The organism is Sporosarcina quadrami, from assembly GCF_014836615.1.
GTDB classification, from domain to species: domain Bacteria; phylum Bacillota; class Bacilli; order Bacillales_A; family Planococcaceae; genus Sporosarcina; species Sporosarcina quadrami.
Window position 1 is genome coordinate 173,015 of sequence record NZ_JACSQN010000004.1, and the last position, 102,359, is coordinate 275,373.

General features: G+C 41.0%; 95 protein-coding genes, 2 pseudogenes and 1 riboswitch (1 of these 98 cut by a window edge). Of the genes and pseudogenes, 38 read left to right on the plus strand and 59 right to left on the minus strand.

Annotated features, from left to right (window positions below; genetic code table 11):
* A protein-coding gene (locus H9649_RS05950) for a hypothetical protein (protein ID WP_191693805.1) crosses the window boundary here: on the plus strand, positions 1-109 show its final stretch. 863 nt of this gene lie to the left of the window's left edge; the window shows 109 of its 972 coding nt (coding positions 864-972); its start codon lies beyond the left edge, outside the window; the stop codon is at positions 107-109.
* Between the two features lie 62 nt (positions 110-171).
* Here the strand turns inward: H9649_RS05950 and H9649_RS05955 are convergent, their stop codons facing one another.
* The 4 genes from H9649_RS05955 to H9649_RS05970 form a co-directional block, all read right to left on the minus strand.
* Positions 172-1,215: a DUF4179 domain-containing protein gene (locus H9649_RS05955; RefSeq protein WP_191693806.1), complete on the minus strand. Its 1,044-nt coding sequence runs from the start codon at positions 1,213-1,215 to the stop codon at positions 172-174.
* A complete protein-coding gene (locus tag H9649_RS05960) occupies positions 1,212-1,769 on the minus strand; it encodes a sigma-70 family RNA polymerase sigma factor (RefSeq protein WP_191693807.1) in 558 nt (185 codons plus the stop codon). The genes H9649_RS05955 and H9649_RS05960 overlap by 4 nt, the downstream gene beginning before the upstream one ends.
* 425 nt (positions 1,770-2,194) lie before the next feature.
* Positions 2,195-2,371 carry a hypothetical protein gene (locus tag H9649_RS05965; protein ID WP_191693808.1) on the minus strand — a complete coding sequence of 59 codons (177 nt, stop codon included), beginning with the start codon at positions 2,369-2,371 and terminating at the stop codon, positions 2,195-2,197.
* Positions 2,372-2,420: 49 nt separating this feature from the next.
* On the minus strand, positions 2,421-4,001 hold the full coding sequence (locus H9649_RS05970; protein ID WP_191693809.1) for a sensor domain-containing diguanylate cyclase: 1,581 nt from the start codon (positions 3,999-4,001) through the stop codon (positions 2,421-2,423).
* A 207-nt stretch (positions 4,002-4,208) separates the two neighbouring features.
* On the opposite strand from H9649_RS05970, the gene guaC reads away from it, so the two are divergent.
* Complete coding sequence (gene guaC / locus H9649_RS05975; protein ID WP_191693810.1) at positions 4,209-5,192, plus strand: GMP reductase; 984 nt, start codon at positions 4,209-4,211, stop codon at positions 5,190-5,192.
* Positions 5,193-5,312: 120 nt separating this feature from the next.
* Positions 5,313-7,244 carry a DUF2207 domain-containing protein gene (locus H9649_RS05980; RefSeq protein WP_191693811.1) on the plus strand — a complete coding sequence of 644 codons (1,932 nt, stop codon included), beginning with the start codon at positions 5,313-5,315 and terminating at the stop codon, positions 7,242-7,244.
* A 139-nt stretch (positions 7,245-7,383) separates the two neighbouring features.
* On the opposite strand, the gene H9649_RS05985 is transcribed toward H9649_RS05980, so the two are convergent.
* From H9649_RS05985 to H9649_RS05995, 3 genes are all read right to left on the minus strand, one after another.
* Positions 7,384-8,691, minus strand: coding sequence for an LLM class flavin-dependent oxidoreductase (locus tag H9649_RS05985; protein ID WP_191693812.1), 1,308 nt, complete (start codon positions 8,689-8,691; stop codon positions 7,384-7,386).
* Between the two features lie 78 nt (positions 8,692-8,769).
* The gene (locus H9649_RS05990; RefSeq protein WP_191693813.1) at positions 8,770-9,522 is read right to left on the minus strand and encodes a 3-oxoacyl-ACP reductase; all 753 of its coding nucleotides are present in this window, start codon (positions 9,520-9,522) and stop codon (positions 8,770-8,772) included.
* A 112-nt stretch (positions 9,523-9,634) separates the two neighbouring features.
* Positions 9,635-9,737: riboswitch (TPP riboswitch) on the minus strand.
* 81 nt (positions 9,738-9,818) lie between these two features.
* Complete coding sequence (locus H9649_RS05995) at positions 9,819-10,133, minus strand: hypothetical protein (RefSeq protein WP_191693814.1); 315 nt, start codon at positions 10,131-10,133, stop codon at positions 9,819-9,821.
* Positions 10,134-10,294: 161 nt separating this feature from the next.
* Between H9649_RS05995 and H9649_RS06000 the strand changes: the two genes are divergently transcribed.
* On the plus strand, positions 10,295-11,959 hold the full coding sequence (locus tag H9649_RS06000; RefSeq protein WP_191693815.1) for an ABC1 kinase family protein: 1,665 nt from the start codon (positions 10,295-10,297) through the stop codon (positions 11,957-11,959).
* 64 nt (positions 11,960-12,023) lie between these two features.
* Here H9649_RS06000 and H9649_RS06005 read toward each other — a convergent pair whose 3' ends face one another.
* The gene (locus tag H9649_RS06005) at positions 12,024-12,911 is read right to left on the minus strand and encodes a LysR family transcriptional regulator (protein WP_191693816.1); all 888 of its coding nucleotides are present in this window, start codon (positions 12,909-12,911) and stop codon (positions 12,024-12,026) included.
* Between the two features lie 109 nt (positions 12,912-13,020).
* Between H9649_RS06005 and H9649_RS06010 the strand changes: the two genes are divergently transcribed.
* Positions 13,021-14,214 (plus strand): coenzyme F420-0:L-glutamate ligase, encoded by a 1,194-nt coding sequence (locus H9649_RS06010; RefSeq protein ID WP_191693817.1) that lies wholly within the window; start codon positions 13,021-13,023, stop codon positions 14,212-14,214.
* Between the two features lie 53 nt (positions 14,215-14,267).
* Positions 14,268-14,603: pseudogene (locus H9649_RS18080) on the plus strand (hypothetical protein); the annotation flags it as partial.
* A gap of 172 nt (positions 14,604-14,775) precedes the next feature.
* Here the strand turns inward: H9649_RS18080 and H9649_RS06020 are convergent.
* The 4 genes from H9649_RS06020 to H9649_RS06035 all read right to left on the minus strand — a co-directional run bounded on the left by H9649_RS06020 (position 14,776) and on the right by H9649_RS06035 (position 18,113).
* Complete coding sequence (locus tag H9649_RS06020; protein WP_191693818.1) at positions 14,776-15,603, minus strand: MetQ/NlpA family ABC transporter substrate-binding protein; 828 nt, start codon at positions 15,601-15,603, stop codon at positions 14,776-14,778.
* Between the two features lie 14 nt (positions 15,604-15,617).
* On the minus strand, positions 15,618-16,280 hold the full coding sequence (locus tag H9649_RS06025) for a methionine ABC transporter permease (RefSeq protein WP_191693819.1): 663 nt from the start codon (positions 16,278-16,280) through the stop codon (positions 15,618-15,620).
* Positions 16,273-17,022 carry a methionine ABC transporter ATP-binding protein gene (locus H9649_RS06030; protein ID WP_191693820.1) on the minus strand — a complete coding sequence of 250 codons (750 nt, stop codon included), beginning with the start codon at positions 17,020-17,022 and terminating at the stop codon, positions 16,273-16,275. Before H9649_RS06030 ends, H9649_RS06025 begins: the two co-directional genes overlap by 8 nt.
* A 149-nt stretch (positions 17,023-17,171) precedes the next feature.
* Positions 17,172-18,113 (minus strand): Gfo/Idh/MocA family protein, encoded by a 942-nt coding sequence (locus tag H9649_RS06035; protein ID WP_191693821.1) that lies wholly within the window; start codon positions 18,111-18,113, stop codon positions 17,172-17,174.
* A 186-nt stretch (positions 18,114-18,299) separates the two neighbouring features.
* On the opposite strand from H9649_RS06035, the gene H9649_RS06040 reads away from it, so the two are divergent.
* From H9649_RS06040 to H9649_RS06050, 3 genes are all read left to right on the plus strand, one after another.
* The gene (locus H9649_RS06040; protein WP_191693822.1) at positions 18,300-18,794 is read left to right on the plus strand and encodes a DUF1648 domain-containing protein; all 495 of its coding nucleotides are present in this window, start codon (positions 18,300-18,302) and stop codon (positions 18,792-18,794) included.
* Positions 18,795-18,899: 105 nt separating this feature from the next.
* A complete protein-coding gene (locus H9649_RS06045) occupies positions 18,900-19,454 on the plus strand; it encodes a sigma-70 family RNA polymerase sigma factor (RefSeq protein ID WP_318241659.1) in 555 nt (184 codons plus the stop codon).
* Positions 19,429-20,466 carry a DUF4179 domain-containing protein gene (locus H9649_RS06050; protein WP_191693823.1) on the plus strand — a complete coding sequence of 346 codons (1,038 nt, stop codon included), beginning with the start codon at positions 19,429-19,431 and terminating at the stop codon, positions 20,464-20,466. The genes H9649_RS06045 and H9649_RS06050 overlap by 26 nt, the downstream gene beginning before the upstream one ends.
* A gap of 455 nt (positions 20,467-20,921) precedes the next feature.
* Here H9649_RS06050 and H9649_RS06055 read toward each other — a convergent pair whose 3' ends face one another.
* Together H9649_RS06055 and H9649_RS06060 are read right to left on the minus strand one after the other, a co-directional pair.
* Entirely contained in the window at positions 20,922-22,541 is a 1,620-nt protein-coding gene (locus tag H9649_RS06055; RefSeq protein ID WP_191693824.1) for an MDR family MFS transporter, read from the minus strand.
* Entirely contained in the window at positions 22,538-22,990 is a 453-nt protein-coding gene (locus H9649_RS06060) for a MarR family winged helix-turn-helix transcriptional regulator (RefSeq protein ID WP_191693825.1), read from the minus strand. Before H9649_RS06060 ends, H9649_RS06055 begins: the two co-directional genes overlap by 4 nt.
* A gap of 169 nt (positions 22,991-23,159) precedes the next feature.
* On the opposite strand from H9649_RS06060, the gene H9649_RS06065 reads away from it, so the two are divergent.
* On the plus strand, positions 23,160-23,747 hold the full coding sequence (locus H9649_RS06065; RefSeq protein WP_191693826.1) for a hypothetical protein: 588 nt from the start codon (positions 23,160-23,162) through the stop codon (positions 23,745-23,747).
* A 71-nt stretch (positions 23,748-23,818) separates the two neighbouring features.
* Positions 23,819-24,169, plus strand: a complete 351-nt coding sequence (locus tag H9649_RS06070) for a carboxymuconolactone decarboxylase family protein (RefSeq protein WP_225229702.1) — start codon at positions 23,819-23,821, stop codon at positions 24,167-24,169.
* A gap of 44 nt (positions 24,170-24,213) precedes the next feature.
* Here H9649_RS06070 and H9649_RS06075 read toward each other — a convergent pair whose 3' ends face one another.
* The gene (locus H9649_RS06075) at positions 24,214-24,549 is read right to left on the minus strand and encodes a DUF378 domain-containing protein (protein ID WP_191693827.1); all 336 of its coding nucleotides are present in this window, start codon (positions 24,547-24,549) and stop codon (positions 24,214-24,216) included.
* A gap of 298 nt (positions 24,550-24,847) precedes the next feature.
* Here H9649_RS06075 and H9649_RS06080 point away from each other — a divergent pair, with 298 nt between their 5' ends.
* Both H9649_RS06080 and H9649_RS06085 read left to right on the plus strand, forming a co-directional pair.
* Entirely contained in the window at positions 24,848-25,636 is a 789-nt protein-coding gene (locus H9649_RS06080) for a PAS domain-containing protein (protein ID WP_191693828.1), read from the plus strand.
* A gap of 29 nt (positions 25,637-25,665) precedes the next feature.
* Positions 25,666-26,367 carry a YjjG family noncanonical pyrimidine nucleotidase gene (locus tag H9649_RS06085; protein ID WP_191693829.1) on the plus strand — a complete coding sequence of 234 codons (702 nt, stop codon included), beginning with the start codon at positions 25,666-25,668 and terminating at the stop codon, positions 26,365-26,367.
* A gap of 26 nt (positions 26,368-26,393) precedes the next feature.
* On the opposite strand, the gene splB is transcribed toward H9649_RS06085, so the two are convergent.
* Positions 26,394-27,422 (minus strand): spore photoproduct lyase, encoded by a 1,029-nt coding sequence (gene splB / locus H9649_RS06090; RefSeq protein WP_191693830.1) that lies wholly within the window; start codon positions 27,420-27,422, stop codon positions 26,394-26,396.
* A gap of 179 nt (positions 27,423-27,601) precedes the next feature.
* On the opposite strand from splB, the gene H9649_RS06095 reads away from it, so the two are divergent.
* Both H9649_RS06095 and H9649_RS06100 read left to right on the plus strand, forming a co-directional pair.
* A complete protein-coding gene (locus H9649_RS06095; protein WP_191693831.1) occupies positions 27,602-28,348 on the plus strand; it encodes a MerR family transcriptional regulator in 747 nt (248 codons plus the stop codon).
* Complete coding sequence (locus tag H9649_RS06100) at positions 28,345-29,004, plus strand: VC0807 family protein (protein WP_191693832.1); 660 nt, start codon at positions 28,345-28,347, stop codon at positions 29,002-29,004. The genes H9649_RS06095 and H9649_RS06100 overlap by 4 nt, the downstream gene beginning before the upstream one ends.
* Positions 29,005-29,046: 42 nt before the next feature.
* On the opposite strand, the gene H9649_RS06105 is transcribed toward H9649_RS06100, so the two are convergent.
* On the minus strand, positions 29,047-29,790 hold the full coding sequence (locus H9649_RS06105; RefSeq protein WP_191693833.1) for a DUF5694 domain-containing protein: 744 nt from the start codon (positions 29,788-29,790) through the stop codon (positions 29,047-29,049).
* Between the two features lie 311 nt (positions 29,791-30,101).
* Between H9649_RS06105 and H9649_RS06110 the strand changes: the two genes are divergently transcribed.
* The 6 genes from H9649_RS06110 to H9649_RS06135 all read left to right on the plus strand — a co-directional run bounded on the left by H9649_RS06110 (position 30,102) and on the right by H9649_RS06135 (position 35,826).
* Positions 30,102-30,656 (plus strand): sigma-70 family RNA polymerase sigma factor, encoded by a 555-nt coding sequence (locus H9649_RS06110; RefSeq protein WP_191693834.1) that lies wholly within the window; start codon positions 30,102-30,104, stop codon positions 30,654-30,656.
* Positions 30,653-31,744 (plus strand): DUF4179 domain-containing protein, encoded by a 1,092-nt coding sequence (locus tag H9649_RS06115; RefSeq protein ID WP_191693835.1) that lies wholly within the window; start codon positions 30,653-30,655, stop codon positions 31,742-31,744. Before H9649_RS06110 ends, H9649_RS06115 begins: the two co-directional genes overlap by 4 nt.
* Before the next feature lie 199 nt (positions 31,745-31,943).
* Positions 31,944-32,477, plus strand: coding sequence for an ECF transporter S component (locus H9649_RS06120; RefSeq protein WP_191693836.1), 534 nt, complete (start codon positions 31,944-31,946; stop codon positions 32,475-32,477).
* A 131-nt stretch (positions 32,478-32,608) separates the two neighbouring features.
* A complete protein-coding gene (locus H9649_RS06125; RefSeq protein ID WP_191693837.1) occupies positions 32,609-33,181 on the plus strand; it encodes a DUF4358 domain-containing protein in 573 nt (190 codons plus the stop codon).
* A gap of 91 nt (positions 33,182-33,272) precedes the next feature.
* Positions 33,273-34,685: an MBOAT family O-acyltransferase gene (locus H9649_RS06130; RefSeq protein WP_191693838.1), complete on the plus strand. Its 1,413-nt coding sequence runs from the start codon at positions 33,273-33,275 to the stop codon at positions 34,683-34,685.
* A 16-nt stretch (positions 34,686-34,701) separates the two neighbouring features.
* Positions 34,702-35,826 (plus strand): DHHW family protein, encoded by a 1,125-nt coding sequence (locus H9649_RS06135; protein ID WP_191693839.1) that lies wholly within the window; start codon positions 34,702-34,704, stop codon positions 35,824-35,826.
* A gap of 40 nt (positions 35,827-35,866) precedes the next feature.
* Here H9649_RS06135 and H9649_RS06140 read toward each other — a convergent pair whose 3' ends face one another.
* Both H9649_RS06140 and H9649_RS06145 read right to left on the minus strand, forming a co-directional pair.
* Positions 35,867-37,135 carry a DUF4179 domain-containing protein gene (locus H9649_RS06140; RefSeq protein WP_191693840.1) on the minus strand — a complete coding sequence of 423 codons (1,269 nt, stop codon included), beginning with the start codon at positions 37,133-37,135 and terminating at the stop codon, positions 35,867-35,869.
* A complete protein-coding gene (locus H9649_RS06145; RefSeq protein ID WP_191693841.1) occupies positions 37,128-37,661 on the minus strand; it encodes a sigma-70 family RNA polymerase sigma factor in 534 nt (177 codons plus the stop codon). Before H9649_RS06145 ends, H9649_RS06140 begins: the two co-directional genes overlap by 8 nt.
* Before the next feature lie 170 nt (positions 37,662-37,831).
* Between H9649_RS06145 and H9649_RS06150 the strand changes: the two genes are divergently transcribed.
* Together H9649_RS06150 and H9649_RS06155 are read left to right on the plus strand one after the other, a co-directional pair.
* On the plus strand, positions 37,832-38,482 hold the full coding sequence (locus H9649_RS06150) for a hypothetical protein (RefSeq protein WP_191693842.1): 651 nt from the start codon (positions 37,832-37,834) through the stop codon (positions 38,480-38,482).
* A 132-nt stretch (positions 38,483-38,614) separates the two neighbouring features.
* Positions 38,615-39,031, plus strand: a complete 417-nt coding sequence (locus H9649_RS06155) for a hypothetical protein (protein ID WP_191693843.1) — start codon at positions 38,615-38,617, stop codon at positions 39,029-39,031.
* A 105-nt stretch (positions 39,032-39,136) separates the two neighbouring features.
* Here the strand turns inward: H9649_RS06155 and H9649_RS06160 are convergent, their stop codons facing one another.
* Positions 39,137-40,684: a malate:quinone oxidoreductase gene (locus H9649_RS06160; RefSeq protein ID WP_191693844.1), complete on the minus strand. Its 1,548-nt coding sequence runs from the start codon at positions 40,682-40,684 to the stop codon at positions 39,137-39,139.
* Positions 40,685-40,979: 295 nt separating this feature from the next.
* Here H9649_RS06160 and H9649_RS06165 point away from each other — a divergent pair, with 295 nt between their 5' ends.
* Positions 40,980-41,306: a DUF3889 domain-containing protein gene (locus tag H9649_RS06165; RefSeq protein WP_225229704.1), complete on the plus strand. Its 327-nt coding sequence runs from the start codon at positions 40,980-40,982 to the stop codon at positions 41,304-41,306.
* A 53-nt stretch (positions 41,307-41,359) separates the two neighbouring features.
* Here the strand turns inward: H9649_RS06165 and H9649_RS06170 are convergent, their stop codons facing one another.
* From H9649_RS06170 to H9649_RS06180, 3 genes are all read right to left on the minus strand, one after another.
* The gene (locus H9649_RS06170) at positions 41,360-42,562 is read right to left on the minus strand and encodes a DUF4317 domain-containing protein (RefSeq protein WP_191693846.1); all 1,203 of its coding nucleotides are present in this window, start codon (positions 42,560-42,562) and stop codon (positions 41,360-41,362) included.
* Positions 42,563-42,688: 126 nt separating this feature from the next.
* On the minus strand, positions 42,689-43,204 hold the full coding sequence (locus H9649_RS06175) for a YehS family protein (RefSeq protein ID WP_191693908.1): 516 nt from the start codon (positions 43,202-43,204) through the stop codon (positions 42,689-42,691).
* A gap of 106 nt (positions 43,205-43,310) precedes the next feature.
* Positions 43,311-44,381, minus strand: coding sequence for a helix-turn-helix transcriptional regulator (locus H9649_RS06180; protein ID WP_191693847.1), 1,071 nt, complete (start codon positions 44,379-44,381; stop codon positions 43,311-43,313).
* A gap of 184 nt (positions 44,382-44,565) precedes the next feature.
* On the opposite strand from H9649_RS06180, the gene H9649_RS06185 reads away from it, so the two are divergent.
* Complete coding sequence (locus tag H9649_RS06185) at positions 44,566-46,617, plus strand: S9 family peptidase (RefSeq protein WP_191693848.1); 2,052 nt, start codon at positions 44,566-44,568, stop codon at positions 46,615-46,617.
* 46 nt (positions 46,618-46,663) lie between these two features.
* Here the strand turns inward: H9649_RS06185 and H9649_RS06190 are convergent, their stop codons facing one another.
* Positions 46,664-47,017 carry a winged helix-turn-helix transcriptional regulator gene (locus tag H9649_RS06190; RefSeq protein ID WP_191693849.1) on the minus strand — a complete coding sequence of 118 codons (354 nt, stop codon included), beginning with the start codon at positions 47,015-47,017 and terminating at the stop codon, positions 46,664-46,666.
* Between the two features lie 124 nt (positions 47,018-47,141).
* Between H9649_RS06190 and H9649_RS06195 the strand changes: the two genes are divergently transcribed.
* The 3 genes from H9649_RS06195 to gshAB all read left to right on the plus strand — a co-directional run bounded on the left by H9649_RS06195 (position 47,142) and on the right by gshAB (position 51,454).
* Positions 47,142-48,260, plus strand: a complete 1,119-nt coding sequence (locus tag H9649_RS06195; RefSeq protein WP_191693850.1) for an S-(hydroxymethyl)glutathione dehydrogenase/class III alcohol dehydrogenase — start codon at positions 47,142-47,144, stop codon at positions 48,258-48,260.
* A 4-nt stretch (positions 48,261-48,264) separates the two neighbouring features.
* Positions 48,265-49,098: an S-formylglutathione hydrolase gene (gene fghA / locus H9649_RS06200; RefSeq protein WP_191693851.1), complete on the plus strand. Its 834-nt coding sequence runs from the start codon at positions 48,265-48,267 to the stop codon at positions 49,096-49,098.
* 97 nt (positions 49,099-49,195) lie between these two features.
* Entirely contained in the window at positions 49,196-51,454 is a 2,259-nt protein-coding gene (gene gshAB, locus H9649_RS06205; RefSeq protein ID WP_191693852.1) for a bifunctional glutamate--cysteine ligase GshA/glutathione synthetase GshB, read from the plus strand.
* 84 nt (positions 51,455-51,538) lie between these two features.
* Here gshAB and H9649_RS06210 read toward each other — a convergent pair whose 3' ends face one another.
* From H9649_RS06210 to rpsF, 20 genes and pseudogenes are all read right to left on the minus strand, one after another.
* Complete coding sequence (locus tag H9649_RS06210) at positions 51,539-52,759, minus strand: amidohydrolase (protein WP_191693853.1); 1,221 nt, start codon at positions 52,757-52,759, stop codon at positions 51,539-51,541.
* Between the two features lie 15 nt (positions 52,760-52,774).
* The gene (locus H9649_RS06215) at positions 52,775-54,010 is read right to left on the minus strand and encodes an amidohydrolase (protein ID WP_191693854.1); all 1,236 of its coding nucleotides are present in this window, start codon (positions 54,008-54,010) and stop codon (positions 52,775-52,777) included.
* A 534-nt stretch (positions 54,011-54,544) separates the two neighbouring features.
* Positions 54,545-55,579, minus strand: coding sequence for a hypothetical protein (locus H9649_RS06220; RefSeq protein ID WP_191693855.1), 1,035 nt, complete (start codon positions 55,577-55,579; stop codon positions 54,545-54,547).
* Between the two features lie 519 nt (positions 55,580-56,098).
* Positions 56,099-59,341: a hypothetical protein gene (locus H9649_RS06225; protein WP_191693856.1), complete on the minus strand. Its 3,243-nt coding sequence runs from the start codon at positions 59,339-59,341 to the stop codon at positions 56,099-56,101.
* A 101-nt stretch (positions 59,342-59,442) separates the two neighbouring features.
* Positions 59,443-59,922: a 23S rRNA (pseudouridine(1915)-N(3))-methyltransferase RlmH gene (gene rlmH / locus H9649_RS06230; protein ID WP_191693857.1), complete on the minus strand. Its 480-nt coding sequence runs from the start codon at positions 59,920-59,922 to the stop codon at positions 59,443-59,445.
* A 79-nt stretch (positions 59,923-60,001) separates the two neighbouring features.
* Positions 60,002-60,166 carry a CxxH/CxxC protein gene (locus H9649_RS06235; RefSeq protein ID WP_191693858.1) on the minus strand — a complete coding sequence of 55 codons (165 nt, stop codon included), beginning with the start codon at positions 60,164-60,166 and terminating at the stop codon, positions 60,002-60,004.
* A 206-nt stretch (positions 60,167-60,372) separates the two neighbouring features.
* Positions 60,373-61,648: pseudogene (locus tag H9649_RS06240) on the minus strand (S1C family serine protease).
* A gap of 558 nt (positions 61,649-62,206) precedes the next feature.
* Positions 62,207-62,995 (minus strand): MBL fold metallo-hydrolase, encoded by a 789-nt coding sequence (locus H9649_RS06245; RefSeq protein WP_191693859.1) that lies wholly within the window; start codon positions 62,993-62,995, stop codon positions 62,207-62,209.
* 12 nt (positions 62,996-63,007) lie between these two features.
* On the minus strand, positions 63,008-63,856 hold the full coding sequence (locus H9649_RS06250; protein WP_191693860.1) for a two-component system regulatory protein YycI: 849 nt from the start codon (positions 63,854-63,856) through the stop codon (positions 63,008-63,010).
* The gene (locus H9649_RS06255; protein WP_191693861.1) at positions 63,843-65,174 is read right to left on the minus strand and encodes a YycH family regulatory protein; all 1,332 of its coding nucleotides are present in this window, start codon (positions 65,172-65,174) and stop codon (positions 63,843-63,845) included. Before H9649_RS06255 ends, H9649_RS06250 begins: the two co-directional genes overlap by 14 nt.
* Positions 65,165-66,991: a cell wall metabolism sensor histidine kinase WalK gene (gene walK / locus H9649_RS06260; protein ID WP_191693862.1), complete on the minus strand. Its 1,827-nt coding sequence runs from the start codon at positions 66,989-66,991 to the stop codon at positions 65,165-65,167. Before walK ends, H9649_RS06255 begins: the two co-directional genes overlap by 10 nt.
* Before the next feature lie 6 nt (positions 66,992-66,997).
* Positions 66,998-67,708, minus strand: a complete 711-nt coding sequence (gene yycF / locus H9649_RS06265) for a response regulator YycF (protein WP_191693863.1) — start codon at positions 67,706-67,708, stop codon at positions 66,998-67,000.
* A 211-nt stretch (positions 67,709-67,919) separates the two neighbouring features.
* Entirely contained in the window at positions 67,920-69,383 is a 1,464-nt protein-coding gene (locus tag H9649_RS06270) for a M23 family metallopeptidase (protein ID WP_191693864.1), read from the minus strand.
* Between the two features lie 275 nt (positions 69,384-69,658).
* Positions 69,659-71,014 (minus strand): replicative DNA helicase, encoded by a 1,356-nt coding sequence (gene dnaB / locus H9649_RS06275; protein ID WP_191693865.1) that lies wholly within the window; start codon positions 71,012-71,014, stop codon positions 69,659-69,661.
* A 15-nt stretch (positions 71,015-71,029) separates the two neighbouring features.
* Complete coding sequence (gene rplI / locus H9649_RS06280) at positions 71,030-71,476, minus strand: 50S ribosomal protein L9 (RefSeq protein ID WP_191693866.1); 447 nt, start codon at positions 71,474-71,476, stop codon at positions 71,030-71,032.
* 2 nt (positions 71,477-71,478) lie between these two features.
* Positions 71,479-73,449: a DHH family phosphoesterase gene (locus H9649_RS06285; protein WP_191693867.1), complete on the minus strand. Its 1,971-nt coding sequence runs from the start codon at positions 73,447-73,449 to the stop codon at positions 71,479-71,481.
* Between the two features lie 12 nt (positions 73,450-73,461).
* Positions 73,462-74,400, minus strand: a complete 939-nt coding sequence (locus H9649_RS06290) for a DUF2232 domain-containing protein (protein ID WP_191693868.1) — start codon at positions 74,398-74,400, stop codon at positions 73,462-73,464.
* 216 nt (positions 74,401-74,616) lie between these two features.
* Complete coding sequence (gene rpsR, locus H9649_RS06295) at positions 74,617-74,853, minus strand: 30S ribosomal protein S18 (RefSeq protein WP_191693869.1); 237 nt, start codon at positions 74,851-74,853, stop codon at positions 74,617-74,619.
* A 41-nt stretch (positions 74,854-74,894) separates the two neighbouring features.
* The gene (ssb, locus tag H9649_RS06300) at positions 74,895-75,407 is read right to left on the minus strand and encodes a single-stranded DNA-binding protein (RefSeq protein WP_191693870.1); all 513 of its coding nucleotides are present in this window, start codon (positions 75,405-75,407) and stop codon (positions 74,895-74,897) included.
* A 54-nt stretch (positions 75,408-75,461) separates the two neighbouring features.
* On the minus strand, positions 75,462-75,749 hold the full coding sequence (gene rpsF, locus H9649_RS06305) for a 30S ribosomal protein S6 (RefSeq protein ID WP_191693871.1): 288 nt from the start codon (positions 75,747-75,749) through the stop codon (positions 75,462-75,464).
* A gap of 150 nt (positions 75,750-75,899) precedes the next feature.
* On the opposite strand from rpsF, the gene H9649_RS06310 reads away from it, so the two are divergent.
* Entirely contained in the window at positions 75,900-76,460 is a 561-nt protein-coding gene (locus H9649_RS06310; RefSeq protein ID WP_318241658.1) for a DUF3267 domain-containing protein, read from the plus strand.
* 60 nt (positions 76,461-76,520) lie between these two features.
* The gene (locus tag H9649_RS06315) at positions 76,521-76,934 is read left to right on the plus strand and encodes a hypothetical protein (protein ID WP_191693872.1); all 414 of its coding nucleotides are present in this window, start codon (positions 76,521-76,523) and stop codon (positions 76,932-76,934) included.
* 38 nt (positions 76,935-76,972) lie between these two features.
* Here H9649_RS06315 and nadD read toward each other — a convergent pair whose 3' ends face one another.
* The 4 genes from nadD to H9649_RS06335 all read right to left on the minus strand — a co-directional run bounded on the left by nadD (position 76,973) and on the right by H9649_RS06335 (position 80,097).
* Positions 76,973-77,593: a nicotinate (nicotinamide) nucleotide adenylyltransferase gene (nadD, locus tag H9649_RS06320; RefSeq protein WP_225229722.1), complete on the minus strand. Its 621-nt coding sequence runs from the start codon at positions 77,591-77,593 to the stop codon at positions 76,973-76,975.
* A 215-nt stretch (positions 77,594-77,808) separates the two neighbouring features.
* Positions 77,809-78,909: a redox-regulated ATPase YchF gene (gene ychF / locus H9649_RS06325; protein ID WP_191693874.1), complete on the minus strand. Its 1,101-nt coding sequence runs from the start codon at positions 78,907-78,909 to the stop codon at positions 77,809-77,811.
* Positions 78,910-78,994: 85 nt separating this feature from the next.
* Positions 78,995-79,198, minus strand: coding sequence for a DUF951 domain-containing protein (locus H9649_RS06330; RefSeq protein ID WP_191693875.1), 204 nt, complete (start codon positions 79,196-79,198; stop codon positions 78,995-78,997).
* Between the two features lie 17 nt (positions 79,199-79,215).
* On the minus strand, positions 79,216-80,097 hold the full coding sequence (locus H9649_RS06335; RefSeq protein ID WP_225229706.1) for a mechanosensitive ion channel family protein: 882 nt from the start codon (positions 80,095-80,097) through the stop codon (positions 79,216-79,218).
* 95 nt (positions 80,098-80,192) lie between these two features.
* On the opposite strand from H9649_RS06335, the gene yyaC reads away from it, so the two are divergent.
* Positions 80,193-80,771 (plus strand): spore protease YyaC, encoded by a 579-nt coding sequence (gene yyaC / locus H9649_RS06340; protein ID WP_225229707.1) that lies wholly within the window; start codon positions 80,193-80,195, stop codon positions 80,769-80,771.
* Here the strand turns inward: yyaC and H9649_RS06345 are convergent.
* From H9649_RS06345 to rpmH, 11 genes are all read right to left on the minus strand, one after another.
* A complete protein-coding gene (locus tag H9649_RS06345) occupies positions 80,740-81,447 on the minus strand; it encodes a DUF554 domain-containing protein (protein WP_225229708.1) in 708 nt (235 codons plus the stop codon). The genes yyaC and H9649_RS06345 overlap by 32 nt on opposite strands.
* A gap of 64 nt (positions 81,448-81,511) precedes the next feature.
* Complete coding sequence (locus tag H9649_RS06350) at positions 81,512-82,348, minus strand: ParB/RepB/Spo0J family partition protein (protein WP_191693876.1); 837 nt, start codon at positions 82,346-82,348, stop codon at positions 81,512-81,514.
* Complete coding sequence (locus H9649_RS06355; RefSeq protein ID WP_191693877.1) at positions 82,341-83,102, minus strand: ParA family protein; 762 nt, start codon at positions 83,100-83,102, stop codon at positions 82,341-82,343. Before H9649_RS06355 ends, H9649_RS06350 begins: the two co-directional genes overlap by 8 nt.
* Before the next feature lie 246 nt (positions 83,103-83,348).
* Positions 83,349-84,212, minus strand: coding sequence for a nucleoid occlusion protein (gene noc / locus H9649_RS06360; protein ID WP_191693878.1), 864 nt, complete (start codon positions 84,210-84,212; stop codon positions 83,349-83,351).
* A gap of 144 nt (positions 84,213-84,356) precedes the next feature.
* Positions 84,357-85,073 (minus strand): 16S rRNA (guanine(527)-N(7))-methyltransferase RsmG, encoded by a 717-nt coding sequence (rsmG, locus tag H9649_RS06365; RefSeq protein ID WP_191693879.1) that lies wholly within the window; start codon positions 85,071-85,073, stop codon positions 84,357-84,359.
* Positions 85,074-85,133: 60 nt separating this feature from the next.
* The gene (mnmG, locus tag H9649_RS06370) at positions 85,134-87,023 is read right to left on the minus strand and encodes a tRNA uridine-5-carboxymethylaminomethyl(34) synthesis enzyme MnmG (RefSeq protein WP_191693880.1); all 1,890 of its coding nucleotides are present in this window, start codon (positions 87,021-87,023) and stop codon (positions 85,134-85,136) included.
* Between the two features lie 64 nt (positions 87,024-87,087).
* Positions 87,088-88,473 carry a tRNA uridine-5-carboxymethylaminomethyl(34) synthesis GTPase MnmE gene (gene mnmE / locus H9649_RS06375; protein ID WP_191693881.1) on the minus strand — a complete coding sequence of 462 codons (1,386 nt, stop codon included), beginning with the start codon at positions 88,471-88,473 and terminating at the stop codon, positions 87,088-87,090.
* A gap of 220 nt (positions 88,474-88,693) precedes the next feature.
* Positions 88,694-89,503: an RNA-binding cell elongation regulator Jag/EloR gene (gene jag, locus H9649_RS06380; protein WP_191693882.1), complete on the minus strand. Its 810-nt coding sequence runs from the start codon at positions 89,501-89,503 to the stop codon at positions 88,694-88,696.
* Positions 89,500-90,243, minus strand: coding sequence for a membrane protein insertase YidC (gene yidC, locus H9649_RS06385; protein ID WP_191693911.1), 744 nt, complete (start codon positions 90,241-90,243; stop codon positions 89,500-89,502). The genes jag and yidC overlap by 4 nt, the downstream gene beginning before the upstream one ends.
* 138 nt (positions 90,244-90,381) lie before the next feature.
* Complete coding sequence (gene rnpA / locus H9649_RS06390; protein ID WP_191693883.1) at positions 90,382-90,738, minus strand: ribonuclease P protein component; 357 nt, start codon at positions 90,736-90,738, stop codon at positions 90,382-90,384.
* Between the two features lie 324 nt (positions 90,739-91,062).
* Positions 91,063-91,197: a 50S ribosomal protein L34 gene (rpmH, locus tag H9649_RS06395; protein WP_147060480.1), complete on the minus strand. Its 135-nt coding sequence runs from the start codon at positions 91,195-91,197 to the stop codon at positions 91,063-91,065.
* 538 nt (positions 91,198-91,735) lie between these two features.
* Between rpmH and dnaA the strand changes: the two genes are divergently transcribed.
* The 7 genes from dnaA (at position 91,736) to H9649_RS06430 (ending at position 101,880) form a co-directional block, all read left to right on the plus strand.
* Positions 91,736-93,085 carry a chromosomal replication initiator protein DnaA gene (gene dnaA, locus H9649_RS06400; protein ID WP_191693884.1) on the plus strand — a complete coding sequence of 450 codons (1,350 nt, stop codon included), beginning with the start codon at positions 91,736-91,738 and terminating at the stop codon, positions 93,083-93,085.
* A 172-nt stretch (positions 93,086-93,257) separates the two neighbouring features.
* Positions 93,258-94,394 carry a DNA polymerase III subunit beta gene (gene dnaN, locus H9649_RS06405; RefSeq protein ID WP_191693885.1) on the plus strand — a complete coding sequence of 379 codons (1,137 nt, stop codon included), beginning with the start codon at positions 93,258-93,260 and terminating at the stop codon, positions 94,392-94,394.
* A gap of 176 nt (positions 94,395-94,570) precedes the next feature.
* Positions 94,571-94,810: a S4 domain-containing protein YaaA gene (gene yaaA / locus H9649_RS06410; protein ID WP_191693886.1), complete on the plus strand. Its 240-nt coding sequence runs from the start codon at positions 94,571-94,573 to the stop codon at positions 94,808-94,810.
* Positions 94,800-95,918 carry a DNA replication/repair protein RecF gene (gene recF, locus H9649_RS06415; RefSeq protein ID WP_191693887.1) on the plus strand — a complete coding sequence of 373 codons (1,119 nt, stop codon included), beginning with the start codon at positions 94,800-94,802 and terminating at the stop codon, positions 95,916-95,918. Before yaaA ends, recF begins: the two co-directional genes overlap by 11 nt.
* 44 nt (positions 95,919-95,962) lie before the next feature.
* Entirely contained in the window at positions 95,963-97,888 is a 1,926-nt protein-coding gene (gene gyrB / locus H9649_RS06420) for a DNA topoisomerase (ATP-hydrolyzing) subunit B (protein ID WP_191693912.1), read from the plus strand.
* Positions 97,889-98,070: 182 nt separating this feature from the next.
* Positions 98,071-100,656 (plus strand): DNA gyrase subunit A, encoded by a 2,586-nt coding sequence (gene gyrA / locus H9649_RS06425; protein ID WP_191693888.1) that lies wholly within the window; start codon positions 98,071-98,073, stop codon positions 100,654-100,656.
* Between the two features lie 126 nt (positions 100,657-100,782).
* The gene (locus H9649_RS06430) at positions 100,783-101,880 is read left to right on the plus strand and encodes an HD-GYP domain-containing protein (protein WP_191693889.1); all 1,098 of its coding nucleotides are present in this window, start codon (positions 100,783-100,785) and stop codon (positions 101,878-101,880) included.
* The last annotated feature ends 479 nt before the right edge of the window (positions 101,881-102,359 follow it).

Consider the following 102,359-nt stretch of genomic DNA (forward strand, 5'->3'; position numbering starts at 1 on the left):
AGATAAAAATAACCGTGTACAATATAAATCCATTTTCATCAAACGTACAAACAATTTGAAAGTCATCCAGACAAGAGGCGGACAGATTTTCTATGGATCAATTAAATAAAAGGCTTCCTGAAACAGCAAACACCCGGAGACCAATGTCTTCGGGTGTTTTTGTATAGCGTATTATTTCTTCTCAAGTTGTACTTCAATCGGTGTAAGCGTAAATTCCTCGATCAGTTCAAGCTTATTTGAATTACCTTCATTGTAAGCTGAAGCTACCGGGGTGATGATGATTGATGTGGCTTCCGGCTCAAAGACCGGGGTCATGATTCTCCGAGACATATTATAAGAATTAGTCCCGAAACCGCCATTGTTCAACACGTCATATTCATTCCCCAAGTTATCCACCACTTTAAAGTCCAAGCTGACGAAGTCACATTTATCTTTCAACTCTTGCGACGTGCTATTTGATAAATAAATCGTATTCGATACAGGAGTTGTCGTCATCTTCGTAACGTTTACTGTAATTCCCTTATCTGTGACATTCAGATTAGATAATTGAATTGTTTCGGATTCCAAGGACTCTAACTCAAAATCGAATTCCCAGTCACCCTCGATATAGTTTGCCAGGTCCTCCGCAATCGTCAGTTCTCTACCCTTCCAGTTGACATGGATGGTATCTTTAGGTTTACTGCCCGTCATCAAGTACGTTATAAATACACCTGCGTATTGGTTGTCGCTCACCTTTTCGATCATATAGTTACCCGGCGTATGCCCTTCATATTCTTCAATTGATAACCCGCCTTGCAATATAGGATTTTCACCCAAGTCCCGATCGCTTTCCATCGTAAAGGAAATCGATACACTTTCCCCATCGTAGACGGCATCCGTAATGGTGATCTCCACGCCACTGTCCTCTTTCGTCATGCCTATTGCAGTTGTGTACTCTCCATAGTCACTAACTAGCTGGCTCTCCTCTTGAAATAAAGAAAATACACTTCCTATAATCGGTAATTGTGCCGCAATTGCTGGGAAGGAGACACTGAATGTCACAACCGAAAAACTGAGGACCGCGGCCGCCACGAAAGTGTTTCTAATAAACGGTTGTGTTGATTTCTTTTTCCTTCGCAAGTTCTTCACCCGATCTTTTTCTGCTTCCTCCACAGGCATCGGTTCGATTTTCGGATCAATCTTCAATTCGCTGAAACGCTTATAAATATTATTCATGCAAAACTGCCTCCCATCTGTGTCTGTTGTATAATTTTCTTGCCTCTGTAAAGCCGATTATCGACAGCGGCCTTTGTTAACCCAAGTTGTTTCGCAATCTCCTCATTCTTCATTTCCAAAAAGTATTTCATTATGAAAATATCACGATCGAGCTCCTTTAAGTAGTTCAGTAAAATCAATACTTCGCACGTTGTCTCTTTTCCCATGAACTCCGACTCCGCCGATTCTTCCGGTTCCAACTGGGAATCCGTGATTTCAGCAGGACTATGCATCCTCATCTGCTTTCTCTGTTTGTCGACAGCTTTAAACTTGGCGATTGTACAGATCCATCTGCGGAAATCCTCTGCATCTCCGTCAAATTGTTTCGCATTGTCCCATGCTCCTAAAAAGGTGTCATTGATGCATTCTTCAATCAGCTGCTTATCATTATAGGAACCCAAAGTATTGTAGACAACCGCTTTAACGCTGCCAATATATGCATCGACAACATACTCAAAGGCCGCTTCCTTTCCCTTCTTAAAACGTCTAATAAAATTCTCATTTGTGATTTTCATTTTTCGCTCCTTTTTTCGTAAAAGCTTTTACACCTACTTAATCGCACCAGGTCGTAAAACATTCTCAAAAAGTTGTATCGCATCGAAACATAAACCGCACGCAACGAAACGTAGATGCCGTAACACAACGTAAACACGGCGTATCGAAACGTAACTGCTCCGTATCGAAACGTAAACCACTCGCAACGAAACGTAGACACCGCAACACAACGTAGACACGGCGTATCGAAACGTAACTGCCCCGTATCGAAACATAAACCGCTCGCAACGAAACGTAGATGCCGTAACACAACGTAAACACGGCGTATCGAAACGTAACTGCCCCGTATCGAAACGTAAACCACTCGCAACGAAACGTAGATACCGCAACACAACAAAATTCTCCAAAATAAAAACCCCTCCACGTATGAAGGGGTTTCTCCTATTCACAACTCCTGATAATCTTTCATGAAGCGACCGCTTTCCTTCACTTCTGCATGATATAGCGCTTTGAGTGCGAAGCTTTTCTCGAGTTCGTGTTCTTTCATGACTTGCTTAAGCCGCTCTTTCAATTCTGGTGTGCTTTTGACGAGCTGCTCCATTTTAGATTTCGAGTATTGCATGAGGACATCCTCCTTCGGTCTGTTTTGCTCAGTTTAGCATATATGGCGTTTATACGGTTGTATCGTGAGCCGAGTTTTGCGTGCTAACTATTGTCTTGTTTCTTCCTGTTCGTTTAGCTTCATAAAGAGATTGGTCAGCGGATTCTAGAATTTGTTTAGGATGGGCGCCATTTTCAGGGAATAGCGCGATACCGAGAGATACCGTAACTACTTCCCCGCATGGACTCACTGTCGTTTCAAGTTTTTTTCGTAATCTTTCAGCGACATGATAAGCAGCTTTCTCATTCGCTTTTGGCAAAAGAATGACGAACTCCTCTCCACCCAATCGGCAACAATGATCTTGCTCCCTCGTCATTTCTTGCATTCTTTCCGCTAGAAACTTCAAGACTTCGTCACCTACATTATGACCGTATGTATCATTCACACGTTTGAATTTATCAATGTCTAGAATAATAAGCGCATATGGCTTGTCCTCCACCGTCCAGTTTTTCAGCATTTCATCCATCGATCTGCGATTCCACAGTTTTGTCAATGGATCGGTTGTCGACTGATGCAAATAAAAATTCACACGATCCTGGAAGAAATTCATACTGAAATTGAGCGCTCTCTTTAATTGAATCGCCTCATAATACCACGTACGGATTTGTGTGATCTCTTCCTCTTGGTTGCTTTGCGTACTTGACTCTGCATAATGAGCGAGTTTTTGCAAAGGGTTCGCAATCTGATTAGAGAAATAAATGATGATTAGAATGGACACCAGTAAAAACGGCAAAGCTTTCACTATCATTTCTTTCATCATATGAGTGACAGGAACGAGTGTAGCTTTCGTAGACCGTTGCGTTACGATTCCCCATTCTGAAGTCGGCAAATAGGCATAACCTGCCAACATATCGACGCCTTTAGAGTTGACGAGTTGCATGGCACCGCTCTTCCCTTGCGCCAATTGCTGGATGACGGGATTTTCACGCGCAAAATCATTGATACGGTCTTTGTCTTGATGATAGATTATACGTCCTGTTGAATCGACAACATATACATACGAACCGTCTTCGTAGAAATGTTCTCCTAGCACGTCCTGGAGAATATTTTCTTCTTTTAAATAGATGGATCCTCCTACTAGTCCTATGTAATTATCATTTTCATCGAAAATGGGTTGGGAAATAAAAATAATCAATCGTCCTGTTAAACTTATATACGGTTTGGAAATGAAAGCTTCACGCTTCGTAAGCGCCGCCATTCCACCTTCTGACGTTAAAATTTTCCCTTGAAGCTCTAGTGTCTTCGGGGATGTAGCTAAAATTTCGCCACCTTTTTCAGCGATGACAACAGAATTGAATGTCTCCGTCTGTGAAGTGAGTCTTTCAGCTTCCGATTCAAGGTGTGCTACTTCATCTTTAGTTAAATGAGAACCAAGTTTATCTGCACTGACGGCAAGAGTCTGCAATGTCATCTTCAAAAAAGAATCTGTCGTACTGGATAACTTCTGCGCATATGCTCGATTCGTATCCAAAGTAGATTCAATTAATGATTGCTTTTGCACGCGATACCCTGAGGCAATACTGCTGACAAGCGTCAAAACCAGCGTCAGCATGGCAACTCCCAATATTAAATATTTCAAAGATAGCTTCATGTGTTGAACGTATCTCCTTCAAACAATAATTGTACATCCTTTTAAGTATACCATTTAACTGTATACTGAAAAGCCTATTTTTAGGACAAAAGCACTTATTGCGTTTTTTAAAAATAGTTGACGCGCTTATGGTTTTATTGTAAATTAATAAAGTACGAACGTTTATTAATAAACAGCGAATAATATTCGCTTTTGGGAGTGTTTTCAATGGATACAGTATTTGATTATGAAGATATTCAACTAATTCCAACAAAATGTATAGTAAACAGCCGCTCAGAATGTGACACTTCCGTCACATTGGGTAAACATAAATTTGAATTACCTGTCGTTCCTGCAAATATGCAGACAATCATTGATGAAAAAATCGCCATTCAATTAGCCGAAAGTGGATATTTTTATATTATGCATCGGTTTGATCCTGAAAAACGTGTGGATTTTATCAAAGACATGCAAGGTAGGGGCCTGATCGCTTCCATTAGTGTTGGGGTGAAAGATGATGAGTATCGTTTCGTTGAGCAATTGGCGACAGATCAATTGATTCCCGACTATATTACAATCGATATCGCACATGGCCATTCAAACGCAGTCATCAATATGATTCAACATATTAAAAAACATCTTCCTGAATCATTTGTCATTGCTGGTAATGTGGGGACTCCGGAAGCTGTACGCGAGCTTGAAAATGCAGGCGCTGATGCAACAAAAGTCGGCATTGGTCCGGGGAAAGTTTGTATTACGAAAATCAAGACAGGCTTTGGTACTGGTGGATGGCAGCTTGCGGCAGTGCGCTGGTGTGCTAGAGCCGCGACTAAACCAATCATTGCAGACGGAGGAATCCGTACACATGGCGATATTGCTAAATCCGTCCGTTTCGGTGCTTCGATGGTTATGATCGGGTCCCTGTTTGCAGGTCACGAAGAATCACCCGGTCAAACAATCGAACAAGACGGCAATGTGTACAAAGAGTATTTTGGTTCTGCTTCTGAGTTCCAAAAAGGTGAAAAGAAGAATGTAGAAGGCAAGAAGATGTATGTGGAATACAAAGGTAAGCTGCAAGATACGTTAACAGAAATGCAACAGGATCTTCAATCATCGATTTCTTATGCGGGTGGTACGACACTTGAAGCTATTCGCAAGGTCGATTACGTAGTTGTGAAAAACTCCATTTTCAATGGTGATAAAGTGTTTTGATTTCCCAAAAGAACCGGCTTTTATATGCTGGTTCTTTTTCTTATATCTAAGATTATTGAAACTCTTATACATTCTTTATCGTATAAAAAGTAAAGACCATGCGAGAGAGGAGGAGTGTAAGTGAAGAAAGTTTTATATTTACTATGTGTATTTCTTTTATTGTTCATAATTCGAGCGCCAGTCGCAAGCGCAAAATCATTTTCGATCGACAAGGTTGATATTAATGCATATGTGATGAACAATGGCGACCTGTACGTTGAGGAATTGTATACTTACAGTTTTTCGGGCAACTACAACGGAACAACACGCACAATCGGAGACGAGAACCACACCGGCGTGCAGTATTTTGAAGGCTATCTTGCCCCGATGGATACTGATCTTTCGCAATATGACAATAGCACCTTCAAATCTTTGAAAGTAGAACGGGACGATTTAACGTTCAAGATCTATACTTCGTCTGAAAATGAAAAAAAGAAAGTGTTCTATCGTTATCTCGTCAAGGGTGCTGCGCAAAAGTATCAAGATACCGGGCAACTGTATTGGCGCTTTTTTGACGATATGAACGAGACTGATTTACATAATCTTAGCATCAGGTTCATTTTAGATGGTGATAAGGATGCTACATTGTCAGGAAAAGCCTATCTTCATAGTCCAACAGGGAAGTTGTCAAAGTCAGATGACAAAGGATTCGTCTATGCAACTGATTTATTACAAGCCCACGACAAAGTGGAAATAAGGTTTTTATTCCCTGAAACGTTCTTGAAAAATGCCCCCTATACTAATAACAAACCGGCTTTAGCAGAATTTCAAGCTGAGGAAGCAACGTATACTGATCGAATCATGAAAAGAGACAAAGCACTGCCAACGGTTGAAAAGATCAACGTTTTCGCCTTGGGACTTACATTTTTCTTTTTGCTCTTCATAGTCCTCTATCCACGACGCATATACCGACTATTACTATCGAAAACGTCTCTTCATCAAGTGCAGGAATTGGATTCGTTCCTACTATCTATTATTGAACGAAAAGGCAAAGTAGGACCAAATGCCATTTCTGCAGCTTTGTTGCGGCTTCGTCAAAAAGGGATTGTTGCAATGGAGAAGGTGCCCTCTAACGCTATTTACAGAAGCGATGACAGTGCTCCGGATTATACATTCCGATTTACATTGTTAACAGATACAGGGTCTCTAAATGCGTTTGAAAAATACTTAATTGAATGGCTTTTCAAAGAGGATGCGGATGGGACACTCGCTTTTTCCTTGGATCAATTCCCATTTCTAACAAAACAGCAACGTGAAAAGAATTGGCGGTTGGAAGCGGACTTTTCAAGTCGCTCCAAAGGATTTACGAAGCGGTTCAAAGAGTGGCAGAAAATCGTACGAAAAGACCCGGAAGTAAAGCAGTTCGTCGCACCTAATCCCGTACGTAAGTATCTTACACTAGTAGGAATTCCTTTATGGATTAGTTGGGCATGTTTGAACTTCTGGATGATAGCAGAAGATTCCCTGGACGTAGGCGTTCTACTATTTTTGTTGTTAATAGGATTTATAGTTTTGCTGTTCAATCAAAACAGGCGAGCCGCTCTCCCCATCTATTTTATATTCGGATTTTTTTGGATAGAGAGAGAAGGAGGTAATACGGATGGTGCTTATTTATTGTTTGTATTTGCTACCGTTTTATTGTCCCTAACAGCTTTATTGTTACCGATGAATGACATAAAGCGAAAAGCAGCTCCTTACTATAAGGGTGTTAGAGCTTTCAAGAAAGACGTAAAATCAGGCGAGTTTGACTTCCACAGTAGCCACTCGGAAGAAAAGTGGTATGAGCACGCAATTGCCCTTGGCCTGTTCATCCCTTTGCTTATAAAATACACAAAGACCTTGCCGGAAGATTTGTCTACGCTTCCTCTAATGACCGTCCATGTAACTGAATTGCTGACCGCGTTTCACTACACGCATCGTTATTATTACACCCACATGCAGTCTTCAGGATTTGGCGGTGGATCAGGAAGTAGTAGTGGTTCAGGAGGCGGTGGCGGTGCAGGCGCTTTCTAAGAAAATAAAGAACTGTGCCTTACGATATCCACATAGTTTTGGCAAAATCCCCTCACCGACAAAAGCGAGGGGATTAATAAATTATTGTCATTTCATTCGCTTTAGCATCTAGGTAGCTTATGGTCACCTAGATGAATTATTAAAGTAACCCTAAATGCTCACGAAATGTTTGACCTTCATACTTCTCTCTGAAAATGCCTCTTTTCTGCATTTCAGGTACTATCATTTCAACAAAGTCTTCTAAACTGCCTGGTAATGTTGGAGGCATGAGATTGAATCCATCAGCAACACCAGAATGAAGCCAAACTTCAATATGGTCTACAATTTCTTCGGGGGTACCTATTAATGTGTGGTGCCCTCCTCCAGCATTAAGATATCCTAACAATTCCCTCACTGTAGGTTGTCTGTCGTTGATAATTTCCAGTATCGTTTCATATCGTCCTACGGGTCCAGTGAATTCTTCCACTGGAGGTAATGAAGGGACTTTTTCATCGAGTTGCCAACCAGAACAGTCTTGGCGCAGAAAGTAACTTAACTGCTTTAAAGCCGTTTCAATCGGTAATCGATTATCTAATGCGGCTTTTTTCGCTAGTGCCTCTTCATGCGTATGCCCTACATAGGTTACCAGCCCAGGAAACACTTTAATTTGTCTATCACTGTCCTCACTCTGGTTAATCTGCTCATCCAGCTTCACACGAAACCTTTTTGCCTGTTTTAAGTTCCACGACACGGAATAGACGGCATCTGCATATTTTGCTGCTAGCGCTATTCCCTGTTTAGACGCTCCTGCTTGCATCGCTACTGGTTTGCCTTGTGGACTTTTCGGCGTAGTGGAAGGACCTGCCACTTGATAATAAGATCCCTCATGATAGAAAGGTTGAATGCCGTCAGAGTTGATCAATTTCCCTTTTGTCCGGTCATGCAAAAACGAATGATCATCCCATGACACGAACAATTTATTCATCACATCGGCGAATTCAGCTGCTTTCGCATACCGTTCATCATGGACAGGCAGTCTTTCCATACTATGATTTAACGCCTCAAAGTCAGTCATAGACGTTACAAGATTCCAACCGACACGCCCTTTTGTAATATGGTCTAAACTCAAAAGTTGTCGTGAAGCGGTGAAAGGATTAGAAAAAGTACTGGAAATAGTAGAGACTAATCCTACGTGTTTTGTCACTTGTGAAATAGCCGTTAAATTCACGATTGGATCAAACCAAAATGCCGGCATAACACTATCATCTTTTGCTGGAAATGATTGATTATCCGCAAAGAAAACCGCGTCAAAATAACCCTTTTCCGCCAACTTCGCCAGTGATTGATAGTAAGATACATCACCAATCTGTTCAACGCTTGAGTCGGGCATTAACCATGCAGCTTGGTGATGTCCACATCCATATAGTAAAACGCCTATGTGCAGCTTTTTTTCTTTCGTTACTGTCATTTAGGGCACCTCAAAATGAATCATGATAAATTGTTCATATTCTCAATTCTTCACTACGTTGTCGTGTATTTTACACGACTAGTTCATTGTCAAACCACCGTCGATCGTGAAGTTCTGTCCCGTAATACCATCCGCTTGTTCTGAAGCTAAAAACGCAACCATATTAGCTACATCTTGAGGGGTCGTCACCTTTTTCAGTGGCGTCGATTGTGCAATCAAATCAAATACTTCTGGTGTTGTAACCGCACTAGCATCAGTCATTTTCAATAATCCACCTGAAACGACATTCGCTTTAATGCCATGCACTCCCAATTCAGATGCTATATTTCGTGTAAAACCGATTAATCCTGCTTTCGCAGTTGTGTATTCGTGATAAGGTACAACAGGATTTTGATATAAATTAGTCCCGATGCTTATAATCGATCCGTTTTGTCTTTCAATGAATTGTGGCATAACACTTTGAGCAATATTAAAAGCTGCTTTCAACGTACCATCCAGTTGTTTTTGATAGTCATCCCACGTCAGTTCTGTGAATGATTTTTGTTTAGTTGGGTCAAATTTGAAGTCAACTAATGCGTTGTTAACGACGACATCTATTTGGCCAAAATGGTCCGTTCCTTGTTTAATCAATTCATCTACTTCTGCGCGATTCGTAACGTCAGCCTGTATGGCAATCGCGTTATCTTCACCTATCTCAGACGCAAGCTTCTCAGCAGCGTCTTTACTTTGATAATAGTTGATGACTACTTTGAACCCTTGTTGTGCCAGTGTCTTTACAATCGATGCACCTAAACCCCTGCCGCCGCCAGTAACTAAAACTGTTCTACTCATCATGACCACTCCTATATTTTTGTAATAATAAAAAACGCAACTTCCCCGTAGGAAAGTTGCGTCAAAACAGATAACTACATAGTAAAAATGCACAGATTTACTTTGTGAGTATGTATTGGATTTTACACTTTCCTACGCTAGTTTTACCTAGATCAGGTTCAAAGGGTTCGAGTAAGTACTCATCTCAGTTTTTACAAACACCCCTAGTGAATATTATGAAGTTATCTTAAATGTATAGTTTTTGGAAAAGCAAGTCAAGGTAATGTGTGTTTATTTACTTTTTTACATAGAAAAGCTTATTTCACATCAACATTCAACTTCATGTCCAATCCACTCATTTTGTAAAAATTAGTAAGACGTCTTTCAATTGATGTCGCACATTCTACCGCTAGTTCTTCAGGAACCGCCTTCTGCCAGATCAGATCGATACCACAGAAGCAATCTTCCACAGGATTTAAAGCCGCACCGTCCCCACCTTCACCTTTGCTGCCAACAATCATCGCGCTTGTCATCGCAACGAAGTTCATTGTGGCGACATCCAGGATTTTTTTATTTGTTTCATTGAGCGCCCCGCTGTTGTCATACGCTTTAACTACAATTCGATTTTTCAATTTATCAGCTTCATTTATTCATTGTATTCTATGTTACAGACTTTTCATTTATTTTCAATAGTTATTTGAATTATTTAAAAAACGAGACACGGCTAGTTTTCCTTCAAATAGGGTATGAGATAGGTAACTAATTTCGGTTTGGTAATTGGAGGGGGATTCTTTTGTATAAAATCAATTTTCGCCATACACGGCGCTTCCAGGAAATCATAAATGCGTTCCTTAAGCACGGTTTTGGACACGTTCTTTTCAGACTCGGACTCACAAACCGCAAGTCTTCAAAGCTGGATAATGCTGAAATGAACATGCAAGATATGGGCATTAGGCTGCGTAAAACGTTACAGGATCTCGGTCCTGCTTTCATTAAACTCGGTCAAGTCGCAAGTTCGAGAAGAGATCTGATTCCAGAACAAATTAGTGTGGAGCTAGCAAAACTGCAAGATCATGTTACACCCATCCCTTTTGCAAAAGTGCGTGAAATTATCGAAATGGAGCTTGAAGCACCGCTTGAGAATCTATTCATCCGTTTCAATGAAGAACCACTTGCTGCTGCATCTATTGGTCAAGTACATGTTGCTGAACTGCCGACCGGAGAAAAAGTTGCCATTAAAGTGCAACGACCAGATATACGACAGACCATTAACAAGGACTTAGCCATCTTGCGCGACTTAGTTGGATATTTGGAGGACAACGTCGAGTGGGCAAAAAGGTATTGTCTTAGAGATATGATCGACGAATTTGCTAGATCCCTTAACGATGAATTAGATTACCGGGTTGAAGCGCGGAATGCTGACCGCATTGCGAAGCAGTTCATGGAAGATACGACGATTCATATTCCTTCAATCTATGAAGATTATTCCACCGAAAAAGTATTGACGATGGAGATGATTGAGGGCATTAAAGTAAATGATTATGAACAGTTGGATACAAAAGGCTATGACAGGAAAGTCATTGCTGCACGTATTACAGATTCTTTATTGCATCAAATGTTCGTAGCGGGTTTCTTCCACGGAGACCCCCATCCCGGCAATATCTATATCCTCCCGGGAAACGTTATAGCTTATCTGGATTTCGGCATGGTCGGTAGGCTGTCGGAAGATATGAAATATCATTTCGCTTCTTTGGTCATCCACTTGCGCAGTGGAGACACAAAAGCACTAATGCGTACGTTTTATGCAATGGAGATTATCTCTGATGAGACAGACTTGCGTTCATTTAAAAGAGATGTAGAAGACTTGCAAAGTAAATATTACGACATTGCTTTAACGGAAGTTAGCCTTGGCACTGTGTTTCTTGAACTGTTCCAAGTTGCCTATCGTCATCATATCCAAGTGCCATCAGACATTACCATGCTAGGCAAAGCCGTTTTGACATCAGAAGGACTGCTGGCTGAACTCGATCCAGATATTAGTATTATGAAGTCCGTCGAACCTTTCGGCAAAAGGTTAATCGTAGAGCGCTACAATCCTAAGAACCTATTAGAAAGGTCTTGGGATGGCATGGTTGAAAATTTCGAAATCATCTCCCATCTTCCGAAAGACTTAAAAGCTATTGCGAACACCGTCAAAAAAGGAAAAGTTCAACTAGACATCAACGTCCAGCAAGTACAAATCTTTCTTAATCGTTTTGACCGCATAAGCAACCGTTTGTCTTTAAGCATCATTCTACTATCTTTCAGTATCCTGATGGTGGGCTTGATTGTCGGTGCTTCTATTGCAGGTCAAACGAACAGGTTATGGCATTTCCCTGTACTTGAAGTCGGTTCAGTTGTCGCTACGCTCATGTTTTTATATTTAATCATTAGCATTTTCAGGTCTGGTAGAATGTAGCTGTATTGAAAACAGGCACCAAGGTCGATATGATTTGTCCCTGGTGCCTGCTCTTATGCTTTTTTCATTTTCGACCTAACACCATTTCCATAAATTTTGTCGAAGCTGGAGACAGTGGAACACTTTTTAATGAACAAACGCCAATGCTCCGATGTGGAATCTGTTCGTTCAACTGCACTTCATGCAGAATCCCTCTCTCCAAATATCCCTCTGTAAACTCCCTTGTCACGCAAGCAATCCCCATATTGATGCGTGCGAATTCCACGACAAGATCATGCGAACCTAATTCGAATTCGGGAGCAATTTTCACGCCTTTCGATAATAAATAATCCTCAACATATTTTCGAGAGTTCGAACTTGGCTCCAAGAAAATGAGCGGGAGCTTTGCTAATTCTTTGAACTCGATCGGTTTGGCAAGCAGTTTTCGGTATTTATCGCCATAAACAAATGTATCGTGAATAGCTAGACATGGCCTCACTTCCAGCGTCGAATCATTTACGGGAAGATTGCATATACCAATGTCCACTTCACCGGACTTCAAAAATGAAATGAGTGCATCTGTTGTTCCATTTTCGATTTTCAATTTAATATTCGGATATCGATTACGGAATGCTTCAAGTTGGGGAAGTAGAAAATATTTAGAAATCGTATCTCCCACCCCAATGCGCAGCTCGCCTGTCGTGAGATTTTTAAATTCGTTAATCTTTTCTTCACCGATTTCGATTAAATTAATGGCTGAGTTAACATACTCCAAAAGAAGGCTTCCTTCAGTTGTCGGTGTAACGCCTTTAGGTGTGCGATTAAATAAACGGGTATTCAGTTCCCGTTCAAGCTGCATGATAGACTGACTAACAGCTGGCTGCGTCATGAATAGCGCTTTGGCGGCTTGCGAAAAGCTTTCATTCTTTCCGACGACACTGAAAACACGATACAAATCGAGTTTACTTACCATATAAACACCCCTTATACCCATCATTAGAATCATTAATTTTACTTATACCACGCACTAGTCGTATAGTACAAGTAGAAGGTCATTTAAAAAAGCGTTAGGAGCGATTCATGTGGAAAGAGTAGTTGGAACGGTTGTCAGAGGTCTTCGTTGCCCAATTATTAATAAAGGGGACAATATCGAAGAAATCGTTGTAGATAGCGTATTAAAAGCGTCAGAAGTTGAAGGCATTACAATTAATGACAAAGATATCGTTACCGTCACAGAATCCATCGTTGCGCGCGCGCAAGGAAACTATGCAACCATTGATCATATTGCGAAAGATGTTCAGGCGAAATTCGGAGACGACACAATCGGTGTTATTTTCCCCATTTTGAGCCGTAACCGTTTTGCAATTTGCCTACGCGGGATCGCGAAAGGCGCAGCAAAGAAAATTGTTCTGATGCTCAGCTATCCTTCCGATGAAGTCGGAAATCACTTAGTCGACCTCGACACGCTAGACGAAAAGGGCGTCAATCCCTGGACAGACGTGTTGAATGAAGAACAGTTCCGCAGTCATTTCGGTTATGGTAAACATACATTTACCGGTGTAGATTACATCGACTATTATAAATCAATCGTTGAAGAATACGGTGTTGAATGTGAAGTCATCTTCTCGAACAATGCAAAAACAATTCTTGATTATACGAAAAACGTCCTTACTTGCGACATCCATACACGATTCAGAACGAAACGCATCTTGGAAGCGAACGGCGGCGAAAAGGTCTATAGCCTCGACAATATTCTTTCTGAATCCGTTGACGGCAGTGGCTTTAACGAAGCATATGGGTTACTTGGATCTAACAAAGCGACGGAAGATAGCATTAAGCTATTTCCTAACAACTGTCAACCAGTCGTTGACAATATCCAGGCAATGTTGAAGGAAAAGACGGGTAAAACGGTCGAAGTCATGGTGTACGGAGATGGCGCATTCAAAGACCCAGTCGGAAAAATCTGGGAACTCGCTGATCCCGTCGTATCACCAGCCTACACAACAGGACTCGATGGTACCCCAAATGAAATTAAACTTAAATACTTGGCAGATAACAACTTCGCGGACCTACGTGGCGATGATTTGAAAAAAGCTATAAACGATTTCATCGAAAACAAAGACGAAGACCTCGTCGGCGCAATGGAATCCCAAGGGACAACTCCACGTAAACTGACAGATCTTATCGGTTCATTATCCGATCTGACGTCAGGCAGCGGCGACAAAGGAACACCGATTGTATTCATCCAAGGTTATTTCGATAACTTTACTAAATAAGAAGTGTTATGCCCCTCATCATTTGAATGTGATGAGGGGTTTTTTTATATGGGATGGGAGAGTTCATCGTTATCGGGCGCGGGAGCACGGTTTATGGGCGCGCATTGGCTGGATACGAGCGCGGGGGCACGGTTTACGGGCGCGTTTTGGCTGGATACGGGCGAGGAAGCACGGTTTACGGGCGCGCATTGGCTGGATACGGGCGAGGAAGCACGGTTTATGAGCGCGTTTTGAGCGGACAGACGTGCAGATTGAGCGGTTCTCGGTCGACATTGAGCGGACAGGCATGTAGATTGAGCGGTTCCCGGCCGACATTGAGCGGACAGGCAGGCAGATTGAGCGGTTCTCGGTCGACATTGAGCGGACAGACATACAGATTGAGTGGTTCCCGGCCGACATTGAGCGGACAGGCGTGCAGATTGAGCGGACCCTGGTTGACATTGAGCGGACAGGCGTGCAGATTGAGCGGACCCTGGTCGACATTGAGCGGATTGGCCGCCAACCGACCTTTAATTAAAAAGAGATGCCTCCGCAAATGGAAGCATCTCTTTTTATTACATATTATTCAAACGCCGGAATGGCAGTCTCATCATAATTCTCTTCCAAGAACTTGCGAACATCCTCGCTCGTCATCGCTTCCGCCAACTTTTGAATCGGTTCCCAATCTTTATTATCCTCACGTGCAATCAATGTAATGGCGAAGTCATTTTCGATTCCTTCTGTTAGAAGTGCATCGCTTTTCGGCGTCAGTCCAAGTGGCGCGGCGTATGCCGGTGTCATGACGACTGCATCCGCATCGTCGTACATGCGCGCAAGCATGAGTAAGTCCACTTCTTTGAACTGATAGTCTTTCGGATTATCGATGACATCCGCTTTCGTGAAATACGTGCCCGTCTTATCTTGCAGCTTTATAACACCTTGTTGAGCAAGCAACGCTAATGAACGGTCGATATTCGATACGTCATTTGCCATTGCGATTACTGCACCTTCAGGTAGTTCATCCATGGATGAATAATCTTTTGCATATACACCATAATTCGCAAAGTAAATCGGTGTAATTGGAACTAAATTGGCGTCGTTATTACGGTTGAATTCCTCCATATACGGAACGTGTTGGAAGAAGTTCGCATCCACTTCTTTTGCAGCAAGTGCTGTATTCGGTTGTACGTTATCGCCTAGAACGACCATCTCAAGATCAATGCCATCTTCAGCCAATTTCGGCTTCACAAGTTCAAGGATTTCCGTCATTGGCGGAATTAATGAAGCGACTTTCAATGTAACTCTTTCATTTATATCTGCTGCTTTTTCCGCGTCCTCCACGTTTTTATCTTTGCCACATGCTGATAATATCATTATGAGCATCGCAGTAATCAAGACTAATTTCTTCATTTTATTTCCCCCTATTATCTTTTATCTATCAATCGTGCAACCGTGGTCCCTGTAAATTGGATGAACTGCACGAGAATGACCATAATGAGGATCATGTACATCATGAGATCCGTTTTGAATTGCTGGTACCCGTACCGGATCGCGAAGTCACCGATTCCTCCGCCACCAACAACTCCCATAATCGTCGAATACGAGATGAAACTGATAATCGATGTCGTCAAGCCGAGGACCAGTCCAGAACGGGCTTCGACAAATAAAAACTTAAAAATGATTTCTCTAACTGAAGCCCCCATAGAAACGGCCGCCTCCAGCACACCTCTAGGAACATCCAGCAAAGACTGTTCGACCAACCGGGAGTAGTGCGCAATCGCAATGATTGATAGCGGAACGGTCGCAGCCGCTGTGCCGATTGCAGTCCCAATTACCAATCTCGTAAAAGGAATTAAAAATACGACTAGCAACAGAAACGGGAATGAACGAATGACGTTGACGACCAAATTAATACTGGAAAAGACGATTGAATTCTCAAAGAGCTGTCCTTTCCTGCATAAAAACAGCAATGTACCAACAGGGAGTCCGATGATGACCGCCGCCAGTATCGCAACGCCAACCATTATGAATGTTTCGCTGATCGACTGCCAGATTTCCATCTGATAGTGCACTAAAACTTCAGGCATTGTTTAATTCACCGTCCTCGGTCAGCTGTTTCACAAAGCTTTCAGGATCGCCGTCAATGATACGAATCCCTTTTGGTTCTATCGTCAATGTCTCATAGAGCTTTCCGTCAGCCAGAACTGTCACGCGGTTGCAAATGCTTTTTATGACATCCATCTCATGACTGACGATAACGATTGTGACACCGAATGTTCTATTGACATCCCGTAGCACGCCAAGGATTTCTGCAGTCGTATTAGGATCGAGAGAAGACGTCGGCTCATCGCATAGCAACAGTTGTGGATTATTTGCGAGAGCTCGCGCGATTGCAACTCTTTGCTTTTGTCCGCCACTCAATTGCGCTGGATACTTGTCCGCGTAACTTGCAAGTCCGACAAACTGTAGGCATTCCAGTACACGTTCACGACGTTTCTTCCTCGGATACTTAGCTAGTTTCAATGAAACCGCGACATTCTCGTAAATGGTTTTATTGGCAACCAAGTTGAAATGCTGAAAGATCATTCCGATTGACTTGCGTTCTTCACGTAACTCTTTGCCATTCAACCTCGTCAGCAAACGTCCATTGACTTCCACTTCTCCTGTATCGGGGATTTCCAGCAAATTCATGAGCCGTAACAGTGTCGATTTCCCAGCACCACTTGCACCGATTATGCCATGTATCTCCTTTTCACCAATCGATAGTGAAACAGATTGAACTGCCCTAAATTCCGAAAAGGATTTACTGACGTTATGTAAATTAATCATAAAAAAATCCCCTTTCTATCAGTTGAAGGGTGATTCAGACGTTTTTCATTATAACGTACGAAATGCTTACTGTCATCATAAGAAGGCGTTTGAAAATCAAAAAGACTAGTACAGTATAGCTCCATCTGTACTAGTTCGATTTTTCTGCTTTATTTCCGCAATGCTTCAAGAATTGCCTGAGACCGGTAGCCGACTTCGAAATCGTAAATCTCAGCTATTTCCCCGTTCACCGCTTTCACCAATTCATCAATCAACCGATGCGGTACTGTTCCTTCAAGTGATAACAACGAAAGATCCTCACCCGTTTTCCCTCCACGCAAATCCCCCCAGTTCTCAATGGAGAGGACACCTTCCGAACCGTATGCCGTGAATCCGATATGCTCATGCCCGGCTGCCTGGCTGATTCCCTCGATTAGGACAGGTGTGCCATCCGTCAGCTCGGCATTTGCAATAATGCCCGTTTCACAGCTGATCGGATTATCCGGGAATTCCAACCGACTTTGGATATTAATCAGATCCCCGAACAACTTCACTGTCTGTTGGATGAAATGGACGCCGACTTCAAGGACAAATCCACCTTGCTCTCGCTCACCGACCCAATCATTCTTCTGCCAAGCACGCGGCCATTCCGGGAAATTCATCGTAAGTTGCAAACGACGCAACTCGCCTACATAACCTCCGTTAATCAGTTCAGCAAATTTCGTCGCTGCCTCCCCATAATTCAACGGGAAGTTCATAGCATGTACAACGCCCGCTTCTTTGGCAGCCGCAGCCATCTCTTCCGCCTCTTCCAGCGAATTCGCCAAAGGCTTTTCGCAAAGCACATGCTTCTTAGCACAAAGAACTTCCATCACAATCGCATGATGGAATTTTGGTGGCACCGCTACATAAACAAGTTGCACTTTCTCGTCAGCAATCAATTGCTGGGCATCCGTATAAACTTGCACACTCCCGAGCTCCGCAGCTGTCTCCCTAACAAGCACTTCTGACAGATCACAAATAGCTGCAATCGATACTTCAGGATGTTCCTTGAATTGATGGATAAGACGTTGACCAATCGCTCCTAAACCGATGATTCCTATATGTAACATGCTGACTCCCCCTTTTTTTCTATCCTACTATAGGAAAGGACAACTGTCATCGGGAAGTGATACACTTATAGTTACAGAGTTTTATTTAATAGTTGCGAAAAATCCATGCTTCTTTCCGTTATATAGATTATAAATACCTTTATCATCCAATCAGAATAAGTCAACAACTGCTAAGGAGGCTTTATCATGTACAATCGTCCAAAGATCGACATTCCGAAAACCACTTTCGAGAAAGCTTTCGATATCATTACGTCCGTGCTTTTCATCGGATGGATCGTGTACCTCATCTATATTTGGGGTCAACTGCCTGCCCAAGTACCAGCTCATTTTAATGGAGCTGGGGAAGTAGATCGCTTAGGATCAAAGTGGGAATTAATAATCCTGCCCCTCATTGCCATTATTATGACGCCATTTTTGGCATTTCTCGAGAAACACCCAGAATGGCATAATTACATGAATCTTACCGAAGACAACATCGAATTCCAATATAAAAATTCACGGATGTTGCTGAATGTAGTGAAGAATGAATCCGTATTATTTCTCGCCTATATCAGCGTTCAATCCAGTCAAGTCGCACTTGGAAATGCTTCGTCACTCGGGTTCGGATTCCTGCCGACCTTCATCATCATACTTTTCGGGTCGATGGCTTTTTTTATTGTACGGTCTGTGAAAAACAAATAATGTTTACAGGACGCCATTTGAAGATGGCGTCCATTTTATTGTTAATAAGAAAAAAGTTGAAACGTTTCATACGTCTCATTCCCCTAACCTATAGAGAAGAGGGTGGTGATTTTATTGATTAACAAATCCAAACTTGTGAAACGAGCGATCAAAGGTGATCAACTTGCTTTACAACAACTCTTGCAGGATGAGCAAGGCAAACTGTATAAGATGGCATTTATTTATATGAAAAATGAAGATGATGCACTTGAAGTATTCCAACAAACGGTTTTAGAAGCGATTGAATCGATTCATCAGCTGAAAAATCCAGACTACTTTTCAACATGGCTTACTCGAATCTGTATCAATATCTCCCTGCAAGAAATTCGGAAACGCAAAAAGGTTGTCATGTTGGATAACTTATCTTTCCCGGAAGAAGTTGAAGAACGCACTTCTATCGAAGAGCAACTCGACTTATCCGACGTACTTTATGAACTTGATGAAAAATACAAGTCCGTTCTCATTTTACGTTTCTATTATGATCAAACCGTAAAACAAATTGCTCAGCTACTGGAATGTCCCGAAGGCACTGTAAAAACGAACATACATAGAGGCCTTGCCCTCTTAAAACAGAAAATGAAGGGAGCATATAAAGATGACAGACGAGAAAAAAGTTATTAAAAAAACAATGGATGACATTACTGTGCCTAATCAAAAGCTGGAAAATATCCTTGAGCGCACATTCAAAAAAAATGTCGGGCAAAGATATAAAAAAAGGAGGAGAACAACTCGCTATATAGCAACAGCAGCATTGGCTATACTTCTTTTGAGTGGCACTGTTGCATTCAATCCTGTTATGGCAAACGTTCTTGGTCAAATACCTATTATCGGAAATGTTTTCTCATATATCAGTTCTGCAACTAAACCGGAATATAATAAATTTTCCCAGTTAGCTACGCCGATTAGTCACACAGAAGAGAGTAACGGCGTCATCATCACGACAGATCAAGGTGTTTTTGACGGAACAACCATCACATTGTCAGTATCCATACAAACCAAAGAAAATCTAGGAGACTCTCCAATGTTCGATTCTATTCCAACCATTAAAGATATCCCTCTTTCAAATGGTGGATATAATCTTGAAAAGGTCGAGGGATTCGGGTACGCAGGAATAATCCAATTAAAACCGCAATTTGATGAGTCGATTCCTGAAAATCTAACTGTTATTTGGAATCCGGTTGCAATAGAGGGCGCTACTAGTGAGCGTATAGAGGGCGATTGGAATTTCAATTTCAACCTTGAAAAAGCGCAAGAGAATATACAACTGATAAATAAACTAGTGTCAAATGAAGGGATCACCATACATGTTAAAGAAACGCGACAAACCGATTTAACATTAAATATTTTCTATCAACAATTGGTAGATCCCAATCTGTTAAATGAGTGGACAGCTGTCGAGGCTGAAATGATGGCTTCTGACAACTTAGGAAACGTTTATGAAGTACCATACAATGGTGGTTTCGCTGATGCAGATGCTCAAACCCCAGAAGATTTACAATGGAGTGCCACTATTAAAGATCTTGACCCGAATGCTACGAAGATCATTTTACATCCTTTTGCTACTATTAGTAGATTAGACAAAGAACCTACTTCAAAAATCGTGGTTTTTGATGAAATTGAAATTGAATTATAGTACAAATTGAATATCATGCAAGCGTAAAGAGAGTAGCCGCGGCTACTCTCTTATTTTGTATTATTTTCAAAGTAGTACTAATAATAGTTTCCATTACCGGGTCGCAACGAAACGTAAACCGCTCGTATCGAAATGTAACTCCCACGCAACGAAACGTAAACCGGTCGTATCGAAATGTAACTCCCCCGCAACGAAACGTAGACGTCGTATCGAAACGTAACAACATCGCAACGAAACGTAAACCGCTCGTATCGAAATGTAACTCCCCCGCAACCGTAGACGTCGTATCGAAACGTAACAACATCCCAACGAAACGTAAACCGCTCGTATCGAAACGTAACTCCCCCGCAACGAAACGTAGACACCGTATCGAAACGTAACCAGAAAAAAAAGCACACCCTATTAGAAAGCAGCCAAGCTACATTCCGATATAGCATACTTCTTTCTGTACTCTATCACTCCGACTTCTTTTCAACCTTCTGCATCGTTGCCATTTTATCTCCGGCAGACACAAGTGGGATTACTCTTAGGAAGATTGCGAAGATGATAGCAATCACCATGATGACGCCGCCCCAGAAGAAGGCGGTAGTCAATGCATTTGCGAAAACATCTTTCACAGTCACCACAAGCTGATCAGCTACCGATTGGATCTCAACAGGCAAACTGTTTTGCAGCTGTTCCAATCGCGGTTGGTCGAGCAATATTTCAGGGTTCATCAGTTCACCGACTTGTTTTGCATGTTCAGGGGGAAGCTTCGTGGATGCATCCATATCACCTGAACTGAATGCCGCTTTCATACCTGAAACCATTTTCGAACTCATCACCGCCCCTAGAATACCGATACCCATCGTATTTCCAAGTGAACGGAAAAGTTGAGATGACGCGGATGCCACTCCAAGTTGACGTAGGCTCACTGCATTTTGGACCGTTAACGAGAATACCGGCATACTCGCTCCGAGTCCAAGACCGACAATACATAAGTAGCTGATCATTATATAGATCGGCGTATCGATTGTGATAAAACTAAGCAAGAAGATTCCAAGTGCGGTAATACTCAGACCGACAATCGCCAAGCCTTTGTACTTCCCAGTTTTCGTCATAAATGCACCAGCAAATGTCGTCGCAAACACCATGACAATCGACATCGGCATCATAATATACCCCGAGCCGCTTGGTGAAATCCCCTTGACTCCCTGAATGAAGAACGGTGCATAAATCATGACACCCATCATTCCCATCCCTAATAGGAACCCGGCAATATTGGACACTGTCACAATATCATTTTTAAAGAGCGAAAGCGGCAGCACAGGCGTCTTCACTTTCGTTTCTGTAATCATGAATGCAATCAAAGCGACGACTGTCAAGCCGAATAAACCGATGATTTGCCATGAATCCCATGAATATTTCCCAGCACCTTCACCTGCTAAACTGAATGCCATCAGCAAAGCAACAATTGTCACCGTTAAGAAGAAGGAGCCGAAATAGTCGATTGTTTCTCCTTCTCTGCGAGGTACTTTCGGGAATAGTTTGAAAATCATCGCAAACGCCAGTATACCTAGCGGTAAGAAAATCCAGAAGACCCAGCGCCAGTCAAGATTATCGACGATGAAACCGCCCATTAATGGTCCAAGCACACTCGCAATTCCAAAAATACCACTCATCGCCCCCGTCCACTTTGCACGTTCCCTCGGCAAATATAAGTCACCGACGGCCGTGAATGCTGTCGACATAATCATACCGCCACCAATTCCCGTAATACCGCGGAAGATGATAAGTTGAAAAATGTCTTGAGAAAACCCTGACAATAAAGCACCGACCATAAAAAATCCAATACCCGCAAGCAAAAATGGTTTTCTACCGTATATATCCGATAGTTTACCAACGAGAATAGTCGCAACCGCCATCGTCAACAGGTAAATTGTAATGACCCAAGTGTAATAGTCCATGCCGCCGAGTTTCGCGATGATTCTCGGCATCGCCACTCCAATGATTGTCTGATTGATGGCCGAGAAAAACATCGCCGTCATGATAGCAATCATAATGGTCACTTTCTGTTTGTTCGTTAAATCATTCATTTCAAGTCACCCTTTCGAATCGTTGAAATTTTAGCTTCAGCTTGTGCAAACGTATCGATTAAGTGATTCAGATCGTTTTCTGTTAGATGGCTGAAAATGTCTTTCATCGTTTTCCTTCCTTCGAGACGCAACGTATCCATTGTGGCGCGTCCTTTTTCAGTCAACTTTAAATAAACAACACGACGGTCGTGCTCATCCTTCTCGCGTTCTACGTAACCATGCTCAATCAATTTATCCGAAGCGATTGTAACTGCGCCTGGTGTTAGTTGGAGTGCTTCCGCCAACTCTGACATTCGCGTTAGTCCTCTTCGTTCCAACATGAAAACAAGATACGATTGTGAGCCCGGAAAATGCTTTTCAAATACTTTTGTCCATACATGACTCATGCTTCGCGTCACTTGCCAAAACAGCTCTTCAAACTGCGAAAACAACTCTTTTTCTTCTTTCATTTCATTCACCTCATTTACTTTAGTTGCTAAATACTTTAACCGCTAAACCATTTATTTAGTATAGATAGCTATTTGTTATTTGTCAAAGAGGTGAACTCAGATTTAATAATGCTTATCGAGGGTATTCTAATTAGGATATTGCATGTAATGAGCGGGAGGGTGAACGGACTTGTTCGGATTAGCAGATTTGGGAGCTCTTATCGTTTCGGGGTTTATCATCTTGCCTGTCGTCATTTTCATACGTGAAATGGGTTATTTAATTGTCAGCTGGCTTTTTGGGGTCATTAAACCGAGGATAACCATCGGCTCTGGACCTCGACTTTTTACAATTGGCATATTCGATGTACGGAAATACTACCATCTGTATAGTTGGTTTTCATATGATGACTTGAAGCAGAAAAGTAATTTTGCCTATATTTGCATATATGCTGGTCCAATCCTTGCAAACTTGACTATTTCCATTGTCATTAATGCATTAATCGCTAACGGACTCGTTGGCAACTTTGAGACATTTTGGAATCGGTTCGTATTTTACGGGTTTTATTATGTACTGCTAGATGCAATCCCGATGATCATGGTCGGTGGTAAACCGAATAACGGCATGATTATTTATGAGATGCTCCGTTATGGTAAACGGGTCGATCATAATGACGAGCCCTTTTTACCTTCTACCACTGAGATTGAGGAAGAATATGAAAAAGAGATGGAACAAATCAAAGAAAAGAAAATTGAACGAGATTCAGAAAAAAACGATTAAGCAATTTTACTGATTCTGATGCATGCCTTCCTCGCCATTGTAAATACTATCCCTGAACAGGAGGGATAGTATTGGAAGAAATCACCTACACAGAAGTCGTTTTACAAGAATACAAAGTTGGTATGGGTACGTTTGCAGAGAAATTGCCGGAAGTAGCAAAAGCGTTTATTACTTTTACGGAAGCTTGTTTTGAAGAGGGAACCGTTTCTCAAAAGCACAAACACCTTATTGCACTCGCTGTCAGCATCTACGCTCATAACGAATATTGTATTGTTTTCCATACAAAGGGTTGTTTAGACGCTGGATGCACGGAAGAAGAAATGATCGAAGCAATTGGCGTTGCTGCAGCTTTGGGTGGAGGATCCGCGATGAGTCAGGGCGTTACCGTATGGCAAGATGCACTTGAAGATTTTACAGAATAACGACGAACAGCCACCTATATAGGTGGCTGTTCGATTGCTTACTCTTACTTCAAATTATTCCTTCTGCGCTCTGCTTTTCTTCTCGCGATTTCGCGTTCTTTCTCAAAATCCGTTTCTTCACCAAACTCCGTGCTCATGTCTGTACGTGTGAAACGGGAAGGACCGGTCGTTACCCCATCCATTTCTTCATTCGGTTTAAACAACAAGCCGAGACATACCAGACCACTTATCCCTACAAGTGCATAAACGATTCTAGATAGTAAAGCTCCTTGTCCTCCAAACAGAGTGGCGACGAGGTCAAACTGGAAGAACCCGATAAGACCCCAATTTAACGCGCCAATAATAACTAAAGCTAATCCGATCCTTGAAATCGTACTCATGTACGAACTCCTCCTTCGGTTAATGTGATTTTGAATCTTCATTACCGCAGACACTTGATGAGTTCTTATGTGCTGTCCATTGCAAAGAACAACTTATAATCCCTTATAGCGCTTGACGATAATTGTATCGATTCGTACTTATCATTTGCTAAAACGCCGGTTTAATACATAGCCATTAATCAGGAGAGTGGATCAAAACAGGTTATTTTTAGCCTGAGCATTTAATTTTCCCAGAGACTTACAGTAACGACTTTTTTATGCTACGATAACTGTAAAGCTTATCCAATTTAGAAAGGAAGTGATTCCACTGAAAAACTTACCTGAATCCATGCAAATTCAACTGTTGCAAGAGATGCTTGATGGTAGCCAAGTAGCAGCACTCGTAACTGATCCCAATCAAGAAGATCATCCAATTATCTTTGCAAATAAAACGTTTGAAACATTGACTGGCTATCCAATGTCTGAAACACTTGGGCGAAACTGCAGGTTTTTACAAGGAGAAGATACAGATCCTGTTGCAGTTAATAAAATAAGGACTGCCATTCATGACAAGCAACCGGTTGTTGTCACACTGAAAAATTACAAAAAAGATGGTACGATGTTTTGGAACCATCTATTCATTAAACCATTAGAAATTGAAGGCAAGCTGTTCTTCATTGGTACACAAACTAACGTGACGTTAGAGCATAAACAAAAAAGGTTGATTACAGAGAAAGAAAAAGAGATCGAACAACTTATCTTGCCTATTTTAATGCTTCATAATGGTGTTGCCGCTGTCTCACTAATTGGCAAAATGACTGAAGAACGCATTAATCTTTTATCAATAGGCTTAAGTGAATTTGTCCAAAAACGCCATATAGACTATATGATCATCGATATCACGGGAATTCGCTGGGATGAGGAAACTCCTTTGACTACTTTCCAATCTGTACATAGCGTATTACAATTAATGGGCACTGAATTATTTATAACTGGCGTGACACCTCAAATTGCTCAAGCATTGACAGCTATGGGCGAGTCAACTGAGCGGTTGCTAACATTCGCAACTCTTCAACAAGCTTTGGAAAGAATCACTAAGAATACGTGATTGATTTAACATGTAAGGAGATGTATGAAGTGAAGTACGACGTATTTTTGTTTGACCTAGATGATACATTAATGGATTTTGGAGAAACTGAAAAGAACGCGTTTACGAACGTATTTACAACGAATGGACTGCCAAATGGCTTGGCAGAGTACAGAGCTACATACCGTGCAATCAGTACCGTTTTGTGGGAAGATCTCGAACAAGGCAGGACGACACTCGCCGACTTGAAGACGGAGCGGTTCAGACGTCTGTTCCTTGAGCACGGATTGGATATCGATGCAGAAGTATTTGGACAGACGTACCTCGATAATCTTGGAAAAGAAGTCCACTTAATCGAAGGGGCTGCTGAAGTTATTAATAGCCTATCAGGAAATCGAATTGCACTTCTCACGAATGGATTTAATGACGTACAACTCGCTCGTATGGCTGGTTCTGGTCTTGCAGATAAATTTGAAGCCATTTTCACATCTGAAGCAATTGGCTACCAAAAGCCGCAACCGGAAATCTTTGAACATGTCTTCCGCCAAATGGAGCTTTCAGACAAATCACGTGTTTTAATGATTGGCGACTCTTTATCGTCCGATATTCAAGGTGGGAACAACTTTGGCATCGATACATGCTGGTATAATCCGCGCCGTAAACCGAATACGAGTAAAGAGATTCCTACATATGAAATTCATAACTGGAATGAATTTCAATTGATAAGCAAACAAACGGTCACGTCCGATTAACTGGATATGACCGTTTTTCATCAGTTTCACGTAAAATATTCGATTTTCGCATTTGGGAAAAATTTCTCCACATAACCGAATAAGAATTCCTTAATTTCATCTTCTTCGTCCTTCTGATAAATATATTTGCCGATACCGTATTTACCCCATTTATAGCGCCTTTTCTCTTCATCTAACTCAAGCTTTGTTTTTGGATAATTCTTTTCGATAACTCGTTTTGCAGGCTTCGTGAACCGGTGTTGAATGAATTCGAACGTAATGTCATCCCGTGCATCCTTCGGCAACTCCTCGTCCAACCGTTCAAACAGATGATGGTACCCTTCTTGCCAGTCGTCATGCAAATAAATCGGCGCGACAATAAAGCCAAGTGGATATCCCGCTCTTGCCACCTTCCCCGCTGCCTCTATCCGTTTATCGAGCGGTGATGTACCTGGCTCAAAGTTTTTGATGACATAATCAGCATTTACACTAAATCTAAAACGCGTATTCCCATTGTGCTTCGCGTCCAGCAGATGGTCCACGAAATGGAATTTCGTCACAAATCGTAATCTGCCGAGCTCCGTCTGTCCGATATGCTCAATCGCCCGTTTTAACGTATGCGTCAGATGATCAATGCCTACAATATCCGAAGTACAGGCCGCCTCAAATCGCGTAATTTCAGGCGCTCGTTCCTCAATATAGCGATCAGCCGCCTCAAATATTTCCTCCACATTCACATACGTGCGGATATATGGCTTCGTACCCATCGTCGTCTGCAAATAGCAGTAATGGCAGTGCCCCATGCACCCCGTCGCAAGCGGAATCGCATACTCTGCGGAAGGTTTCGACGTCTCAAACTTCAACGTTTTTCTTAAACCTACAACTAACGTCGACTTCGCAATCCTGTATTTTTGCGCATCCGTCTCACCAGGCAAATCCCGAATCTGGTTATGTGAAGTCGTAAAGCGTATTTCAATTCCCATTTTCTCAAACTTCTCATGCAGTTCCTTCCCTAACGGATAATCAAGCGCATTCGGTTCAAAATAAACTAACTGTGGCACGAACGGTTTGTTCATACGGCCATCGACCTTTTTATATAAATTTTCATAAGCTCACCTTTTCCTTTTAGCTTAGCTTGTCTAAAAGGCTCGGAATTATGAACTTGGATATTTTTATTAGTTTTTGCGAAAATCTCTTGCCCCTTACGTTACGGAAGGTCCTATAATGGATGAAACGTGAGGAGTTGAGTTCTGTTATGTATTCGATTGGAAAAGTCGCCGCCATGAGTAATGTGACCGTTCGAACATTGCGTTATTATGATGAAATCGGCTTATTGCCTGCCGAAAAGAACGCACAAGGTCATCGATTTTACTCAGACATAGATATTTCAAAGCTTCATTATATCCTGACATTACGGGATATAGGATTGCCACTCGAGTCGATCCAAAAAGCTCTAACTGGAAGAGAGGTGAATGTTCATGATGTCCTCGAAATGCGCTTGAAAATGATTCAATCGGAAATGAAACAATTAAAAAAAATGGAAGCCTCCATCACATCCTTAATGGTGCTTGCTGAAGTGGAGCAGTCAACCGACTGGGAATCAGTCTTCGCTACATTTTATACGTTTCCGAACAATCGGGATGCACTGAAAAGTCTATGGGGCCATCATTTTTCCGAAGAAGAAATAGAAACACTACTCGATCTTCCTCACTTAGGTGGAGGAGGTGAATTGACAGACACAACAGTCGACCTTCTAAAGGATGTACGCGCAAACTTGCATATGGATCCTGCAAGTGAAACTGCACAACAGTTGGCGAAGCGATGGGTTACATGGGTGGAAGACATGTATGAAGGTAATTCCGAACTTTCCAATAAAGTATGGAAGACAAGTCAACACGAGGAAGCTGTAGGCTTTTATCAGTTTGAGAAAGAGCTGGTTGCGTTTATTGAACAAGCCATAACGTATTATTATGAATCACAACTCAAGGACAACATGCCATGAAGAAATTAATATTGTTCGACCTCATCTTCTATATGACGTTACCTTTTTTGTTGTGGAATTATGCTCGGGAGCCTTTCGGAGATTATTACGCCATGCTGTTATCGACTGTTCCGGGGCTAATCTATACAATATATCGCTTTTACCGTGAACGGCAATTTAACATCGCCGGCCTCTTCATCATTTTTTCGCTTATCCTAGGTACAACCGTAAGTGTACTGTCTGGTAATGCGGAGAGGTTATTGTGGAATCAAGTCTATCTCGGATACGGATATGCAGTCATTTATGGTCTATCCGTTTTATTCCGCAAACCTTTCGCCTTGTATTTTGCGGTGGACTTTATGTATTTGCAAGGCTATCCACGCAAAGACAGCACAATATTGTTCTCATCAAAAGGAATTTTCGTCTGGTATCAGCTATTGACGATACTTATCTGCATTCGAGGTATTTTCCAAAGCTCGCTGAAAGCCTGGCTTCTTAACATATATGGTGTAGACGGATATGGACAGATGTTAGTGTATATGCAGGTCAGTGGGTGGGTTTTCGGAGGTTTGATTACCGGCGGTTATTTCCTTATTGGTTTTATCGTGAAGAGCTATGTGAGAAAGCATTATGGTGAGGATGTTTCGACGAATCCGCCGATTGGGGTAAATGAATAATAGACAGTTCTGCATGACCGAACTGTCTATTTCTGTTGGAGTTTATTGCAAATACTCCCGCACATCAACCAGCTCAAACAATCCGCTTTCCCTCGCGAAGTTTGCCACGATTTCTACATGTGAAGCGCCGACCATGAATAAAATGCGTTCTTCACCGGAAGTCGCCAAATCGGACAAATTTGCAAAAAGGATAAGATTGCGTTGATACCACCATAGGAGCCAGTCCATGCCGACGTAGTCATTTCCTTCTTTGATGCGTGCCATGTTGACGTAAACCCTGTGCATTTTTTCAACCATTTCGGGTTGATTGAAGTAAAGGATGATTTCTGAAACGGTCCTGCCTTTTGTCGATAGATCCACTTCATCATACCAGCCGAAAAGCTCTTCGTATAACGCGGGCTGGTTCGCTTTCGCCCATTCGGTCACTTCCCCTATTTCACGATTGGCCGCGCCCTTTTCCATCCAATCCACAGCATGGATTTCTTCATGATTCATGTCGCGAGCGAGTCGATATCCGATCTGATCGATTTCATTCGCACCCAATTTGTAGTCGCCTGTCAGGTATCTCCTATATTGATCGTTGACGAAATTGCTCGATGTCTTTTCCGCTTCCACAGCTATTTTTGTCGGCTGAAATGACTTCAGTCGTGCTACAACGTCACATATTTCTTGCTGCCTATGCGGAGCGAGCATATCATCCGCTTCAGTTTGGACCAAATCCCCAGTCGGCCCCATATGGAATGCCCCCATAATCATAAGTTTTGGTTTTGCTGTTGTTTTTGTCATTATTTTTCCCCCTGTATAATGTGTTCCTTCCATTCTAGCATTATATTTGCACTTGTCAGCAAACGACGTAGTGGTTATAACTGACTCGTGATGGGTTATCACCGATTCTAAGTACGATATCACCGACTTGCGGCTTGTTATCACCGACTTGCCCCCACTTATCACCGACTCGCAGAATTCAATGGATTCCCTACTAAAATCGCCGCAGTGCAATGAAAATAAAAAGCCCACAAAAAAAGGTGAGAATAACTTCTGTTTGGTACGATGTATTAAGTGTAGAGGCCTTTACGAGACAAGAAGGAGTTATCGGCATGAAAATTACAACTGAAAACTTTATAAAGCACTTTAAAAAAGGGAAAGAACCCGCGCTGGAATATGTAATCGATGAGTACGCTGGGATTGTGAAAGCAATTGTCTATAACTCATTGCAATCGTATAACGATCCTCATGTAATCGAAGAATGCATTAGCGATACATTTCTCGGTGCCTATGAAAATGCAAAACAGTTTTCAGGCGGGCAGGAGGATTTCAGGAAATGGTTATGTACGATTGCGAAGTTCAAAGCGATTGACGCCCAGCGGAAGCTCGTGAAGCAACCTATTGCGGCGGAAATTGAAACGGACATCCTAACGGCCCAGTCAGCCGAGGAGGAGTTCATATACCAGTCGAAAACGAACGAGTTGCTCGTTCTGATGGCCAGGTTAGATGAAATAGATCGTGATATTTTCACGATGAAGTATTTCCTCAATATGCAAAACGAGGAGATCGCCACAAAACTTGGATTGACGAAAGCCGCTGTCGACAACCGGTTGTATCGAGGGAAAAAGCGATTGCAAAAATATCGTATAGAAGGAGCGTACACATGAAAAACATATATAAACAACTTGATAAATTAAAAATGGACACGGACCTCCAACCGATGGATGTAAGCAAGTTGGAAAAGGCTCGCATTAAACAGAATGTCTTACGAAACAAAAAGAAGACTCATATGCCTAAAATCGCTTCAGCGGCTGTCGCTGTTGTAGCTGCTTCGTTCATCACATTTGGGGTGGCTTTCCCGACATTAGCTGCCAAACTACCCATCGTTGGGAACTTGTTTGAATCATTCGTTGATGATAAAAGTTATGTGTTTGAAAAATTTGCTGACCACGCATCTGACATCGGGGCCACGAAAGAAAGTAATGGGATTAGTGTAACAGTGACAGATGCTGTGTACGATGGTGAGAATATTACGATTGCCTATACAATGATAAGCGATCAAGATTTGGGTGAGCGCCCAATTTTGGAAGGTAAACTGCATGCTGAGGAATTCGGTGACGCTTACGAGCATTTCGGCTTTGCCCCTAAAGAGATGGGAAAAAAGATCAGTGACACCGAATACGCCGGCTTATTAGTCTATGGATTGGTCGATGGACCTAAGCCTGAAGAAATTCATGTTACGTGGGATGGTTCTCGTATTATCAACCTGGACAACGTGAACAATAATCATTCAGGGGATTGGTCATTTCAATTTAACTTGAATGCACTTGAATCGACGTCAGTTAACTTTGCCAATTCTAACATCACGTCTGAAGCTGTTGGCATTCAAGTTAATTTACAAAAGATCACGGAAACACCCGTATCGACGACGATTTATCTGTCAGAACTAGTGGATCTCCCTACTGTCTCCATGGAAGAAAGCGAATGGCGGGGGGCTCAAATTGAATATGATATAACCGACGATTTGGGAAATGAATACAATGCCATACATTATGTAGACATTGGGCATAGTACAGATTTTAAAGGCCGAATGAGTAATCCTAGGATTACAACTACACAATTTCATCCTGAAGCTACAACTATTTACGTTACGCCTATTATAAATGTATACAAGATGATGAACAGCGAAGGCAATCTTGAATTGATCAAGGAACCCTATTCAATTGAACCATTGTTAATACCTTTAACAGAATAACAAACTACTCAACTACAAGAAGGCGCTTACTGCCTTCTTTTTTTTCTGGATTTTAACTATATACACGTAAGCATGAGAAACCTCTCTTACATAAACTCGAAATCTGACCCCTAAGTTTTCTTCCGATTTGACTCTTTCACTAGTACCAGTCGTTTGCTATTGTTAGATTATTAAATGAAACAACTGGGGGCATTGACTTATGCAAAAAGCAGCGACTCATACAAATTCGCGGACATTCGACTTAATCTTAACTTCCATGCTCATCGCACTCGTTTTCGTTGCAACACTTCTTTTGAATATCAAATTGCCGATATCAGCTAACGGAGGGCTGGTTCATCTTGGAACAGCGATGCTTTTTATCGTCTCAATTTTATTCGGCCCTAAAAAAGGAATGATTGCGGGAGCTGTCGGAATGGGGTTATTCGACTTAGTATCCGGATATGCGGTATGGGCACCCATCTCATTTGTAGCACGCGGCATTCAAGGCTATCTCGTCGGAAAAATCTCTTGGTCGAACGGCCGGAATGGAAATAGCTTCCGCTTCAACCTTTTGGCAACAATCGCTTCTACACCACTTATGATTGCCTGTTATTACATTTGGGAAGCCATTATATTCAAAAGCTGGCTTATTCCACTCGCTTCCATTCCAGGAGACATCGTACAAACGGTCATCGGCCTGCTAGTGGCAATCCCTGTTTGTGTAATGTTGAAAAAGACACCGTTTTTCAAATGAAAAAGAGAGGGCGCATTGGTCATGATGCGTTCTTTTTTTATTGTAAAAATAAACCTTTCATCTCCTGTAACCTTTGTCATTCCCACACGACAAATGTTATGTAACTAGTAAAGATTCAGGAGGAAAACATCATGGGAAAACTTAAAGTAGTAGTATTGGCATTGGTTTTGGTACTTGCAGCCGGCTGCTCACAAAAGGATGATACGAACAAACCAGGAACTGAAAAGCCGGACACAACCGTCTCTTTTGACGACATGACGACCGACATGAAAGAGGCCATCGCGGAAGACTTGAAGGAAGGCGGCGTTGAAGAGGAAGTACTTGTCGATAACAAACTGACGTACTATTTGGAAACAGACTTGACCGCAGCTGAAGAGGAAGATCCCGCAGTTGCCATTTGGCTTGAGAAGATGGGACTTGACCAAGCTAACATCACAAAGGGACTAGTCATCGCCGCAATGATGAATGTCAATGCAGATGAAATTATTGTACTTGAAGCGAAGGACGAAGCGGACGTTGCGGCATTGAAAGAATCGCTAGAAAATGAACTTGAAAACCAGGACAACACGTGGAAACAATATTTGCCTGACCAGTATGAAAAAGTAGAAGATAACATTATCGCGACAAACGGCAAGTATTTACTATATGTTACGTATTCAAACCCGGATAAGATAGAAGAAATCTTCAACAGCTATACAAAGTAATTTCGTAAAAAGGCAACCAACCACGCCCCAGACTGTTCCATTATGACCGAACTGTCTGCGGCATTCTTTTTACGACCGGGGAGATGATGCAATGGTATTCAGCAGTTTGACGTTCCTATTCTTTTTCCTTCCGATTGCGTTGCTGTTGTACTTCAGCTGCCCGAAGAAGATGAAAAATCTCGTTCTGCTCGCTGTCAGTTTATTCTTTTACGCATGGGGCGAACCGATCTATATTTTGCTGATGATTTTTTCAGCGAGTGTCGATTATATGCACGGGCTCATTATTCATAAATACCGAATCACTCACAAATTACTCGCGAAATCGGCGCTTATTTCTTCATTAGTCGTCAATATCGGTATTTTATCTTTCTTCAAATACGCCGACTTCCTAGTAGATAATGTAAATCTGTTCTTCGGCTCAGCGATTCAACCATTGGATTTGCCGTTGCCTATCGGTATTTCATTCTATACATTCCAAACGATGTCTTATTCGATTGATGTGTATAGAGGAAAAGTGAAACCACAGCGTAATCCGATAACGCTCGCGCTATACGTAACATTGTTTCCACAGCTTATCGCGGGACCGATTGTCCGTTATGAGACAATCGAAAAAGAACTCGCGAACCGTTCATTCCAATTGGATCAATTCACGGACGGCATCCGTCTTTTCATCATCGGGCTCGGTAAGAAAGTGCTCATCGCCAATTCCATTGGGGAGTTGTGGTTCACAATCCAGCAGCAGGAATTAGGCGCATTATCCACTTCCACCGCCTGGCTCGGAATTATTGCATTCTCGTTCCAAATCTACTTCGATTTCAGTGGATACTCGGATATGGCAAGAGGGCTTGGCAAAATGTTCGGGTTCAACTTCCCGATCAACTTCAACTATCCGTACATCTCAAAAAATGTCACGGAGTTTTGGAGACGCTGGCATATGACACTCGGTTCGTGGTTCCGCGACTATGTGTATTTCCCACTCGGTGGCAGCAGGAAAGGGACGTGGTTTACCGTCCGCAACTTGCTGATTGTATGGGCGATCACAGGTCTCTGGCATGGCGCCAGCTGGAATTTCGTCTTATGGGGATTGTATTTCGGTGTATTGATCGGCATCGAAAAATTGGGCTTACTGAAGTTATTAGAGAAACTTCCGTCTGTTTTCCAGCACACCTATTTGCTGCTCATCGTCGTGTTCGGTTGGCTGCTATTCGTCTTTGAAGATGGAAAACAAGGCATCGCTTATGGGAAAGTGATGTTTGGTGCTGCCAGCCAACCCTTTTACGACAATCAATTCCTTTATTTCATCACGGCAAATGGACTGTTGCTGATCATTGCAGTCATTGCATCAACACCGTTGCTGAAAAAGGTGTACCAAATCATGACATGTAAACTGTCAACACCAGTACATGCAAGTGTCTCAATCATTTGGCTCATCATTATACTGTTCCTGTCGACTGCTTACTTAGCGAATGACAGCTATAATCCGTTTCTCTATTTCCGTTTCTAAAGAAGGAGGCTGTGCTATGAAAGTGACTAATCAGATACTGTTGAGTCTGTTCGTCCTATTCATTGGTGGCGTCTCCTTAACGTACGTATTCACCGAAGACCGTGCGTTTTCGGAAACGGAAAATCGGGTGCTTGCGCAGATGCCGACATTTACATGGGATAAATTCATCGCAGGCAAATTCACGAAGGAATTCGAGACGTATCTAAGCGATCAATTCGTGAAAAAAGACTTTTGGACAGGCCTGAAAGCCGTCACTGAAAAAGTGTCGTTAAAGAAAGAGAACAATGGAATTTACTTTGGAAAAGACGGATATCTATTTGAACGTTTTCCCGAACCTGGAAAACAATTCACCGCCAACATCAACCATCTCAACCTGTTTTCAGATAAACTGCAAGGCTTGAACCTATATGTCATGACAGCTCCTACTTCAATTGCTATGTATCCTGAGAAGCTTCCGAAGTACGCGTATTCAGCGGACCAACTGACCGCGTTGAACACGATGAAAGAGCAACTGAATCCGTCCATCCATTGGATCGATATATACAAGCCGCTAGAGGATGCGAAAGACGAGCCCCTCTACTATCATACCGACCACCACTGGACGACACACGGCGCTTTCATCGCCTACGAGGAAGCCGCCAAAGCGATGGGACTCCAAGCGTACACAAAAGAAGACTTCACAATCGATCAGGTATCCAACAAGTTCTACGGCACATATGATGCAAAAGCAAATGACTTCACGGTTACACCTGATTCAATCGAGCTGTACAAACCGAACTTCGACATCGAGTACACAGTTGAATTCGGAGATGACACAAAAAACTTGGACGGATTGTACGCATGGGAGTTTCTAAAGAAGCGCGATCAATACGCCATGTTCTTAAACGGCAATCATGGAAAAGTTGTCATCCACTCTACGAACAAAAACGGACGTAAACTGCTCGTCGTAAAAGACTCTTACGCGCATGCGCTCATCCCTTTTCTCGCCAATCATTTTGAAGAGATCCATATGATTGACCTTCGCTACACGCATGAGAAACTCGATCACTATATGGAACAACAGGACATTCAAGATGCACTCGTCGTCTACAATATCTCAACGTTTGCGGATGATCCAAATATAATCTGGCTCAGACAATAGAATAACGAGGCAACCCGTAATTCACGGCTGCCTCGTTGTTTTATTTCACATTAATCTTTATGCTATCCCCATAATTCTTCTTATAATGCATCCCTTCGATATGAAGGGTATCAGGCATTTCATCGCTTTCAAATAACAGGATCCGTTCCTTATAGTCATCTGTATGATCCTGTCGCAGCAATGTCTTCAGCGGCACGGAGCGTTCACCCGCTTGTATTGAAACCCCTTCCAGTAGTACGTCATCCGCCGTCGCAATCGTCACTTGAATTCCCTTCTCTGTCATCTCCACTTTCCGAACGAACAATTCTTTCTCGTGAATCAACGTCGGATCTTCATTCAAACCAGTCAGTGGAACAGTCGCATCCACATCCATATAGCCGACAAACGTCTGAACAACGAGTTCCAGACTTTTCACTCCTTCTGGTAACGCATCAAAATTCAGGTTAAACGTACTCCCCTTCCACGATGAAGAGACACCTGCCCCCTGATTGTCAATCGGCTTACCGTCCGCAAGAAGCTGAATGCCTTCAAAAGCGCCTGGATAGCGGTCATAATTATCCACGTTCAGCTTTCCTGTAACCGTCGTCCGGCTTGGCGTCGCCGTAATCGCGTCGAATCGGATCGTCCCCTGATCGACTTGGACCGTCTTCTTGATCGATTGCTTCCACTCCGTCACCATCGCCTCATTCGGATTAAAAGGGAACGATATCTCGTGTTCCTTCATCGCTTGCCCTTCATCCACTTCTTCCAGCAGATGAAGCGTCAAGCTCTTTGCAAAAGGGCTGACCGCGTCAAACGACTGCATCCCTGTAAGCTTGGTCTCCTCATCATTCATCGACCAAGTCCCGCTGACCGCGAAAGATTTCGTCAGCACTCCGGTAATATTCCAGAACGAATATGGCGGATTAAGATCCACTCCGTCCGGATTCGAGTATGTGTAATAAAGGACGAACTGGCTCTTGTCACTATACATTCCCTCTAGTTGCAACTGAGATCCGTCTTCCAGCAACACAGTCGCATCAATCGTCTGTCCAAGACCTGCGTCATTCAGATCCGATAACGTACCTGTCATGATGTCATCAAAACCCAAAAGCATTTTCCCATAATACGCAAATGCGTTGTAATTGTAACTAACGACAGATAAAAACACTATAGCTGCGATAACAGCGATCCATTTCGGTGCAGTTTTCGGCTTCCGTTCTGGCACTTTTTCGAGCGCCATACGCAAACGGCCTTCCAACTCAACCGGTGCCTTTACATCATTTTGACGCTTTTTCTCTTCCGCTAACCGCTTCTCCAGTTCAGTCAATGCCGTCACCTCCAGACGTCTCGCGCATCTTTTTCAGTCCTTGAAAAATCCTCGATTTCACTGTCCCAATCGATACATATGTCATGTCTGCTATCGTCTGATTATCAAGATCGTGGAAATACTTCAGCACAATGGCTTCCCTCTGGTCAGAATTCACGAGAGACAACATGCCTTGCAAATCCATTCGTTGCTCGCTTTGCACAATGGAATCCGGATACTGCCCAGTTTCAAAATGTTCTTCTGAATCTCCCATCAACACAACCTTGCTCTGTTTCCGCAACATCTGTTTACACCGGTTCACAAGAATGGTTTTGCTCCAGCTATAAAAAGCCTCTTCCTTCTTCAGCTGATGAATGGACTGAAACAAACTGACAATCATGTCTTCCAACGCATCCATTGCGTCATGCGGATCCTTCATATAGGAGAGAGCAAGCCGATAATACGCATCTTGCTGCTCGTGGATCAATTGCAACAGCGCTTCTTTGTTCCCTTTTTTCGCCTTCTTCACTAGACGCACAAACCCCATACCCTCACCTCTCCCCTATAAGAGTCCGCAATCATGTAAAAAGTTCATTTGATGATTGAATACATTAATATAATTTCTGGAGATCCCGCGATAAAGACATACTTTTCAGAAATAGGAATGTTATACTTATTATACTACTTGAGTTATGGACTTTCAGAAGGGGTGAATTTATGCTCAAACAATTATCTATTTTAAGTTTGTCATTATTATTGTTAATTGGTTGTTCTAATGTAAACCCAAATAATCAACAAAATCTTGCTAACCTAGAAGAAGAACTAGATAAAACTGCTGAACATTTAGTGGAAAAAGAGAACGAATTAAAGCAACTTTATCAGCAGCTTGAAGGAACAACAGAACAGGGATATATCTCAATTTCTAAAGATGATCTCCCGAAACTTTGGAATAACCCTGAAACACAACTATGGAAGTATATGATGGACTCTACCTTCGCTAAAGAAAATGGGTGGGAGCAATCTAGCACAAATTGGAGAAAATTAGATACCAAATTGGATGAAACCATTTCATCCCCTAATCAATCTTGGCAATCTCCAGGAATGCTAATGTTAGCATTTATGACTGAACTAGAAATTAGTGATTCGTTAGGTCAAGAATTTTGGGAAATAAATTCTAGGATCGAGTTTACTGACGAAAACAACGCAACCGGTTATATAATGAGTTATGGTTGGCGTGATGATTCTATTGCTGGAAGCGATATAAAATTAACGATGAAAAAAGATAACGGATTTTGGTACATTGAAAACGCAGAAGAACGAGAGCAGTGTTATAGAGGTCTTGGTAAAACTAAAGGGCTCTGTCTATAATTGTGTTCTTCTGTAGCTTATGGAGGTAATGGGTGCACAACAGATGAAGGTTGCGCTTTAATCCGGCCAGTTAGTGAAAGAAGAAGTGGTTTTATTATTTAGATTATTAATCACTAAAGAGGTGGTTTGGAAATGAAGTTTAGGGTGTTGTTTGCTATTTTTTTTATAATTTTTTTGACAGCTTGTTCAACAACTAAACAAACTGTTATTGAGGATGAAGTTATCTTCTACGGCGAAGGAGATCATTGGAATGTCAAGTATATTTACAATCCTGAACTGTACAATGAAAAAAAGGTGAATTGGGTTGAAATCGAATTGAAAAATTCACAACTATTGCAAGAAGACTTATCTAATATTGACATTGGATTTGAAGGTAGAGATGGGTTAATTACAGGAAATGTTGGAGATATGGTAACAAAAATTAAAGGTAACGTTATTTCTTTTTTAGTTGGTACTGTTAATTCTGAAACATTTAAAGAAGATAAATATAAAATCACGATAAAATTTGAAGATAAACCCGATGTTATAAAATTGCAGTTTTTGAACTAACATGTACGATTGTAAGCTTAATTCATCGTACCCCTTCCAAACACAAAAGTTAAAAAAGCCGAAAAACAGTACGCAACTGTCTTTCGGCTTTTCTTACTTGATGCATTATTCGATTGTTTCAACATCGCCTTCAATGACGACTTCTGGATCAATTTCCACATCTACATGTACAGGGACTTCATTTAATTCGAGCGCCGCCGCTGTGAAATGATGTACTTCATCCAATAACTCCGTGTTGTCTACAAGCGACTTTCCGTAGGACGGGATGATCTCTTTCAACTTCGGTTCCCATTCTTTCAGCTCCTGTGGGAAGCATTTCTTGAATACTTCAAGCATGACGTGGACGGCAGTGGATGCACCTGGAGAAGCGCCAAGCAAAGCAGCGACTGATCCATCAGACGAACTGACGACTTCCGTACCAAATTGAAGTGTCCCCTTACCTTTATCCGTATCCTTAATGACTTGTACACGCTGTCCTGCTACAACAAGATCCCAATCTTCAATCTTAGCAGTAGGAATAAATTCGCGTAGTTCTTCCATACGCTTTTCTTTTGAGAGCATCAATTGCTCAATCAGATATTTCGTTAAGGACATCTCTTTCGCACCTGCCGCCAACATCGTGAAGACGTTATTCGGTTTAACAGACGTGATCAAATCCATATTCGATCCTGTTTTCAGGAATTTCGGAGAGAACCCTGCAAACGGTCCGAACAGCAATGACTTTTTATTGTCGATGAAGCGTGTGTCAAGATGCGGAACGGACATCGGAGGAGCTCCAACTTTCGCTTTACCATATACTTTCGCGTGATGCTGCTCGATAACTTCCGGATTGTTGCATACCATGAAAATCCCACTAACAGGGAACCCGCCAATATGCTTGCTCTCAGGAATACCTGTCTTCTGCAGTAAATGAAGGCTGCCGCCTCCGCCACCGATAAAGACGAACTTCGCCTGATGGTGCTCAGTCACGCCTTGCGCATTTTTTACTTTCAAGTTCCATCCGCCGTCAGCTGCACGCTTCAGGTTTTCAACACTATGTTTGTACTTAATGTCAACGTTTTGCTTTTTCAAATGGTCGAACAGAATACGAGTCAGTGCGCCGAAATTGACGTCTGTCCCCGTATCAATTTTCGTCGCTGCAATCGGTTCTTTAGACGTACGATCTTTAATGATCAACGGAATCCATTCCATCAGTTTCTCCGGATCTTCCGAGAACTCCATCCCCTCGAACAAAGGATTCGTCGATAACGCTTCGAAACGTTTTCTAAGGAAGTTCACATTATCCTGACCGAGCACCATGCTCATGTGAGGCAATGATTGGATGAACTCACCCGGGTTGCTGATCAAGCCTTTCTTCACAAGGTATGACCAGAATTGCATGGACAGCTGAAACTGCTCATTAATGGTAATCGCTTTGCTTATATCAATTGAACCGTCAGGCTTTTCAGTCGTGTAGTTGAGCTCACATAATGCCGCATGACCTGTTCCCGCGTTGTTCCACTCGTTCGAACTTTCTTCACCGGCACTGTCAAGCTTCTCAAACACTCTAATATTCCATTCAGGCTTTAATTCTTTTAGAAGTGTCCCTAGTGTGGCACTCATGATTCCGGCACCAATCAAGATGACATCTGTTTTAGTTTCTCCGTTACTCATTATACCCATCCTTATACGTTAGAATTTGTAGAAAGGATCCAAGTCGCGAGCACATCGCACACCTTTGCTCCTTCAATTATATCATATTATATTACAATTATTTATAGTTGAAGCTTTTATCGTTTTCTGATACATTCCATTGCCATTTTACGGCTATTTCTTGTTATAAATATTGTTGAAATCGATCGCATTTCGTCTATTACTTCATTATACAGACAACCCAAGGAATTTACAGGTTTCCGAGCATGATTTCTACGAAATGATCCACCCTATTTCAAAGGAGTTGTGTTCATTAATGAAATTGTTACTAGCTATCAGTATGCTGTTCATCATTCCTGCTACTTATATTGCCCAAAGTACCATTGCCGAAGAAAAAGAAATACCCGCTTACGCAAAATGGTCTAGGCTTGCTTTAGAGGAAACAACAAAAAAATATCCGAATGCGAAAATTATCGATTACCTCTATATCGGTACGGCTTCTCAAGAAGAGAAGACGATTGCAACTTTTCAACTATGGATGAAAGAAAACAACAAGGAATTCGGTGTCAGGGTTAAAGTGACATACGACACCCTTTCTGAACAATTTGTACATGTGGAGTTTGAAGAGTTTGCACGAAACTAATTGATCGTAAAAATGCCGGAACGACTTTTGCAGTCATTCCGGCGTTTACCCTCTTATTTCAACAGCTCTTCAGAAATCAGTTTAAACCCTTCCACCATCGCGTCTTCTTCCACTTCGATCAGTAAACAAAGTCTACCGTCGACTGTCACTTGCCTAACGTAACGTAAATCAGCTGGGTTAATGGAAATGTCCGCTACTTTCGTGCTAATTTTAATAGACTTAGACGTGAAGCTAGGGATGACGTCATTCGCATTCATCTCATATGTCTTATCTTCCAGTATTTTTTGGAACGCCCGCTCCACTTTCTCAGTGCTCACTTCTTTGACGCCACCTGCTTTAAGGACCCGTTCCACTTCCTTCGTGTCCAATAAAGGGATGGCGTCCGCTTCGTCTTTATTATCCTCTTCCACCATAAGCATATTGTGGATTTCATCGTAAACACCAGCTAATGTACGGGAATCGACTTCCTCGCCCATCACTTCCTTGACGATTTCTTCAAACACCGTCTTATTGTCTTCTGCCGTCATGATTTCTTCACCGTTTAGCACATCTTCAATGAACCGGTGATCGGGCTTGTTCGTCTTCCCCGCGGCATATAGAATATGGTTCACATCTGCCGCATTGTCCGTGAAGCACGGGAACAGGAAACCGCCGACGGGAGACGTCGTATTGACGATAGGATCCAGCGTGAGGCTCGATTTGAATTCTTTCTCATTGAAATCGAACACAAGCGAACGCTTCGGCAGATCAGTCTGATTCATACTGCAAAGAATGAACGGTGTAGAATACACTTCGTCACGAATAGCACTATCCGTCTCATCCTTGCTTCGTTTTGTCGGCTTATAATAGTTGCCACGGATAAATGTAATGACGAGATCCTTTTCATAATGGAAGTCTTGCACCATCTTGAGTGCCATACGTTGCATATCTTCCCGCCACTTACCGATATCATCGGTTTGGAGTCCGTCATACAACAGCTTTTGTGCATGCTCGTCGTTGTCATCTTCCTCTTCTGATTGTCGAACGAACTTCACTTCAAACAGTTTCACACCTAATTTCCCGCCGAGCACTTTCTTGAAATTCGTGAAGAACAAATCCTGCTGCTCCTCATCGAGTAAGGCAAACGGCTGGCTCACTTCGTGGAAGATTTCACTACTCTCCGCCTGGATATATACATTATAAATAGTATTAATCTTTAGCAAATCCGTCCCCGCTTTAAAGTGCTTGCGGATATCCGCGATATCTCTTTTATTCATCGATTGCTCCAACTCCTTAGTCTGTAAGTCAACCTATACTTTCATTATATCAGTGATCTAAATCGAATAATGAAACTACAAGAAAAAAACGCTAAGTCCTCTTATGAACTCAGCATTTTTTAACGATCAATCTCGATAGCGTAAGGCTAGGCCTTTAAGGAAGTTACGCGCGTACCGGTCGCCGCACTCTTTATAATTCCGATGGCCTTCTTTACGAAGGACTGCACTTAATTCACTCTTAGACAAGTCTACTCCGACTTCATTCAAAATGTCGACCATATCCTCACTCGTCAGTGACAGTGCGATTTTCAACTTCTTCAATAAAATATTATTGACGTTGCGGTTATTGGATGACATGAGGAACTGATTTTGTCCGTTCCCTTGCTTGTCCTCTTGTGCACCTCTTTTCAACGTCACATATCCGTTCAAGAAAGATTCTAACGTCCTGTTGTCAATATCTCTTCCATAGTCATGTCCCTGTTCTTCAGTTTCCTCGCCAGCATTCTTCTTAGCCAACATTTCCCGAACTTCAGCCGTCGTTGTTTCGATGCCGCCCAGTTCAAAAATTTCAACCATTTCCTTATCTTTTATGTCGAGTGCGTATCGTAATCTGCTCAGAATGTCATTATTGTTCATCAGTATCACCTTAGTCCCTTCGTGTTTTACGGTTGTTATTAGTATAAGGCTTTTTACGGTTTATTACGATTAACATCCATTGTTCTGAGCTGGTACTTTTCATATGCTTCAATTACGTTATTTTATTAATCAACTCGATATATTGTGTATCTCCATATCCTACATTCGGGAATAGCTTGAATAGTTGTGTAAGCAATTGCGATTGTGGAAGATGCTTATTTTTCGAAATGTATGCAGTGACGGGATTGTTGTCTTTCTGCAATTCTAAAAACAGGTCTATCGCTTGATACATTACTGGAAGCAAGACATGTGTAGGCTTTTTATGATTCACTAACACTTCTTCATATACTGAACGATAGCAGCCTAATGAAATCTCTGTTTGATTTACTTTAAATTCATCTTCCTGAAAGTTGTTCAGAAACACTCGACCTTTGTATCCAGATTGTTCAAGAAAGGCTAGAAGCGTTAATAGGTTCATCTGACAAAACATATCTTCCCCGAACCATAAGACTATATAGTTATAATCTTTCTCAAATAAATTCGTCAAAGATTCAATAACTTTGTTGGTGTAACTCTCCACTGTAACTCCGTGACCCAATGCTCGCATTTCAATAAACTTAGCGTCGAAGATAGGTACTGTCGTTGCATGTACACACATCGCTTCATTGAATGGTGCATAGTCGGAATCCCCCATAAGCTTCTTACTTTTAAATTCACCATACATGAGTTGTCCGTTCAATATATTCAGTACATCGTGAGCAAACAACTCGTTCTTCTGACTCCTTAGTTGGTTAACTTCCGCTTCTCTATTCATGCTGGCTTCATCCCTTCTTTGGTAAAACATTATCTTGGCAAACGATTGAACAGGCATTTGCTTTAGTTGAAATTCTCTTGGGTTAATACCAAAAACATTCTTAAACGCTCTGCTATAGGACTCTTGGGATGAATAACCAAATGCAAAAGCAATATCAATAATCTTCCGGTTGGTCGCCAAATCTTCTGTAGACACATATAACCTTCGAAGGAGAATATATCTTCGAATGCTAATGCCCGTTGCCTGATGAAATTTAAATGAACAATAGTAAGGAGAATATCCCATATAATCTGCTAAATCCTCTAGCGAAAATACATCTTTTAAACGGTCTTCGATCCAATCAATCATCTGTTGTATATATTCATTCATCTGGCTCACCCCCTAATGTAAGTATAGTCGGCTTGAACTTTATCTTTTTGATATTTGTTGTGTTGTATGAAGAAATTTTCAACCTTAACATTTGAAGACAATAGAATAGTAAGTTAAAAAGAGGGTTTCCGATACCATATCCAGAAAATAATACGTATACCGATAGATCGAGAGGAGAATTTTGATGAAAGCACCTGTTGCAAAACATATTCCGCATCCCCATGAACTGCATGGCGATATACGCGAAGATGATTTCTATTGGATGAAAGATAAGGAAAATCCGGAGGTCATTCAATACTTGGAAGATGAAAATGCGTATTACAAAGAAATTATGGAGCCGTTGAAAGACAGAACCGAGCAGATCTTCCAAAGTATGATGGACCGTGTGCCCGATTCTGAAGTAGACGTCCCCGTTCAACGTGGACCGTACTTCTATTATTCCATTCTCGATAAAGATAAACAATATCCAGTCTATGCGCGCAAGAAAGCAGCAAGCCGCGACCAACTGGAAATGGCAATAGAAGAAATTGTGCTCGATCTCAATGAACTTGCCACACAAAGTGACTATTTGAACGTGACAGTACAGCGCATGAGCACTGATCACAATCGTCTCGCTTATTTAGAAAACCGCGACGGTACAGATCGCTATACGGTATTTGTGAAAGATATGGAAACAGGAGAATTACTTGAAGATCGGATTACAGAAGTGTTTTTATACGGCAGTCTCGAATGGAGCGATTGCGGTGAATATCTCTTCTACATTACCGTTGACGACAATCAGCGTCCATGTCAATTATGGCGCCATCGCTTAGGTGAAGAGAATGTAAACGATGAGCTGCTTTATGAAGAAAAAGATGACACATTTTCATTGTATATGGACAAATCGCAAAGTGGAAAATTCATATTCGTTTACTCTGGCTCGAAAACGACAAGTGAAGTACGCATGCTAGAAGCAGCTTCCCCGTTATCAGCGTTGCAAGTGCTCGATACTCGCCATGAAGGCATTCTTTACCAAGTTGAACATTGGGAAGATGACTTGCTCATCATGACGAATGAAGGCGCGACAAACTTCCAGCTACTACGTTGTCCTCTCTCGGATATCCATTCACGGACAAATGTCGTTCCTTATGATGAAGACCGTTATTTGCAGGCAATGTACCCGTTCCACGACAAACTACTTGTCGCAGGAAGAGAAGACGGATTGACACAAGTCTGGATGTTGCAAGGCGAAACACTTAAACAGATCAGTTGGGATGAACCGATTTACAGCGTAGCGGTTTTATCTAATCAAAGTTACGACACGACTGAAGTCTTAATTAGTTATGAATCTTTACTAACACCTGAAACAACATACGGACTACATTTACTTTCCGAAGAAAAACGGCAACTCCAAGTGGCTCCTGTAAGCGGTGAATACGATCCTTCCCGCTTCCGCCAGGAACATCTGTGGGCAACAGCTGAAGACGGTGTCAAGATACCGATGACGATGGTCTATCTTAAAGGCGCACTTGACAATGGACCAGCTCCGCTTATTTTGCATGCGTACGGTTCTTACGGATCTAACAGCGATCCGTATTTCAATCCTTACCGCCTTCCGCTCCTTGAAAAAGGAATCGTATTTGTTACAGCGCAAGTACGTGGTGGTTCTGAAATGGGTTGGACTTGGTATGAGGATGGAAAGATGGAGCATAAGCGCAATACGTTCACCGACTTCATCGCTGCGGCAAAACATCTCATCGCTGAAAACTACACGTCAAAGGACAAGTTGGCAGCACGCGGAGGCAGTGCGGGTGGCCTGCTCGTAGGCGCGGTTGCCAATATGGCGGGCGACCTGTTCCAAGTTATCGTTCCTGAGGTACCGTTCGTTGACGTCGTGACAACGATGCTTGATACATCGATACCATTGACGACACTCGAATGGGATGAATGGGGCAATCCGCAGAACAAGGATGAATATTTCTACATGAAATCATACAGCCCGTACGATAATGTTGAAGCGAAAGACTACCCGAACTTGTATATTACAACAGGTCTTAATGATCCGCGCGTCGGCTACTGGGAACCTGCAAAATGGGTCGCTCGTTTAAGAGAGTTGAAAACGGATGCCAACACGCTCGTCATGAAAACGAATATGGGCGCCGGACACTTCGGTGAATCTGGCCGTTTCAACAGCTTGAAAGAATCCGCGGCTTGTTATGCGTTTATGTTAGACAAATTAGGTGTAGATAAAGAGTGAATTCAAAAAACCCCCAATCTCATGGGGGCTGGGGGCTACAACTACGTTAGTCTTTTTTAGCATCTGTTTGTAAAAAGTCTCTGAAGTCATCTCCCCAATTACAAATGGACGTAACGACGGGTTCTAATTGGAGACCGATTTCACTTAGGTCATATTCAACTTTAGGAGGGACGACAGGATAAACACGTCTCAAGACAATTTTATCCTCTTCCAGTTCCCTCAACTGCCTAATTAACATGCGTTGATTGGCATGAGGAAGTTTCTTTTCTATTTCGTTCAACCGTAAAGGGGACTGTTGGAGTAAACACCAGATAATTGCGATTTTCCATCGTCCACCTATGACTGATAACGCTAAATCTTTGCCTGTAAAATATTCTTTGTCTTTATAGTGAATGACCATTTTTGTTTACACTCCTTTTCAACAGTAAGGTATCCATAGTGACAAAAACGTCAGTATTGTCATTCGAATTATAATATGTGATTATGAGAATGTAAACAACATACAAAAGAAAGAAGGGTTTCATTTGAAAAGTAGAGCAGCCGTAGCATTTAAAGCGGGAGAACCGCTTCAGATAGTTGAAATTGACGTAGAAGATCCAAAAGCAGGAGAAGTTTTAGTGAAAATTCTTTACACATCTGTTTGTCATACAGATGCATACACATTATCTGGCGCTGATCCGGAAGGCATATTTCCTGCCGTTTTAGGCCATGAAGGTGCTGGTGTTGTCGTAGCTGTAGGTGAAGGCGTTACTTCAGTAGAACCAGGTGACCACGTCATTCCACTTTACACACCTGAATGTGGGAAATGTAAATTCTGTCTATCAGGAAAAACAAATCTTTGTGGTGCAATACGTGAAACACAAGGCAAAGGGCTAATGCCAGACGGAACAACTCGTTTCTCTTACAACGGTGAACCTATTTATCACTATATGGGGACAAGTACGTTCAGTGAGTACACAGTAGTATCCGAAATTTCATTAGTGAAAGTGGAAGACCAAGAAGCACCTCTTGATAAGGTCTGTCTATTTGGCTGTGGTGTTACAACTGGAATTGGAGCAGTTCACAACACAGCGAAAGTTGAAGAAGGCGCTGTAACAGCTGTATTCGGTTTAGGAGCTATTGGTTTAGCGGTCATCCAAGGATTGACGCAAGCAAAAGCAAGCCGAATCATTGCCATTGATATGAATGAAGATAAATTTGAATTGGCTAAGAAAATGGGCGCAACTGATTTCATCAATCCATCTAAATTCGACAAACCAATTCAAGAAGTTATTGTTGAAATGACAGACGGCGGCGTAGATTACAGTTTCGAGTGTATCGGAAATGTTGAAGTTATGCGTTCTGCTCTTGAATGTTGTCATAAAGGTTGGGGACAAAGTATTATTATTGGTGTAGCAGCTGGTGGTAAAGAGATTTCTACTCGTCCGTTCCAATTAGTAACAGGCCGTGTGTGGAAAGGTTCTGCTTTTGGAGGCGTTAAAGGAAGAACCGAGTTGCCGGGCATGATTGAAGACTTCATGAATGGTAAGATTGACTTAGACTCATTTATTACACATCACTTGGACTTTAAAGATATTAACGAAGCATTTGACTTACTCCATAAAGGAGAGTCAATCCGTACGGTCTTAACTTATGAGGAGTGACATTATGAATCTTAAAAGCATTGAAAAACGTTTATCTTTTGGCGGACAACAATGTAAGTACAGTCATTATTCGGAAGCCTTACAATGTGATATGACATTCAGTATTTACCTGCCTTCGAATAGAGAACAGAAGAAAATCCCTTTAATTTGGTGGCTCTCTGGTCTAACGTGCACGGATGATAATTTCAGTCAAAAGAGCGGTTTTCAAAGCTTGGCTGAAAAATACCAAGTGGCCGTCATCATTCCGGACACATCCCCACGTGGCGAAAATGTAGCAGACGACGAAGCATGGGATCTTGGTCAAGGTGCAGGATTTTATGTGAACGCTACGCAAAGCCCATGGGCAAAAAATTATCAAATGTATACGTATATAACGGAAGAATTATCGGCTATTGCACCAACACTCGTCCCTGAATTCTCGGGACAAGAAAGTATTATGGGTCACTCTATGGGTGGTCACGGTGCTTTAGTGATCGGTATGAAAAACGCGGATAGATTTAAATCTATATCTGCTTTTTCCCCTATTTTAAGCCCTAGTCAAGTACCTTGGGGTATTAAAGCTTTCTCTTCTTATCTTGGAGAAGATCAAGCTACTTGGAAAGAGTGGGATTCCACGGAACTCATTCAGGAATCCGGCATGCCGCCAATTCTCATTTCACAAGGAAGTGCAGATACGTTTTATCCCGAACAACTAGAGGAAACTACTTTCCTAGAACATGCACAAAAGAATAACCAGGAAGTGCAATACAGCAAAGAAGAAGGATATGATCATAGCTACTTCTTCATTGCTACATTTTTAGATGAGCATTTCGCGTTCCATATGAAGCATTTAAAATAATTCCCGTTTCACGAAAACCGGAATGGAAATATCCACATTTATTTGAAATGTGGATATTTTTAATGACAAATCGATGCAAGTGGGAGGTACAGATATTATGGATATAAAAGAACTGCTCGCCAATGACCGCGTTAAACCGTACGTATCAAAAGCTCGTTTTGGTATTGAAAAAGAAGGTCAACGGGTGGATTTGTCGGGAAATTTAGCTACAACGAACCATCCCGAAATCCTATCAGCTAGAGACGAACACCCTTATATACAACGCGACTTTGCAGAAACACAGATGGAGTTAATTACTCCTGTGACTGATTCGGTTGAAGAATTGCTAAGCTATTTATCGGCAATTCATGAAGTGGCGTATCATTCCATAGGCGATCAGGAAATGCTTTGGCCGTTAAGCATGCCGCCACAGTTGCCTGAAAGTGAAGAAGAGATCTTCATTGCAAAGTTGAAGAATGTGGAAAGTGTTCAATACCGCCGATACTTAGCCGAAACGTATGGCAGCCGCAAGCAAATGATTAGTGGAATTCACTATAACTTTGAATTTGGTGATGAATTGATCCAAGCGTTATTTAACGTACAATCGGACATGGACGATTATAAGCAGTTCAAAACAGAGATTTACCTCAAAGTGACAAGAAACTATTTGCATTATCGTTGGCTCGTTAATTATTTTTATGGCGCTTCTCCTAGTAGTGAGAAAAATTTCTTTGAAGACAGACCGTTGAACGAGCCAGTGAGAAGTATTAGAAACAGTCGTTATGGTTATACAAATTCTGATGATATTAAAGTGTCCTATAGCAGCATACAAAATTATGTCTCGGATTTATCGTTGATGGTCAAAAAAGGCCTTCTTTCAGAAGAAAAGGAATTTTATTCAGCTGTCCGTTTACGTAATGGGCACCAGATACCTCACTTAGAAACTAACGGTATTAGCTATATTGAGTTAAGAAATATAGATTTAAATCCTTTTGAAACGCATGGAATCAGCTATGAGCAAGCCGAATTCCTTCATCTATTTTTGCTTTATCTATTATCGAAAGATGAAGGAGCCAATAAAGATGAGTGGGTACAAGAGGGGGATACACTTAGTGATCTAGTTGCTCTTGAGCACCCACTGCAACAAACGCAATTGAGAGAAGAAGCAGAAACGATCATTGATGAAATGGAACAACTAGTGGAAATCATGAGTTTGACTGTTTCCAATTCGTTCTTTACAAACTTAAGAGAAATGTTGGCAGACCCTAGTAAGACGTTAGCTGGAAGACTTTTCGAAGAAAGTGAGAAGAGCAGTCAGAGTGAAGTAGCTATCCGTCTTGCAAAAGAAAATTTCCTTCAATTGTGGGATAAACCCTACCAATTAACAGGATTCATAGATATGGAGTTATCTACTCAACTTCTTATGTTTGATGCGATTCAACTTGGTATTCGAGTAGAGATTTTAGATCGACAAGATCAGTTTTTGAAGTTGCAATTCAAAGACCACGTGGAATATGTCAAAAACGGTAATATGACGAGTAAAGATAGCTATATATCTACGTTAATCATGGAAAACAAAACAGTTACAAAGAAGATTCTTCATAAACGCGGATTCCGTGTACCTTTAGGCGATGAATTCAATGACATTGAGCAAGCATTACGCTCCTATGAGATATTTGCCGCTACGCCATTTGTCGTAAAGCCAAAAACGACAAACTATGGCTTAGGTATATCGATATTCAAAGACGGTGCAACGTATGAAGATTACCAACAAGCGCTTACCCTCGCGTTCCAAGAAGATACGTCTGTCCTCATTGAGGAGTTTTTGGATGGAACTGAATACCGGTTCTTTGTGTTAAATGATGAAGTTCATGCCGTTCTATTACGCACACCTGCTAATGTTACGGGTGACGGGAAACAGACAATCGAAGAGCTGGTCAATGAAAAGAATCTGGATCCGTTACGAGGCAAAGACCATCGGACACCTTTAGAGTTAATCCAATTAGGTGAATTGGAACAGCTTATGCTGAAAGGCCAAGGATATCAATTGGACTCGATTCCTAAGAAGGATGAAGTCGTTTATTTGCGCGAGAACTCCAACGTGAGCACAGGTGGAGATTCGATCGACATGACAGATCAAATTCCTGATGATTATAAAAAGATAGCGGCGGATGCGGTAGCAGCTCTTGGGGCTAAAATTAGCGGAATCGATTTGATTATCGAAGACATTAATGTTCCGGCAGCTGAGCATAAGGCTTACGGTATTATTGAAGCCAATTTCAACCCATCTATGTATATGCATATCTATCCGTACAAAGGCAAGTCACGGCGACTGACGATGCATATCCTTCATTATTTGTTTCCTGAAGTAGTATAATCACGTTTGTAATTGCACGTCTAATTTATGAAAAAGACTGACTTAACCTAGTCAGTCTTTTACTTTTTTATAAACAATTACTATTTAAGAACTAACCATCTTTCCATTGACCATTACCCAACGCTTTTGTGGTTTTCTTGCCACTACTTCAGCAGTTGATGCCGCTTCAAAAAACACAAAGCTTGCCTCATCATTTTCTTTTGGCCATACCCGGACCCCATTTTTGTCTAGTGGCGTTATGCCCGCCGTTGCATATTTTAATCCATATCGTAACGAACGTTCGTCTATTTTCCTATTCAATTCACTGAAACGTGTCACTTTCTCCAGTACATCCCCTGTGCCATATGGGCTCCAAGAATCATAAAAACCATCACACCCGAAGTGAACTTTTATGCCGTGACGATCTAATAATTCAATCGGTGGTAACGTTCGATTTAAGTTAATCGGAACTGTCGACATTATCGCGACGTCTTGGTCAGCTAGACGTTTAGCAATCGCCTCTTGCTGAGCTACCGCCACATCTCCTAGACAAAACGAATGACTTAAGGCGGTTCGTCCTTTGTAACCTGCTTCTTCCACGATGTCGATCCATTTATCTGCTGTGTAGTAGCCGACAGACCCACCATCATGCAAATGGATATCCACATCCGCATCAAACTCAGTCGCAATTGTCATCACTTCATGCAAGGACTTTTCAATCGATTGATCAATTCCTGCTGGGTCTAGTCCGCCGACCATTGTCGCCCCCGAACGCATCGCTTCCCTCATCAACTTCGGTACTTCATTCCTCAACAAACCATGTTGTGGAAATGCAACGATTTCATGTGTAACGATGCCTTTAAATGCTTCAAGAGCAGCTTTAACACCTTCTAAATTTTTCAAACCGATATACGGATCGATATTAACATGTGTGCGAATATGTGTTACACCATATTTTAATAACGTTTCGATCATTTTTGTAGCACGTTGCTCCGTCGAGTCGGCCAATTCAACTAATTCCAGTGCCTCAAGTTCCAATCGTTCTTTTAAATTAGCAACTGGAATTACAGCTTTCCAATCTAACGCCATATACGTTTTATCTAAATGATTGTGCATTTCTTTTAACGGTGGAATAGCTAATTTGCCACTCATATCCAATTGCTGTCCTTGTAAATCATCTATACTGTCTGCATCTTTAATTTCTAAAATGCGTCCGTCTTTCACTTGTATATGAAAAAGTGCAGTTTCTGTTTCATATGCACCATTTGCCAATTGGCGCTCGCCAATTTCCAGTTTTACATTTGTTAGCCAAGTACCCTCACTCATCTTTCCGCCCCCTTTTTATAAAACTCCAAACTCTACCTCTTCATTTTGAGAAACTACTTTACCTTGATGAATGACTCGGGTAATCGGTCGACGTCTAGCGACAACTTGAGCCGAACAAACTGCATCCAACAATAAGAAATCAGCAGCATCCCCTTTTTGTGGCCACACGCGCTCCCCTTCATCATTCAGTGGCGTAATTCCGCCAGAAGCATATTTCCAAGTTCTATTTAATGAATACTCGTCCAAGAAACGGAATCTTTCCGCTAGGATACAGAGCTTTTCGATCGTATCGCCTGTTCCAAATGGAGACCAATGATCAGTTAAACTATCATGACCTAGAGATACATGTATACCATTGTCATATAAATATTGAACCGGAATGGTTGGCCTATTCGTAGGCACAGTCGACGTTACATCAATTTTCGCTTCCCGAAGTATACCAATCATTTCATCTAAAGCAGCACCTTTTAAGTCACCTAATGCGATAGCATGACTAATTGTTGCCTGCCCAATCTTATTGCCTTGTTTCACTAGCTCTGCAAATTTAGTGAATTCAAAAGCCCCTAGAGAATCTCCATTATGAAGATGAAGGTCTAATCCAGCGTTCGCTTCCACGGCAATATCCATTGTTAGATTGAGTGAACGCTCAATATCCCGATCGATTGTCGATGGATCTACACCCCCTACTAAGGTCGCGCCTTTACGCATCGCTTCTCTCAGAAGTGCCTGCACATTCGAACGTAATAAGCCGTGTTGAGGAAACGCCACAATATCGTACGTCAGCATTCCTTCAAACTTTTTAAAAGCTTCAAGCGTAATTTCAATATGTTTTGTACCTATTTGCGGGTCTACATTACAATGAGATCGAATATGCGTATGCCCTTGCGATAAGAGCCATTCAATCGTATTTTCTGCGCGTTGTAAGGCAAAAGGAAGCTGCTCTGGCAATAAAGTTTCTTCTTCCTCAATGCGCGTCAAAATTCCTTTTGTTATCGGTACACATGCTTTCCATGGTCCGCTGAAATATGTCTTATCAACATGAATATGCATTTCACGAAGAGAAGGCATTAGTAAATCACCATTACCTTCTATGATTTCATCCGCATGTACATCTAATGAACTTCCAAGTTCTTCTACTTTTCCGTTTCTAATTAAAATATCTACTTCATCTGTTTTTGTGCCTGAAATTCTATCCGCGTTATAAGTAAAACCTGTTTCGATTTTGACATTCTTTAGTAAAAGCGTCGACATGAAGTTCACTCCCTCTTTTGAGAACTGTAAAACTTTCCGAGACAGACTGTCATATCTCTTGGAAAAGTTTTTTAATAGATCTGTTCACTTTAATTAAAACATTATTTAAAGGATTTTAATAGTTTAAGAGAATTCACAAAAAAAAGACACAGCCAATTGATTGTTGTGCCCCCAGCAGAAACTAATCCCATGTTCAAAATAAATGTCGCCATACTAATCGTCAGAATCGAAATCGGATTGATTCGACTGTACCAAGGTGTCTGATTCTTATACATCCCCCAATTGACTTCAATCGGAAACGTCGTCAACGTCACCACTGAAAGCATATATATCCCAAGGGAAATTAACGTAACATATTGAAAAATACTATAGTTCTTACCCTGTCTTTTCGACTTCAATATCACGTGGTACTTCTATACGATATATTCTTTACAAACAGATTTTTTGTCAAAATTCCTCTCGGAGGTACCGCTGATGTACCTATACAGCAAACTACAATGACTTTCCCATCATTTATGATACGGTTCTCCGTGACTAGCCTAAATGCGATTTACATTTAAGATTTTCCATTAACATTTTTTCAAGTTTAGCCGCTAAATCATTAAGTCTAACCAACTCATTTTCCTGATTATTTACTATTTCCCTCTTACTTCTTTGTACTTGTTGAGCATATTGACACAATTCGCGGATATCTGCATCCTTCCAACCCGAACTATAAAAAATCATAGTCGAATACTCCGGAACTTTCTTCCCATTTTCTAATTGACGTTCTCCCATTACAAGTAGTGAATCAAACAATAATTTCATTCCTTTATCGAAAGTAATAAAGACTGGTACTTCTCGATAACCTGATATTTCCGCCAATTGGGAAACTTGAGTTGGCATAAGCATATCAATTGAAGCTGCGTATAATTTATTTAAGATTTTCTCCATTCCTATAGAAGGACTAGTATTTTTTAATATAGTTGGTTCTTCTCCTAAGTAGTGGATAACGAATGATGTACTCACAGGGGAGAAAGCATTTATTTCATCAGTCATGTAATGAAACATTTCTTTAATTTTCGTTTTTTTATCTCTATCATCGAAATTTTTAAATATATATGCCTTTAATATAGTCGTGTAAGTTATCACTGTTTGCTTTTTAAACAGCCCATTTTTAAGTAAAAGCGGTGTTTTACTAAATCTTATGTCCTCAGTAATCAATTCATTATTAGATAATAAATCGCTTCTAAAATCCATGTCAAATACTTTCCCTACACAATCTACCATCACTTTATACTTTCCAGGGTCTATATTACCTGTCAATTCCGATCTCGATGCTTCTTCACATGCCAATGCATATATAACTCTTGTAGCATTACTTTTAACTATATTAATTATTTTTTCAAAGTCATCTTTTTGGTTATCATAATATTTATCAAAACCTTTTCTATCTGTAATATAGTATCTAGCCATAATTGCAAAATTTGTGTCTAAAATAAACATAAATTCTCTGGCACTATTTTCTATTATTAATTTATCAACATCTCTAATCTTTCCATCAATCCATGCTGATGAAAATACACTCATTTCTTCAGCTCCTTTTAATAATATTTTCGTCCCTTTTTACGCTTACTGTTAAAACATATTTTAATTAACACAAATAGCGGAGGAGGTTTATTCATCTTAATTAATACCATTTTTTCTAAAAGAGATGCTGCTAGAATCACACAATTCTACCGAAAAAACAACAAATAGAATTAAACCGGATTTTGGGAAAAATTCTACTCTATATTTTAGAGCCTTAATTGACCAAGAAAAAACATTTACAACAAACAATGGGGTTATGATCTTCAACTATAATAATTAAAACTGAATTACTTTACGAATTCTAATTTAATCAATCTTTCTCTACCATATTTTCTTACTTAACAAATACAGTACCATTCCCACTACTTGGCAATGGTACTGTATTTATGTCTCAAATAAAATCATAATTACTTAAGATAAAACACTGTGTAACGAAATTAAATATATTTCACCAAATCAAATAACCATCCGAAATTTGAAAAGTCTTCAAAATAATAACATCCAATTGTTTTTCAGGAATTATAATTGCTTATTATTATCTATATCGTAAATTAATGATTCCTTTAAAAACCACTTTAGAATTTCATACATTTTATCCCAATCAATATAAACTTCATATCTTTGAAGAAACCTTGGAATATTACCAATTAATAAATGCCAATTCCCAATGTATTCTTTATCTGATACTCTAGCAAACATTGCATTGTGTATTATCATCATGTGGTGGATTCTGATCTCCTCCACTTTGTAAAGAGAGTATATATCTACAAGGGGTAAACAGGAATGCCATCCATCTGGATATCTTGATACTTCAAGATATCCGATTTGATTATCATTAATATACTTTTTATCCTCTTCATGTATACATCCATATTTAAACGGGATATACTCCTTTTCTTCTTCTTTTGCTTTTTCCTGGATATCTATTCCTTTTTCAACGATTTTTTTCTTGATCTTTTTATCGTCAATCGCCCCTAAAATTCTGTAGCCATTATAATTTATAGAATCGAGAATACGATTACAGTGCTTGCTTTGCAATGGACTTTGAATATCTCCGTATTCAATAGTTTTCCCATAATCATGATATGAAAGCAGTTTATAAACTCTATAATCAATGTGTTTAACATCAAGGCAATTTATTTTCTCAGGTGCTAAATCGAATATATCTACAGGGAAATCATTCTCATTAAATGCACCTATTTGATCCAACTTGTTTATTATAAAATCGTCTTTCATATTTATATAGCTTCCAAGCAAATGTCTAATTCCTTTTTCACTTTGATCCATCACTTTTCTTAATATATCAATCGATTTTAACTCTTCTAAAAAACCATGTTCTTCAAACACGCTTAATGCAGTATCTAGTGTATATACACTATAATCTTTTCGGTTATAATACATTGTCCATACACGATTAATTGAATAAATATCAATCTGTCTCTTTTCATGGTTTACTAACCTTAAAAAAGATTGCGCATATTCTACCGTTTCAAAAGATCCTTTGGAAGCACTTTCTCTTATTATCTCGTCCAAAGATTTCCCATAAAAGAAATTTTTATCTCCTAATTTCCCCATTTCATTAAGTTGATATTTAGCAGATATCAATATTCTTGCTGACCACATACTTCTTATACCATACTTCTCAACGATTTTACTTAATTGGTATTTTGCTATGCTTTCATCGTTTTTCAGGTATTCATCTAGTAATTTAAAATAAATATCCTCTTGGTCCTGATTAATCCAAACACTAACCATATGTCTTATTAAGATATCTTGCTTCTCAAATTCAGTTATACCATTATATTCTAGCTTTTCTATTGTCTCTTTGTAATTTGGTTTGTTTTCTCGTATTTCAAAGTAATGTTGTTCATCATAAACTGCTTCATATAGTGTTTCTATTTGATTTGAATCATACATTCTATCCGTCAAATACCTTTTATATGGTCCCTCCTCCTGTAACTTTAATAGAATGAAAGTATTCCATAAAACGCCCGTACTAAATATCTCTTCCTCTATAATTACATGATTATTCATATATAGAAGAATCTGATACACTAAACCGTCATTTCCAATTAAATCATTACGATTAACCATTTGATAGATTAAGGAAAATGAATAATATTGATATAAATCAAGTACTTCTTCCCGATGCTCTAATAACCTCTTTAACTGGTTATATAATGAGGTTACTGAATTGTAATCTAAAGTCCTTTCAAGTAAATCTGAAAAATTTCCAACATCGCTATACATCAATAATATGTCTTTGTAGAATTTTTCACTAAGGTCAAATGAAGACAATCTTGACATGAAATTAACAGTTCCACTTAACAAACTACTCTGTACAAACTGATTTATTCTATCTTCTAACTGTGGATAATTTTTAATTTCATGCCTCAAGTAGGTGTTAAAACTATCATGAATTAAAGAAATTCTATTCAGTGTTCTTTTAAACAAATATGGATGTGTTTCTACAAACTCCATAATAGCGCCTACTAGGAAGGATTCTTCTAGAATAATTTTAATCTCAGATTCTGTAAAAAAACTATTGTTTGTTGCAAAAATAGATAATAATGTTTTTGGTTTAACTTGATCAAGCAGTAGGACATAATATTGATTTAAACTTTCAATTTCCGGAGTAACATTTATTTCTTTATGTATTTTATAATGTTCAGCAACAAAGTAGGTAATTATAGGATAACCATCGGTAACATTATAAATGTCTCTTACAACTCGATATTCATAGATATTGTAAGCCATCGCTAAATATAATTCGGTTTCTTTAAAACCCCAATTTTCCAACTCCATCTTTTCCCAATTAACTTTAGCTAAAAGTGGTCTCGACAAAACCACTATAGGAGCATCTTCCAGTGAATTAATAAAGTCTATATATAAATCAAGTTCCTTTGGATTGTAATTTTCTACATGATCAAGACCATCAATTATCAGTATCTTTTCTTGCCTAACAATTTCTTGAATTAACTCTGCGATAGTATAACTCTTTGGAGAATTGAAAATTGCTACAGCTATATCATCTAAAAATGCATCAAATTGTAACCGTTTCATAAGTCGTTCATCTTGAGATCCAGTCCAGAATCTATAAACTATTGCGTTATCATATTTTTGAATCAACTCTTTAACATAATGACTCTTACCTACGCCAGGCTTACCAACTATCCATAAAATACCTGTTTCTATACTTTCTATCGGCTCACGTATTAATATCGTTTTGTCACTTAAGTCTATAGACATTCTGATCACTTTAGGCAGATCCTCTACCATAATCATAAAGTTCGAAGAAGTTGTTAAAGAGAAGGCATACTGGATAATCTGAACTTCTCTACTTTCAGTACTAAACATCTCATCAAGTAGATTTTGTACATCACTAGGAGTTAGTGGGATTATTACTACTTCATTTATTATTATTGCTGGTAAACCCAAAAATTCTGAGTCTGTAATAATCTGATCAGTATTAACTATTACAATATTATTTTCGTGTTGATTGTAAACATTTGAGCTTCCTTTGATTCGAAAACTATCTTTACTTATAGAAATGTCATCCAATGAAGTTCCGGGGTAGTTTTTTACCTGAATTCTGTAATTCTTATTGGACTCTAGGTATAAATCATCAAAGTTTCCAGTAGTAATTGCTTCCGATTCAATTTTTTTGATTTTCCTTTCAACATCCATCTTTGCTACGAACAATGTGAATATATAATGTTGATATGTGTAACCTTTGAGTGCATTACGTGCAGCTTGACCCATAATATCCCTCCTTTGTCTCTCATCAATACAATATTTTGCTTAACTATCTACGTGTCAAATAATAAAGTTATTAAAACAATACACTTTTAAAAAAACCGCACTTACTTATGATACGGTTCATTCCGCATAATCCTAAAAGCACGATACACCTGCTCCACCAACACTAGCTTCATCAGCTGGTGTGGGAACGTCATCTTGGAAAACGACAACAATTCATCCGCGCGCTTGTAGACATCACTATGTAAACCAAGCGATCCGCCTATGACGAATACAATCTTGCTCTTTCCGTAAGTCATTAACGACTCGATTGTACCCGCTAATTCTTCAGATGTCTTCTGTTTTCCTTCAATCGCTAATGCAATAACGTGCGCGTCTAGAGCGACTTTGGCTAAAATCCGTTCTGCTTCTTTTTTCTTCACAATCTCCATATCTGCATCACTTAAAGACTCTGGTGCTTTTTCATCCGCCACTTCTATAATATCGACTTTGGCATAGGCGCCGAGTCTTTTTGTGTATTCTTCAATTCCCATTTTTAAATACTTTTCTTTTAGTTTACCTACTGACACAATTGTAATATTCACAGGTTGTCCACCTCTTTTTAAAAGTTATAAACAGAACTTATACACATATCCACAGTACTTATCTACATATTGTGCCCGACTATCCGTTCGCCACAACATAACTTGCGGGCGTGTCGCAGTACGAGCAATTTGTGGATATCTTTTTTTCATTTTCGACATTTTCTAAAATCGGAAATGTTTCCTCTGTAGAAATAAAGTCTTCTATTGCCTGGTCTATATGGATTTCGCAACTGTATTTTTTCATTACAAACACATCTTTCTATATGTATTTTTTGCACAATGTTATTAACATTATTTCATTCTTATCCACATGTCTATAACTTCCACGAAAAAACAGGCAGAATAGCGGTTATTCAGCTATTATGCCTGTTGTGGATAAACGGTTTGTTACATCCTCATGAAAAGTGTAACACTGTATTTAGTTTTCTGCTTCCTTTATTGGTAATTTCGTCAGAAAGTATTGCCGTCTTTCAACACCATTTCGACATCCACCAGCTTACCGTCTCGATACACTTTCATCTTCATGACGTCGCCGACCTCTTTTTCGTTGTATAAATGTTTACGTAAACCGACCATATCGTCTATTTTCTTACCGTCCATTTCCACAATGACATCATACTGTTGCACACCTGCAGTTTCTGCTGGTGTATTGTTGAAAACTTGTGTGACGATGACACCATCTTTTACGGTGTTAGGCAGTTTCAAAACTTCCTGTTGTTGTGATGAAGGAACGTCTCTTAAGTTCAATAAGCTTACACCCATTGTAGGACGGTTTACAGTTCCCGTTTTTTCAAGGTCTTTAATAATGGGGATAGCAATATTAATTGGAATGGCTAGCCCAATCCCTTCGACAGTTTCCTCTGTAATTTTCATAGAGTTAATACCGACAAGCTGTCCAGCCAAATTAATGAGGGCGCCACCTGAGTTGCCGGGATTGATGGCTGCGTCTGTTTGCAGAACGTCTGCCTGCCAGTCGATGGAACCATTTTTATCAAAATCAATAGGGATTGACCGGTCTTTACCGGATACGATGCCCATCGTTACGGATCCTGCGAAACCTAGGCCAAGTGGATTTCCGATGGCGATGACGGGTTCACCTCGTTTTAAAGCGTCCGAATCTCCGAATGTAATGACTGTTTTAACGTTGGTTGCATCGATTTCGACAACTGCCAAGTCCGTCCACATATCACTTCCAATCAGTTTTCCGTCCACTTTAGTACCGTCATCGAAAGTGATTTTCAAGTCCTTGCGAGTTCTCGACGACGTGATGGTTTGTAACAATATACGCTTTACCACCTTCTTTTTTATATATGACGCCAGATCCGCTGCCCGTTTCACGTGTCGTTTCAGTGGACGACCAGAAATCACGTACAGTTTGTAAATTTGTAATGCCAACTACGGTGTCCGCCACTTCTCCGACGACATCCGTCACATCTGTATTAATGTCGACAGAAACTCGTTCACTCGTCAGATTATTTTCTGTCGCCTGGCTGTTTTGGATGCCAGTCCTATCTTTTTCATTGCCAAATGTAGAAGTCATGAGAAACCAAACGATCAGTCCACCGACAATTGCACCGAATAAAGCTGGTAAGAACCCGCCTCGTTGCTTCGTTTTTCGCTGACGTGGAGGCGGAGGTGGATACCGCGGTGGCTCTTCACGCCTTTCAGGTTCAATGATAATTGGTTTGTCGTCATCATTGCGTGGACCTTGATTAAATTCGTCCATTCACCTCTTCCTTTCTATGTACAGTTACAATTAGTTTACCCCAATTTGTATAGTTAGAACCAGATTTGACGAGGTCATTGTTTTTGTTGGATGAGTGCGTTGTGTGGATAGTGCTTATGGATACGAGCGCGCAGACGATGTTTACGAGCGCGACACATGCTTTTATGAGCGCACGACCGCAGTTTACGGGCGCGGCACATGCTTTTATGAGCGCACGACCGCAGTTTACGGGCGCGGCACATGCTTTTATGAGCACGCGATCGATGTTTACGGGCGCGGCTGGACTTTTACGAGCGCACGGCCGATGTTTACGAGCGCGACACATGCTTTTACGAGCGCACGGCCGATGTTTACGGGCGCGACACATGCTTTTATGAGCGCACGATCGATATTTACGGGCGCGGCACACATTTTTACGAGCGCACGACCGCAGTTTACGAGCGCGGGACGGACGTTTATGGGCGCGGCTGGACTTTTACGAGCGCACGATCGATGTTTACGGGCGCGACGCTATGGCCAACCAAAAAACCTCGCTAAATCTAGCGAGGTTTTCATCATTCATACCGTAACAAGCTCGGTCGGTTTCTCTGCATCCGTGTCAAACAGATGCACAAACTCACCAGCGCGGATTCCGCAAGATTCCAATGTTTGTGAAACGCTCATTCTTGCGAGATCTTTCATATTGTTGTCTTTGCTTAAGTGAGACAAATAAATTCTTGTCTCTTTTTCAGCAACAACTTCGCTCATCGCAACTGCCGCATCTTCATTCGATACGTGGCCGACGTCGCTTAGAATACGCCGCTTTACGGACCATGGATAACGGCCCATCTGCAACATACTGACGTCATGATTGCTTTCAAAAACATATGCGTCTGATGCCTGGATATGGGCTTTCATCCGGTCGCTGACGTAGCCTGTATCCGTAATGACGGATAGTTTTCGATCGTTCTCGTGGAAAACGTAGAACATCGGATCGACTGAGTCATGGGAAACTGCAAATGACTGCACGTCAAGCGATCCAAATGACATAGCAGTTTCCATATTAAAATGAAAACGTTGGTCCAACGGAATCTCTCCCACAAGACCATCCATGGCCATCCATGTTTTTTCATTCGCATAGATTGGAACTTTGTGACGTCTTGCGAGTACACCAATTCCTTTAATATGATCGCTATGCTCGTGGGTGACGAAAATGCCATCTACATTAGCCATCGAGCGACCAATACTTACTAACTGTTGCTCCATTCTTTTAGCACTCAGTCCTGCATCGACGAGAAATGCGTGGTCTTCGGTTTCTACATATATTGAATTGCCCGTACTACCACTTGCGAGCACACTAAAACGCATGTTAAAATCTCCTCATTCATCGACTTCTTCATCCTCAAGCTCATCCTCGGGATCGTCTTCCTTCATCTTCTCCAATTTAAAGTCTATTACTTTACCTTCAATTGCATTAATGAAATGTTCCTCAATGCTACCATCCTTCAATTCTACATTAATATTCCACGTCGGGGCAAACACTTGAGACTCAGCTGTCGGCTGGGCACGAGTCGAATAGCCTGGACTCACACTTAATATTTTCGAATCTTGTTTTACATATCCACGTGAAATGAGAGAGCCGACAGCCTCGTCTTGTGACATTAAATCTTTTTTCTTGTTAAAGCTAGTAAAATCCTCCAACATACGCTGTTCATATTTTGTCACTTCGTGATTTTCATCCCAATGGATGATAAGCATCGCATTTGCGCTATAGAAGATTGGTTCTCCGTGCACTTGTTGGAAAAACATCGCAGACCGATTTTTTTTATCAGTCTCCCAATGTTCATATTCTGATCCGTTCCATACATATTTTGTGAGGAAATCCAGGAAGTAGTATTCCCCTTTATTATTTTGGATTGATACCGGTTTATTCATCGTAGATTCAATTTTAGTATTATCTACTATGAATATAGACTGACTCAATAACGATTCCAATTCCTCTTTTGAGAACGTTTTAATTTTTGCAGAGATGTATGAGAAATCGTCCTTTATTGTTTGCGGCAAGTTATACGTAATATTTTCTTGTTTCATTAATTCCTCGATGGATGCCTTTCCAATTGTTTGGACACTTTGTGCATCTGTATGTTGATTGAAATAAAGATTGTAGAGAAAAATATTCAAAATGGAAAAGACGACGATAAATATTGTTTTTGTTTTATTCCAATCCAAATTGGTCACCTCCGTCTTGCTCAGGTGTGTATTCGTACCACTTTCCTTGGTTTCCTTTGATTAAATAAAACCATGTCGGTTCTAAAACATACACTCTTTGGTCGACATCATGTTTCATCATATAGCCTACGCTTATCTCTTCGACTGTCGAAAATTCCACCTTATCGGAGCTCTTCAAAGCATTAGCAACTTCTACACCGGTTGGTAGCTGCACATCTTCATCCAATGGACCGTCAAGGATGTAGTAAGGCCGAATATAACGAAATACACGATTGTCTCCGTAGTATTGGGCAATTTCCGTCATTTCGCTTACTTCGCTGTGTACTGGATAACCTTTTGCAAACAATTGGAACTTTACGTATCTGTAATACGGACTAATATGAGAGAAGCGATACGAATTCGTCCAACCGCCATGTTCATTAATAGAATCAATTACATCCATTAAAAGATCCGCTGATGTAGACGGTTCTCGTGTCTCGGCAGCAGGATGTACAAAATTCAGCATCTTAGAATCCGTATCTACAATCATTGAGGCGTGATCATCACCGAACTCCTCATGCGTCGCATCGACTTGACTTCGTCTAACTGCGTTCGGATCGTTGAAAAGCGCATCACGAAAACGTGTCGGACTAATCTCTTCTTGAAAGTAGGTTAGTTTTTTCATTTGAATTGGTTCGTCAGGTACAGCCAAATAGGTTGTATCCACTTGACCGATTTCCGAGTAATTTAAAAACGTTTCACTTCCAAGGACGAGACTTCGATAGGATTGCATCGTGTATGTTGCGGCAACTCTGCCATAATAATGAGTACCCGTTGCACGGTTCAAGAAGTGTACTTCAAATGAAAGATCTTTCGGATTCCATCTAACGACTAACCGGTCAAAGCTGAACGCAGGAATATTATCTTCTTCAATTTTAAGGATTTCATTATATATTGAAAGCGGAACGTCTCCTTGAAAGTAGAGTGTAAACTGGTTCGGCTGCTCAAAAAAACTGTTCATCTGTTTTTTATTCATTTCCACTGGATCCTTAAGCAATTGCGTAATTTTCCATGTTGCCATTTCATCTATAATCTTTTCAAGGTCTTCTTGTTCAGTTGTACCCTTCAAAAAATCATCAGTTTTAATTAAAAACTTGTAAGGCTTTATTATTTCCTCCACGTTTTTACGTTTCCCAATAGATATATCAACCGTTTGTGACTGATCAATGGGATCGAGCCGAGGCGTGTACGTCCAAATGGACATAGTGAATGTAATACTTAAAAGGACAAGCAGCAACAGGACGATTGACTTGATTGGCTCAATATATTTCAATCCCATTCACCGTCCTCTTGTTGTTCGAATGGCAATGTGAAGAATACAGTCGTCCCTTTTCCTTCTTCACTCTCCGCCCAGATTTCTCCGCCGTGCGCAATTATCATTTCCCGTGCAATAGCGAGCCCGAGTCCTGTTCCACCCATCCCTCTTGACCTTGCGCGGTCAGCACGATAAAAACGATCGAAAATACGATTGACGTTCGCTTTCGGTATACCAAGACCGTCATCTGAAATGATCACTTTAATATAAGTTCCCGATGTCGTAACACCAAATCGGACATCACCGCCGTCAGGAGAATATTTCAATGCATTCGAGATAATATTATCGATGACTTGTGTCATTTTGTCCGTATCAATTTCCACAAACAGATCTGTGGATGGTAATAAACGTTTAAAGTGCACTTTCTGCGACTTCGAGAACTCAAACCGCTCAATGATTGAATTAAAGAAGTGGTTAAATTCCACCCATTCCGTATCTAATTCATATTCTTTGCTATCCATCCTCGACAGTTTCAGAAGGTCATTCACAAGACGAATCATTCGCTCTGTTTCCGTTTGTGTAACTCGCAAGAAATTAGGTGCAATCTCTTCATTTTGCCACGCACCTTCCGCTAGCGCATCTAAATAGCTACGCATTGTTGTAAGCGGGGTACGAAGCTCATGAGATACGTTAGAAACGAACTCGCGTCTCTCCATATCAATTTTCTCTTGTTCCGTATTATCGTGCAGGACGACAATCAATCCATTGACGAAACCTGTCTCTCTTTGTGTCACGGAGAATGTTGCTCGTAAAATATACGGCTCCTCCTGTGTACTGAAATCAAGTGGAAGCGAATCTTTCACTTGTATTAAATCCTCAAATGTATACTCCTGTTCAAGACCTAAAATACTCGAAATTGGCCGGTTTAACACGAGATCGCGGGTCATCCGCAACATCATAAGGGCAGAATCGTTAATCAGACTGACACGTCCTTTCCGATCTGTCGAAATTACGCCGTCCGTCATGTTCTCCAGCACTGACGCCAACTTCCTTTGCTCACTCTCCGTTGTCGATTGCGATTCCTGAAGCTGATTGGTCAAATGATTGAACGCAATTGCGAGCTGGCCCATTTCATCATTGCCATATACATGAACCTTACGTGAAAAGTTTCCTTGCGCCATTTCCTGCGCTTGCCGCCGCATATCAGAAATAGGTCGTGTAAACGTCTGTGCGATGAAAATACCAACGATAATTGTAATTGTTAGTGATACTGCCACTCCTGCAGCGAGAATTTGATTGATTTCATCGATTTGCTTGAACACATTTTCAATATTTGCAGTGACATAGAGCGTCCCAACAACTTCATCAGTATTATTCATGATTGGCGTCACAAGCACCATTACGCGTTTTCGAAGTGTTTCATCATAGTTGATCGCTTCTGAAGGAGACTCTGATGAAATTGCTCTCCTGACGCTATCTTCCATCGATCGTTGGCGAACTAATGATTGGTTGTCCAAAGCAGAACTTGCTAGAATACGAAATTTTGAATCGATAACCCGGATTTCATTAATATCCCCTGAGTCAAAACCTGAAAGGATGGTTTTCAAACTCTTTTCGACTTCTGGATCGTCTGCGGATCGATCTTTTATCATTTCTTCACGCACACTGAATTCAACCAGATTCATCCGGTCGATTACAGATGTCCTGAAATTGGTCGTTAATGTCTCTTCCAGTTCTCTCGCAAAGTATAGACCGATGATCTGCATCGCGACGAGGATGAGCATTATAAAAATAAGCACAAACTTTACGTGGATAGATCGAAAAAAGCCCACTTTCTGCATTTCGTTTTACTCCTGTTCCGGATCACGCAAATAGTATCCAACACCACGTCTAGTCACAATCCAAGTTGGATGACTCGGTACGTCTTCAATCTTTTCGCGTAAACGGCGAATCGTCACGTCGACTGTGCGCACGTCCCCAAAGTAATCATATCCCCATACAGTTTGCAACAAATGTTCACGCGTCATGACCTGACCAATATGCTTGCCTAAATAGTGGAGTAACTCAAACTCGCGATGTGTCAGCTCGATAGACTCTCCACGCTTTTGGACGAGGTATGCATCAGGTTGGATTACGAGGCTTCCAACAGTAATTTCATTTGACGCATCTTCCTGTTCTTCTGATAACGTTTTTGAATGCCTGCGTAAATTTGCCTTCACTCGGGCAATCAGTTCCCGCGTGCCGAATGGCTTCGTCACATAATCATCAGCGCCAAGTTCCAACCCGAGTACTTTATCAATTTCTGAGTCTTTGGCAGTCAGCATAATAATAGGAAAATCATATTTTTTCCGCACTTCCCGACACACTTCCATGCCATCTCGTTTTGGAAGCATAATATCAAGCAACATAATATCCGGTTGAACTTCCTCAACCTTCTCAAGCGCTTCCTCACCATCATACGCACAATAGACAGTGAAACCTTCCTTTTTTAAATTGAACTCTAATATATCAGCGATCGGTCTTTCATCATCTACGACAAGAATCGTTTTATTTTGCATAATTCATTCCCTTTCTCGCCCCACAGGCGACTCTATCTTTGTCTCTAACTTTATCATTAATACGTTCATAACGCACTTCACTAGCAATACTAGTCCTATTACTATTCGATTTAACTTTAAATAATCCTTCTACGTTATTCGTCAAAATATTTCCTGGGGAATAAAAATAGAGACAGTAACAGATATCTGTCCCGTCTCCATTTCCTACTATCTATCGTAACACATTTAGAGGGTTAATATTCGATCCATTCTTAAACACTTCAAAGTGAAGATGCATGCCTGTTGAACGGCCTGTAGATCCCATGACACCTATTTTCGTGCCCTGAGGTACAGTTTGTCCTACCTTCACATCAATAGATGAAAGATGTGCATATAGCGTCTCATAGCCATTGTTATGTGTCACGATAATACGGTTACCATATGTACTATGCCAGCCGACGGTTGTTACAACGCCATTATCTGCTACAAAAATTGAGCGTGATGATGGACGGGCAATATCAATTCCTTGATGAACACGGCCCCACCTTTTACCCATCTGACTTGATACATATCCTCCGTCCGCAGGCCATACAAAGTTTCCTGTACCGCGAGAAGGAATAACTTTCGTACCAACTACTTTCACTTCATGGACAGGCTCTTCAAGTACATGCTCTTCTGCGATGGACTTTCCGATTACTTCACCATTCTTCTTGCGGATACTATACGTGACAGACTTCGTGCCGTCTTTACCAACAGACTTGATTGTCTCTTCACCTTTGTATTGTGTTTCATCTTTTTCAGTGAGCTGTTTGAATTGTATCGGTTGAATTTCTTTTGCCTCATAAATCGCTTCCACTTCAATAAATGGCGCAAGGACTGTCACATTAAGTTCCTGTCCGATTTGAAGCACCGTCTCATCGGTTACTCCCGGATTCAGCTCCATCAACTGAACTGAAGTCATATTATGTGCGTTAGCAATTGTACCAAGAACGTCACCCGCTTGCACAGCATACTTCTTCTCTTCTAATGTTCCCTTATTAAATAACGTCATCGCTTCGTCTACAGTTCGAACAAATTGAGGAGACGTTTTTCCTTCAATTGGTTGTACATCTTCGCTGAATCTCACTTCAGCAAGACGGGTTTCAGACTCTTTCAAGACGGGTATTGGTTCAGTAGATTGTTGTTGGCTTTCAAGTTCTGCAAGTTCCTGTTCAGTAACTGTTTGCAGTTTAAGATTGCGAATCACTTTTTCATAATCGTTTAGATCTTTTACATAGAGTGGTGTCTCGTCTCCAATCTGAAAACCGACTGCTTCAGCTTCTACTGTTAATAGGTCTTGGATTTTGTCTAGAATAGGTTCATCGTCTGAACCGACGGAAAATACTTTTTCCGGCACAATAGACAAATCAGTACTAATGACTAACGGGAGATCTGCAAATTCGGATGCCGCTGTTTGCAACTGTTCCTCTTTCAATTGCTCCAATTTCTTTTCATTAGATAACATGCCAACATATTGACCTTCTGAATAGACATGATAGACAGTATGTAGGGATGACTCGTCTTCAGGTCCATTTGCGAAACCTGAGCTGATGCTAAGACTTGCAAATAATACAGTCACCATTCCAAGCTTTTGAACCTTTTTATATATTGAACTGCTATTTTTACAATCCTTCAACTTTTCTTTCCTAAAAAACATTGTTAAGACTCCTTCCGACCTAGCAACCTAGATAGGTTACTTATCATACTGAAAGATTTACACGCCTCTCCAATTTATCATATTTGCTTGCTCTCTTGTCATTTTCCGACTCTTTGTAATAATTTTGTAGTATTACATCCAAAATTATTTAATTTCTTACATATGTTGGGTTATTGAAATTTCAAGCTAAAATCTTCTGTTCTACCTATTTTGAGTTATCTCCAAAACAAAAAACCTTCATGAGCACACGTGCTCATGAAGGTTTTTTCTAGGATTCATTCATAGGAGGGCATTTCATGCTGGCTCCAGTCGATATTCAAGAATTTGTTGTACTCTTTAGCAAATGCTAGTGTCACCGTTCCAGTCGGACCGTTACGTTGCTTTGCGATAATGATCTCAATCATATTTTGGTTTTCTGTTTCTTTATCGTAATAATCTTCACGATACAAGAACGAAACGATATCGGCATCTTGCTCAATACTTCCCGATTCACGTAGGTCGGACATCATCGGTCGCTTGTCTTGCCGTTGTTCCACCCCACGGGATAGCTGAGAGAGGGCAATAACAGGAATCTTTAATTCACGCGCCAATGCTTTTAATGATCGCGAAATATCGGATACTTCCTGTTGTCGGTTTTCCCCCGACCGACCGCTACCTGCAATGAGCTGTAAATAATCGATCATAATCATGCCGAGTCCATGCTCTTGCTGCAGACGTCTGCATTTCGAGCGGATTTCGTTAACGCGGATACCTGGCGAATCGTCGATGAAAATCCCGGCATTGGACAAGCTACCCATTGCCATCGTCAGTTTTCGCCAATCTTCAGATTCCAAGTTCCCTGTCCTTAGCACTTGCGCGTCAATATTACCTTCCGCACAAAGCATACGCATGACAAGTTGCTCCGCTCCCATCTCAAGACTGAAAATCGCGACGTTCTCATCTGTTTTTGTCGCGACGTTTTGCGCTACGTTCAACGCAAAAGCGGTCTTACCGACGGACGGACGAGCTGCCACGATGATTAGATCATTACGTTGGAAACCTGCCGTAATCTTATCAAGATCCCGGAATCCTGTAGGGATCCCCGTCACTTCACCTTTTCGTGTATGAAGGATTTCAATATTATCATACGTTTCGACAAGGACATCTTTTATATGCTTGAAGTCTCCTGCGTTTTTCCGGCTGGATACTTCCATAATACGTTTTTCAGCTTCGGATAAAACCGCGTCCACTTCGTCTTCTTTTGTAAAACCTTCTTCAACAATGTTTGTCGCAACGCGAATAAGCCGGCGCAGAAGGGATTTCTCTTCAACAATTTTGGCATAGTATTCAATGTTCGCAGCAGTAGGTACCGCATTCGCAATTTCCATCAAATACGAGATGCCGCCAACGTCTTCAAGCTCCTTCTTTGCTGACAGCTCCTCCGTCACAGTCACTACGTCAATCGCTTGGCCGCGATCACTGAGGGTAAGCATTGTATTAAAAATCTTTTCGTGGGCAGTGCGATAAAAATCATCCGCCAATAAAATTTCCGATGCTGTGATCAGTGCTTCAGGCAATAGAAAAATTGCACCGATTACCGATTGTTCAGCTTCATTATTATGCGGGGGGACGCGATCATACACTTGATCCATCGATATCGCTCCCTATCATTCTTCAGTTACATGGACTTTCAGTGTAGCAGTGACATCTAGGTGCAATTTAATCGGTACATTTGTATATCCAAGTGAACGAATTGCATCTGGCAATTCCATTTTTCGACGATCGACTTTAATGTTATGCGCTTTATCCAGAGCATCTGCAATTTGTTTGCTTGTAATCGAACCGAATAAACGTCCACCTTCACCAGACTTTGCTTTCATTTCCACAGTCTTTGTTTCGATGAGCGCTTTCAATTCTTTTGCTTCAGCTAATTCTTCTGCAGCGTCTTTTTCAACTCGCTTTTGCTGGCCCGCAAGTTGGCTCAAGTTACCTGGAGTAGCTTCAACCGCCATTTTATTTTTCAATAGGAAGTTTTGGGCGTACCCAACGGATACTTCCTTCACTTCACCTTTTTTGCCTTTGCCTTTTACGTCTTTTAAGAAAATAACTTTCATCTTTAATTTCCCCTTTCTGCTATATCTTCTATTGCTTGTTTTAATAAAATCTTAGCTTCTTCCACTGTCTCCACTTCCAATTGGCAAGCGGAATTCGTCAAATGACCACCGCCGCCAAGCTCTTCCATGATTAGCTGGACATTTAATTCACCAAGCGATCTTGCACTAATGCCTATTTTACCGTCCGAACGCAGAGCGATAACAAACGACGCGATAACATCTTTCATGGTCAGTAAGATGTCCGCTGTCTGTGCGATGAGCACGGAGCTGTATACGACACCGTCCTCGCCTCTCGCAATGGCAACGCCGGCTGGTGATAGTTCCACCGTTTCAATCATTTTGGACCGCTCGATGTACGTTTCAATGTCTTCTTTCAACAATCGTTGCACAAGAACTGTATCGGCACCGAGTGTCCGTAAATAGGATGCGGCTTCGAAAGTTCGTGAGCCGGTGCGTAAAGTGAAACTTTTCGTATCGACGACAATCCCTGCAAGTAAAGCTGTTGCTTCAAGCATTGTCAGTTTTTCACGCTTCGGCTGGTACTCAAGCAATTCTGTTACGAGCTCTGCTGTAGATGATGCATAAGGCTCCATATAGACGAGCATCGTATTGTTAATGAACTCTTCACCGCGTCTATGATGGTCCAGTACGACAACCTTCTCCGCCTTGGCAATGAGCCGCTCATCAATGACCATACTTGGCTTATGTGTATCGACAACAACGAGCAAAGTCTTCTCTGTTACAAGATCGAGCGCTGTTTCAGGATCCACGAACTGTGAGTATAGTTCTTCATCCTTTTTAATTTCAGTCATCAGCCGGGTGACACTACCATCCAGTTCATCAAAATTAATAACGACTTGCCCTTGGATATTATTCATCCGAGCCATTTTACGAACACCGATTGAAGCTCCGATAGCATCCATATCAGGCATCTTATGCCCCATAATCAGCACTCTGTCGCTTCCTTGGATAAGATCACGCAAAGCATGCGAAATGACACGTGCGCGTACTCTGGTCCGTTTTTCCACGGGATTCGTCTTGCCACCGAAAAACTTCAGTTTGCCGTCAGTATGTTTGATAGCTACCTGATCGCCACCCCGGCCAAGAACAAGGTCAAGACTTGACTGAGCAAGTTCACCAAGCTCTGTAAGCGTAGCAGATCCTGTACCGACACCTATGCTCAATGTCATGCCAGAATGATCTTTCGCCGTCTTTTCCCTTATGTCATCTAGAATCGTGAACTTGGCTGTTTCCAGCTCAGCCAAAATCGCTTCATTAAAAACAGCGATGAAACGATCAGATGAAATCCGTTTCACGAATATCCCATTATCACTTGCCCAACTATTCACAAGTGATGTAACGAGGGAATTGAGTTGACTTCTCGTCTGATCGTCCATTGTTTGTGCAAGTTCATCGTAATTATCAATCAACATAATACCAAGAACAGTGCGATCTTCGTAGTATAGCGACTCCATTTCCACTTTCTCTGTGACATCAAATAGATAGATGAGTTTCTCTTCCACCCGGTGAACGACTTTGTATGTGGAATTACCAACTTTTAAATGAGGCCTTTTCGGTTCTTCATTTCGAAGGATCGTGTTGAACGTATCGGAAAGTTCTAGTAAATCGTCACCAATTAACGTCTCCTTACCGAAAACCTTTCCTGCGAATGGATTTGCCCACTCCACAGTATGCTTTTCATTAAAAAGGATAATGGCGATCGGTAGTTCCAACAAGGCTTCTTCCCCAACCTTTTTCATCCTATATGAAAGAGATTCAATATGCTTTTCCGTCTCGACGAACGTCTCTTCCTCAAGCTTCCATGCGATACCGGCTGCTAAGATAAACGTAGCACTGAATACTAAGCCTACCCAGAAGTTTGACAGGAAGATAAGAACAGCAGCTATTAATCCAAGTAGAGAAATGACTGCTAGTGGATAACGGATGGTTCTTTTTCTAAAAAAAGACTTCACTGTATCATCTCCTTACTTCCTGTTGTCTTTTTCGATAAAACTTCGTACATTCATACCAATATCCAAAATTCCAAGGAGTGTAAAGATCGGACTGAACGGTATAACAAGCAGCGTGATAAAGAATGTTAGCACCCAATGGGCTTTCACCCTATGCATTATATAAAATAATAGTGATAAACCTTGAAGTAACAACAATACACGTAAAATGACTGTCGCATTAATGTACATTAGATACAACGAGGAGTCGGGCTTCATATCCGTTATATAGGGCAGAATTATAGTTAATCCGTAAATGAAAATTAGAATGACAGGCAACTTCATTGTACGAAATGGCGCAAATCGCGGTACAGGATGACCAAGTCTTTTTAAAATTTCAAAGTTAGGTATGACCATCATGTACGTGAATACAAAGACACCGATTATGAACATCGCCGGAACCGCTGAACGGTAAAACACGAATGCCGTTTCAATGACATCTTCATATAACTTTTGGGACATACCAGAAGCTTCAAAGAAGGCAGTCAAATCTTCCCTTGCCTCTCCTAACATCCTGTACAGTTCATTTACAGCATTATAGTCGAGTAAAAGAGCCGCAACGACGTAAAAAATCATGCCGATGATAATGAAAAACAAGGCAGATGCCATGAATGTGTATACTTTTGACTTACCAAGTTGCAATGATTCAGCTATGAGAAATCCCAACAAACCGAACATTATAGCAAAAGGCACAACGGGATATCCGCCTATTAGCAATGTCAGCAGTGTTCCTGCAAAAATGACGAAAACTGTAGAGCTTCTATCATACCGGAATCGATAAAGGATGATAGGTAACGGTATAAACAACATGATCATAATGCCGATTAATGGAATATAAAATGCACCGACAAGCATAGTTGTGAAAATAGCCATCATCATGGCGCCATATGTAATTTTTTGTGATCGGTGATGCATGGGACATTTCCTCCGTCCAGTCAAGGGACTGAATTTTACCTACAAAAATGATGTGAGGTATTGCAATTGTATCATGATTACCAACCATAAACCAAAGACAGTATACTCACAACTCGCGCAAAATACGTTGCAGTAGAAAACAGCTGAATTCCGAAGTTATAAAAAACCGCCTGCAGACCGGAAAGACCGGTACTACAAGGCGGTTGAATGATATACTTATCTTTCTTCCGAAACGAACGGAAGAAGTGCCATGATACGTGAACGTTTAATAGCAGTCGTCAATTTACGCTGATATTTCGCGCTTGTACCAGTTACACGGCGAGGCAAGATCTTACCACGTTCAGAAACGAATTTCTTTAGTAGATCTGTGTCTTTATAATCGATATGTGTAATGTTGTTTGATGTAAAATAGCAGACTTTACGTCTTCTTTTACCTCCACGGCGTGGTGCCATATCGCTTTCCCTCCTTCTTAATTACGTTACTGGATGATGGATTAGAACGGCAAATCGTCATCCGATACTTCTATCGGACCGCTGCCTGTTGAAAACGGATCATTGTCAGTACGTGTATAGTTTTGTTGGTTTGGTTGTTGATATTGTTGGTTTTGTTGCTGATTCTGATAATACGGTTGATCGTTTTGTGGTGTACTGCCATAAGCAGGACCGCCCGATCTTTCAGAATTTGTACTGCGCGGCTCAAGGAATTGTACGCTGTCCGCTACGACTTCCGTCATAAAGACACGCTTACCATCTTGTCCATCGAAACTACTCGTTTGAATACGCCCTTCGATTCCGGCAAGACTTCCTTTGCGCAAGAAATTGGCAGTATTCTCTGCCTGTTTTCTCCAAGTTACACAGTTAATGAAATCAGCTTCACGCTCGCCCTGTTGGTTTGAGAATGTGCGATTCACAGCAAGTGTAAAGCGAGTAACCGCCACACCGCCTTGTGTATACTTAAGTTCAGGATCTTTTGTCAATCGGCCTACTAAAACGACACGGTTAATCATCAGATGCAACCTCCCTCATCAATTTCAAGTTCCCACTTTTCGTAGCTATATGGATTATTTGTCTAAACGAATAGCCATATGACGAATGATATCTTCATTGATATTCGCAAGACGATTGAATTCGTTGATTGCTTCAGTACCTGCGTTTGCTGTTACCAATTGGTAGAAGCCTTCGCGCAATTCATCGATTTCGTAAGCAAGACGACGCTTACCCATCTCTTTCGACTCGATGATTTCCGCTCCGTTAGAAGTTAGGATTTCATCAAAACGAGTGATCAACGCTTTTTTCGCTTCATCTTCCAATGCTGGACGCATGATGTACATAATTTCGTACTTTCTCATCTTCAGTCACCTCCTTATGGACTTGGGCCCACTTATGACGGTGGGCAAGGAGTAAGTAATGTTTATTACTCACATCATCATATTTTACCACAACATATCAAGACATACAACTATTTCTTTGTGTATACTTTAAGGAAGAGGTGAACGGCTGTGGAAATTACGAGAGAACCGGATGAACTAATCGAAATTGATTTACCGAAAGTTGCTAAAAGTGGCTTGTGGCTCACAGTCCTTACGTGGATTGTTTTAATGATTGCGCTAGTGGTTTTAAAAGGTGGTATCGCTTTTACATTTACTATATGGACATTGCTTGGTTTTATTATCAGTTATATTGTATTGATTGTTCTGCACGAATTTTTCCATCTGCTTGGTTTTTGGCTTTTCGGGAAAGTTCCGTGGAAGAGTATGATTGTCGGAGTGAACCTGAAGATGGGAATCGCGTATGCGACGACTGATAAGCTGATGACGAACAAAGCTATACGTAAAGCGTTATTATTGCCGTTTTGGACGACTGGCGTTGTGCCTGCTTTGTTTGGCTTGTTTTTGGAAAACGGCATGCTCATTGGTCTTGCTGCACTTTTGATTGGCGGAGCAGCTGGTGACTTTGCGATGTATAAGGAATTGAAGAAGTTGCCTGATGACTGGGTTGTGCGAGATGATCCGAAGATGCCGCGGTTGTATGTGTATAAGCCGGAGCGGGTGTATTGGTGATGATGGGTTAAGCGGTAAGCGCTTCGTATTGAGCGCGGCATACACTTTTACGAGCGCACGATGCGTGTTTACGGGCGCGACACCGACTTTTACGAGCGCACGACCGGGGTTTACGGGCGTGGCATCGACTTTTACGAGCGCATGACCGGGGTTTACGGACGCGACACCGACTTTTACGAGCGCACGGCCGGTGTTTACGGGCGCGACACCGACTTTTACGAGCGCACGACCGGGGTTTACGGGCGCGGCATCGACTTTTACGAGCGCATGACCGGGGTTTACGGGCGTGGCATCGACTTTTACGAGCGCACGACCGGGGTTTACGGACGCGACACCGACGTTTACGAGCGCACGGCCGGTTTTACGGGCGCGACACCGACGTTTACGAGCGCACGACCAGGGTTTACGGGCGCGACACCGACGTTTACGAGCGTATTGCGCCTTCAACTCTTTATCACCCCCACAAAAACATAAGCGTCCCTCAACCTGCTAGGACGCTCGCCACTTACAAACTATTCAATCTCTTCTTCGTACAAATGATTCTCTTTAATATAATCATAGCAAGCAGTTGGCAATAAATACTGCGGTTCGCCGCCTCTTGCAAATTCCTCACGTATATAGGTTGAGCTGATTTCCATGACAAGTCCTTTATCCAACAGCTGAAAACGTCCGTCATCGAGATTTCTTAACAAAGAAGACTTTGCTATCGTCTCTAGTACATCAATGCCATCACGAGCCATGACGATGAACTTGTTCTCATTCAAAAGCGCTTCTGCCCACTTCCATTTTCCTGCCGCTATATCAACTAACAAGTCCGCCCCCATGATGAAGTAGAAATCGACATCGGGAAAGGTCTCTTTGAAATGTTGCATTGTATAATACGTATATTGGTTACCAGGTAAGACATCTAGTTCGTAGTCATCCACGATGAATTTCGGATTCGTTTCAACCGCCAACTTTAGCATTTCAATTCGATGGAGATCGTGTGTTTGCAACGGTTCGTCCATTCGTTTGCTTGATGAAGGCAAAAAGATCACGAAGTCCAACTTCTTGCGATGCGCGACCGTCGAAGCAGTCCATAAATGGACATTAGTTACAGGGTCAAACGTGGATCCGTAAATACCAACTTTCATTCCTTTTTCAAATAACTTATCAATTTCTTTTGACGGATTCAATTTGATAAGATGCTCTTTCAATTGTGCTTCCTTTTTATCCATTACAATTCCCTCCCGTGTCTTCGGCTACTTTCTCTTTCACTTCCCTATTATCTTTCATTTTATTCCCTCCTATGTCTCTCTAACAAAAAAGCCAAGTTGTTATTACACAACAAGGCTTCCCAAAATATTGTTTATACGTTAAATCTGAACAGCATAACATCGCCATCTTGAACGATATACTCTTTACCTTCTAGACGTACTTTCCCTGCTTCTTTCGCAGCGGCCATTGAACCAGCTTCAACAAGCGCATCGTAGGATACTGTTTCTGCACGGATGAATCCACGCTCGAAATCAGTATGAATAACGCCCGCACATTGCGGTGCTTTCATGCCTTTACGGAAAGTCCAAGCACGTACTTCTTGTACACCTGCTGTGAAGTACGTAGCTAGTCCAAGTAGATGATAAGCCGCTTTAATCAACTGATCCAGACCTGATTCCTTGATGCCTAACTCTTCAAGGAACATTGCTTTCTCTTCCTCGTCTAGCTCAGCCATCTCTTCCTCAATCTTAGCACAAACAATGATTACTTCTGCATTGTCTTTCTTTGCAAACTCCTGAACTTTTTTTACGTATTCATTGTTCTCTGCATCTGCGATTTCATCTTCAGACACGTTAGCTACGTAAAGCATCGGCTTGATCGTCAACAGATGCATCCCTTTAATAATGTTGAATTCTTCTGGAGTTAGTTCAACCGCACGTGCTGGTTGCTCGTTCTCGAACGCTTCCTTGAACTTTAGAAGTACCGGTTCTTCCGCCATGGAGTCCTTGTCCTTCTGCTTCGCCATTTTAGTAACGCGCGTCAATCGCTTGTCCACACTTTCCATATCAGCAAGAATTAATTCTAAATTAATGACTTCAATATCATCAATTGGATTTACTTTACCGGATACGTGTGTAATATTTTCATCTTCAAAACAACGAACAACTTGACAAATAGCGTCCACTTCACGGATGTGAGACAAGAACTTATTTCCAAGCCCTTCTCCTTTACTAGCTCCTTCGACGATTCCTGCAATATCTGTAAACTCAAAAGCAGTCGGTACAGTCTTTTTTGGTACAACTAGTTCCGTCAACTTTTGTAGTCTTTCATCAGGTACTTCAACGATTCCGACGTTCGGATCGATTGTACAGAACGGATAGTTGGCAGCTTCTGCCCCCGCCTTTGTTATTGCGTTGAATAGTGTTGATTTACCGACGTTTGGTAAACCGACGATTCCAGCTGTTAACGCCATTTATTTCCCAACCTTTCATATAGGTCAATTTCATAATAATTTATGCAACTCTTCTATTATAAGAATACTTGTCGTTCCTGTCTAATTAATCTTCAGTTTCCGCTTTCACAAGCACCTTTTTCATCTTCTTGGCGAACTCATTGCGAGGGATCATAACACTATGGCCGCACCCTTCACACTTAATCCGGATATCTGCTCCCATCCGGATAATTTTCCACGCATTTGAGCCGCATGGATGTGGTTTCTTCATCTCAACCACATCTTTCAGATGAAATTCCTTTTCGTTCATCTCACTCACCCCTAACCTTAGCGATTATCAAAACTCTTAGTTACTAACGCGGGATATGGAATTTGAATTCCATCCTTTTCTAAATAAGGTTTCAAACCAACGCTTATGTTTCTAGCTACATCATAGTGACGCATTGGCTTTGTCTCAACAATGATTCTTTCTATAACGGCTTCATCTGTAAAATCATAAGCACCAATCAACCTCGGACGACCAAGCAAATCAGCATTGTCCTTACTCATTGACTCCAAATAGCTATCAATCGCTTTTTCAACATGTTCGATACCTTGTTCAAAAGGAATCGTTACATCGACAATTGCTAACGAGTTTTTCAATGAATAATTGACAACTTGTGTAATCGTGCCGTTCGGGAGAATAAATAACTCTCCTGTGAAGTTTTTGATTTTTGTCGTACGTAGACCAATCTCCTCCACTTGTCCTTCGGCAGTACCAATTTTCACGTAATCCCCTACAGAAAACTGATCTTCAAACAAGATGAAAAATCCGGAAATTACGTCTTTCACTAAACTTTGTGCACCGAAACCAACGGCTAATCCTAACACTCCCGCACCAGCAAGTAGACCTTTTACGTCAATGGAAAACTCTTGGAGTATTGATAGTATTGCTGAGAAATAGACAACATATGTCAATGTGTTTTCTAACAGCTTCAATAACGTCCGTTCGCGTCGTTCTTCTTTACGCAAAGGTCCTTTAAGCTTAATCATGAATACTCTTTTTATTATTCGTTTACCAACATTGACGATAATCATTGAAACCATAATGATAAATGCAATTTTTAGTGCAACGATTCCAACGTGTATCCACGTATTTTCATCGAACAAAAAGCGGGCAAACTCTTCTAGTGCATCTTTTTCAACTTTCTTATCTTTCGTCGTCGACAATTGCCAACTTCCTCTCCGTATAAATTGTATCGCAGCGGCGTATACTGCTAAACAATCAATACAATAAGAATATTAAACGAGAATGGAGATCTGTCATGCACACAGTCCAACCAATCGATTATGATTACCGTCTTCATTTTAATGAAACCGGTGCTGTATGGAAACTTAGTACGCATTTTCTGCAGCATATTCCGTTTGAACTCGAATCACTTTCATTCTTCTGTATCGGTACAGACCGTTCAACTGGAGACGCTTTAGGACCCCTCACAGGTTCTCTTCTATCCGAATCGTTACTGTTTCCGTTTTCTGTTGTAGGCACTCTGGAAAAACCACTGCACGCGTTAAATTTACGTGAACAATTAGATGAAAAGTTATCAGAAGACCCTTCAACTTACATCGTAGCAATTGACGCCTGCTTAGGCCGCAGTGATTCTATCGGTCACCTACTTTTTCATAAAGGACCCCTTTACCCCGGAAAAGCTGTCGGAAAGGACTTGCCTCCTGTAGGTGATCTCTCCATTAAAGGAGTTGTAAATATTGCGGGTTTTATGGAACAAGCTGTCTTGCAAAGTACCCGTCTTCATTTATCTTATGAAATGAGCCGCGTTATTTCACGAGCACTGCAACTCGCATATGGCCGTTTTAAACTAGCACATGAACAATTGTCACAATAACAGCAACTACAGCGATGCCTGGGATAAGATTCGCTACACGTATTTTCGTAATGCCAATCAAATTCAAACCAATCCCGACAATCATCAAACCACCCGTTGCGGTCATTTCTGCAATAAATGAATCAAGCAGTACGTCAGGAACGAACTGACTAATTTGCGTTGCTAGCAATGTAATAATTGCTTGATAGATAAATACTGGAACGGCTGCGAAGATAACGCCTATTCCAAGTGTTGAACTAAGTATGATTGATGTAAACCCATCTAGTATCCCTTTCATGATCAATATATCATGTTCATTTCTTAACCCACTGTCAATGGCGCCAAGAATGGCCATTGAACCAACTACAAATATTAATGTTGCAGTAACGAATCCTTGCGCAACACCAGGACCTTCCTTCTTGGAGGGTATTTTCAGCTCAAGCCATTTACCAAGTCCATTAATCCTCCCGTCTAGATTCATCCACTCACCTAAGACTGCACCTAGCACAATACTAATAATAACAATTAAAATCTGATTACTTTCAAATGTCATCTGAATCCCAATTGCAACGACTGCTAACCCGATTCCGTACATGACTGTTTCTTTCATTCGTTCAGGTATATTCGATAAGAAACGGCCTATCAATGCACCGACAACAATTAAGATAACATTTACAATGGTGCCGAATAAAACCATAATGCTCACTTCCGTTTGCTAAAAATAATACCTATTCTGCAGTATGTGCAAAATAGGTACATGCTTATTCGTTCAATAAATCAAGAATACGTTCTAGATCTTCCTCATTGAAAAATTCAATTTCAATTTTTCCTTTATTCTTTGTTTTTTTAATCGATACATTCGTACCGAAATATTCGCGCAAACTCGTTTCCTGCTCTTCAAGGAAAATGTTTTTCTTTTCTGTCTTTGTTTCACGTGGAACATCTTCATTCATCTTATGGACAAGTCGTTCCAACTGTCTCACGTTAAGACCTTCGTTTATCGTCTTCTCAGCAGTTAAAATAATTTGCTCTTTCTTGCGAAGACCAAGTAATGTACGGCCATGACCCATTGACAACTTGCCATCCATAATTAGCTTACGTACAACATCAGGTAAGCTTAGCAGGCGAAGATGGTTTGCAATGTGTGGTCTACTCTTTCCTAAGCGAAATGCTAGTTGCTCCTGTGTCAAACTAAGGTTGTCCATCAATTTTTGATAGGCTTCCGCTTCTTCAATAGGTGTAAGATCTTCGCGTTGCAAGTTTTCAAGTATCGCCATTTCCATTGACTGTTCATCTGTTAGTTGGCGAACAACTGCAGGAATTTCAAGCAATCCTGCTAGTTTTGCAGCTCTGAAGCGTCTCTCTCCTACAACGATTTCATACGTAGTATTTACTTTACGCACAATAATCGGTTGCAAAACACCGTGCTCTTTTATTGATTCACTTAGTTCTTCAATCGCATTTTCATCGAATATTTTCCGTGGCTGATAAGGGTTCACTTTAATGCTTTTTAAGCGGATACTATCTACTTTTTCAGCCTTCGTCAGCGACTCATCTGGAAATAAAGCGTTCAATCCTTTACCTAAACCTTTAGCCATTGTGCACCACTTCCTTTGCCAACTCTAAATATACTTCTGCGCCTCTCGATCTTGAATCATAAACAATTATTGGTTCTCCATGACTTGGCGCTTCGCTCAAACGTACATTTCGTGGAATGATTGTTTTGTACACTTTATCTTGAAAATACTTTTTCACTTCTTCAATGACTTGGATACCTAAGTTGGTCCGTGCATCAAACATTGTCAACAATACACCGTCTATCGTCAAACTCTCATTCAAATGCTTTTGCACAAGTCTAACCGTACTTAACAGTTGGCTCAAACCTTCTAAAGCGTAATACTCACATTGCACTGGAATGATAACGGAATCAGCAGCAGTTAATGAGTTAATCGTTAAAAGGCCTAATGAAGGTGGACAGTCGATGATAATATAATCATACAAACCTTTTGCATCTTGTATGGCATGCTTCATGCGGACTTCTCTAGAAATAGTAGAAACCAGTTCAATTTCTGCTCCAGCTAATGAAATCGTAGCAGGTACAATATCCAAATTCTCCACTTTAGTATGGTGAATGACTTCTTTTATATTAACATCATCAATTAACATATCGTAGATGCACTTATGTACATCTCCCTTATTGACCCCTACCCCACTCGTCGCATTCCCTTGCGGATCAGCATCTATCAGCAAAACCTTTTTGCCAATATGCGCAAGGCAAGCACTTAAGTTAACAGAAGTAGTTGTTTTTCCAACTCCTCCTTTTTGATTGGCGATTGCAATAATTTTACCCACGCTTGCACCTGCTTTCTCACTCGCATTACATACGAATCATAGTCTTATTGCTAAGCTTTCTGCTGTCATGGGTAATTAAACGGGCTGCGTTGCCGTCAAAATTATCGATTTTAGCAGAATTTGAAGCTTTATACTAGTTTATCAAAAAAACGTTGCACATGGTAATGGTTCGCGCAAAAAAACTCTTGCTCCATTGAAGCAAGAGTCCATCCTGACATCATGCAGGAGCTTATATAATATATGAAATCATTTCTTCTTAGGTATTTTTACAGTAATTGTGTAAAAATCCTCTGTATCCTCTTCTTCTGTTTTAACGTTAATGCCGCTTTTAGTAACAAGTTGTAAAGACTGTCGAATCGTATTTAATGCGATACGCACATCTTTACTGACAGACTTTCTCTTCACCGGTTGTTTCTTCGTCTTCTCTTCAACTACTGGGTTAAGTGCCAACTGAATACGTTCTTCCAATTGCTTCACATTTAACTGTTCATCAATTGCTTCATTGAAAAGCTTTAATTGCAATTCTGCATCTTTTACCGATATGAGGGCACGTGCATGTCTCTCCGAAATATCTTTCGTGAGAATTTTATTTTTAATCTCATCTGGAAGCTTCAACAAGCGCAATTTGTTTGCAATTGTCGACTGTCCTTTCCCGAGACGTTGAGCAAGTGCTTCTTGTGTTAAGTTGTGTAATTCCAATAGCTTCTCATAAGCATACGCTTCTTCAATCGATGTCAATTCTTCTCGTTGCAAGTTTTCTATTAAAGCAATGGATGCTGTTTCTTTATCATCTAAATTACGGATAATTGCAGGCACTTCAGTCCAGCCCAATTTTTTCATTGCACGGAACCTTCGCTCACCTGCAATGATTTCAAAACCTTCATCCGTTTTGCGAATGACAATTGGTTGGATTACACCATGTGTATGAATTGTCCTTGCTAACTCTTCAATCTTCTCCTCAGAGAAAATTGTACGAGGTTGATATTTATTTGGCTTTATAAGTTCGATGTTAACTTGATCTACCTTCTCTTGCGAAACTACTGCTTCCGCTTCGGGTAAATCAAGTTCTTTTTCGCTATTGCCAAAAAAACGTGAGAATGTATTCTTCATCCCGGCACCACCTTTACAAAACTGCTCATTAGCTATTTCGTCATATCTATTATATATCCTCTTTAGTACTTATTAAAGGGTAGAATCTATAACATTATCATACTCTAAATATAGCAGATTAGCGATATGTTCCACGTGAAACAATCAGTTAATTGGAGTCTTATTCGGAATGCCAGGTTTACGTGGATATTTCTTAGGTGTCTTTTTTATTTTATTGAAAAGAAAGATTATTCTTTCACTTTCTTCCATTGGCAGACTGAATGAAAACTCCTCGACTAGTTCAGCACCTAACACCGTAATCGCTTTTTTAGCATCTTTGTATTCTTCTTCAGCAGCGGCCCCTTTCATTGATACGAAGATGCCCCCTTCTTTCGCAAGAGGAATACATAGTTCCGATAGAACGGATAGCCTAGCGACAGCACGTGCGGTAACAATATCAAATTGTTCACGATACTTTGGATGCTGACCAAAATCTTCAGCTCTTGAATGAACAAAGTTCACACTATTTAATTGAAGTTCACTAGCCAGTTCATTTAAAAACGAAATTCGTTTGTTTAATGAATCGACAATTGTTACAGATAGATCAGGGAAACAAATTTTTAAAGGAATACTAGGAAACCCTGCCCCTGCTCCAACATCGCAAATAGATTTCTTACCGGTCATATCAACATAAAAAGCCGCTGAAATGGAATCGTAGAAATGCTTCAAATAGACGGATGGTTTATCCGTAATAGCTGTGAGGTTCATTTTTTCATTCCATTCAACTAACATATGGAAGTATTTGTCAAATTGTTGCAATTGTTGAGTGGATAACTCAATACCGTGTTCTTTTAATGCTTCTAGAAATTGATTTTCGTTCACTTAGATTCTCCTTTTAAAAAAGGCTGATGCGGACTTGGTACCGACATCAGCCTTATAGTATTATCCTGATATTTTTGCGATTTTACCTTGTTCAATATAGACAAGCAATATGGAAATGTCAGCTGGATTAACACCTGAAATACGTGAAGCTTGCGCTATTGATAGAGGTCTTACTGCAGACAAGTTGGCTTTTGCTTCTTTAGCAATACCAGATATTGCATGGTAATCGATATTTTCAGGAATTCTTTTGTTCTCCATCTTCTTCATGCGTTGTACTTGCTGCATCGCCTTTTCTATATAACCTTCGTATTTGATGAAAATCTCGACTTGTTCCGCCACTTCTTCAGAAACCTGTTCTTCTCGTGGAACAATCTTGATAATCTGATTATATTTCATTTCAGGGCGTTTTAGTAAATCCGCTGCTTTCATCGGTTCACGAAGCTCAGTGCCTTGTGATTCGCGAATGATTTCTTGTACAGCTTCGCTTGGTTTAATAGAAACTTTACGGAGCCTTTCGATTTCTTCCTCAATTTGTTGCTTTTTAATGAGGAATTTCTCATGTCTCTCCTCAGAAATCATTCCAAGATTGTATCCGATTTCAGTAAGACGCATGTCTGCATTATCATGACGCAGCAGTAAACGGTATTCTGCTCTAGATGTTAAAAGTCGATACGGTTCGCTTGTACCTTTTGTAACGAGGTCATCGATTAATACACCGATATAGGCATCTGCTCTACCAAGGATGACTTCTTCTTTTCCTAGCACTTTACTAGCAGCATTTATGCCTGCCATAATACCTTGAGCGGCAGCTTCTTCGTAACCGGACGTTCCGTTAATCTGCCCTGCCGTATATAGATTTTTAATAATTTTTGTTTCAAGTGTCGGCCACAGCTGTGTAGGTGTCACCGCATCGTATTCAATTGCGTATCCTGCACGAAGCATTTCAGCTTTTTCAAGTCCAGGTACACTTTCAATTAGTTTACGTTGAACGTGTTCCGGCAAGCTTGTGGAGAGTCCTTGTACATAATATTCTTTTGTATTTCGACCTTCAGGCTCAAGGAAAATTTGATGGCGTGATTTATCCGCAAATCGGACAATCTTATCTTCTATTGACGGACAGTAGCTTGGGCCCTTCCCTTTAATCATACCTGAGTACATTGGAGAAAGATGAAGGTTTTCATTAATAATTTCATGAGTCGTTGGTGTCGTATATGTCAACCAGCATGGTAATTGGTCGAGGATGAATTCAGTCGTTTCATAACTGAAAGCACGTGGCTCTTCATCACCCGGCTGTATTTCCGTTTTACTATAATCAATCGTTTTCCCATTAATACGAGGAGGCGTACCTGTTTTGAAACGCACCATTTCCAAACCTAGTGCCTGCAAGTTTTCTGCAAGCTTGATGGCCGGCATCTGGTTGTTCGGACCACTTGAATATTTCAAATCGCCGATAATAACCTCACCACGTAAAAAAGTTCCAGTCGTTATAATGACGGTTTTTGCACGGTATATAGCACCGATTTGAGTGACGACACCTTTTACTTCGTCATCTTCCACAATCAATTCTTCTACTACGCCTTGGTGCAGCTTCAAATTATCTTGCTCTTCTAGAATGTTTTTCATTTCTTGTTGATAAAGTACTTTGTCCGCTTGTGCACGGAGCGCTCTGACAGCAGGTCCTTTACCTGTGTTGAGCATCCGCATCTGGATATGTGTTTTGTCGATCACTTTTGCCATCGCTCCGCCAAGTGCGTCAATTTCTCGCACGACGATCCCTTTTGCAGGACCTCCGAGCGACGGGTTACATGGCATGAATGCGATCATATCGAGATTCATCGTAAGCACTAATGTGGATGCACCCATTTTTGCCGAAGCCAATGCAGCTTCAACACCGGCATGACCTGCTCCGATGACTATACAATCGAACGTGCCTGCTTCAAATTGTGGCATGTTCGTTCATCCTTCCTTGTGTAAGATTTCCGTGTCTATATATTTATGAAAAGTAGTTTATTGTTTATTTCCCTAAACAGAACTGAGAAAACAGTTCATTGATGAGACTATCTTGAACTGTGTCGCCGATAATTTCTCCTAGTAGCTCCCACGTCCGGGTGACATCTATTTGAATCATATCGACTGGTACATTTGCTTCAGCAGCCGAGATGGCATCCTGAATTGCTTTGTGCGCTTGATGAAGCAATGCAATATGTCTCGCATTTGATACATATGTGAGGTCGCCTGCTTCCAAATTCCCTTCAAAGAAGAGTTTTGCGATGGAATCTTCGAGTTCGTCAATACCTTCTTCATTCAAAATAGAAGTGGTCACGACTTGCCCTCTACCGGCGAGATCAATCATCTCCTGCATATCAACTTTCTGTGGCAGGTCGGTTTTGTTAATGACGACGATGATGTCCATTCCTGCAACAGCTTCAAACAGTCGGCGATCCTCTTCAGACAGAACTTCTGAACCGTTAATGACAAGAAGAATAAGATCCGCCTCTTTTAATACTTGGCGGGATCGTTCAACTCCAATCCGTTCGACAATGTCTTCTGTTTCACGTATACCCGCAGTATCGACAAGCCGTAATGGAACCCCTCTTACATTGACGTATTCTTCTATTATATCACGTGTTGTGCCTGCTATTTCGGTTACAATTGCTTTATTTTCCTGGACAAGACTGTTCAGTAAAGAAGATTTTCCCACGTTGGGCCGTCCGACAATAACCGTCGACAATCCTTCCCGAAGAATTTTCCCTTGGGATGAAGTGCGAAGGAGTTTCTCGATTTCCTCTTTCACCCATGTTCCTTTTTCAATCATGAGCGGAATTGTCACTTCTTCGACATCGTCGTATTCGGGATAATCGATATTCACTTCTACTTGTGCCAACGTCTCAAGAAGTGCCTGTCGCAATTCGCCAATCAAGCGGGAGAGCTTTCCTTCCATCTGGTTCAAGGCAACATTCATCGCTTTATCCGTTTTCGCACGAATTAAATCCATGACAGCTTCAGCTTGAGATAAATCAATACGACCGTTTAAAAATGCACGCTTAGAAAATTCACCAGGTTCTGCTAACCGTGCTCCTTCTCTTAACACTAAGTTTAAAACACGATTCACTGCAACAACACCGCCGTGGCAATTAATCTCCACAACGTCTTCACGTGTAAATGTTTTTGGAGCCATCATGAGTGACACCATGACTTCCTCAACAATTTCATCTGTCGACGGATCGATTAGATGTCCATAATGGATTGTATGTGACCGTTCTTCCGCAAGCCTTTTGCCTGACGGGGAACGATAAATTGAATCAGCAATGCCGATAGCCTCATCTCCACTTAGCCGGACGATGGCAATAGCACCTTCCCCCATTGGAGTAGAAATGGCAGCTATAGTATCAAAATGCATGTTCTTCACCTTCCTAACTCAGTTACCCACATGTGGATAACCTGTTTTGACATGACTATCTAACATAATATATTAACACAAATCGACTCATTCTCATAGTGAGTGATATTAAAAATGTATTGTGGATAAACTTACATGCTGAAAGGTTGTAAAACTAAAAAATTTCAACAAAAAAACTCCTGTAAAGTATAAGCAATCACTTTACAGAAGTTCCTTAACACTAATTAATCGGTTCAATGACAAGATAACGATTTGGATCGGTACCTTCTGAATAGGTTTCAATGTCCAATCGATTGGATAAGACATGATGAATGACTTTCCTTTCATAAGAAGGCATCGGTTCCAATTTCATTTTTCGTCCGTTTCGTACCGCTTGGTCTGCCATGCGCTCCGCAAATTGTTCCAACGACTGTTCTCGACGTTCTCTATAATCACCTACATCGAGACGAACAACTTTAAACTGTTCCGAAAATTTATTGACAACGAGCTGAGCCAATTGCTGCAAAGCATTCAACGTTTGGCCTCTTTTGCCGATTAGGAAAGCCGCTTTCTCACTTTCCAGTTTGAATGAAATGTACTTACCGTCCTGTTCATGATCAATCGTTACATCTTCAATCCCCATACCTTTTGCAATGTTTGTAATATACGTTTTTGTTTCTTCTATAGCTCTTTCATCAGAAACTTCCTTTTGGTCTTGTACTTCTAGGACAATTTCTTCTGAAATAGAAATTTCGGCAGGTGCATCAACACTTTCTGGTACAAGTACCTCTTCAATTTCCACTACTTCTTTCAATGTTTCATTCACCAATTCGGATGGATCTGTCTGCTTCTCTTCTATAGAAGGAACCGGATTACTTGCTTCGATTACTGTAACAATAACTTCTGCTTCTCTTGCACCGAATCCTAGAAAACCTTTTTTTCCATTATCAATGATATTAATTGTAACTTCTTCACGCGTCACCCCGAGTTCTTGAAGAGCTGATTTAATTGCAGCCTCAACTGTCGCTCCTTTTCGCGCTATTTTTTTCATTTCCTTTTCCCTCCTACTTTTACAGGTACCACTTCTTTTTTCTTGAATGGTTTGTAAATGAAGATATTCTGGATCATTGAAATGATGTTACCGATAACCCAATACAGTGCAAGTGCTCCTGGTAGAATCATCCCCATGAACATAATCATAAATGGCATGATATACATCATGACCTTCATTTGAGGATTGTCCATAGCAGGACCTGTCCGTAAAACAACAAACTGCATAAGTCCCGCAACGATTGCGAGCGTAATACTTGGAGCGGCAAGTTCAAACCAAAGGAAATTTCCAATGTTAATTTCCGGTGTAGCGTTCATCCGGCTAATTGCGTGATAAAGACCGATGACAATCGGCATCTGAATGATGACCGGAAGACATCCTGCTGCAGGATTGATCTTCTGTTCTGACATCATTTTCTGCATTTCTTCACGGTATTTCTGTTGCGTTACGGCATCTTTCGATTTGTACTTCTCTTTTAATCCGTTCAAAAGCGGTTGCATCTCTTGCATACGCTTAGAGCTTTGTGCCTGTTTGATCATCAATGGCAACAAAATCAGTCGGATAATGATTGTTACGGCGATTATTCCTAATCCGTACGTACCGAGCAGTTCCGTAAATGTGCTAATTAATGAAACAATCGGCCAAACAATGTATTGATTCCAAAATCCTTCGCTTGTTGAATATATTGGCTGATTGAACTCCGAACATCCCGCGAGGAATACAGTGATCACAGTCAACATTAGCAATAACGCGGCTTTTCTTCTTTTCAAGTCGTTTCCCCCAAATCTGTTCCTATGAAATACTTGATTAGTTTCAGTTTATCATGAACATATATAACGTTCTACTTCTTATATACAATCCATTCAATAAAGTAGGCTTCATTTGTCTTGTTTATATGGTTTGAATGCTTTTGCAATCCTGAGCACGTGTTGCAAGCTTTTTTTTGTTTCGTGAAAATCCATTGTGGTCGCCTGATGTCTGGCGATAATAACATAATCATAATCGTTTTTAAGTTCGTCTCTCATTTCCAAAAAGGCTTGACGAATCGCTCGTTTAATACGATTACGTGTGACTGCATTTCCTAACTTCTTGCCGACAGACAAACCAATTCTAAATTCCTGTTGCTGTTCCTTCTTATAGGAATAGATAACGAATTGTCGGTTCGCAACGGATTTACCTTTTTTAAATACGGTTTGAAAATCTTCGTTTTTTTTAATCCGTTGGCTTTTTTTCAAGTCGTTCACCTCCATGGGCTGTATGAATGCAAGCGCCTTCCGCTTTTGTTTCGGCTAGACTTCAGGCGCTAGATGCTCGGGTCATAAGGCTAAGCTGCTGCGTGGAAAAAACACCACTTCGCATCTTTTCCTTATACCTGTCCCATCTGAGCAAGCACCTTCCGCTTTTGTTTCGGCTAGACTCCAGGCGCTAGATGCTCGGGTCATAAGGCTAAGCTGCTGCGTGGCAAAAACCGCCACTTCGCATCTTTTCCTTATGCCTGTCGCATCTGAGCAAGCGCCTTCCGCTTTTGTATTAAAAAAAGACCACTGGGTACAGTGGTCTTATGCTGAAAGCACTTTTCTTCCTTTGCGACGACGAGCAGCGAGAATATTACGACCGCTTTTTGAGCTCATTCTTGCACGGAATCCGTGAACTTTACTACGTTTACGTTTATTTGGTTGGAATGTACGTTTCATTTTAGAGACACCTCCTGCATTGTCTGTTAACAACCTGACAGTCTTGAATAGTATAAAGTCCTGGGCTTGGATTGTCAATCTTTTTTTAACAGACTGTTTTAAACGGCATTTAGCAAATCATTTGGATCTGCCTTCAATCGACAACGCGTTTCAACATAAAAAAACAAATTTTTCTTATCCACAATCCAATTTGTGGTCCGTTGAGCATATTGTGCATAGAAAAAAATAGCTATTTTTTTATGCACAGCCCTTATCTACAACTTTTACACATACAAAAGCCTGTGGATAAAGTAATTCTCCACAAATGTCCGCACTGTTGACAACTCATTGAACTCCTTGTTAATATTATGAATTCTTGTTACAATGAATAAGATTTTGCTGTTGATAATTTAAAAATCTAATTTCTTATCCACAATTGTTAATAGGTTGTGGATAATTATTTTCAACATACATGGACAATTGTTATCCACATGATGTTTTTTTGTGTATAATACATATTCCTGTGTTTTTATATTTTGTAAGTAAAGGAGGTCTATGAGTGGATCAGCTAGAAAAATTATGGGAAGAAGTTTTGTCGAAAATTGAAAAACGAATTTCCCGACCAAGTTTTGAAACGTGGCTCAAATCGACAAAATTACTGTCCTATGGTGACGAGAACGTTACAATTGCTGTTCCAAATTCATTTTCAAAGGACTGGCTGGAGACGCATTACGTGCATCTCATTACAGGTATCCTTTCAGAATTGACCGGTGAAGATCGCTTTATACATTTCGTCGTACCAAAAGAAATGGAAGAGAGTGACTTTCCAGTGCCTAAAGCACAAGTGCAGCAAGTAGAAAAAGCACCTGTTCAATCGGCATCAGTCATGTTAAATCCCAAATATACATTTGATACATTTGTCATCGGTTCTGGCAATCGATTCGCACACGCAGCTTCACTTGCTGTAGCGGAAGCTCCGGCAAAATCATATAACCCTCTATTCATTTATGGTGGTGTAGGGCTTGGAAAGACTCATCTCATGCATGCGATTGGCCATTATATTATGGAACAGGATCCATCCGCGAAAGTGGTTTATTTGTCTTCAGAGAAATTTACAAATGAATTCATCAATTCGATAATGAATAACAAAGCCGGTGATTTTAGAAATCAGTATAGAAACGTGGATGTCCTATTAATAGACGATATTCAATTCATTGCTGGAAAAGAACAAACACAAGAGGAATTCTTCCATACATTCAATACCTTGCATGAAGAATCTAAGCAAATCATTATTTCTAGTGACCGCCCGCCTAAAGAGATTCCAACACTCGAAGATCGCTTGAGATCAAGGTTTGAATGGGGTCTGATCACTGATATCGCGCCTCCTGACCTTGAAACACGAATCGCCATTTTGCGCAAAAAAGCAAAGGCTGATGGCCTATTGGACATATCAGATGATGTAATGCTCTATATCGCCAACCAGATTGATACGAATATCCGAGAGTTGGAAGGTGCACTGATTAGAGTTGTAGCCTATTCATCGCTCGTTAATATGGATATTACAACCGATCTCGCTGCTGAAGCATTAAAAGACATTATTCCAAATTCAAGACCGCGTACTGTAAGCATTTTAGACATACAAAAAACAGTCGGTGAGCATTATAGTATCCGACTCGAAGATTTTACTGCTAAGAAAAGAACGCGCGCTATTGCATTTCCGCGTCAAATTGCCATGTATCTTTCACGTGAATTGACCGATTCCTCATTACCAAAGATCGGATCTGAATTTGGAGGCAGGGATCATTCGACTGTCATTCACGCTCACGAAAAGATCTCCAAACAATTAAAAGAGGATTCCAATTTACAACAGGATATTCAAGATATTAAGAGCATCCTTGGTCGCGCATAATTCATCAACATGTGTATAACTATGAAAATACGTTACAAACTACGAACAAGTTATACACATGTGTTTAACTTTGTCACATATAGACTTTAGAGGCTTATACACATTTCCACAGCCCCTATTACTATTACTATCTTTATTACTTACTAATTAATTATATAAGCGAGGGTACAAAATGAAATTTGAGATTATGAGAGATTGGTTACTCGAAGGCTTAAATGATGTCATGAAAGCAATCAGTCAAAAAGTGACGAATCCCATTTTGACTGGAGTAAAAATCGAAGTAAATGAAAAAGGATTGACGATGACAGGTAGTGATTCTGATATTACAATTTGCACATTCATTCCTGTAGAAAAAGATGGAGAACAAATCATTCACGTATTTGAATCAGGATCTATTATTCTCCAAGCAAAAGTATTTAGCGAAATCGTTCGTAAATTACCGACGAATGAGGTAACCATTGAAATCGAAAACGGTATGCAAACACATATTCAGTCAGGAAAGTCCGAATTCCATTTGATTGGTTCCAATACCGATGATTATCCGGTACTCCCAAATGTCAAAGATGAATACCGCTTTTCATTGCCTTCGGATCTTATGAAGACGATAATTCGGGAAACTGTATTTGCGGTCTCACAACAAGAAACACGTCCTATTTTGACTGGCGTGCACTGGGAAACAAATACGGAAAAACTTATTTGTGTAGCAACTGATAGCCATAGACTTGCCCGTCGTGAAATTGCACCTGAGAATATGCCAGAAAGTCCGTTTAGTGTTGTTATTCCAGGAAAAAGTCTGCAAGAGTTAAATAAAATTCTTCCTGATAACAGTGATGTCGTAGAAATCGTTATTGCTGACCAACAGATTTTATTTAAATCTAGAAATGTGCTGTTCTATTCACGTCTATTGGAAGGCAATTACCCAGATACTTCTAGACTTATACCTGCGGAATATAAGACAACGGTCAAAGTTAATGGCCGTAGTTTGTTACAAGCAATTGACAGAGCTTCCTTGCTTGCTCGTGAAGAAAGAAACAATATTGTAAGGTTTTCTGCAGATAGCGGTAAGGCAATCGAAATCTCATCCAACTCACCTGAAGTTGGTAAGGTAGAGGAATTGATTGAAGCGCTGGATGTTAGTGGTGAAGATTTAAAAATCTCTTTCAGTGCTAAATATATGATGGATGCACTTAAAGCAATTGATGGACAAGATATTGAGATTCATTTCACAGGTGCAATGCGTCCGTTCATACTAAAATCAGCAGATAGCGAGTCTATTTTGCAATTGATATTGCCAGTAAGAACGTTCTAAAAATCAAAGACATAAAGACATGCAGATCGTGGACTAAAATTAGTTTCCACGTTCTGTTTTTTTATATTTGATCAAAATCCGTTTATTTTTAACATTAATCGGAGACCCCCTTTTACTTACTGACGAAAGTTCGGTAAAATGGAATAACAGACTACTATGAGAAGGATTGAAGCCGAATGGAAGAGATTAAGATCGATACGGAGTACATCACGTTGGGACAAATGTTGAAAATGACCAATATTATCAGTTCAGGTGGAATGGCAAAATGGTTTTTATCGGAACACACTGTCTACCTTAATGGCGAAGAAGAGAGTCGCCGAGGAAAAAAGCTTTACAATGGTGATGTAGTGACAATTCCAGGCCAGGGTGAATTCAGCATATCTGTCAATTTAGACGGTCAATTAGATGTTCATTGAACGTCTTTCCCTTACGAACTACAGGAACTACAGTTCACTGGATCTCTCTTTTTCTCCTAAAATCAACGTTTTGATCGGCGAAAATGCACAAGGGAAGACGAATATCATGGAGGCGATCTATGTATTATCGATGGCGAAATCGCATCGAACTTCAATTGATCGTGAACTGATACGCTGGGATGAAGAGTATGGTAAAATAGAAGGGGACATCCAACGGAAATACGGACGGTTACCACTGGAATTGACGATTTCAAAAAAAGGCAAGAAGGCGCGTGTCAATCATTTGGAGCAGAACCGCCTCAGTCTTTACATAGGTCAACTCAATGTGGTCATGTTTGCACCGGAAGACTTGAATCTTGTAAAAGGGAGTCCGCAAGTACGAAGACGATTCTTAGATATGGAAATCGGTCAGATATCTCCTGTGTATCTCCATGATTTATTGACATTCCAAAAGGTTTTAAAACAACGGAATGCGATATTGAAAGATAACAGAGGTAAATTGGATTTTACGGATGTCATGTTTGATATTTATACAGAACAATATATACAAGTAGCTGTACAGATCATTCGCAAGCGGTTCTATTTCATCGAATTGCTTCAAAAGTGGGCAGAACCTATCCATAAAGGGATTTCCCGGGGAATTGAGCAGTTGATTGTTACGTATGGGACATTAAAAGAGTTTGAATCTGGGCAGACTGCTGAACAGATGGAAGAAATACTCAGCCAAAAATTGAAAGAATCGAGACGTCGGGAGCTTGAACGTGGAATGACACTAATCGGCCCACATCGAGACGATCTCCATTTTTTTGTGAATGGATATGATATTCAGACTTACGGTTCGCAAGGCCAACAACGGACAACTGCATTATCTCTCAAGCTTGCGGAAATAGATCTCGTTAAACAAGAGGTCGGCGAAACGCCAGTCCTGCTGCTCGATGATGTACTTTCTGAGCTTGACGATTATCGCCAGTCCCATTTGTTGAATACGATGCAAGGACAAGTTCAGACATTCGTAACAACAACAAACATTGCGGGTCTGGATCATGAGGCGATACGTAACGCCGAGTTATACGAAGTATCAGCAGGACACGTGAAGATAGAGAAATGATTTTAGCGATTGATGTTCTGAAAGGAAAGGTGAACAGTTTGGCTATGGAAGAAAAAGAATTGCAAACAGCTTATGATGCGAATCAGATCCAAGTTCTTGAAGGACTGGAAGCTGTGCGCAAAAGGCCTGGTATGTATATTGGTACGACTAGTTCGCGCGGTCTTCACCATCTCGTATGGGAAATCGTCGACAACAGTATCGATGAAGCGCTCGCGGGCTATTGTGACCATATCGAAGTAACAATCGAAAAAGACAATTGGATCCGTGTCGATGATAATGGTCGGGGAATTCCTGTCGGTATACAAGAGTCAACAGGCAGACCTGCTGTCGAAGTCATTATGACTGTCCTTCACGCAGGAGGAAAATTCGGCGGTGGCGGATATAAAGTATCAGGCGGATTACATGGTGTTGGTGCATCGGTTGTGAACGCACTGTCTGAAGTGACAGAAGTGTATGTACGACTTGATAGCAAATTGCATTTCATCAAATTTGAACGAGGACTTGTTTCAGAAGAGCTTGAAGTAATCGGCGAAGCGGATGAAACAGGGACGACTATTCGTTTTAAAGCGGATCCTGAAATATTTACAGAGACGACTGTCTATGAATATGACATACTGGCACACCGTTTGCGGGAGCTAGCTTATTTAAACAGAGGCTTACGTATTACAATTACAGATGAGCGCGAAGGCGAAAACGGCCATACAGATACGTATTATTATGAAGGCGGCATTAAGTCTTACGTTGAGCACTTGAATCAAAACAAAGAACCTATCCATGAGGAACCAATTTTCATAGAAGGTGAAAAGGACGGAATTTCCATTGAAATCGCTATGCAATATAATAGCGGTTATGCAGAAAATCTGTTTTCATTCGCTAACAATATTAATACGTACGAAGGCGGTACACACGAATCAGGCTTTAAAACAGCATTGACGCGTGTCGTGAATGATTATGCTAGAAAAAACAACTTGCTGAAAGAATCGGATCCGAACCTATCAGGGGACGATGTACGTGAAGGTCTAACAGCGATTATCTCTATTAAGCACCCAGATCCACAGTTTGAAGGACAAACAAAAACAAAGCTCGGTAACTCAGAAGTAAGCACAATTACGAATGCGCTCTTCTCTGAAGGATTCCAACGCTTTCTCCTAGAAAATCCGATTACTGCACGTCTCGTCATTGATAAAAGCTTAATGGCTGCGAGAGCACGTCTAGCAGCGAAAAATGCACGTGAACTGACACGTCGTAAATCAGCTTTGGAAGTTTCCAGCCTTCCCGGCAAGTTGTCCGATTGCTCTTCACGCGATCCAGCTATAAGTGAATTGTATATTGTTGAGGGTGACTCAGCGGGAGGATCTGCGAAAAGTGGACGTGATCGTCATTTCCAGGCGATTTTACCATTGAGAGGTAAGATTCTAAACGTCGAAAAAGCACGTCTTGACCGAATTCTAGGAAATGCTGAAATTCGTATGATGATTACTGCGCTTGGAACAGGAATTGGCGATGAATTTGACTTATCCAAAGCACGTTATCATAAAATTGTCATCATGACTGATGCCGATGTAGATGGTGCTCATATCCGGACATTATTACTGACATTCTTCTTCCGTTTCATGCGTCCGTTGATTGAAGCGGGCTATATGTATATCGCTCAGCCACCACTTTATCGTGTGAAACAGGGGAAAAATGAAGAATACTGTTTTGATGAAGAACAGCTGCAAGAAATTCTTGGACGTTTATCACCTGTCCCTAAACCAGTTATTACACGCTATAAAGGTCTTGGTGAAATGGACGCTACCCAATTATGGGAAACGACGATGGATCCAGACAAGCGGACACTTTTGCAAGTTCAACTTGAAGATGCATTCGATGCGGATGCCACTTTTGAGCAATTGATGGGCGATGAAGTAGAGCCGCGACGTAAATTTATCGAAGAAAATGCAATGTATGTAAAAAACCTTGACGCTTAATAGAACTGAACGGTTGTAGTGCGAAAGGACGCCGAAAGAAAAAGCTTGGCAGTCTTTCGCACTGATCGACTTGAATTGATTGGTAAAGAAGAAATCGAACATGGGCCTGCGGCGACAAGGGGCTTTGTTCAGTTGACAGGCTGTCCAAAAAGCGCCTGAGTTGAAAGGAGTTTGACGACAATATGGCAGATATGCCTATACGTGGTGTCCAAGGCATCAATATTAGTACGGAGATGAAAACCTCCTTCCTCGACTATGCAATGAGTGTAATCGTTTCGCGAGCATTACCGGATGTGAGGGACGGATTGAAGCCTGTTCACCGACGGATTCTATATGCAATGCAAGACCTCGGCAACACTGCGGATAAACCTCATAAAAAATCAGCCCGTATCGTCGGTGACGTAATCGGTAAGTATCATCCGCATGGTGATAGTGCTGTTTACGATACGATGGTAAGAATGGCACAAGATTTTAACTATCGCTACATGCTTGTAGACGGACACGGAAACTTCGGTTCTGTCGATGGGGATGCTGCAGCTGCGATGCGTTATACGGAGTCACGTATGTCACGTATTGCGATGGAGCTGCTTCGTGATATTAATAAAGACACAATTGATTATCAAGATAACTACGATGGACAAGAGAGAGAACCAATTGTTCTTCCGAGTCGCTTCCCGAACCTACTTGTAAACGGTACATCAGGAATTGCAGTCGGAATGGCAACGAACATTCCTCCTCACCATATTGGTGAGACGATTGACGGTGTGCTCGCAATGGCGGATAACCCAGCAATTACGACGGAGGAATTGATGGAAATCATTCCAGGACCCGATTTCCCAACAGGAGGTATTATCCTTGGAAGAAGCGGAATTAGAAGAGCGTACGAAACAGGACGCGGCTCTGTCATTATCCGTGGGAAAATTGAAATTGAACGTCATTCAAGTGGTAAAGAGACGATCATTGTAAATGAACTTCCGTACCAAGTGAATAAAGCACGTCTTATTGAAAAGATTGCTGAACTAGTGCGCGATAAGAAAATTGAAGGTATTACTCATTTGGCGGATGAATCTGACCGTACTGGTATGCGTATCGTTATCGAAGTTCGTAGAGATGCAAATGTCCACGTATTGTTAAATAATCTGTACAAACATACAGCTCTACAATCAAGTTTCGGTATCAATATGCTTGCTCTCGTTGATGGGCAACCGAAAATTCTTGCGCTTAAAGAAATTCTTTATCATTACTTAGAACATCAAAAAGTAGTTATTCGCAGACGTACGCAGTTCGAGTTGAATAAAGCAGAAGACCGTGCGCACATTTTGGAAGGTTTACGTATTGCACTTGACCATATTGACGAGATTATCGCTCTCATTCGTGGTTCAAAAACGACAGATGAAGCGAAAACAGGCTTGATGGAACGGTTTAGTTTATCTGAACGACAATCTCAAGCGATCTTGGATATGCGTCTCCAACGCCTGACAGGGCTTGAGCGAGATAAAATTGAAAATGAATACCAAGAATTACTTGTCTTGATTGCTGAATTGCGTGCGATTCTTGCAGATGAAGAAAAACTTGTTCAAATCATCCGTGAAGAGTTGTTGGAAGTGAAACAGCGTTTTGAAGACAAAAGAAGAACGGAAATTACTCTTGGCGGAGCTGAAATGCTCGAGGATGAAGATCTTATTCCTGTAGAGAACTCCGTATTAACACTCACCCATAATGGATACATTAAACGTCTTCCGGCCAGTACTTACCGAAGTCAACGCCGTGGTGGGCGTGGAATTCAAGGTATGGGGACGAATGACGACGACTTTGTCGAACATTTACTTAATACCTCAACACATGATACGATTCTCTTCTTTACGAGCAGAGGGCGTGTGTTCCGTAAAAAAGGGTATCAAGTGCCTGAATTCAGCCGGACTGCAAAAGGTCTTCCAATCATTAATCTATTAGATTTCGACAAGGAAGAAAAAGTAACGGCTATGATTCCGGTCGATAAGTTTGAAGAAGACAAATACCTCTTCTTCACGACGAAGCATGGGGTTGTTAAACGGACGACGGTCGCTGACTTTGCTAATATCCGTTCTAACGGGCTTATTGCCTTGACTTTACGGGAGCAAGATGAGCTGATTGGCGTCAAAATGACAACAGGTGATCAAAATATCGCAATCGGTACGCGGGACGGCATGCTCATCAAGTTTGATGAACGTGATATTCGCTCCATGGGCCGTGTTGCAAGTGGCGTACGTGGAATCCGTTTACGAGACGGAGACATCGCAGTCGGAATGGATATTGTTGCTGAAGGCGATGAAATCCTTGTTGTTACTGAAAAAGGATTCGGCAAACGTACACCTGAAGATGAATATCGTATTCAGTCACGTGGCGGGTATGGTCTGAAGACGTTGAATGTGACGGATCGCAATGGTCCACTTGTTGCTATGAAAACAGTTGATGGCACAGAAGATCTCATGCTCATCACGATTCACGGCATACTCATCCGAATGGATATTGAAGATATTTCTTTGATCGGTCGAAGCACGCAAGGTGTTCGTCTTATCCGTCTAGGAGAAGATGAATATGTTGCAACAGTAGCCAAAGTGGAAAAAGATCCAGAAGATCCTTTTGAAGAAGAGGATGCTGAAATAACTTCAGATATGGATGGATCTATTGAAGAGTTAAATGAATCCATCGTAGATACAGAAACAGAATCGTTTGATGAGCCTGAAGTAAATGAACATGGTGAAGATGATTCAACAGAAAACGAGTAATATATATGCAAAAAAAGTTATTGAGACATGTTAATCTGTTTCAATAACTTTTTTTCTATCGTAATGTTTAAAAATTTAGAGTATACTAGTACATAAGAAACACTGGAAAGTGGTGAGACTTTAGAGATGGAAGTCTATAAAAATATAAGTGATCTTCGAGTAGGCATCATTCTTCTGGAAGATATATATGCTAATACAAAGTATCCAATTATGCGTAAGAATACGGAGCTATCATTTGAACGTATTGAAGTATTAAACGACTTTGGGGTGAAACGGGTTAAAGTGGAAGAACGAGTTGTTAAAAAGGATCTTCCAGACGGTGAGCAGGATTCATCTGTTAATCCCGAAGACGTGCTTGAAAATATCCCGATGAACCACTATCTACTTAAAAAACAATATAATGATGCAGTTCGTGCCTATCAAAAGGAATTTAACAATTGGAGAGCCGGATTACGTCCAGACATTGTAAAAGTTCGCGAATTCATCGTTCCTTTAGTAGAACAATATATAAAGCAAAAAGATATGCTTTCAATGCTGAACGAATTTTCTACACCGGACGATTATTTATATCACCATTCAGTCGCTGTTGGAATTCTTTCAGCTGCAATTAGCAATCAGATGGGTATGGAAAAAGGAGATGCTTTACAACTTGGGCTTGCAGGTGCATTGGCTGACAGTGGTATGTCTAAAATTGATTCCTCTATTTTAAAGAAGACCGCATTCCTAACAAAGGAAGAATATAACGAAGTGAAAAAACACTCCTTATACAGCGTAAAAATGATTCAGGATACGCCCTTGCTTCGTCAGGAGATGAAAATAGCTATCTTGCAACACCATGAACGGTTGGATGGCAGTGGTTATCCGCGTGGAGACAGGATGGAGACCATTTCTGTGCATTCTCAAATTATTGCAGTGGCGGATGTATTCCACGCCATGACTACAGAAAGACTATACCGACCAAAGCATTCTCCTTTTAAAGTGATAGAGATGATAAAAGAAGAAGAGTTTGGCAAGTTCGATCTTAAAGTAATGGAAGCATTGCATAAGCTTGTAGGGTATCTGTCAATAGGTACGCGTGTTAAGTTGACGGATGGTGAACTGGGAGAGATTATGTTTGTTCATCGGGATGCACCATTACGACCGATGGTGAAGAAGGAGTCCGATGGGATGATTATAGATTTGACAACGAATCGTAACTTGGCAATTGCTAAGATTATTGATTAAGTTAGGGGAGAGCTGTATAGAGAGGCGGAGTGTTCCGACTTTCTGTGCAGTCTTTTTCTTTTCTTATAGAAGAAAGATTGATTTTAATTAAGGGAGTACGTTCTTTCAAGATGTATTACACCAGTCATCTAAGTGTTTATAAACTTTTATAAGAAAAAAATATTGATGAAAGATAAAGAAAGTAGGAGTAATAGTAGCTAAATAGGTCGCTTGCTAAATAAATTGGTGAAAAGTATTGCAAAGATAACAACCCGGTGTTATAGTAAATAACGTTGCACTTCCGATAAACGAAAACAACTTGAAAAACGAAGGAAAAACTTTTTTTAAAAAAGTTGTTGACAAACGGATTGCGAAAGTGGTATTATATAAAAGTTGCTTCTGAACGAAGCGGCCGACATAGTAACACAATGAACCTTGAAAACTGAACAGCAAAACGTCAACAATACAAGTTCTGAAACCGGCTTGCCGGTGAACGGACA

Coding starts and splice junctions, on each gene's coding strand:
- H9649_RS05955 (WP_191693806.1), bottom strand. CDS start 1,215: ATGAATAATATTTATAAGCGTTTCAGCGAATTGAAGATTGATCCGAAA.
- H9649_RS05960 (WP_191693807.1), bottom strand. CDS start 1,769: ATGAAAATCACAAATGAGAATTTTATTAGACGTTTTAAGAAGGGAAAG.
- H9649_RS05965 (WP_191693808.1), bottom strand. CDS start 2,371: ATGCAATACTCGAAATCTAAAATGGAGCAGCTCGTCAAAAGCACACCA.
- H9649_RS05970 (WP_191693809.1), bottom strand. CDS start 4,001: ATGAAGCTATCTTTGAAATATTTAATATTGGGAGTTGCCATGCTGACG.
- guaC (WP_191693810.1), top strand. CDS start 4,209: ATGGATACAGTATTTGATTATGAAGATATTCAACTAATTCCAACAAAA.
- H9649_RS05985 (WP_191693812.1), bottom strand. CDS start 8,691: ATGACAGTAACGAAAGAAAAAAAGCTGCACATAGGCGTTTTACTATAT.
- H9649_RS05990 (WP_191693813.1), bottom strand. CDS start 9,522: ATGAGTAGAACAGTTTTAGTTACTGGCGGCGGCAGGGGTTTAGGTGCA.
- H9649_RS06005 (WP_191693816.1), bottom strand. CDS start 12,911: ATGGTAAGTAAACTCGATTTGTATCGTGTTTTCAGTGTCGTCGGAAAG.
- H9649_RS06020 (WP_191693818.1), bottom strand. CDS start 15,603: ATGAAGAAATTAGTCTTGATTACTGCGATGCTCATAATGATATTATCA.
- H9649_RS06025 (WP_191693819.1), bottom strand. CDS start 16,280: ATGCCTGAAGTTTTAGTGCACTATCAGATGGAAATCTGGCAGTCGATC.
- H9649_RS06030 (WP_191693820.1), bottom strand. CDS start 17,022: ATGATTAATTTACATAACGTCAGTAAATCCTTTTCGGAATTTAGGGCA.
- H9649_RS06035 (WP_191693821.1), bottom strand. CDS start 18,113: ATGTTACATATAGGAATCATCGGTTTAGGAGCGATTGGTCAACGTCTT.
- H9649_RS06040 (WP_191693822.1), top strand. CDS start 18,300: ATGTACAATCGTCCAAAGATCGACATTCCGAAAACCACTTTCGAGAAA.
- H9649_RS06050 (WP_191693823.1), top strand. CDS start 19,429: ATGACAGACGAGAAAAAAGTTATTAAAAAAACAATGGATGACATTACT.
- H9649_RS06055 (WP_191693824.1), bottom strand. CDS start 22,541: ATGAATGATTTAACGAACAAACAGAAAGTGACCATTATGATTGCTATC.
- H9649_RS06060 (WP_191693825.1), bottom strand. CDS start 22,990: ATGAAAGAAGAAAAAGAGTTGTTTTCGCAGTTTGAAGAGCTGTTTTGG.
- H9649_RS06075 (WP_191693827.1), bottom strand. CDS start 24,549: ATGAGTACGATTTCAAGGATCGGATTAGCTTTAGTTATTATTGGCGCG.
- splB (WP_191693830.1), bottom strand. CDS start 27,422: ATGAACAAACCGTTCGTGCCACAGTTAGTTTATTTTGAACCGAATGCG.
- H9649_RS06095 (WP_191693831.1), top strand. CDS start 27,602: ATGTATTCGATTGGAAAAGTCGCCGCCATGAGTAATGTGACCGTTCGA.
- H9649_RS06100 (WP_191693832.1), top strand. CDS start 28,345: ATGAAGAAATTAATATTGTTCGACCTCATCTTCTATATGACGTTACCT.
- H9649_RS06105 (WP_191693833.1), bottom strand. CDS start 29,790: ATGACAAAAACAACAGCAAAACCAAAACTTATGATTATGGGGGCATTC.
- H9649_RS06110 (WP_191693834.1), top strand. CDS start 30,102: ATGAAAATTACAACTGAAAACTTTATAAAGCACTTTAAAAAAGGGAAA.
- H9649_RS06115 (WP_191693835.1), top strand. CDS start 30,653: ATGAAAAACATATATAAACAACTTGATAAATTAAAAATGGACACGGAC.
- H9649_RS06120 (WP_191693836.1), top strand. CDS start 31,944: ATGCAAAAAGCAGCGACTCATACAAATTCGCGGACATTCGACTTAATC.
- H9649_RS06125 (WP_191693837.1), top strand. CDS start 32,609: ATGGGAAAACTTAAAGTAGTAGTATTGGCATTGGTTTTGGTACTTGCA.
- H9649_RS06130 (WP_191693838.1), top strand. CDS start 33,273: ATGGTATTCAGCAGTTTGACGTTCCTATTCTTTTTCCTTCCGATTGCG.
- H9649_RS06135 (WP_191693839.1), top strand. CDS start 34,702: ATGAAAGTGACTAATCAGATACTGTTGAGTCTGTTCGTCCTATTCATT.
- H9649_RS06145 (WP_191693841.1), bottom strand. CDS start 37,661: ATGGGGTTTGTGCGTCTAGTGAAGAAGGCGAAAAAAGGGAACAAAGAA.
- H9649_RS06150 (WP_191693842.1), top strand. CDS start 37,832: ATGCTCAAACAATTATCTATTTTAAGTTTGTCATTATTATTGTTAATT.
- H9649_RS06155 (WP_191693843.1), top strand. CDS start 38,615: ATGAAGTTTAGGGTGTTGTTTGCTATTTTTTTTATAATTTTTTTGACA.
- H9649_RS06160 (WP_191693844.1), bottom strand. CDS start 40,684: ATGAGTAACGGAGAAACTAAAACAGATGTCATCTTGATTGGTGCCGGA.
- H9649_RS06165 (WP_225229704.1), top strand. CDS start 40,980: ATGAAATTGTTACTAGCTATCAGTATGCTGTTCATCATTCCTGCTACT.
- H9649_RS06170 (WP_191693846.1), bottom strand. CDS start 42,562: ATGAATAAAAGAGATATCGCGGATATCCGCAAGCACTTTAAAGCGGGG.
- H9649_RS06180 (WP_191693847.1), bottom strand. CDS start 44,381: ATGAATGAATATATACAACAGATGATTGATTGGATCGAAGACCGTTTA.
- H9649_RS06185 (WP_191693848.1), top strand. CDS start 44,566: ATGAAAGCACCTGTTGCAAAACATATTCCGCATCCCCATGAACTGCAT.
- H9649_RS06190 (WP_191693849.1), bottom strand. CDS start 47,017: ATGGTCATTCACTATAAAGACAAAGAATATTTTACAGGCAAAGATTTA.
- fghA (WP_191693851.1), top strand. CDS start 48,265: ATGAATCTTAAAAGCATTGAAAAACGTTTATCTTTTGGCGGACAACAA.
- gshAB (WP_191693852.1), top strand. CDS start 49,196: ATGGATATAAAAGAACTGCTCGCCAATGACCGCGTTAAACCGTACGTA.
- H9649_RS06210 (WP_191693853.1), bottom strand. CDS start 52,759: ATGAGTGAGGGTACTTGGCTAACAAATGTAAAACTGGAAATTGGCGAG.
- H9649_RS06215 (WP_191693854.1), bottom strand. CDS start 54,010: ATGTCGACGCTTTTACTAAAGAATGTCAAAATCGAAACAGGTTTTACT.
- H9649_RS06220 (WP_191693855.1), bottom strand. CDS start 55,579: ATGAGTGTATTTTCATCAGCATGGATTGATGGAAAGATTAGAGATGTT.
- H9649_RS06225 (WP_191693856.1), bottom strand. CDS start 59,341: ATGGGTCAAGCTGCACGTAATGCACTCAAAGGTTACACATATCAACAT.
- H9649_RS06235 (WP_191693858.1), bottom strand. CDS start 60,166: ATGAAAAAATACAGTTGCGAAATCCATATAGACCAGGCAATAGAAGAC.
- H9649_RS06245 (WP_191693859.1), bottom strand. CDS start 62,995: ATGCGTTTTAGTGTGCTCGCAAGTGGTAGTACGGGCAATTCAATATAT.
- H9649_RS06255 (WP_191693861.1), bottom strand. CDS start 65,174: ATGGGATTGAAATATATTGAGCCAATCAAGTCAATCGTCCTGTTGCTG.
- walK (WP_191693862.1), bottom strand. CDS start 66,991: ATGCAGAAAGTGGGCTTTTTTCGATCTATCCACGTAAAGTTTGTGCTT.
- yycF (WP_191693863.1), bottom strand. CDS start 67,708: ATGCAAAATAAAACGATTCTTGTCGTAGATGATGAAAGACCGATCGCT.
- H9649_RS06270 (WP_191693864.1), bottom strand. CDS start 69,383: ATGTTTTTTAGGAAAGAAAAGTTGAAGGATTGTAAAAATAGCAGTTCA.
- dnaB (WP_191693865.1), bottom strand. CDS start 71,014: ATGGATCAAGTGTATGATCGCGTCCCCCCGCATAATAATGAAGCTGAA.
- rplI (WP_191693866.1), bottom strand. CDS start 71,476: ATGAAAGTTATTTTCTTAAAAGACGTAAAAGGCAAAGGCAAAAAAGGT.
- H9649_RS06290 (WP_191693868.1), bottom strand. CDS start 74,400: ATGCATCACCGATCACAAAAAATTACATATGGCGCCATGATGATGGCT.
- rpsR (WP_191693869.1), bottom strand. CDS start 74,853: ATGGCACCACGCCGTGGAGGTAAAAGAAGACGTAAAGTCTGCTATTTT.
- ssb (WP_191693870.1), bottom strand. CDS start 75,407: ATGATTAACCGTGTCGTTTTAGTAGGCCGATTGACAAAAGATCCTGAA.
- rpsF (WP_191693871.1), bottom strand. CDS start 75,749: ATGAGAAAGTACGAAATTATGTACATCATGCGTCCAGCATTGGAAGAT.
- H9649_RS06315 (WP_191693872.1), top strand. CDS start 76,521: ATGCGTGTTTACGGGCGCGACACCGACTTTTACGAGCGCACGACCGGG.
- nadD (WP_225229722.1), bottom strand. CDS start 77,593: ATGAAAGTTGGTATTTACGGATCCACGTTTGACCCTGTAACTAATGTC.
- ychF (WP_191693874.1), bottom strand. CDS start 78,909: ATGGCGTTAACAGCTGGAATCGTCGGTTTACCAAACGTCGGTAAATCA.
- H9649_RS06330 (WP_191693875.1), bottom strand. CDS start 79,198: ATGAACGAAAAGGAATTTCATCTGAAAGATGTGGTTGAGATGAAGAAA.
- yyaC (WP_225229707.1), top strand. CDS start 80,193: ATGCACACAGTCCAACCAATCGATTATGATTACCGTCTTCATTTTAAT.
- H9649_RS06345 (WP_225229708.1), bottom strand. CDS start 81,447: ATGGTTTTATTCGGCACCATTGTAAATGTTATCTTAATTGTTGTCGGT.
- H9649_RS06350 (WP_191693876.1), bottom strand. CDS start 82,348: ATGGCTAAAGGTTTAGGTAAAGGATTGAACGCTTTATTTCCAGATGAG.
- noc (WP_191693878.1), bottom strand. CDS start 84,212: ATGAAGAATACATTCTCACGTTTTTTTGGCAATAGCGAAAAAGAACTT.
- mnmG (WP_191693880.1), bottom strand. CDS start 87,023: ATGCCACAATTTGAAGCAGGCACGTTCGATTGTATAGTCATCGGAGCA.
- mnmE (WP_191693881.1), bottom strand. CDS start 88,473: ATGCATTTTGATACTATAGCTGCCATTTCTACTCCAATGGGGGAAGGT.
- jag (WP_191693882.1), bottom strand. CDS start 89,503: ATGAAAAAAATAGCGCGAAAAGGAGCGACAGTTGAGGCTGCAATTAAA.
- yidC (WP_191693911.1), bottom strand. CDS start 90,243: ATGTTGACTGTGATCACTGTATTCCTCGCGGGATGTTCGGAGTTCAAT.
- rpmH (WP_147060480.1), bottom strand. CDS start 91,197: ATGAAACGTACATTCCAACCAAATAAACGTAAACGTAGTAAAGTTCAC.
- dnaN (WP_191693885.1), top strand. CDS start 93,258: ATGAAATTTGAGATTATGAGAGATTGGTTACTCGAAGGCTTAAATGAT.
- yaaA (WP_191693886.1), top strand. CDS start 94,571: ATGGAAGAGATTAAGATCGATACGGAGTACATCACGTTGGGACAAATG.
- recF (WP_191693887.1), top strand. CDS start 94,800: ATGTTCATTGAACGTCTTTCCCTTACGAACTACAGGAACTACAGTTCA.
- gyrB (WP_191693912.1), top strand. CDS start 95,963: ATGGAAGAAAAAGAATTGCAAACAGCTTATGATGCGAATCAGATCCAA.
- gyrA (WP_191693888.1), top strand. CDS start 98,071: ATGGCAGATATGCCTATACGTGGTGTCCAAGGCATCAATATTAGTACG.
- H9649_RS06430 (WP_191693889.1), top strand. CDS start 100,783: ATGGAAGTCTATAAAAATATAAGTGATCTTCGAGTAGGCATCATTCTT.